Consider the following 115,343-nt stretch of genomic DNA (forward strand, 5'->3'; position numbering starts at 1 on the left):
GCTCCGATGACAGCGACGCTGGCGGGGCTCAGGATGTTGCGCACGCTGCGCGCCTCGGCGGCGCGTTCGCGGGCGTTGCGCACCGACACGAGCGCCTCGGTGGGGTCGATCGCGAACTCGAGACGGACCACTCCCCCTTCGAAGCTGCGGCTGACCTGGTAGCCGGCCTCCCGGAAGACGGTAATCATGTGCCGGTTCTCGGCGAGGACTTCGGCGACGAAGGTGTGCAGTCCGTTCTCGGCGGCCGCGCCGGCGAGATGTTCGAGCAGGATCGGACCGAGGCCGCGCCCCTGATGGGCGTCGGCGACGGTGAAGGCCACCTCCGCGGAAAGACCGTCACCCTCGTCGGACAGTCCTTCGTATCGTCCGACGGCGATGATCTCGTCGCCGAGCACCGCGACGAACGCCACGCGGGAGCGGTGGTCGACGACCGTGAAGTTGAACAGGTCCTTCTTCGAGATCGTCGGGTACGGACCGAAATACCGCAGATAGCGGGTGCGTTCGGAGAGTTTGCTGTGGAAGGCGACGATCCCCTCGGCGTCTTCGGGGACGATCGGCCGCAGGTGCACGACACCGCCGTCCGAGGCCAGCACGTCGGCGACCCAGTGCCGCGGATAGTCGCGTGCCCGGGCGAGGGCCCGTTCGCGAGCCGGGTCGGCCTCTCCCGCCGTGGCGGCAACCTTCGCAGGATCGGTGCTCGATCCCGCCGCGGGATTCTGCTGATCAGTCACGCGGATCCTCCGGGTCCAGGCCGAGCAGCGGGAAGGCCGCCCGCCTCGTGGCGATGATCGCGGAATCGATACGGGTCAATGCACGATCGAGAGACGCGATGCCCGTCTCCGGAGTACCTCCGGGACCGTCCCAGGGTAGATACGACACATCGGAGTTCTCCCCCATGCTCGTGGGCAGCTCGACGCTCGGAGCCAGAGCGCCGACGCGTTCGTTCCACTCCGCCGGGATGGGGGTGTTCGGGTCGATCTCGCGGTCGAGGGCTGCCGCGATCAGGTGCGTCCACGCGCGCGGCACCACCCGGACGAGGCCGTAACCGCCGCCGCCGACGGCGAGCCAACGACCCTCGCAATAACGATCGGCCAGATCTCGCATCGCGAGATACGACGCGCGTTGACCGTCGACGGTCAGCGAGAGGTCGGCGAGGGGATCCTCACGGTGACTGTCGGCTCCGCACTGACTGATGAGAATCTGCGGACGGAACGCCGCGACCGCACCCGGCACGACGGCGTGGAAGGCGCGCAACCACAGCGGGTCCACGGTGCCCGGCAGGACGGGAAGGTTGATCGCGGTGCCCTCGGCCGGGCCTGCGCCGACCTCGCTGGACCATCCGGTGTTGGGCCACAGGGTCGCGGGATGCTGGTGCAGCGAGATGGTGAGGACCCGCGGGTCGCCGAGGAAAGCGTGCTGCACGCCGTCACCGTGGTGGGCGTCCACGTCGATGTAGGCGATGCGGTCGTAGCCGTGGTCGAGCAACCACGAGATCGCGATGGCGGCATCGTTGTAGACGCAGAATCCGGCGGCCCAGTCGGCCATCGCGTGGTGCATTCCGCCGCCGATACTCACCGCGCGCCGGGCCCGGCCGCTCGCGATCTCGCGCGCGGCCGCCAGCGTGCCTCCGGCGAGGGTGGCGCTGGCCTCGTGCATGCGGGGGAAGATCGGGTTGTCCTCGGTACCGAGGCCGTGGGGGGCGTCGGCCGGGGGTGCCGCTCCCTCGGCAGCGGAACCCGCGCGCTTGACCGCATCGACATAGGACGCGGTGTGGATGCGCAGCAGATCGGTGTCGTCCGCAGGGGACGGACGGACGGTCTCGACGCCCTCGAGGAGACCGAGACTGCGGGACAGAGCCATCGTGAGATCGAGACGCGTGGGGTTCATCGGATGTGTCGGACCCCACCGGTAATCGAGGTAGTCGGGGCTCCACACCACTATCCGATCGCCGCTCAGCTGTGTCGTACCGCCCGCCGCGGTGGAGCTCGTGGTCATGGACACAGACGCTACTGCTCCACCCACGGACATGCGAGCCTCGGAGGGCGCCCCCACCGTCCTGTTCGCACGGTTAGAATCGGCCCAGACGAAGGGGTGTGAGAGTGAAGGACCTGGTCGATACAACGGAGATGTATCTCCGGACCATCTACGACTTGGAAGAGGAAGGCGTGGTGCCGCTGCGCGCGCGCATCGCCGAACGCCTCGAGCAGAGCGGACCGACGGTCAGCCAGACCGTGGCCCGCATGGAACGCGACGGCCTGCTCCGCGTCGCCGGCGACCGGCACCTGCAGCTCACCGAGAAGGGCCGCGATCTCGCCGTGTCCGTGATGCGCAAGCACCGGCTCGCAGAACGGCTTCTCGTGGACGTGATCGGTCTCGACTGGGAGAACGTGCACGCCGAGGCGTGCCGTTGGGAGCACGTGATGAGCGAGGAGGTCGAACGCCGCCTCGTCGAGGTACTCAACAACCCGACCACCTCGCCCTATGGCAACCCGATCCCGGGGCTCGCGCAGCTGGGTCTCGACCGCACGGCGGTCCTCGACGAGAAGCTGGTGCGGCTGACGGAGATCCCCCACGGCAAGCCGACCGCCGTGGTGGTGCGCCGGCTCGCCGAGTACGTCCAGTCCGACCCGGAGGTCATCGCGCGGCTGCGTGAGGCCGGTGTCGTCCCGGACGCGCGGGTTACAGTCGAGACGCGACCGGGCTCGGTGTCCATCACCGTGGCCGGTCACGACAGCTTCGAGCTTTCCGACGAGATGGCCCACGCCGTGCAGGTGAAGCAGGTCTGACACAGACCCCTTTTCGCATGTCCGGCACGGGCATGCGAAAAGGGGATGTCCAGCGTGAGACTTCTGGTGACCGGCGGCGCCGGCTATGTGGGCAGCGTGTGCACGACCGTGCTGCTCGAACAGGGCCACGACGTCGTGGTCGTCGACGATCTGTCCACCGGAAATGCCGAGGCGGTACCGACGGGCGCCGAGTTCGTCGAGGGCGACATCGCGGCCGTCGCCGACGATCTGCTCTCCGGACCCGGTCCCCGCTTCGACGGCGTCCTCCACTTCGGCGCGCAATCACTGGTCGGCGAGTCGGTGGAGTGCCCCGAGAAGTACTGGCAGGGCAACGTGGTGACCACCCTCGCCCTGCTCGAGGCCATCCGCCGCTCGGGTACGCCGCGACTGGTCTTCTCCTCGACCGCCGCGACCTACGGCGAGCCCGAAAGCGTGCCGATCACCGAGGACGCGCCCACCCGTCCCACCAACCCGTACGGTGCGTCGAAGCTCGCCATCGATCACGCGATCTCCTCGTACGCGCACGCGCACGGTCTCGCCGCGACGAGCCTGCGGTACTTCAACGTCGCCGGGGCCTACGGCGGCGCCGGAGAGAACCGGGTCGTCGAGACACATCTGATCCCGCTGGTGCTGCAGGTCGCTCTCGGTGTGCGCGATCACATCTCCGTTTTCGGCACCGATTGGCCGACCAAGGACGGCACCGCGGTGCGCGACTACATCCACGTCAAGGATCTCGCCGACGCCCACGTGCTGGCATTGACGACGTCCGAACCCGGCCGGCACGGCATCTACAACCTCGGCAGCGGGGAGGGTTTCACCGTCCGCGAGGTCATCTCGGCGTGCGAGCGGGTCACGGGACTTCCGATCGCAGCGGTCGACGCACCGCGCCGCGCCGGTGATCCGGCCGTTCTCATCGCTTCCAGCAGCCGCGCGATGTCCGAACTCGGGTGGAACCCCCAGCACACCGATCTCGACGAAATCGTCTCCGACGCATGGGAGTTCACCCGGTCCCTCGGCGACCGGCTGCACGCCGTTCGGCGCGGCTGAGCGCTGCGCGGTGTGAACCGAGTGCGCGGTAGGCGTCAGGACGACTCGTCGCGCGGCAGCTCGAGTCCCAACCTCATCGCGATCTCGTGGCCTGTCTCTGCGAGGCCGCGGATGGCTTCGGGCCGCAGCCCCGCCTGCAACGCCTGGTCCAGCAGATCCGAAAGCCGGTGGCGGGGGTCGGATTCGAGGGCTGCGGCGAGCGCGACGCCGGCGAGCGGGCCGTCGCCGCGCACGTAGGCACCGAAGCCGACGAGTGCGGCGGCGTCCGCCCGTTCGGGATCCGGCAGGGCGCGTGCGAGTTCGGCCCACAGGCGCTCCGCCGCGCGTGCGAGCGGACCGGTCGCGAGCCCCATCGCGGCGTCCCGCACCGTGCGATTCGCGAGCAGCACCGCGAGTTCTGCGACATCCGACGCACTCGGATCCGTTCCGGCGCCGTACGCCTCGACGTGCGCGAGCACGGCCTGCAGTTCGACCCGGTCGGCGCGTTCACCGCCGCCCTCGCGGGCGCAACGCTCGTACTCGCGGTCGCGGGTCTCGACGACCTCGTCGATGCAGCGCGCAACTTCCTGCCGCACCGCCGGCGGATACGGGACGAGCAGCGCCTCGAGTTCGTTGCGGGAGCGTCGAATCGGACTGCCCTCGAACACCCGCGCCGCCGCGACCACGGAGGAACCTGGATCGGCCACACTGCCGGTGATGTCCTGACCGGGCACGAACCAGGTCGCGCCGCCGGATATCTCGGGCAGCGCGTACACACCTGCCAGATCGATTCCGACGGCGTCGAGGTGATCCGCGAAGTCGTCGACGAGCCGGCACACCTCGGCGATCGCCGGGTCGTGCCGGTCGGTGAGCCCGTCGTCGACCAGGACGGCCACCACGGATTCCGCGCCCTCGCGGGCACAGACGGCGCAGAAACGTCGGAACGCGGCGCGCATGAGTTCGGGAACGGGTTCGCCGGCCCCGGGCAGGACGAGGTCGTGTCGCATCACGGCACCGATGGTCGCGACCTTCCCGTTCGGGCGGGTCGGGGCGTCACCGGTCGGTGTCAGGCACATCACGACGATCGAGCGTGCCGGCGGGAATCCCATCAGCGCGGGCAGGGCCGCGATCACGTCACCGACATCGGTGAGTCGGAGTGGATGCGAGGACGAGGGCGTGGAAGTTGTCATGCTCGGACCGTGGCCTACGGGTCCGAGCGGAAAGCCGGTCACGAGGGTGATCCGCGGCCTTCTGGGGATGAACCGGCCGGCTGTGGACAACTTCCGCGGCCGCCGCCGGGCTCCGGCGTCCACCGGGCGATCCCGTCACCGTGCGCTGCTAGGGTGCCGGGCCGGCCATCGGGGCCGGCGGGGGTGCCGGGCCGGCCGTCGGGGCCGGCGGGGGTGCCGGGCCGGCCGGTCAGGGCCGGGCAGCGAACTCGACGGCGTCCCGGAACACACGGTCGAGACTCGCAGTGTCGGGCGGAGCCGAGTCGAACGACATGTAGGTGACCGTCACGCGCACATCATCGAGCTGAGCGACGCGCGTAGCCATCGACTGCGTCATGCCGCCCGATCCCCTGCCGGAATCGACCGTGCGAGTCAGAGCCAAGGTCTCTGCGCCGTCGACGGGCGCGGCGGGGTCGTCGTCCAGGACGGTGGCGACGGTCGAGGTGACTCCCCGCACGGTCGCATCCACCCGTGAGCACTCCGTCAGATGGGTCCGGTACTCGGTGAGGGACGGAGCGGACCGGGCGACCTCGACGCTGATCGTCGCGCGACTCGCGTTGTCGGTACCCACGACCATGGCGGTGCTGCCCGGACCGTAATCCTGGGTGGGGGGCAGACATCCTCCCGGCTCGACCTTCGAACCGGGATGGATCCCGGTCAGATCCGGCGCTGCCTGTGCCACCGCTTCCGGTGGGAGGACCACCGCGAGGTACGGCGCCGGGAATCGTTCGGGTGGCAGCACCAGCTCGCCCGGGGCGCGGACGGTCGCCGGTGCGGACGCAGTCCCCGTCAGGGCGGCCGGTTCCGGTCTGGGATCGCCGGCGACGGTCTCGGAACAGGCCGGCACGAGCACCAGGCACGCGGCCAGCATCACGGTCCGGCCGACCGATGTGCGGCGCCTCGGACGAACTTCGCGTCGGGTCACCGGAACCTCCCTCGGTCGTCGACGTCGGGCAGGGTGTGCGCCCCGGAATCGGTCGTCATAGCGTCGATTAGACTCGAACGACACCATGCCACGTCGGGTGACCCCGGCGGAGAGCCGAGACGAAGTGTGATCGGAGTGGTTCGCAGATGGACGAGCAGTCCCGCATGTACGAGCTGGAGTTCCCGGCTCCGCAGCTCACGTCATCGGACGGTGAGGGGCCGGTGCTCGTGCACGGTCTCGAGGGGTTCGCCGATGCGGGACATGCGGTGCGCCTCGCGACCACCCACCTGCGCGAGAACCTGGAGACCGAGCTCGTCGCGTCGTTCGCCGTCGACGAGTTGATCGACTACCGGTCGCGGCGCCCGCTCATGACGTTCAAGGCCGACCATTTCTCCGATTACGCGGAACCCGAGCTGAACCTGTACGCGCTCATCGACGAGGCGGGCACCCCGTTCCTGTTGCTCGCAGGTGCCGAGCCCGACCTGAGATGGGAACGCTTCATCACCGCGGTCCGGTTGCTCGCGGAGCAGTTCGGGGTGCGGCGGACCATCGGGCTCAACGCGATCCCGATGGCGATTCCCCATACCCGGCCGCTCGCGGTCACCGCGCATTCGACGAACAAGGATCTCATCGCCGGGCACCACCGCTGGTCGGGCGAACTGCAGGTGCCCGCGGGCGTGTCGTCCCTGCTCGAATTCCGGATGGGTCAGCACGGGCACGAGTCCGTGGGGTTCTCGGTACACGTGCCGCACTACCTCGCGCAGACCGACTATCCGGCGGCCGCCGAGACGTTGCTGACGAACGTCGCCGAGGTCGGGGGTCTCGACCTGCCGTTGCAGACGCTCGGTGAGGCCGCCGCGCGGGTGCGCGAGCAGATCGACGAGCACATCGAGGACAACGCCGAGGTCCTCGGGGTGGTGCACGCGCTCGAGCGGCAGTACGACAGCTATGTGGCCGCCCAGGAGCAGCAGACCTCTCCCCTGCCGACCGACGAGAGTCTGCCGACGGGTGAGGAGATCGGAGCGGAGTTCGAGCGGTTCCTCGCCGAGTACGACCGGCGCGGCGCCGACCCCGGCGACGATCTCCCCGATCTGCGTGACGGCGGGGCGGGCGATGGAGGAACGGGTGAGCCCGGCTCGGACGACGGAGACGATTCCGCGCCGCGCTGACACCACGACGGGTCCGCCGGATGTTTCATGATCGTCACAATCGTCGTTGTCGACGTCACATACAGCCGGTACGCTTCGGCGACATGCCACAGTGGTAGGTGTGTCCGGTACCGGCGACAGCCCGGACCACCCGGCTACCACCACGCGATCACCGACGTCGCAGGAGACGCTCATGGTTCCACCGCGCGCCCGGACACTTCGCCCGGTTCCGGACAATGAACCCCGCATCGTGTTCCGCACGATCCACGGTTACCGACGCGCGTTCCGCATGGCCGGCAGCGGTCCCGCTCTGTTGCTCGTGCACGGCATCGGTGACGACTCGTCGACCTGGCAGGACGTCATTCCGCACCTGGCGGAGAAGTACACGGTGATCGCCCCCGATCTGCTCGGGCACGGCCGCTCCGACAAGCCGCGCGCCGATTACTCGGTGGCTGCCTACGCGAACGGCATGCGCGACCTCTTGTCGGTGCTGGGGATCGAGTCGGTCACGGTGATCGGCCACTCCCTCGGTGGCGGGGTGGCGATGCAGTTCGCCTACCAGTTCCCCCACATGGTCGACCGTCTGGTGCTCGTCGCGTCCGGCGGCGTCACGAAGGACGTCCATCCCGCTCTGCGGCTGATCTCGGTACCGATCGTCAGCGAAGCACTGAGGGTTCTGCGGCTGCCCGGGGCGATGCCGATCCTGCGGGCCGCCGGCGCCGTGCTGAACCGGGTCAATGCTTCGCCGCTGCGGCCGGGTGCGGTGCTGCACGATACCTCGGATCTGGTGCGTGTGCTGGGAAACCTTCCGGATCCCACGGCCTCCGAGGCGTATCTGCGTACACTGCGCGCCGTGGTCGACTGGCGCGGCCAGGTGGTGACGATGCTCGACCGCTGCTATCTGACGGAGAACCTTCCCGTCCAGCTCATCTGGGGCGATCACGACAGCGTCATCCCGATCGCCCACGCCTATCTCGCCCATTCGGCCATGCCCGGCTCCCGTCTCGAGATCTTCCGGGGCGCGGGTCATTTCCCGTTCCGCGACGATCCGCTCCGCTTCCTGCGGGTGGTCGAGAACTTCCTGGAGAGCACCTCTCCCCTCGAGTTCGACCTGGACCGCTGGCGCAGGCTGCTCGTGTCGGGTGTGAGCGAATCGCAGATCACCGGCGGTCCGGAGACCCGGATGGCGGTGCTGGGTGCGATGGGTTCGGACGAGCGCAGCGCCACGTGACCGATCCGCACGCGACCCGCGCCGGCGAGTCCCGCGCTTCCGACTAGCCTGAAGAAGTGCTGCTTCCGGATCTGATACCCGACCCCGTCGACGACGACGCGTTGTTCGACGCATTCACCACCTGGACGACCGATCGGGGCATCACACTCTATCCGGCGCAGGAGGAAGCGCTCATGGAGCTGGTCGCCGGTTCCAACGTCATCCTCGCCACGCCGACCGGCTCCGGGAAGTCGATGGTGGCACTCGGTGCGCACTTCTTCGCCCTGGCGACAGGCAAGCGCACCTTCTACACCGCCCCGATCAAGGCCCTCGTGAGCGAGAAGTTCTTCGCGCTGTGCGATGTCTTCGGTGCCGACAAGGTCGGCATGATGACCGGCGACGCGTCGGTGAACTCCGGAGCCCCGATCATCTGCGCAACGGCCGAGATCGTCGCGAATCTCGCGCTGCGCGAAGGACCGGATTCCGACATCGGCCAGGTCGTGATGGACGAGTTCCACTTCTACTCCGAACCCGATCGCGGCTGGGCGTGGCAGGTTCCGCTCATCGAGTTGCCGCACGCGCAGTTCCTGCTCATGTCGGCGACGCTCGGCGACGTGACGTTCCTGCAGAAGGATCTGACCCGGCGCACCGGACGGCCCACGGTCGAGGTCTCGGGCTCCGAACGTCCGGTCCCATTGACGTTCTCGTACTCGCAAGCGCCCATCGGGGAGGCCATCGAGGAACTCGTGACGACGCACCAGGCGCCCGTCTACGTCGTGCACTTCACCCAGGCCGCGGCCCTCGAGCGCGCCCAGGCACTGACCAGCGTGAACATGTGCACGAAGGCCGAGAAAGAGGCAATCGCAGCAGCTCTGGGCGACTTCCGGTTCTCGACCGGTTTCGGTAAGACCCTCTCGCGTCTCGTCCGGCACGGCATCGGCGTGCACCACGCGGGCATGCTGCCGAAGTATCGGCGCCTGATCGAGAAGCTCGCGCAGGACGGGCTGCTCAAGGTCATCTGCGGCACCGACACGCTCGGCGTCGGCATCAACGTGCCGATCCGCACCGTGCTGCTCACCGGCCTGACGAAGTTCGACGGCACCCGCACCCGGCAGCTCAAGGCACGTGAGTTCCACCAGATCGCCGGCCGCGCCGGTCGCGCGGGGTACGACACGATGGGCACGGTCGTCGTGCAGGCACCCGAACACGAGATCGAGAACGTGCGGGCGCTCGCGAAGGCCGGGGACGATCCGAAGAAGCGACGGAAGGTGCAGCGCAAGAAGGCGCCCGAAGGATTCGTCTCGTGGGGTGAAGGCACTTTCGACAAGCTCGTCGCGGCATCGCCCGAACCGCTGCAGTCGCGATTCTCGGTGAGCAACTCGTTGCTCCTCAACGTCATTGCGCGACCGGGCAACTGTTTCGACGCGATGCGTCATCTGCTCGAGGACAACCACGAACCTCGCCCGGCGCAGCGCAAGCACATCCTCAAAGCGATCTCGCTGTATCGGGGGTTGCTGCAGGCCGGTGTCGTCCAGCAACTCGACGCGCCGGACGAGTTCGGGCGTAGGGCCCGACTCACCGTCGACCTGCAACGCGACTTCGCGCTCAACCAGCCGTTGTCGCCGTTCGCCCTGGCGGCCATCGAACTGCTCGACGTCGACTCCCCCACCTACGCCCTCGACGTGGTGTCGGTGATCGAATCGACGCTCGACGATCCGCGTCAGGTTCTCATGGCGCAACAGCACGCCGCGCGGGGTGAAGCGGTCGCGCAGATGAAGGCCGACGGCATCGAATACGACGAGCGCATGGAGTTGCTCGAGGAGATCACCTGGCCCAAGCCTCTGATGGAACTGCTCGAGCCGGCCTTCGAGACCTACCGGGGCGGGCATCCCTGGGTGGCGGAGTTCCCACTGTCCCCGAAGTCGGTGGTGCGCGACATGATCGAGCGCAGCATGACCTTCTCCGAGCTGGTCTCGCACTACGGCCTGGCCCGCTCCGAGGGGCTGGTCCTGCGCTATCTCGCCGACGCCTACCGGGCCCTACGGCAGACGGTGCCCGACTTCGCGCGGACGGAGGACCTCGAGGACATCATCGAGTGGCTCGGCGAACTCATCCGCCAGGTCGACTCGTCGCTGCTCGACGAGTGGGAATCGCTCACCCATCCCGGAGTGGAAGGCGACGAGCAGCAGATCGCGTTCGGTGCAGACTCGCCTCGCCCGCTGTCGGCGAACATCCGCGCGTTCAAGGTCATGATCCGCAACGCGATGTTCAAGCGGGTCGAGCTGGCGTCGCGCCGGCGCTGGGACGATCTCGCGGCCCTCGGCGACGGTCTCGAGGCCGAGGACTGGGAGGACCTGCTCGAGCTGTACTTCGAGGAATACGACGAGATCGGCACCGGTCCCGACGCCCGCGGACCGTTGCTGTTCACCGTCGAGATGGGCCCCGAGCTGTGGCGGGTGCGCCAGACCTTGCACGACCCGCAGGGTGATCACGGCTGGGCGCTGATCGGCGAGGTGAATCTCGCCGAGTCCGATGCGGCCGGTGAGGTGGTGTTCGACGAGTTCGAGATCGTCGAGGGCTGATTCGCCGCCGGGTGCCGACCCGGGGAGCGGTAGCCTGACTCGGTGAGCGAACCGACCGTACAACCCTTCCGCTTGGCCTACGTCCCGGGTGTCACCCCCGCGAAGTGGGTGCGGGTGTGGAACGAGCGGATGCCGGACGTACCGATCGAACTGGTCCCCGTCGAGCCGACCGCGGGCGCGGATCCGCTGCGCAAGGAGGTCGCCGACATCGCGCTGCTGCGCCTGCCGTTGCAGCGGGACGGTCTGTCGGTCATCCCGCTCTACACCGAGGTCTCCGTCGTGGTGGTCCCCAAGGAGCACGTGTTCGCGGCGGTCGACGAGGTGTCGGTGGCCGACCTCGCCGAGGAGACGGTGCTCCATCCACTCGACGACGTCCTGGACTGGATGGCGCTGCCCGGCGAGGAGGCCTTCGAGCGGCCCGCGACGACCGAGGACGCGATTTCCCATGTCGCCTCCGAGGTGGGTGTGCTCGTGACCCCCCAGTCGCTCGCCCGCCTGCACCACCGGCGCGACCTCACCTATCGTCCGGTCGTCGACGCGCCGGCATCGCAGGTGGGACTCGTCTGGATCACCGACCGGACGACCGACCTCGTCGACGAGTTCGTGGGGATCGTCCGGGGTAGGACGGCCAACAGTTCCCGGGGCCGCCGCAGCGATTCCGAGTCGGAGTCCGGGTCCGGCGGCACCTCACGTCGCGGCGAACGCACGGGCTCGACCCCGAAGCGGCGCGCACCGGAGCCCAAGACGTCCCGCCGGGCGGGGGCCTCCGCGCGGAAGCGCCCCGGGAAGCCCCGGCGCGGGCGCCGCTGAGCGACACCGCGGGCGGCGCAGAGCGACACCGCGCCGGCGGCGCAGAGCGACACCGCGCCGGCGGCGCAGAGCGCGGTCTTCGTCAGGAGACGGGGCGGCAGGTCGGCGGGACGCAGCCGCGGATGGTCTCGGCGAGGATGCGGTAGTCGACTCCGCGCGGTGACGACGAGCGGAACACGAGACCGATCCGGCGGCCGGGTGCCGGGTCCGCGAAGTGCGCGACCTCGAGGTCTCCCCGGGCGGTTTCGACGGTGACCGCGGAGGCGGGGACGAGGGTGATGCCCAATCGCCCTGCGACGCAGCGCACCACGGTGGACAGGGAGGTCGCTCGGGTGTCGCCCAGCGCCGGTCGCGCGTCGACGGACCGGCACAGGTCGAGTGTCTGGTCGCGCAGGCAGTGCCCTTCGTCGAGGAGCAGCAGTTGCGCGTTGTCGAGTGCGGAGACGGAGAGGTCGGTGCGTCCGGCGAGTTCGTGTCCGGTCGGCAGGACGAGGACGAAATCCTCGTCGTACAGCGGAACTTCGATCACCCCCGAGACGTCGGAGGGCAGGGCGAGGACGGCCACATCGAGGGTTCCGGCGCGCAATGCGTCGAGGAGCCGCGCGGTCTGGTCCTCGACGACCTGCAATGACAGGGTCGGCATCGCTGTGTCGAGCGCAGGCAGGATCTCGGGCAGCACGTACGGCGCGACGGTGGGGATCAACCCCACCCGCAGCGGGCCCGAGAGCCCGTCGGACACTCCCGCGGCCGCGTCGACGAAGCCGTCGGCGGCGTCGAGCACCACCTCGGCGTAGGGAAGCAGACGTGCTCCTACCGGTGTCACGAGCACACGGCGGGTACTGCGCTCGATGAGCTGGACGCCGAGGCCGTTCTCGAGAGCCGCCAGACCCTGCGAGAGGGTGGGCTGACTGACCTCGAGTCGCGCCGCGGCCGTGCCGAAGTGCCGGTAGGTGGCCACCGCCACGAAGGCACGCAGCTGCGACAGGGTGGGTTGGTAACTCTGATCGGTCACGCCTATCAGTGTAGAGCGACCTATCGTCTTTACCTTTCGCAACTATCGGAGCTCACTGCACGGACGTGGCGCCCGCTGCCCTGCCCGCCGCCAGGTCGGCCTCGCCGAGCACGACCTCGATCTCACCACCGAATTCCACACCCGGAGCGAGCGGCAGCCGATCCCCGCTCCAGAACCGCCCCGGGTCGTACCAGTTGCTCCCCCGATGCCGTTGCTGCAGCAGACCCATCTCCTCCAGCGTCAGCCCGACCACCTCGGCGCAGTACGCGCTCTCGAGCCCGCCCGACGGGACGGAAGCCCTGCGTCGACGCGGGAGCCGGCCGGCGAACCAGCGCCCGGTGAGTTTCGTCGTCGACGGGAACGGGGTGCCGTCGAGCCGCGCGATGGTGCGCAGCAACTGGTCCTCCTGATCCGGCGTGACGGCCACCGAGATCTGCCGTAACCAGCCGCGCTGGCCGTAACGCGCACCCCATACCTGCACCGCGCTGCGGAGGTCGTGCAACTGTACGCCCCGCTGATGCCGCCCCGTCCACATGTCGGGGAGACTGCGCCCGAGTTCGGCATGCCACATCAGCGGCGGCAGATCCTCGAGCGCGACCGTCATCCCCACGTGGTTCACCGGCGCATTGGTCAGTGTCTGGATCGCGCGGTCCGCAGCTGTGGCGCCACGGAAGATCCACAGGTCGCCCGTGCGGGTCGTCCCCACGGCCTCGTCGAGCGTGAGACGCGAACGCGCACCGGCGGGCCGGGCTGCCGGCGAGGTGTCCATGCCGCCAGCCTGCCATGCCCGGCGGCAGCTAGGGTCGTCCGCATGGCGCTGCGCGGTGGCAAGTGGTGGAAGCTCGTCGGACTCGCCGGACTGGTGGGTGTGGCGGCGACGGGCGCCGTCGCCGCCCGTCACGAGCGACAGAGGCGGAACTACAGCCCCGACGAGGTGCGCTCGGTGCTGCACGAACGCTATGCGCGATCGCTCGCCGCCCGCGACGGCAACGCCGAACTCCCCCTCACACAAGTTCCGCTCGGGCCGAAGAACCGGATCAGCCGAGCGCTGCGGCAATTCCGTCGGCGAGATCGGCGATCTGCTCGTCGGTCATGACGAACGACGGCGAGATCTGCATCGCGCCCTGACCGGCGGCGCGTCCCGAGATCCCGTGCTGTCGCAGCGTCTTGACGAAGCCGAGCGCCTCGGCCGGGTCGGCGAGCTGCACGGCCGCCACCGCACCGACACCGCTGCGCACCTCGGCCACCCGCGGATGCTCCGCCAGCGGTGCGAGCTTCGCGTGCAGAGTCCGCTCGATCCGCGCCGCTTCGACGAGCAGATCCTCGCGCTCGATGATGTCGAGGTTGGCGAGCGCGGCGGCCGCGGCAGCGGCGTGTCCGCCGTAGGTGTACCCGTGGCGCCACCACACACCTCCGGCGAAGAACGGTTCGGCGACCTGCGGAGCGACGAACAACGCTCCCATCGGCAGATAGCCGGAGGTCAGCCCCTTGGCGGTGGTGATCATGTCGGGACGTAGATCGAATCGCGACGATGCGAACCACGAACCGCCGATACGCCCGAAGCCGGTGACCACTTCGTCGACGACGAACAGGATGTCGTGGTCGCGGCAGATGTCGCGGACCTCGGCGAGATAGCCGTCCGGCGGCAGGTACACCCCGCCCGCACCGATGACGGGTTCGCAGAAGAAGGCCGCGATCGAGTCGGCGCCGACCGAATCGATGAGCTCGAGCAGCGCCTTGGCGTCGTCCCATGCCACCTGCGCGGTGTCCTCCCACAGGCGTCCGTAACCCTCGCTGTTGACCGGTATACCGGCGAGCGAGGTGCCACCCACGTGCATGCCGTGGTACGCCTTCTCGCGCGAGACCAGCAGCCGTTTGCCGGGCTTCCCGACCTCCTGCCAGTAGCGGCGCGCGAGCTTGGCCGCCGAGTCGACCGAGTCGGATCCACCGGAGGTGAAGAAGATCTTGCTGCCGGGGACCGGGGCGATCGCCGCGAGCCGCTCGGCGAGTTCGACTGCGGGTTCGGAGGTCAGATCGCCGAAATTCGAGTAGTGGGCGAGCTTGGCGACCTGCGCGGCGATCGCGTCACCGATCTCGGTGCGGCCGTGACCGATGTTGGTGAACCACAGTCCGGCGGTGGCATCGAGATAGCGGGTTCCGGCGTCGTCCCAGATGTACGCGCCTTCCCCACGCGCGACGACGAATGCGCCGTCCCGTTCGATCGCGCCCATATCGGCGAATCCGTGCCACAACGCACCCACGACTTTGCTCCCGTCCACGACGAACACGACACAGGTCATCGTATGCGGAGGAAACGACTGTGGCGCCGACGGCCCATACCCGCCACGCTGAGGCCATGACCGAGTTCCGCTTCTCCGTCAACATCTTCGAGGCCGGGTCTCCGGACTCCTTCGTCCGCTGGTGCCGTGTCGTCGAGGACGCCGGCTACGACGCGGTCTATGCGGCCGACCATCTCGGTGTACCTGCCCCGTTCCCGGTGCTGGTCGCCGCAGCGTGCGCCACCGAGCGACTGCGGGTCGGGACGATGGTGCTCAACGCCGGATTCTGGAATCCGGCACTGCTCGTCCGCGAGATCGCGACGACCGATGCGCTCACCGGCGGGCGGCTCGAAGTCGGCCTGGGTGCGGGACACATGAAATGGGAGTTCGAGACCGCCGGGATCGACTGGGAACGGTTCGACGAGCGCGCCGACCGACTCGAGACCACCGTGCGGGAACTGCAGCGATCGTTCGCCGAGCCCGATTTCGCCGAGCAGGCCGCGCTGCGCGAGACGTTCGGTCTCCCGACACTCCGGCCGGTGCAGCGTCGCGGATTCGGCGGATACGGCCCGCCCCTGATCGTCGGGGGCACCGGTGACCGGGTCCTCCGGATCGCCGCCGCCCACGCCGACATCGTGAGTGTCGCGGGCGCCGTCCAGCTACCGGGGCGGCCACCGGGAACGTTCCGGATCGGCACTGCGGCCGAGGCGGACGACCGTGTCGCGTTCGCGCGAGCGCAGGCAGGAGGCCGGGCCGGCGACATCGAGTGGCACACCCTGCTCCAGGCGGTCGTGGAAACGGACGACCGGACGGGCACCGCCGCTGCCCTCGCCGAACGGTTGGACGGGACCGTCGAGGCCGACGGGCTTCTCGACTCACCGTTCGTGCTGTTCGGCTCGGTCGACGAGATGGCCGAGCAGATCTTGCGCCGCCGGGAGCGCTTCGGGTTCACCCATTTCACAGTTCACGCGCCGTACCGGGAGATCTTCGGTGAGGTGATCGGCCGGGTGCGTGCCCTCTCGGGCTGAGGTCCGGGGCCCTCCCGGACCGCCCCCGAGCGGGCCGTTTCGCTAGGCTGTGTGATCAGCATGTCCATCTCTCCCGCCCCGAATCGTCGCGAACTGCGCGCCGCCCTGTCCGAGGTCTCCCTCCGCGACGAGAACCGGCTGCGTCGCCGGCTCGACCGGACCCGGGGCGGCGAGGCGTTGACCAAGGTCGCCGCCGAGATCGACAACGCCCGTATCCGGCTCGCCTCCCGGGCGGCCTCGGTCCCGGTGATCCGTTATCCCGAGGACCTGCCCGTCTCGCAGCGCAAGGACGACATCGCCGCCGCGATCCGCGACCACCAGGTGGTCGTGGTCGCCGGTGAGACCGGATCGGGCAAGACGACACAGATCCCGAAGATCTGCCTCGAACTCGGGCGCGGTGTGCGCGGTCTGATCGGCCACACCCAACCACGCCGGATCGCCGCGCGCGCGGTCGCCGAGCGGCTCGCCGAGGAACTCGGCGCCGAACTCGGCGACACCGTCGGCTATACCGTCCGGTTCAACGATCAGGTCACCGACTCGACACTCGTCAAGCTCATGACCGACGGCATCCTCCTCGCCGAGATCCAGCGAGACCGGCTGTTGCGGCAGTACGACACCCTCATCATCGACGAGGCGCACGAGCGCAGCCTCAACATCGATTTCCTGCTCGGCTACCTCGCGCAGTTGCTTCCGCGTCGCCCCGACTTGAAGGTGATCATCACCTCCGCGACGATCGACCCCGAACGTTTCGCGCAGCACTTCGCCGACTCGAACGGCACACCCGCCCCGATCGTCGAGGTCTCCGGACGCACCTACCCCGTCGAGGTGCGTTACCGCCCCCTGACCGTCGAAGTGGGCGAGACACTCGTCGACCGCGATCCCGTCGATGCGGTGTGCGAGGCCGTCGAAGAACTCCAGCGCGAGGGCGACGGCGACATCCTGGTCTTCCTCTCCGGCGAGCGGGAGATCCGCGACACCGCCGACGCCCTGCGCGACCGGAAGCTCCGCAACACCGAGATCCTCCCGCTCTACGGACGCCTGTCGGCGGCCGAGCAGCACCGGGTCTTCACACCGCATACGGGCCGACGGGTCGTGTTGTCCACCAACGTCGCCGAGACGTCCCTGACGGTTCCCGGTATCCGTTACGTCGTCGACCCCGGCACCGCCCGTATCTCGCGGTACTCGGTGCGGACGAAGGTACAGCGACTGCCGATCGAACCGATCTCGCAGGCCTCGGCGCGTCAGCGCGCCGGACGATGCGGTCGTGTGGCCGACGGCATCTGCATCCGTCTGTACTCAGAGGACGACTTCGACGGCCGACCGGAGTTCACCGAACCGGAGATCCTGCGCACCAATCTCGCGTCGGTCGTGCTGCAGATGACCGCGCTCGGACTCGGCGACATCGAGGCGTTCCCGTTCGTGGAGGCGCCCGATCCCCGGGCGATCCGCGACGGTATCGCGCTGCTCGAGGAACTGGGCGCGCTCGAACCCGCCGAGAAGGGCGAGGCGCCGAGCCTGACCGCGACGGGTCGCGAGATCGCCCGGCTGCCCGTCGATCCGCGCATGGCCCGCATGATCGTCGAGGGCCACCGCAACGGATGCCTGCGCGAGGTGCTCATCATCGTCGCGGCGCTGTCGATCCAGGACGTGCGCGAGCGGCCCACCGAGTTCCAGCAGGCCGCCGACGAGAAGCACGCCCGGTTCGCGGTCGAGGGCTCGGACTTCCTGGCCTACCTCCGCCTGTGGGACTACCTGAAGGAACAGCGCAGGGAACTGTCGTCGAGCCGGTTCCGCAGGTTGTGCCGCGACGAGTTCCTGCACTGGCTGCGGATCCGCGAATGGCAGGACCTGCAGGGGCAGCTGCGTCAGATCACCGTCGACATGGGCTGGCAGACGCACCACCGCGACGTGAATCCCGACGACGTCCACAAGTCGATGCTCGCGGGCCTGCTGTCGCACATCGGTCTTCGCGAGGGCGACAAGCGCGACTTCCTCGGCGCCCGCGGCGCACGGTTCGCGGTCTTCCCCGGGTCGTCGCTGTTCAAGAAGCCACCGCGCTGGGTCATGGCGGCCGAACTCGTGGAGACCACACGGCTGTGGGCTCGGACGGCCGCGCGTATCGAACCCGAGTGGGCCGAGAAACTCGCCCCGCACCTGGTCAAGCGCACCTACTCGGAACCGCACTGGTCGACGCGCCGCGAGTCGGCGATGGCCTACGAACGCGTCACGCTCTACGGCATCCCCCTGATCGCCCAGCGTCCCGTGCCCTACGGACGCATCGATCCGGAGGTCTCGCGCGAGCTGTTCATCCGGCACGCCCTCGTCCAGGGCGAGTGGCGGACGCAGCACACGTTCTTCCACGACAATCGCGCTCTGCTCGAGGACGTCGAAGAACTCGAACACCGGGCGCGGCGGCGCGACATCGTCGTCGACGACGAGACCCTGTTCGACTTCTACGACCAGCGGGTCGGCCCGGAGGCGATCTCGGCGCGGCACTTCGACACCTGGTGGAAGAAGACCCGCAAGCAGCAACCCGACCTGCTGACCTTCACCCCGGACACGGTGGTGAACCAGGACGCCGCCTCGGTGCTCGAGGGCGACTACCCGGATGCCTGGCGCCAGGGCGAGATCCAGTTCCCCCTCACCTACCAGTTCGAGCCGGGCACCGAGGAGGACGGGGTCACCGCCCGCGTCCCCGTCGCGCTGCTCGCGAACCTCAAATCCGTCGGCTTCGACTGGCTCGTGCCCGGTATGCGGACCGAGCTCGTCACAGCCCTCATCAAGACACTGCCGAAGAATCTTCGCCGACAGGTGGTTCCGGCTCCCGACTTCGCCGCGGCAGCGCTCGCGTCGGTGACGCCGCGATCCGAGCCGCTCGTCAATGCGATGGCCCGCGAACTGTCGCGACTCGGCCGGTGCACGATCGAACCCTCGGACTTCGATCCCGGTGCGCTGCCCGACCATCTGCGAATGACCTTCGCGGCCGTCGACGAGCGCGGCACCGTGCTCGGGCGCAACAAGAGCTTGGCCGCACTCCGCACACAGCTTGCTCCCCGGGTCGAGGCCGAGGTCTCGCGGGCAGCCGCGGGCACCGAACGTCCCGCCGCGGTCGTGTGGACGGCCGAAACGCTCGGGAATCTCCCGCCCACCGTCACCCGCGAGGTGGGCGGCCGGAAGGTCACCGGCTATCCCGCCCTGGTCGCGGAGAAGGACGGCGTGGCGGTGCGCGTACTCAGCACACCGCAGGCCCAGCAGAATGCGACCCGTCAGGGCCTGCGCGCCCTGCTGCTCACGTCGGCACCGACGAAGGCGAAAGCCGTCACCTCGGGGCTGACCAACATGGAACGCCTCGCCCTCGGACGGAATCCCGACGGTTCGTTCGAGGCGCTGATCGAGGACTGCCGGGCCTGCGCGGTCGACGAGCTCATCGCCGCGCACGGCGCTCCTGTACGCACGCCCGAGGAGTTCGACCGGCTGGCCGCCACGGTGCGATCGCAGTTGCCGGGGCGCGTCGCCCGTCTGCTGAAAGCGGTTGTGCCCGTGCTGTCCCGCGCCCACGAGGTGGGCGTGCTCCTCGACCGTGCGAACGGCGAGGCCGCCGACGACGTGCGCGAACAGCTGCAATCGCTGCTGTTCCCCGGCTTCGTCACCGACCTGGGCTCACGGCGGATCGACGATCTACCGCGCTATCTCACTGCGGCCGCTCAGCGTCTGGAGTCGTTGCCGGCCAGCGCCAACCGGGACGCTGCCGGAATGGATGTGCTCGATCGCGTCTACAGCGCCTACGACAAACTGCTCGCACGCCTACCCGAGGAACGACGCACCGCGCCCGAGGTGGTCGAGATCTACTGGATGATCGAAGAATTGCGCGTGAGCCTGTTCGCGCAGAACCTCGGGACCCGGATCCCGGTGTCGGAGAAGCGGGTCGTGAAGGCGATCGACACGATCCGGTAGTGCTCGGATCGGCCACCGGGGTCGTCCTGTCCGAAACAGTCGGTCGGGGCGGTCAGTCGGACGGGGCGGAGCGAGACTTCTGGTGCTCGCGCAGTTCGTGGATCTCGCGCTCGAAATCCTCCGCCGAACTGAAGGAACGGTAGACCGACGCGAAGCGCAGATAGGCGACCTCGTCGAGATCGCGCAGGGGACCGAGGATCGCCAATCCCACCTCGTGGCTCGGGATCTCGGGTGAGCCTTTTGCGCGCACCGCATCCTCGACCTGCTGTGCCAGCTTGTTCAGCGCGTCGTTGTCGACGTCGCGCCCCTGGCAGGCGCGCGCCACCCCGCGCACGACCTTCTCGCGACTGAACGGCTCGGTCACGCCGCTGCGCTTGACGACGGACAGCACGGCCGTCTCGACCGTGGTGAAACGGCGCCCGCATTCGGGGCACGCCCGTCGACGACGGATTGCGGCACCCTCGTCTGCCTCGCGCGAATCGACCACCCGAGAGTCGGGGTGGCGGCAATACGGGCAGTACATGTCGGTTCCTTCGTCGTGCCCGTGCGGGTCGCGACGTCGGCGCCGAAGCAATACTTCCCGACCGGAACCGTCTCCACTCGCGAGTGGGCCGACACCGCCGCAACCACACGGAGTGGTGTGACTGACAGTGTTGGACAATACCCGCCTGTCCGGTTCGGGCGCGGATCGCGGGTCGGGGCGGGCCACGGCGCCGTCATCCCCGGGTGGAATCCGGCACGAGGAGACGACTTCCGGCCGGCACAGCAGTACCGTCGAGCGAATCGAGTTCGGCGACCCTCGCCAGGGTGACATCGACCGGGGCCTCCGGCGGCAGCCGGACGGCCGACGCCTCCAGGCTCTCCCCCTCGCCCACGACCGTGACCGTGGTACCGGCACTCTGCGAGATCACCTCGCCGGTGCGGACGTGGGCGAGCACGAGGAGCATCGTGGTGGCCAGCGCGGTGAGCAGCAGCGTTGCCGCCATCTGCCGCCAACTCGTGCCCTCCGCCGGCCGACGACTGCGCGGCATGATCTCCGACCGGCGATGCAGGGGCTCACGAGAGGACGCGACGACGCGCGGCCTCGTCCGCGACGGGACACGAGTGCGGTGCACCGCGGACGTCGCGATCGGCCGAATGCGGTGCAGGCTTCCCCCGCCCGGACCCGAGACGGTCCGCCCTTCGCTGCGCGTCCGAACTGCCGTTCCCGTCCGAACCGCCGTGCCCGAGCGAACTGTCGGGCCCCGTCGCACCGCCGCGCCCACCGGAACCGCCCTGTCGATCCGAACCGCTCTGCTCATCGGAAATCCTCCGTGTCGCTGTGCGTGGTCTGCCGACCCCGTCGAACACTCGATCATGTGTTCGAACGAAAGTCTGTTCGAATGTTGTACCACGAGTCCCGCCCCGGCGTCAGCCCCTCGAAGGGTGAATCTCGAACATCTGTTTGATATACGCGCGGGATGTCGATAGATTCGAAAGGCAACTTGCAACCCATCCGACACTCGCCGCACGGAGGTCACGATGAAGGCGGACGGAACATCCACAGCCCGCCGGGGCGGACCCACGACCGACGATCCCACCGCAGGACTCACCGAGCGTCAACGGCGCGTCCTCGAGGTCATTCGCGACTCCGTCAGCGAACGGGGGTACCCACCGAGCATCCGCGAGATCGGCGACGCCGTCGGACTCAACTCGACGTCGTCCGTCGCGCACCAGCTGCGCACGCTCGAACGGAAGGGCTTCCTGCGCCGGGATCCGAACCGCCCCCGAGCCGTCGACGTACGCGGCCTCGAGCCGTCGCCCGCTCCCCAGCCGTCCCACGAGGTGGTCGCCACCTCGTCGGCCGACGAGATCCCCTCTGCGGCAATGGTTCCCGTCGTGGGCCGGATCGCAGCCGGTGGTCCGATCCTGGCCGAGGAAGCAGTCGAGGACGTCTTCCCGCTACCGCGCGAACTCGTCGGCCAGGGGTCGCTGTTCCTCCTCAAGGTCGTCGGCCAGTCGATGATCGACGCCGCGATCTGCGACGGCGACTGGGTGGTCGTCCGCCAGCAGAACGTTGCCGACAACGGCGACATCGTCGCTGCGATGCTCGACGGCGAGGCCACCGTCAAGACGTTCAAACGGGTCGACGGCGACGTGTGGCTCATGCCCCACAACCCGATGTTCGAACCGATCCCGGGCAATGACGCCGCCATCCTCGGCAAGGTCGTCACGGTCGTCCGCAAGATCTGATCTCCGGGCTCACCCGGCACCAATGAGTCCGGGGTGGCTCCGCTGTGCGGAGCCACCCCGGACTTCTCGTACATGCCTCAGACGTCGAGACCGCGTCCGATGACTTCCTTCATGATCTCGTTCGTGCCGCCGTAGATCTTCTGCACGCGGGCGTCGAGGTACGCCTTCGCGACGGGGTACTCGCGCATGTAGCCGTAGCCGCCGTGCAACTGCAGGCACCGGTCGATGAGCTCGACCTGCTTGTCGGTGGTCCAGTACTTGGCCATTGCGGCCTCCTGGACGGTGAGCTTCTTCTCGTTGAGCAGCTCGATGCACCGGTCCACGAACACCCGGGCCAGCTGGGTCTCGGTGGCGAGCTCGGCGAGCTCGAAACGGGTGTTCTGGAACTTGCCGATCGGCTTGCCGAACGCCTTGCGGTCGCGGCAGTACTGGATCGTGTCGTCGAGCACGCGCTCCATGGCGGCGGCGGCGACGACCGCGATCGCGAGACGCTCCTGCGGCAGATTCTGCATCAGGTAGATGAAGCCCAAGCCCTCCTGCCCGAGGAGGTTGGCCGCCGGGACACGCACATCGTTGAAGCTGAGCTCGGCCGTGTCCTGGGCGTCCAGACCGATCTTGTCGAGGTTGCGTCCCCGCTCGAAGCCCGGCATGCCGCGCTCGACGACGAGCAGCGAGAAGCCCTGGGCGCCTTTCTCGGGGTCGGTGCAGGCCACGACGATCACCAGGTCGGAGTGGATGCCGTTGGTAATGAACGTCTTGGCACCGTTGAGGACCCAGTCGTCACCGTCGCGCACCGCGCGGGTCTTGATGCCCTGCAGGTCGCTGCCGGTGCCCGGCTCGGTCATCGCGATCGCGGTGATCAGCTCACCGGTACAGAATCCGGGCAGCCAGCGCTTCTTCTGCTCCTCGTTCGCGAGCTCGAGCAGGTAGGGCGCGACGACATCGTTGTGCAGCATGAAGCCCAGGCCACTGAAACCCAGCTTGGTGGTCTCCTCGGCCATGATGGCGTTGTAGCGGAAGTCGTCCATTCCGCCGCCGCCGTACTCCTCCGGCACCGCCATGCCGAGGAAGCCTTGCGCGCCGGCCTTCTTCCACACCTCACGGTCGACGATCTTGTCCTTCTCCCACTGCTCGTGGAAGGGGGCCACCTCCTGTTCGAGGAACTTCCGGTACGACTCCCGGAAGAGGTCGTGCTCGGGCTCGAAAAGGGTGCGTTCCATCTGCGCTCCTGTGTGAGACGTCGTTCGACATACTCACGGTATGCAGATGATCGCGCGGTGACGCTGACACAACCGAGCGGATTTTGTGACCCGGACGACTCCCGGCGAAGGATCAGCGCCGCAGGTCCGCGAGTCTGCGCAAGAGGGGGTACGCGACCAGGATGCCGATCGAGCCCCACGCGATGCCGCCGAGTTCGACCGATCCGATCGAGAGCGTCAGATCACCGATGCCGGCGACGAGCGCGGCAGCCGCGACGGTGAGGTTGACGGGGTCGGTGAAGTCGACCTTCGCCTCGGTCCAGATGCGTACGCCGAGGATGCCGATCAGGCCGTAGAGCACGAGCGTCGCGCCACCGAGGACGCCGTCGGGCACGGTGAAGACGAGTGCACCGAACTTCGGCGAGAAGGCGAGGACGACAGCGGTGACCGCCGCGACGGCGTACGCCGCGGTCGAGTACACGCGGGTCGCGGCCATGACGCCGATGTTCTCGGCGTAGGTCGTCGTTCCCGAACCGCCGCCCGCACCGGCCAGGGTGGTCGCGAGACCGTCGGCGATGAGCGCGTTGCCGGCCATGTCGTCGAGGTTCCGGCCGGTCATCGCGGCGACGGCTTTGACGTGCCCGACGTTCTCCGCGACCAGCACGACGACGACAGGCAGCGCCAGGAGGACGACCGACAGCTCGAAGGTGGGGCCACGCAGGTCGGGTAATCCGAACCACGCCGCGTCGCGCATGGCGTCGATGCGCTCGGAGGCGATCGCCCCGGTGAACGCCGCGAAGATCCATCCGACGATCACACCCACGAGGATGCCGAGCCGGCCGAGCATGCCCGGTCCCACCACCGTCACGAGCAGCGTGACCACGAGCGTGATCGTGGCGACGAGCGGTTGCGCCTCGAACGATCCGGTGGCGGTCGGTGCGAGGTTCAATCCGATGAGGGCGACGATCGCCCCCGTCACCACCGGCGGCATGACCGCGTCGATGATGCGCGAACCGGCTGCCTTGACGGCGAGACCGATCAGAACGAGAACGATGCCGACAGCGACGATCCCGCCGAGTTGCGCTGCCGGACCGGACCCGGCCGAGGCGCTCAGAGGCGCGATGAACGCGAACGACGAACCGAGATAGCTGGGCACCCGTCCGCGCGTGATGATCAGGAACAGTGCGGTACCGATCCCGGAGAACAGCAGCGTCGTCGTGACGGGGAAGCCCGTGATCGTCGGCACGAGCAGGGTGGCACCGAACATCGCGATGACGTGCTGCATCCCGATGCCCACGGTGCGCGGCCACGACAGCCGCTCGTGCGGTGCGACGACCGCACCGGGGTTGATGCGACGCCCGTCGCCGTGCAGTGTCCACCCTCGGCCCGTGGTGCGTCCGGTCGTCTTCGCTCGTTCGGTCACGACAGGACATCGTAGAACCGGTCGTCCCGGTCGCGCCGCTCAGTCCAGCAGTTTCGCGGCGGCGGCCCGTGCCGCGACGGGATCGTCGGTCGCGAGGACCGCCTCCGCGGCCTCGCGGCAGCGATCCATCGGGACCGAGGAGAGCCGCGCCCCGACGCCCGTCACCGCCGACGCCGCACACGACAGCGAGGTGACGCCCATCCCGGCCAGGACACACGCGAGGAGCGGGTCGGCCGCCGCCTCGCCGCACACTCCCACCGGCTTGCCGGCGGTGGTGCCGGCCTGTGCCGCGCGGGCCACCAACGCGAGCACCGCGGGTTGCCACGGATCGGTGAGGGCGGCCAACTGCGGCGACATCCGGTCGGCCGCCATCGTGTACTGAGCGAGGTCGTTGGTACCGATCGACAGGAAGTCCAGATGTTCGAGCAGCCGATCCGCGAGCAGGGCGGCGGACGGAACCTCGATCATGACCCCGGGTGAGAGGCCACGTTCGCGCACCCGCGCGGCGAAGTCTGCGGCCTCCGACACCGTCGCCACCATCGGCGCCATCACCCACGGCCGGACACCGGTGCGCGAGGCCGCCTCGGCCACCGCGTCGAGCTGCCGATCGAGCACACCCGGCGCCGACGTCGTGATGCGGATACCGCGGACCCCGAGCGCGGGATTGTGCTCGTCGGGATGGTTGGCGAAGCGGAGCGGCTTGTCGGATCCGGCATCGAGTGTGCGCAGGACGACCTTCCGGCCTTCGAACGCTTCGAACACTTCCGTGTAGATGTCGGACTGCTCCACCACGGTCGGTTCCGTGTCGCGGTCGAGGAAGCACAATTCGGTGCGGAACAGTCCGACGCCCTGCGCCGGCGTGCGACGCGCCGCACGGGCGCCGGATCCGTCCTGCACGTTGGCGAGGATCTCCACCGGGTGCCCGTCCGCGGTGGCTCCCGGACCGGACCAGCCCGCCACACGTTCCCGTTCGATGCGGTCGCGTTCGACCTCGGCGGCGGCCTCGGCGCCGTCCGGTGAGAGCACGATCCGGCCCGTCGCACCGTCGACCAGCACCGCTGTTCCGACCGGGACGTCGTCGAGGTCGGCCACTGCGACGACGCACGGGATGCCGAGCTGACGGGCGATGATCGCGGTGTGGCTCGTGGGTCCGCCGAGCGAGGTGGCGAGCGCGACGATCACGGACGGGTCGAGACCGGCGGTGTCGGCGGGTGCGAGATCGGTGGCCAGGAGCACGGACGGCCGCTCCGGCATCTCGAGGCCGGGTTCGGGAGCGCCCTGCAGTTCGGCGATCACGCGGTCGCGGATGTCGAGCAGGTCGGTGACCCGCTCCGCCTGCAGACCGCCCATCTTCTCGAACAGCGCCGCGAACTGCTCTGTGGCACCGACGGTGGCACCGACCGCGTCGGTGCCGGATCGGATCTTCGTCGCGGCCGCTCCGCGCCAGGCGCGATCCTCGACGAGCACCGCGGTGGCCTGGAGCACTTCCGCGGCGGCACCCGAGGCGCGGGAAGCGCGGGCCCGCAGCCGCTCGGCCACGACCTTCGCGGCGTCCTCGAATCTGCCCACCTCGGCTTCGCGCGCCGTGTCGGGAATCGAGGTGCCCTGGGCCGGCACGACGGGACGCGCGACCGGCCGGACGACCGGGCCGTATCCGATACCGGGCACGACGGGGGTGCCGTGCAGGGCGGACGCCGACTGCTCCATGGAGATCTCCTCACCGCGGTGTTTCGTTGTGACCCAGATTACTCACAAGCCTTGACATGTCAACACAGACGGGCGTAAAACAACATAAACCAACATTCATATCCCACAAATCGGGTACCCCCAGGAGTGACGGTGTACGCAGAGGAACGGCAACAGGCGATCGCGGCGCTGGTCGCGGCGCGTGGCCGCGTGTCGGTCGCGGCTCTCGCCGACCGTTACGGCGTCACCACCGAGACGGTGCGGCGCGACCTCGCCCACCTCGAACGCCTGGGCCACGTGCGGCGCGTCCACGGGGGCGCGATTCCGGCCGCCTCACTCACGGTGGCCGAGCCCGCCCTCTCCGAGCGCGAACACACCCGCGCCGAGCACAAGGACCGCATCGCCGCCGCGGCCACCTCCTTTCTCCCACCGTCCGGGGGGAGCGTGCTCTTCGACGCCGGCACCACCACCGGCAGAATCGTCGGTGCACTGCCACCCGAGGTCGAGCTCACCGTGGTCACCAACTCGGTGCCGATCGCCGCGCGCCTCGCGGCGATGAACGCCGTGCAGTTGCACCTGCTCGGCGGGCGCGTCCGCGGAGTCACCCAGGCCGCGGTGGGCGCCGAGGCCCTGACCACCCTCTCGACAGTCCATGTGGACGTCGCATTCATCGGCACCAACGCCCTGAGCATCGACCACGGACTGTCCACGCCCGATGCTGACGAGGCCGCGATCAAACGCGCCATGGTGCGCACGGCCGACCGGGTCGTCGTGGTCGCCGATTCGTCGAAGGTCGGCCGGCGCAACCTGCTGAGCTTCGCGTCGCTCGAACCGATCGACGTCCTGGTCACCGACACCGACCTCGACGACACCGACCGCCGTCAACTCATCGAACACGGAATCGAGGTGGTGACGGCATGATCGTCACGCTCACGGCCAACCCCAGTCTCGACCGCACGGTCGGCCTGACGGGCCCACTCGAACGCGGAAGGGTGCATCGCACCGAGCGATCCACCGTCGACCCGGGTGGGAAGGGGATCAATGTCGCCCGCGTGCTGCACGCCGCATCGACCGAGGTGGTGGCCGTCCTTCCGGCCAACACCGGCGACCCACTGCTCGCCGCGCTCGAGGACCGGGGCATCGCGCATCGGGCCGTGCCCACCTCCGGGTCGACACGCAACAACATCACCGTCGCCGAACCCGACGGCACCACCACGAAACTCAACGAGCCCGGAACACCCTGTACCGGGCGCACGCTGGGCGAACTGCACGCCGCCCTGCTCGAGTGCGCGCAGGACGCCGCGTGGACCGTCCTGTCGGGCTCCCTCCCTCCCGGAGTGCCCGAATCCTGGTACGCCGATCTCGTGGATGCCCTGCGCAGCCTGGGGTGCCGCATCGCGATCGACACCTCCGAGCGGCCGCTGCTCGCCCTCGCCGCGCGTTTCCCCGCGGCCGCCCCGGACGTGATCAAGCCGAATTCCGACGAACTCGCCCAGCTCACCGGGGCGGACGCGCACGAACTCGAATCCGGCGCCGCCGCAGGCGATGTCGGTGCCGTGGTCGATGCAGGGCGGGTCCTGGTCGACCGTGGCGTCGGCGCGGTCCTCGCCACCCTCGGAAGCGCCGGCGCCGTTCTGGTCACCGAGGCGGGCGCCTGGCGCGCCACCGCGGCCGATGTCACGGTCCGCAGCACGGTCGGCGCGGGCGACTCGTCGCTCGCGGGATATCTGCTTGCCGAACAGGCCGGCCGCGAACCGGCCGAGTGCCTGCGACTCGCCGTCGCCTACGGGACCGCGGCCGTCGCACTTCCCGGAACCGCCCTTCCCACTCCCGATTCCGTCGACCCCACCCGAGTGCACGTCACCGACGTCCACCGCCGACCCCGACCGCTCCCCTCCCACTCCTAAGGAACGTCATGTCCGACACCACCTCCGGCCCCGCAGGCGGTTCCTCGATCATCGGTACGGAACTCGTCGCGCTCGACGCCGACCTGGGATCCGACAAGAACTCCGTCATCGCTGCGCTCGCCGGACGCCTCGCCGCGACCGGCCGAGCCTCCGACGCCGACGCGCTCACGGCAGCCGTTCTCGAACGGGAAGCCAAGTCCGCCACCGGCCTTCCCGGCGGAATCGCGATCCCCCACGCCCGCAGCGAAGCGGTCACCACTCCCTCCCTCGGATTCGCCCGACTGTCTCCGAAGGCCGACTTCGGAGCTCCCGACGGACCCGCCGACCTCGTCTTCCTCATCGCCGCGCCGGAAGGTGCGGGCGGCGACCACATGAAGCTGCTGACCGCCCTCGCTCGCGCACTCGTGCGTCCGGACTTCGTCGCGTCGCTGCGCGCGGCCGCCTCCGCCGAGGAGGTCATCGCGCTGGTCGAGGACGTCCTCCCACCCCGACCCGAGCCGTCCGGCACCGGTGCTGCCGCCTCCGCCGCAGCGGCGGCACAGCCGGCGCCCGCCGCGTCCGCGAAGCCCGCGGTCGCACCCCCGCAGAGTCCGGAGCAACCCGCCGGCAGCCGCACGATCGTCGCGGTCACCGCGTGCCCGACCGGCATCGCGCACACCTACATGGCCGCCGATGCGCTGGCCGCGGCCGGTGAACGCGCGGGCGTGACGGTCCGGGTGGAGACGCAGGGGTCGAGCGGTAGCACTCCCCTGCCCGCCGATACGATCGCCGGCGCCGACGCCGTCATCTTCGCCACCGATGTGGGGGTCAAGGGCCGGGAACGGTTCGCCGGCAAGCCTGTGATCGCGTCGGGCGTCAAGCGCGCGATCAACGAGCCGGACACCATGATCGCCGAGGCTCTGAAGGCCTCCGCCGATCCGTCCGCACGCACCGTCGAGGCCGCCTCGGGCGCCCCGGCGGGCGAGTCGGAGAGCGGCAGCGACCTCGGCTGGGGCACCCGACTGCGGCAGATCCTGCTCACCGGCGTGAGTTACATGATCCCGTTCGTCGCGGCCGGTGGTCTGCTCATCGCCCTCGGCTTCCTGCTCGCCGGTCCCGACATCACCGACTCGGCTGCCGACATCGTCCTCGACAACACGCTCACCAACCTGCCCGCGGGCGGGCTCGGCACCTATCTCGGTGCGGTCCTGTACCAGATCGGCTCGCTGGCGTTCTCGTTCCTCGTCCCGGCGCTGGCCGGCTACATCGCCTTCGCCATCGCCGACCGTCCGGGTCTCGCCCCCGGCTTCACCGCAGGTGCGGTCGCCGTCTTCGTCGGCGCCGGCTTCATCGGTGGTCTCGTCGGCGGCATCATCGCCGGCTTCGCAGCCCTATGGGTCGGCCGTATCCCGCTGCCCACCTGGGCTCGCGGTCTGATGCCGGTGGTGATCATTCCGCTGCTCGCGAGCCTGATCGTCGGTGGGCTCATGTTCCTGCTCCTCGGTCGTCCGCTGGCCGCGATCACGACGGGTCTGACGGACTGGCTCAACGGTCTGTCCGGTGGTTCCGCGGTGCTGCTCGGCGCCATCCTCGGCCTGATGATGTGTTTCGACCTCGGCGGGCCGGTCAACAAGGCTGCCTACGCCTTCGCCGTCGCGGGTCTCGACGTCGCCAACACCGCCTCCCTCGAGATCATGGCGGCGGTCATGGCGGCCGGTATGGTTCCGCCGCTCGCCATGGCGCTGTCGTCGTTGGTGCGTCCCCGTCTCTACAGCACGGCCGAACGCGAGAACGGCAAGGCGGCGTGGCTGCTCGGTGCGTCGTTCATCTCGGAAGGTGCCATCCCGTTCGCGGCTGCCGACCCGATCCGGGTGATCCCGTCGATGATGCTCGGCGGCGCGGTGACCGGCGGCATCGTCATGGCGACCGGTGTCACGCTCACCGCACCCCACGGCGGACTGTTCGTCCTGTTCGCCATCGACCGCGTCGTGTGGTTCCTGATCGCGCTGGTGATCGGCACGGTGATCGCCGCGCTCGCGGTCAGCATCGCGAAGTCGATCACCCGTCCCGTCCGGGCCGCCGCCGACGAGGCGAACCCGCAACCCGTAGCCGCACACTCCTGATCGCCCGATCGCACTGCACTTCCCCACCACGAAGGAGATTCACATGCCCAGCACCACGGTCGCCGTCGGTTCGTCCATCGGCCTTCATGCCCGTCCCGCAGGGATCATCGCCGAGGCCGTGGTCGCGGCCGGCGTCCCCGTCACTCTCGCAGTGGACGGTGGGGAGCCCGTCGACGCGGGTTCGGCCCTGATGATCATGACGCTCGGCGCGGGACAGGGCACGCAGGTGACGGTCTCCTGCGACGACGACGCGGTCCTCGCGCAGGTCGTCGAGCTGGTGGCCGCGGATCTCGACGCCTGACCTCACCCGCGGGCGCGGCGCCGGACGACGAGTCCGAGTACCCCGAGGGCGATCACCCCGGCAGCCACGCCCGCACCCACTATCGGCAGTGCCGCGGACGACATCTCGTCCGCGGCATCGTCGTCCGCAGGCACGAACAGTTCGGTCGCACCGCGACGGATCCGGATCGGCGGGTTCGCCGCCGCTGTCGCGCCGCGCTCGGACGCGGTGAGCAGATCGCCCTCGGCGGTGAAGGCGACGGCTTCGCCCTGCGGTTCGTCCGGTACCGGGATCCGGAAGCGAGGACCTGCGACCAGGGCGGACGCAAGATCCCCGTCGGGCACGTGGAACAGGTACACGTCGGTGTAGGTGCGTACCGCGGCAACCGTCCCGTCGGCGCTGACGGCACCGCCGGTGATCATCGAGGAGGACGCACCGGGAATGGGCCCGCCGGAAGTGTCCGACGGCCCGAGTGCCAACGAGCCGACCTTCTCGAGGGCGGCCGGTCCCGGCACGGGGAGGTCGCCGGTCGTGAGTCCGCGTGCGGGCCGGTACACGTTGCTCGACCCGAACAGCGCCTTGGTCACGATCACCGGTTCGCCTGCCGCCGAGACGAGTACGGTCTCGGCATCGCGGGGACCGTCGGGATAGGTCAGCCGGTGCAGGTCGCCCCGGCCGGTGTCGGGGTCGAGGGAGATCAACGCGATCGTCCCGCGGACACCGGTGTTGTCGCCGAGGTCGCCGAGCCACAACCGGCCATCGGGACCCGCGGCGAGATCCTCGACGTCGTACGGATCGACGGGAGACGGAATCCGCTGCCGCACCGAGCATTCTCCGTCGAGTTCGACGATGCGCTCGTCCTCCCCGGCATCCGGCGTCGCGAACAACCGTCCGTCGATCGTCGCGAGGCCGGAGAGTTCGGCCAAGGCGGGATCGTCCGGGGTGCACAGGATCTCGTTCGGAAGATCGGCGACCGGGATCCCCCCGTCCTGCGCACCGGCGTGCGACACCGGTACGAACGCCGTGACGGCAGCGACCAGCGCCGCCCGGCGCACGAGCCGCATCAGGCCGCGAAGTCGACCAATGCCGACGCCAGCGCGGCCGGCACCTTCGCATGAACCCGCGTGCCGTCCACCTCGTGCTCGGACGACAGGATCTGACCGTCGGAATGGATGCGCGCGAGCAGGTCGCCGCGGGTGTACGGCAGGAGCAGCTTCACCTCGACGTCGGGATCCTCGAGCAGGGCAGCCAGCTGGGCCTGTAGTTCGTCGACGCCTTCCCCGGTGTGCGCGGAAACGAACACCGCGCCGGGGATCGCGCCGCGCAACTGGGTCAGGGTGACCGGATCGGCGGCGTCGATCTTGTTGACGACGATCAGTTCGGGCGGCGGCGGTGCGTCCGATTCGCGCAGCACCTCGGTGACGACCTCGCGTACCGCCTTGATCTGCTCGGTGGGCATCGGGTCGGAACCGTCGACGACGTGGAGCAGCACGTCGGCGTCGGCGACCTCCTCGAGGGTCGACCGGAACGCCTCGACCAACTGGGTCGGCAGGTGCCGGACGAAACCGACGGTGTCGGTGAGCACGTACTCGCGTCCATCGGGCAGCGCGGACCGGCGGGTCGTGGGGTCGAGGGTCGCGAACAGCGCGTTCTGCACCAGGACACCGGAGCCGGTGAGCTTGTTGAGCAGGCTCGACTTGCCTGCGTTGGTGTACCCGACGATCGCGACGGACGGGATCCGGTTGCGCAGGCGTCGCGTGCGCTTGGTGTCGCGCGCGGCCTTCATCGCCTTGATCTCGCGGCGAAGTTTGGCCATCCGCTCGCGGATCCGGCGACGGTCGGTCTCGATCTTCGTCTCACCGGGACCACGCAGACCCACACCACCGTTGCTACCGGCGCGACCACCGGCCTGCCGCGACATCGACTCGCCCCAGCCGCGCAGACGCGGAAGCATGTACTCCATCTGTGCGAGGGAGACCTGCGCCTTACCTTCCCGGGAGGTCGCGTGCTGCGCGAAGATGTCGAGGATCAGCGCGGTCCGGTCGATGACCTTGACCTTGACGACCTTCTCCAGCGCCGTGAGCTGGGCGGGAGTGAGCTCGCCGTCGCAGATCACCGTGTCGGCGCCGGTGGCCAGCACGATCTGCCGCAGCTCGTCGGCCTTGCCCGAACCGATGTAGGTGGAGGCGTCGGGCCGGTCGCGACGCTGGACCAGACCTTCGAGAACCTCCGAGCCCGCGGTCTCGGCGAGCGCGGCGAGCTCGGCCAGGCTCGCTTCCGCCTGGGCGGCCGTTCCGCCGGTCCAGACACCGACGAGCACGACGCGCTCGAGTCGGAGCTGACGGTATTCGACTTCGGTGATGTCCTCGAGTTCCGTGGACAGACCGGCCACACGCCGCAACGCACTGCGGTCTTCGAGTTGCATCTCGCCGACGGACGGATCCTCGGCGGTCCAGCCTCCGGGTGCGTCGTACGCGGTCGAAGTGCTGTCATCTGGGGTTGCGCGGTGCGTGCGCTGTGTGTTCGTCATACACCTCCATGGTGTCACGAAGCCCGAATCGGTGCATTCGAGTTTTTCGGCCGCATCCGCGCGCAGAGTTCCGTCGCCCGCCCTGCGGAGCGGATCAGTACGGCGCCGACCACCAGCTGTCGTCGAGCTGACCCGTCGCGACCAGCACCGACGGCCCGCGGAGCCAGGCCCGTCCGTCCTCGATCCGCACCTCGACCGAACCACCGGGGATCCGCACCTGCACCACGCCCTCGGAGGCACCGTCGAAGCGCAGTGCTGCCGCGGCCGCAGCGACCGTGCCGGTGCCGCAGGAGCGGGTCTCCCCCACTCCGCGTTCGTGGACCCGCATGTGGACGGTCCCGGCCGCGATCGGAGTCAGGAACTCGATGTTGACCCCGTGGGGGAAGAATCCCGGGTCGAAGCCGGGCGAGGTGAGGTCGAGACCGGCCAGGCTCGCCTCGCTCAGGTGCGGGTCGACGCATGCCAGGTGGGGATTGCCGACGTCGATGCCGATGCCCGGATAGACGCGCCCGTCGATGGTCGCCGCCGACTCGCCCAGGCTGCGCACCGTACCCATGTCGACGGTCACCTCACCGCGAACCGGCCCGGTCTCGTGTACCCGGACGGGCTTGCCGCCCGCGCGGCTGCCGACGACGAACTCGCGGCGGCTCTCGAGCTCGCGCGCGGTGAGATAGTGCGCGAACACCCGCACCCCGTTGCCACACATCTCGGCGATGGATCCGTCGCCGTTGCGGTAGTCCATGAACCAGTCGTCCGCGCCGGTGCCCTCCGGCAGTTCGCCGAGCACCCCGGCCGAGACCAGCGCACCGGCCCGCGCCACCCGCAGCACCCCGTCGGCACCGAGTCCGCGCCGCCGGTCGCACAGGGCGGCGATCCGGTCGGCATCGAGGTCCAGGCGGGCGTCGGGATCGGGAAGGATCACGAAGTCGTTCTCGGTTCCGTGCCCTTTGCTGAACTCCATGGCCGATACCTTATCGGGCTGGTGAGGCCGGTGATGTCCGTGCGTCCCGTACCACCCGCAGGGCCGTCTCGCGCACGTCGGGCTCGGCGCCGTCGAGCCAGTGGATGCGCGGATCTCGGCGGAACCACGAGCGCTGCCGTCGCACGTATCGCCGGGTCCCGATGAACGTCCGCTCGCGGGCGTGGGCGAGGTCGTACTCCCCGTCGATGTACGCGAGGACCTGCGCGTAGCCGATCGCGCGTCGCGCGGTGACCCCCTCGCGCAGTCCGACCTCGACGAGTCCGTGAACCTCGTCGACGAGGCCGCGTTCGAACATCAGATCGGTGCGCCGGGCGATGCGGTCGTCGAGCTCGGCGGTGGCGCGGTCGACGCCCAGGATCACGGTGCCCCAGCGAGGCTCGCCGATCGTCGGCTGCGACGCCGCGAACGGTTGCCCGGTCAGTTCGACGACCTCGAGCGCCCGGACCATCCGTCGGCCGTCGGTGGGCAGGATCGTCGCCGCGGCGGCGGGATCGGCGCGTTGCAGCGCCCGGTGGACCGCGGCGAGACCCTCGGTTTCGAGCAGCGCCTCCCATTTCGCCCGTACCTGCGGATCCGTCGCCGGGAACTGCCATTCGTCGAACAGCGCCTGCACGTACATCATCGATCCGCCGACGACGACCGGGACACGACCGCGCCCGAGGATCGCTTCGACATCGGTGATCGCAGCCTGCTGGTACCGCGCGACCGTCGCAGTCTCGGTGACGTCGAGGACGTCGAGCTGGTGGTGCGGAATGCCGCGACGCTCGTCCGGCGAGAGCTTCGCCGTCCCGATGTCCATGCCGCGGTACTGCTGCATCGCGTCGATGTTGACGATCTCGCCGCCGAGCGCCTCGGCGAGGTCCACTCCGAGATCGGACTTGCCCGTGGCCGTGGGGCCCACCACCGCGATCGGGACGAGCGCGTCGGCAGGGCCGGTTCTTCCTGCGCTCACGGTGTCCAGATCCCCACGTGGTAGCCCACCCCGTAGGGCGCGGCGGAGTAGGTGACGGAGGCCGAGCGGGGCCGCTCGCCGAAAATCGCCGCCAACACGTGCCAGGCGGCGCGTCCGGCGAGTTCGATCTCCGAACACAGCTCGGCGTCGAGCGCCGCGAGGGCCTCCGGGTCTCCGGCGGCGAGCGCGGCCGCCAGCGCCGCCTCGACCTCCTCGGACCGCGGGTCGTAGGCGCCGGGGGCCTTGGCAGTGAGGGTCGCGGCTCCGTCGGCCACGACGAGCAGAGCCCGCGGAAGGTCGTCGCCGTCGAGATCCGCCCGCAGGTCACGGCCGAGATCCACGCAGTGCGCGGCGTCCGCGTCGGCGGCCACCACGCGGGTCGTCACCCGGGTGTGGGGCGCTGTACGGTCGCGGATCCAGCCGGCCACGAGTGCCGTCAGCGCGAGCGTGGGGTCGGGCTCGCCTGCGGCATCGGGGCCGAGCTGCACCGGGATGTCGGCACCGAAACCGCGGAAGGTTCCGCGCGCGGTGGACGGGACGGTCTGCTCGGCCTGCTCGGCACCCAGGACCACCCATTCCTCGGCACCGGACAGCCTGCGACCGACCTCGAGAACCGCCGCGCGCAGATCGTCGGTCTCGGACGCGGCGAGACCGGTCAGCTCGGGTACGAGCAGCGGTGGGGACGGCACGAACGCCGCGGCGGTCAACACATCGGCAACCGTAGTCCACCGGACCCGGCGCCTCGCATCGACACGACCTGTTTCAATAGTGGGCGGACGCGATCGCGGAGCCCCCGGGATCGACCTGCGGTAGACCCATGCGACCAGGCAGCCGTGCCGCGCGGCAGAGATGAGGTATCGATGAGCGACCCGAACGCACAGGACCGAACCGGCGAGTCGACCCAGGAGCGGACCCCGCGTCCCGGCCCCGCCGCCCCCCGAGCTCACGCTGCGACCCCCGGCCCCGCTGCCCGAGGCGGGGATGGTTCCGCCGCGGCACCCCCGAAGCCGCATCCGGTGGCGGCCCAGACGCACCCCCACGTCCCGACACTGCCCGCAAGCGATCCGAGTCTGTTCGGACGCGTCGACGAGGACGGCACCGCGTGGGTCCGCACGAGCGAGGGCGAGCGGTGCATCGGATCGTGGCAGGCAGGCGACGCCGCCGAGGGCCTCGCGCATTTCGGACGCCGCTACGACGATCTCGCCACCGAGGTGGCGATCCTCGAGACCCGGTTGACGTCCGGCACCGCCGACGTGAAGAAGACCCGCGCAGCCGCCGAGACTCTCGCCGAATCGCTCCCCACGGCTGCGGTCATCGGCGACCTCGACGCACTCGCCACCCGGCTCACCGCGATCATCGAGCACTCCGAAGAGGCTGCGGCCCTCGCCAAGCAGGAGAAGGAGAAGCGACGCGCCGAGAGTACGGCTCGCAAGGAGACCCTCGCAGCCGAGGCCGAGACGATCGCCGCCGAGTCCACCCAGTGGAAGGCCGCAGGCGACCGGCTGCGCGAGATCCTCGAGGAGTGGAAGACCATCCGCGGTGTCGACCGCAAGATCGACGACGTGTTGTGGCGTCGTTACTCCAAGGCACGTGAGGCGTTCAACCGGCGTCGCGGAGCCCATTTCGCCGAACTCGATCGCGAGCGTGCCGCGGCGAAGAACCGCAAGGAGGAGCTCGTCGCTCGGGCGGAGGAACTGCAGAACTCCACCGACTGGGGCGCCACCGCTGCGGCCTTCCGCGACCTGCTCGCCGAGTGGAAGGCGGCCGGCCGCGCCCCGAAGGACGCCGACGACCAGCTGTGGAAGCGGTTCAAGGGCGCCCAGGACGTCTTCTTCGCCGCGCGCAACGCCGCGAATGCCGAGCGGGACGCCGAGTTCGAGGAGAACGCCCGCGCCAAGGAAGAGCTTCTCGAAGCGGCCTCGTCGATCGACCCGGCGGCCGATCTCGAGGGTGCCCGGGCCCGCCTGCGCGAGTTGCAGGACCAGTGGGAGGCGATCGGCAAGGTTCCGCGCGAGCGCATGCACGATCTCGAGGGCCGCCTGCGGGCCGTCGAGAAGAAGGTGCGTGAGGCCGCCGATTCCGAGTGGCGGCGCACCGATCCCGAGGCGCTCGCCCGTGCGGCCCAGTTCCGGGAGCGGGTGCGTCAGTTCGAGGAGCAGGCCGCCAAGGCGACCGCGGCGGGCCGGGCGAAGGAGGCCGAGAAGGCCCTCGCGCAGGCTGCGCAGTGGCGTGAGTGGGCCGACGCGGCGGAAGGCGCCGTCGGCGAGCGCTGACACCGCGACGCCGTAACATCCGAAGACGACGATCCCCTCTCCCGGCCGGGAGAGGGGATCGTCGTCTTCGTGCGAAGGCGTCAGGCCTCGGGGTCGCGCATCAGGCGGGGCCGTTCGTGCTGGGCCGCGACCTTCCGCAATTCGGCTTCGGCCTCGAGCTGGGCGGAGGTCCGTGCCCACACCACGCGGGCCCAGTGGAAAACGACCACCATGACGGCGAACCAGCCGATCACGAGACCGAAACCCGGACCCGCGGCGGACGATTCGACGGGCAGGGTCTGGCGCGACCAGATCGCGAGCATGCCGAAGACGATGGTCACCGCCGAGCCGGCCAGGGACACCCACGCCAACACCCACTTGCGGGTGACGAGTGCGAGGATCGAACCCAGACCCGCGAAGACCACGGCGAATCCCACGAACAACCGCGACGGCAGGCCGATCTCCTCGGTGCCGGCATCCGGCGCGAACGACAGCACCTCCCATCCGTTGGCGGAGCCGGCGTGGGGCAGGCTGAACGTCGCCAGCAGGATCAGGACCGCGATCGCGACGAACATCGCCCGGGCGCCCGGGTCGATGTCGCTCGCCACCTTCCGTTCGGCGGCTTCGAGTTCGGCGCGTACGTCACCCGTCGCGTGGTGACCGTGCGGCTTGTCGGTGGTCATGCGTTGCATCCCATCTGAGGCGGCAGCGGGTCCGGGACGCCGATGCTCGGCAATCCGAGTCCGACACCGATCGGCGGTGTCTTGGGCAGCCGGCCCTGTTCGAAGTGGTCGCCCGCGCGTGTGCGGCGGTGCGTGAGGATCGGGGTATCGGCGACGAGGTGATGCGGCGCGGCGTCGCTGACGACGATCGTGATGACGTCGCCGGGACGCACCGCGGTGTCGATCGTGCCCTCGGGACGGAAGTGGACGAGGCGGCCGTCGCGGGCACGCCCACTCATCCGGGCGGTCTCGGCGTTCTTGCGGCCCTCCCCCGCCGAGACGAGGAGCTCGACCTCGGTTCCGACGAGCTTGCGGTTCTCCTCGAGGGTGATGCGTTCCTGCAGAGCGATCAGCCGCTCGTAACGTTCCTGCACCACCGCTTTGGGGAGCTGACCGTCCATGTCGGCGGCGGGCGTGCCGGGGCGCTTCGAGTACTGGAAGGTGAAAGCGCTGGTGAAACGCGCCTTCTCGACGACCTCGAGGGTCTGCTGGAAGTCCTCCTCGGTTTCGCCGGGGAAGCCGACGATGATGTCGGTGGTGATCGCGGCGTGCGGCATCGCGGCACGGACCCGCTCGATGATGCCCAGGAAGCGTTCCTTGCGGTACGAGCGGCGCATGGCACGCAGAATCCGATCGCTGCCGGACTGCAACGGCATGTGCAGCTGCGGGCACACGTTCGGGGTCTGGGCCATCGCCTCGATGACGTCGTCGGTGAACTCCGCCGGGTGCGGGGACGTGAAGCGCACCCGCTCCAGGCCCTCGATGTCGCCGCACGCACGCAGCAGCGACGCGAAGGCACCCCGGTCGCGGGGCTGCTCGGGATCGGCGAAGGATCGTCCGTAGGAGTTGACGTTCTGACCGAGCAGTGTCACCTCGAGCACGCCCTCGTCGACGAGTGCCTGCACTTCGGCGAGGATGTCGCCTGGACGCCGGTCGACCTCCTTGCCGCGCAGCGACGGCACGATGCAGAAGGTGCACGTGTTGTTGCAGCCGACGGAGATCGACACCCATCCGGCGTACGACGACTCGCGCTTGGCGGGCAGCGTCGACGGGAACGCCTCGAGTGCGTCGAGGATCTCGACCTCGGCGCGGCGGTTGTGCCGTGCGCGTTCGAGCAGGGCGGGAAGATTGCCGATGTTGTGCGTGCCGAAGACCACGTCGACCCAAGGCGCCTTCTTCACGACCGTGTCGCGGTCCTTCTGGGCGAGGCAGCCGCCGACGGCGATCTGCATGTCGGGGTTGTCGTCCTTGACCGGGCGCAGATGACTCAGATTGCCGTACAGCTTGTTGTCGGCGTTCTCCCGCACCGCGCACGTGTTGAACACGACCAGATCGGGTGACGCACCGGGAGCGGCCTTGGCGAAGCCGGCGTCCTCCAGCAACCCCGACAGGCGCTCGGAGTCGTGTACGTTCATCTGGCAGCCGTAGGTGCGGACCTCGTAGGTCCGGGCACCGGTACGGGGGGGTTCTTCGTCGATCAGTGACACGTCTCAGGGTATCTCACCTCGACCGGTCCCCTTTCCACGCGCCGACCCCCATGAGCCCCATCGACGTGGCCGTCACTGCTCGTGCCGTAAAAATCCCGTGACGCGTGCGGCGAAGGTGTCCCGAAATGCGAAGTCTCGGGCGTCGGACGGCATAGGGTCTGCAGATATGACATCAGCGGCAGCCGGAACGGATCGTCCGTCCGAGAAGTCGGACACCAGCTCGTCCATGATCTCCATGAACGGGGTGAACAAGCATTTCGGATCCCTGCACGTCCTGCAGGACATCAACCTCGAGATCCCACGAGGACAGGTCGTCATCGTCGTCGGCCCGTCCGGTTCGGGGAAATCGACCCTCTGCCGCACCATCAACCGGCTCGAACCGATCGACACAGGCGAGATCCACGTGGACGGCACCCTGCTGCCGGAAGGGGGCCGGGCGCTGGCCCGCCTGCGTGCGGACGTCGGCATGGTGTTCCAGTCGTTCAACCTCTTCGCCCACAAGACGATCCTCCAGAACGTCATGCTCGGCCCCCTCAAGGTGCGCAAGATCAAGAAGGAACAGGCCCGCGAGTCGGCGATGGCGCTGCTCGACCGGGTCGGGATCGCCAACCAGGCCGACAAGTACCCGGCACAGCTGTCGGGCGGCCAGCAGCAGCGCGTCGCGATCGCGCGGGCCCTCGCGATGAACCCGAAGGTGATGCTGTTCGACGAGCCCACCTCCGCTCTCGACCCGGAGATGGTCCAGGAGGTCCTCGACGTGATGACCTCCCTGGCGAAGGAGGGCATGACGATGGTCGTGGTCACCCACGAGATGGGATTCGCCCGCAAGGCCGGCGACCGCGTGCTGTTCATGGCCGACGGCCGCATCGTCGAGGACACCGATCCCGAGACCTTCTTCACAGCACCGAAATCCGATCGTGCCAAGGATTTCCTCGGCAAGATCCTCAGTCACTGACCATGTCCCGCATCCGACGGGCCGGCCGGCCCGTCGGACGTCGTTCGAACCGCACCGGAGGTATTCGATGAAATTGTCCCGCTCCATCCGCCTGGGCATCGGCGCCGTCGCCGTGGCAGTGGTCGCCACGGCGTGCGGTGGCGACGAGACGCGCAGTGTCTCGCAGTCCGCGGAGAACGGCACCCTGACGGTCGGTATCAAGTTCGACCAGCCGGGCCTGGGCCTGCGCAACCCGGACGGTTCGTTCAGCGGGTTCGACGTCGAGGTCGCCAAGTACGTCGCCGGTCAGCTCGGAGTCTCCGAGGAGAACATCGAGTTCAAGGAAGCCCCGTCCGCCCAGCGCGAGACCCTCATCCAGAACGGTGAGGTCGACTACATCGTCGCGACGTACTCGATCACCGACACCCGCAAGGAGAAGGTGGACTTCGCCGGTCCGTACTTCATCGCCGGGCAGTCGCTCCTGGTGCGCGCGGACGACACCGAGATCACCGGACCCGATTCGCTCAGCGGCGGCAAGCGTCTGTGCTCGGTGGCGGGTTCGACCCCGGCCCAGAACGTGAAGGACAACTACGCGCAGGACGTTCAGCTCCAGGAGTTCGATACCTACTCGCTGTGTGTCGAAGCGCTGCGTAACGGTGCGGTCGACGCGGTGACCACCGACGACATCATCCTCGCCGGCTACGCCGCACAGAGTCCGGGCGACTTCAAGGTCGTCGGCGAACCGTTCACCACCGAGCGCTACGGCATCGGTCTCGCCAAGGGCGACGACGAGTCCCGCAACGCGATCAACGACGCGATCGAGGAGATGATCGCCAGCGGTGCGTGGGAGGCCGCATTCCAGGAGACGGTCGGCGCCTCCGGTTACGAGCTCCCCGAGCAGCCCCAGGTCGATCGCTACTGAGTACGGGTTCCACCCGTCCCGTCCGCCGGTGCGGCCGGTCCGTGAGATCTCCACGGGCCGGCCGGACCGTTCCGGACCCCACCCCGTCCCCTCGATCCCGGAGTGACCTGTGGATCTGTTGAGCAAGTACAGCAGCCAGCTACTCGACGCGTTCTGGACCACGATCCAGTTGACCGTCATCTCGGCGATCGGCGCGCTGATCCTCGGAACGATCCTCGCCGCGATGCGCGTGTCCCCGATTCCCGTGGCGCGCGCCGTCGGTACCGCCTACGTGACGATCTTCCGTAACACACCGCTGACGCTGATCATCATCTTCTGCTTGTTCGGTCTGTCCCAGACGCTCGGCATCAAGCTGGCCTCCGAGTCGTCGCCGACATTCCTGGTGGACAACAACTTCCGGCTCGCGGTGCTGGGTCTGAGCGTCTACACGGCGGCCTTCGTGTGCGAGTCGCTCCGGTCCGGCATCAACACGGTCTCGCTCGGACAGTCGGAGGCCGGCCGCTCGCTGGGTCTGACGTTCGGCCAGAACCTGCGCCTGATCGTCCTTCCCCAGGCGTTCCGCGCCGTCATCGCCCCACTCGGCTCGGTACTCATCGCGTTGACCAAGAACTCGACGATCGCCTCCGTGATCGGCGTGTCCGAGGCCTCGCTGCTGATGAAGACGATGATCGAGAACGAAGCGGCCATCTTCGTCGTCGGTGGCATCTTCGCGCTCGGATTCGTCATCCTCACCCTCCCCACCGGCCTGTTGTTCGGCCGGCTCAGCAAGCGATACGAGGTTGCCCGATGAGCGCACACGGAACAGTTCTCTACGACGCACCCGGGCCCCGCGCGAAGGCGCTCTACCGGATCCTGTCGGTGGTCGTGGTCGCGCTCCTCCTCCTCGTCGGCTGGATCGTCTATCGCGCGCTCGACGCCAACGGACAGCTGACAGCGGCCAAATGGGAGCCGTTCGTCGAATCCACGAGCTGGACGACCTATCTGCTGCCCGGCATCCGCGGCACGATCATCGCGGCCGTCGCGTCGATCGTGCTGGCACTGGTCCTCGGCACGGTGCTCGGCATCGCCCGTCTGTCCGATCACCGGTGGGTCCGCGGGATCGCCGGCACGATCGTCGAGTTGTTCCGCGCCGTCCCGGTGCTGATCCTGATGATCTTCGCCTACCAGGTGTTCGCCGAGTACCGCGTCTTCAAGTCGGAGTATCTCGCGCTCGCGGCGGTCATCACCGGCCTGACCCTGTACAACGGCTCGGTCATCGCCGAGATCGTGCGAGCAGGCATCAGGTCGCTCCCGCGCGGCCAGAGCGAGGCCGCCTACGCCGTCGGTATGCGGAAGAACCAGCTCATGCGGTTGATCCTGCTGCCGCAGGCCGTCACGGTCATGCTCCCGGCGATCGTGTCGCAGATGGTGATCGCACTCAAGGACTCGGCCCTCGGCTACCTCATCGGCTACGTCGAAGTGGTGCGTTCCGGACAGCAACTCGGCGCGTTCTTCCAGAACTACCTGCCTGCGCTGCTGGTGGTCGCGGTGATCATGATCGTCCTCAACAGTGCGCTGACGCAGTTCGCGATCTGGCTCGAGAAGCGCCTGCGATCCGGAAAGCGCAAGAAGGGTGCCGTGGCGACCGAAGAGCCGCAGACCTTACCGACGATGTCGGTGCCGGGCCTGGACATGACCGGCGAGGGTCGCAAGTAGTGCGCCCGACCGGCGAGGTCCGGACGTAATGTTTCAGTCGTGCGGGAGGTCGCTCGCGTCGGCACCGAAGGCCGCGAGTTCCTCCCGCACGACGTCGAACGCCATTCCCTGCGCGTAACCGCGCCGGGCCAGCATGCCGACCAGTCGCCGCACCAGCTTGTCGCGTTCGGCCGCGATCTCGCGCCGATCGCCTTCGGTGGGTAGCGGCGGCTGGGTGCGGAGCTTCTTGCGGACCAGTTCGACCGCGCGTTCGCGTTCGTCGGCGGTGTCGATCTGATCGAGTGCGGCCGCCGCGTCGTCGGCGTCGATGCCCTTGCGGCGCAGTTCGAGTGCGATCGCTCGCTTGCCCTTCCCTGCATACAGATGCCGTGAACGTGCCCATTGATTGGCGAAATCCGCGTCGTCGATCAATCCGACCGCGGTGAGGCGATCGAGGGCGCGCTCGGCGATGTCGGCCGCGAAACCCTTCTGCTCCAGCTTCGCCGCGAGTTCGGACCTGCTGCGCGCACGATCCGTCAGCAGACGGAGGCAGACGTCCTTTGCCTGCGCTTCCGTACCGCCACCGGGCAGTTCCTGCTCGGTGCGAGCGGAACGCCGCCGCCCACGTCGTTCGGGCCGTCGTTCCTCGGGGTCGTCCATGAAGCGCACAGTAGCCGGACCCACCGACAGCGCCGCCGTGTGCGGATATGCCACGGGGGCACGGACGCGATGTGCGTCCGTGCCCCCGTGCAGCCTGGGCGGTGACTAGAAGTCGACCGACTCCTCGGCATCGCTCGGATCGGTGAGAACGGCACCGATGCCGAGCTTCTCCTTGATCTTCTTCTCGATCTCGTCGCGCACATCGGTGTTCTCGAGCAGGAACTTGCGGGCGTTCTCCTTGCCCTGCCCGAGCTGGTCGCCCTCGTAGGTGTACCAGGAGCCCGACTTGCGGATGAAGCCCTGATCGACACCCATGTCGATGAGCGAGCCCTCCTTCGAGATGCCCTGTCCGTACAGGATGTCGAACTCGGCCTGCTTGAACGGAGGCGAGACCTTGTTCTTGACGACCTTCACACGGGTGCGGTTGCCGACCGCGTCGCCGCCGTCCTTGAGGGTCTCGATCCGGCGCACATCCAGACGCACGGAGGCGTAGAACTTCAGCGCCTTACCGCCCGTGGTGGTCTCGGGCGAGCCGAACATCACGCCGATCTTCTCGCGCAGCTGGTTGATGAAGATCGCGGTGGTGCCGGAGTTGTTGAGCGCACCGGTCATCTTGCGCAGTGCCTGGCTCATCAGGCGGGCCTGGAGACCGACGTGGCTGTCGCCCATCTCGCCCTCGATCTCGGCGCGCGGCACGAGTGCTGCGACCGAGTCGATGACGATGATGTCGAGTGCACCCGAACGGATGAGCATGTCGGCGATCTCGAGGGCTTGCTCACCGGTGTCGGGCTGGGACACGAGCAGTGCGTCGGTGTCGACGCCGAGCTTGCGCGCGTAATCCGGATCCAGGGCGTGCTCGGCGTCGATGAACGCCGCGATGCCGCCGGCGGCCTGCGCGTTGGCCACTGCGTGGAGGGCCACGGTCGTCTTACCCGACGACTCCGGGCCATAGATCTCGATGACGCGGCCGCGCGGCAGACCGCCGATACCGAGAGCCACGTCGAGTGCGATCGACCCGGTGGGAATGACTGCGATGGGCGGACGTACGTCCTCGCCCAGGCGCATCACCGAGCCCTTACCGAAGCTCTTGTCGATCTGCGCGAGGGCGAGCTCGAGCGCCTTCTCGCGGTCGTGAGCCTGTGCTGCCATCTTGGTCCCCTTCATCGAATCTCGTCCTTGTTGTCGACGACGTTAGAACCCGGCACCGACAAGTTCGCCGCTGCGACCGCGGAACGCCGCATCTGTGGATGGAATCACCGCCTGTGGACAACACCCATCCGGTGCCCCCAGCATAGCCGAACACGTGTTCGAAATCCGGTCGCCGGGTATTCGCGGGCCATGGTCGCACCCCCGTCGGACAGAGAACGATGTCGCCCCGCGAGCCCCTTTCGGAGGCAGGCGGAATCCCTCGTGCCCGCTGGTGAACCGTGGCTACCGCCGCACGGGCGGGACGTCGAACTCGTCGCAGAGCGCGCGCCACACCTCGCGCGGTTCCTGCCCCGCCTCGATGGCCTCTGCCGGCGTCCGTCCACCGAGAGCGAGCAGCACATGATCACGCAGCAACGCATCGCCGTGCATCTGCCCGAACTCGTCCCGGACCACCTCGTAGAACTCCGTCAACCGCACCCCGACCACGGTAGTCGCGTGTGCTGTGCGGCGACAGTCAGTCCGCTGCGGCCTCGCACACCGGGACCGGGTCCTGCACGTCACGAGCACTGTCCGCGGCCGCACGAGCCGCGGCGGCAAAACTCGGCGACGACAGCACCGTGTCGATCGCGGAGCGGACCGCAGCCGCGTCGAGCGGACGCACCACCACCGCACTCCCCTGCCGTGCGGCGCGGTTCGCCAGCTCCCACTGATCGCCGCCTCCGGGCACGATCACTGCCGGAACCCCCGCACTCAGCGCTTTCGCCAGCATCCCGTGCCCACCCCCGCACACGACGACATCGGCCTGCCGGAGCAGGACGTCCTGTCTCCCGCGACCTGCGACGGCCCAGCTCGGGAGCGACTGCTCCGGGGGATCGAGCATCGTCGCAGCGATCCGCATACCGGTTCCGTCGAGGGCATCGCACACCGTCTCGACCATGCCGGTGACGCCGGTCGTCGCCGTCGACGGCGCGACCATGACCAGAGGGCCGTCGCCCGGCGGCGGATCGAGGATCTCCGCAGTGGGTTCCCACAGCAACGGACCGACCACGTGTGCGTGTCCCGGCCAGTCGGGGCGCGGCACCTCGAGCGCCGGAAGGGTGGCGATCAGCCTGGTCCGCGGTCCGGGATCGCGCTCGGGCAGACCGATCTCGACACGTGCGGCCGAGCGCTCCCGCTCCCCCTGCCGCAACGATCTCGCGGTCATCGCACGCAGCGCGGCGTCCCGCAACCGGCCCCGCACTCCGGTGCCCACGTCGAGACCACTGCCGATCGGCGGAAGCCCGCGCGACGGCAGGTACAGCGGGTGCGGCGAGAGCTCGACCCATGGAATCCCGAGGCGCTCGGCGGCCATCCCCCCGCCGGCGGTGAGAACGTCCGCCACCACGAGGTCGGGCAGCAGCGCACCGAGATCCGGAAGCATCTCGCTCGCGATGTGGGCGGCGCGGGCGTGGATCTTCGCTCCCGCGTCGCCGTCGTCGTCACCGACCCGGGGCGCGAGCCCCTTCAACTCCGCGACGGTCACACCGGGCAGATCGAGGCCGAGCCATCGTTCGCCTGTGAAGACCACCGCGTCGTGCCCGGCATCCGCGAGCCGCAGCGACAACGCGATCGCCGGAATTGCATGACCCGCATCGGGCCCGGCCACCACCGCCACTCGCACGCGCACAGCCTGCCACATGCCACCGAAGGCGGGACGCTTCCTATCCCGCGAAGGTGTACAACTCGAACCCGGAGGCGCGCTCGGCAGCGAAACCCGGCAGTGGCGCCGATGCGCGCTCCACCTGTTCTCGCGCTTGTGCCTCCACCGGCCTGTCGTCGAGAGCCTGCAGGTACAGACGGTGCGCCGCGAGGGACTCGACTGCCAGTTCGACCGTATCGGTCACGTCCACCGCGTGGGTCGGAGGCGAACCCGGACACACGGCAGCCCATCGCACGCCATGCCACGGTTCCAGACCGCGTTCGGTGAGTTCCGGGAAGATCCATTCGTTCGCGGCATCGGAGACGGCGTCGAGGACGCTGATCCCGAGTGCCCGATGGTCGGCACTGTTGACCCAGCCGGGCCGGGGCGACAGCCCGAACGCGAGCGTCACCACCATCTCGGGACGATGACGTCGGATGGCGGAAGCGATGTCGCGACGGAGATCGAGACTCGCGACGAGTCGACCGTCCGGGTGCCCGAGGAATTCGACGGTATCCACTCCGACGATCCGTGCGGACTCGCGCTGCTCCGACTCCCGCACCGGCCCGCTCTTCTCGGGCGGCAGACCGGCGATACCCGCCTCGCCACTGGTGGCCAGGACGTAGGAGACCTCCTTGCCCTGCCGGGTCCACCGAGCGATCGCCGCCGCCGCACCGTATTCGATGTCGTCCGGGTGTGCGACGACGACGAGTCCGCGTTGCCAGTCCTCCGGTACCGCCTCCATGGCTACCCCTTCGTTCTACAGTCGCGTCAGGTCGTGCTTGTCACCTCCCGATACTGCCTTGTACAGCAGGTATCCGCCGAAGATCACCGCGCCGAGCACGAGAAAGCCGAACAGGTTGTCGAGCAGGGCGCCGAGCACGGCGAGACCGACCCACACCACCGCGACGATTCCTACGATTTTCCAGAACATGGGTACTCCCACCTCGATGCCGACCTCTTCCGCGCCGGACTCCGTTTGCTTGGTACGCCTCGATCCTGACACCTCCGGAAGCGAAAAACACCAGGTCAGCACAGATATCAGGGAAAGATCAGGGGACACCCGGAGGTGCACCCCGGTGTGGTGTACGAGCACCCGGACACGGGTCGGTGACGCGCGGCACGCCGGTACGGCTTAGGCTCTACGGGTTCACCGTCCATATCAGAAGGCTGAGTAACCGTGTCCTCGTCCCGCCGTATCCCCGCGCGCGACCTCGCGCAGATCGCCGTCTTCGCAGCCCTGATCATCGCCCTGGGACTGCCCGGTCAGATCAGCATCGGATCGTCCGGCGTGCCCATCACGCTGCAGACCCTCGGTGTGATGCTCGCGGGTGCACTGCTCGGCGCGCGCAAGGGTGTCCTGTCGGTGCTCACCGTGATCGTGCTGGGACTGGCACTGCCCGTTCTCGCCGGCGGCCGCACGACCCTCACCTCGCTGGCCGGTCCCACGGTGGGATTCCTCATCGGCTGGATCCCCGCCGTCGCCGTCATCGGCTGGCTGAGCATGAGGATGCTGCCGCGTTACCGCACGCTGCCCGGTGCGGTCGTCAACGTCCTCGGCGGCATCGTCGTGCTCTACGCCTTCGGTATCGCGGGCATGGTCCTGCGCACCGATCTCACGGTGTGGGCCGCGGCCGCTGCCAACGTCACCTTCCTGCCGGGCGATCTGGCCAAGGCGGTCGTCGCCGCCGCGGTCGCCGCCCAGGTGCACCGTGCCTATCCCGCGCTGGTGGCGCCGCGTATCGCGCACCGCCCGGCGGCGGACCCCGCCCACTGACCCCGTCGGGCAACCGTCGATGAGCGAGATCCGATTCCGGGAGGTGCGGCACGCCTACGGCGACCGCACCGTCCTCGACGGGGTGGACGCCGTCCTCACCGAACGACGCATCGGCATCGTCGGTGCGAACGGCAGCGGCAAGTCGACGATGGCGCGGATGATCAACGGTCTGCTCGTCCCGTCGTCCGGATCGGTGACCGTCGACGGCCTCGACACGGCCCGCAAGGGCCGGGAGGTGCGCAAGAAGGTCGGTTTCGTCTTCACCGACCCGGACCACCAGATCGTCATGCCGACGGTGGCCGAGGACGTCGCCTTCTCGCTGCGTCGCAGCGGGCTCGGCAAGGAGGAACGCGACGCCCGGGTGCGGCAGGTCCTTGCCGATTTCGGGCTCGCGGGACATCACGACCATCCCAGCCACCTGCTCTCGGGCGGCCAGAAGCAGTTGCTCGCGCTCGCCGCGATCATGGTGACCGACCCGGCGGTGCTCGTCGCCGACGAACCGACGACCCTGCTCGACCTGCGGAACACGAAGCTCATCGCCCGCACGTTCGCGAGCCTGCCGCAGCAGGTGATCGCGGTGACTCACAATCTCGACCTGCTCACCGATTTCGACCGCGTCCTCGTGGTGGATTCGGGGCGGATCGTCGCCGACGACGAGCCGGTCGCGGCACTCGCGCACTACCGGAACCTGATCGAGTGAACACTTTCGGCCTCTACCACCCGGGAGCCTCCGTCCTGCACAGGCTTCCGGCGGGGGCGAAACTGCTCGCGGTCGCAGTGCTCATCCTCGTGCTGACCCTGTGGATCCGGCAGCCCTGGCAGGTGCTTCCCGCCCTGGGTCTGGCCGTGCTCGCCTATGCGGCCGCGCGGATACCGCCGCGTCTCGCCGTCGTGCAGTTGCGTCCGCTGGTGTGGATGCTGGCGATCATCGCGGTCTTCCAGGTGCTCGTGGCCGGCTGGGAACGCGCAGTGGTGATCTGCGGATCGCTGCTCGTGGCGGTCGCGCTGGCCGCCCTGGTGACTCTCACGACGCGGACCACCGACATGCTCGATGCGATCGTGCGGGCGGCACGCCCCCTCGCACGCGTCGGCGTCGACCCCGATCGGGTGGGTCTCGTGCTGGTGATGACCGTCCGGGCGATTCCGCTGCTCGGCACCGTGGTCACCCGGGTGACCGAGGCACGCAAGGCGCGCGGTCTCGGCTTCTCGTTGCGGGCCCTCGTGGTTCCGGTGGTGGTGGGAGCCCTGCGCACTGCGGAGGCGATGGGCGAGGCTCTCGCCGCACGCGGTGTGGACGACTGACGGCGAGCCGTCGTGAGCACCTGACGGCGAGCCGTCAGCTGCGGTAACGCTGGTCGATCTGTCCCACTTCGCGCCAGGACTGTGCCCAGCTCTCGAGTTTGTCGGACGTGGCGATCAGTTCGGCGCGGCGCTGGTCGAGCATCGCGAGCGAGCGGTTGCCCTCGGCGGTCGCGGCGAGCCGGGCGGCGGCGGCGACGAGTTCTTCGAACTGGTCGACGCCCGTCCCGAGACGCTCACCCGCGTCGGTAATGGCGGCAGACAGGTGGGTCTTCGCGGCCGCACTGCCTCGCGCGGCGGATTCGAGGGCCACGACGTCCTCGACGACGGCGTCGAGTGCGGACGCGGCTGCGCGGGCCGCGTCGTCGATCTCGGTGAGATCCTCGGAGGCCACGGAGTTCGATCGCACGAGCACACCGAGCAAGCGCCTCAGGCTCTCCTCGTTCGCTGCGAGGCGTTCCATCGGTGCGCGGGCGACCGAACCGGCAGGTGGGAGCGACCGCCGGCGGGGAGGCGGTGGGGGCAGCGGTACCGCGTCGAGACGACGAAACGTCCGGACGGCGAGGACGGCGGGTATCGCGAGAGCCGCGGTCGCTCCCCCGGTCGCGACGAGTGTCCATTCGGGAGCCGATGCGACGGCGAGGGTGGCGGTGCCGATCGCCGTGGTGCCCGAAGTGGCTCCGAAGAAACTGGCACGCCGACGGGCGCGGCGCTTCTTGCGCCGCAACCGGGCAGTGGGATCGCGCCAGCGGCGGGCGGCGTCCATCGCGTTGTCGGTGGCGTCGCGGAATGCGGCGACGACCGAGCCGGGGATGTTCCCGGCCCGGTCGTCTCCGGAGGCGTTCACGGCGGATCAGTTCCAGGGGGTACGAGTCACCGGCCGGTGGTGCCGGCGGCGTTCGGAGGTTCCTTGCGGGTGTCGACGGCAGGGTTGGCGGGAGCACCGGGGAGTGCCTCGCCCTTCATCGACGCCCGGATCTGCTCGAGTCGGCTGTGACCGGCCATCTGGACGGTGGCCTGCTGCACTTCGAGCATCCGGCCCTGCACCGAGTTCTGGGCGAGCTCGGCCGAACCGAGTGCGTTGGCGTAGCGGCGCTCGATCTTCTCCCGGACGGCGTCGAGGCTCGGGGTGGTGCCCGGGGCCGAGAGGGTCGAATCCATCGACCGCAGCGACTCGCTCACGCGCTCCTGCATCTTGGCCTGCTCGAGTTGGCTGAGCAGCTTCGTCCGCTCGGCGACCTTCTGCTGCAGCGCCATGGCGTTCTGCTCGACGGCCTTCTTGGCCTGCGCGGCGGCCTGGAGCGACTGGTCGTGCAGCACCTTGAGGTCTTCGACGGACTGCTCGGCGGTGACGAGCTGCGCAGCGAACGCCTCGGCCGCATTCGTGTACTGGATCGCCTTCTCGGTGTCACCCGCTGCCGTGGCCTGGTCGGCCATCATGACGGCCTGGCGCGCGCTGGCGTTGAGCTTCTCGACCTCGTCCAGCTGCCGATTGAGCTTCATCTCGAGCTGACGCTGGTTACCGATGACGGAAGCCGCCTGCTGCGATAGGGCCTGATGCTGGCGCTGAGCGTCCTCGATCGCCTGCTGAATCTGGACCTTCGGATCGGCCTTCTCATCGATCTTCGAGTTGAAGAGCGCCATGAGGTACTTCCAGCCCTTGACGAAAGGATTAGCCATGGGTGTGATCCTGCCTCCATCTGGTACGCCGCGCCGAACGCGACCCGGTACGCGGCCCTCGCGCCCCGGTTCGAAGATCGCCGGTCCGCTGCTACCCCCGACGACCCACCTGCCCTGGCCGGGTCGGTGCACGCACTACGCCCCGGTCGATGTCGCTTACGCCCGCGTCCGGCAAGGCCGGCACGGTTCGTGATCCATGTTAGGCGGCTGCCAGCGCCTGTGCGGCGGGTGCAGGAATCACCATCCGCGGCTCCTGCGCGAGCAACCCGGGCTCGACGGTGGCGCCGTCGTCGGGTCGATCGGCGGAGATCGTCTCGGATGCGGTGCTCTCCATGTTCGCGCGACGGCCGAGTCCGTCCGCCAGCAGACCGCTCACGTCGAACAGCACGTCGGACAGCGGGACATCCAATGCGTCGCAGATGGCCGCGAGCAGTTCGCTCGAGGCCTCCTTCCTGCCGCGCTCGATCTCCGAGAGGTAACCGAGGCTGACCCGGGCGCTGCTGGAGACTTCGCGCAGGGTGCGGCTCTGCGAAACACGGGTGCGCCGAAGGCTGTCACCGAGTGCCTCACGCAACAACAGCGCCATCCCATCCTCCTTCGTCCGTCGTGCCGACACCTCGACAACGCACGACGACGCTGCGAGGTTCCCGCGGATCGATCGGACCTCGATACTGCGGTGTCCAGACATTACAACGCCCACAGCCGATGCAGACGAGCGAGTGGTCCCGACACAACGGTATCGACCGTCCCGAGCCGGATCCGCCATCGGTCGCCGCACGAGTTCCTTCGCCGGTACGCCGGTCCGTGTGGCGACCACCAGGGGTCGCCCGGCTTCACCGAGCGTCTTCACCCACCGCGCGACCGTCGTCCGGCGTGTTCTCCGCAGGGGTGTTCCCGGCATCGGCGGTCTCCACACGGGTGGTCTCGCTCCGGCGTACTCCGGTGCGTAGACGGATGGCCTGGACGACGTAGTCGAGCCCGGTCACCACCGTCAGCGCGACCGCCAGGATCATCAGGCCGATCGCCACCGGTTCCACCGAGTCGGGCAGGGGCAGCAGGTAGAGGCCGATGGCGAGCGTCTGCACCAGGGTCTTGGCCTTGCCACCGCGACTCGCCGGGATCACGGCGTGGCGGAGCACCGCGAAGCGCAGAGCGGTGATACCCAACTCCCGGGCGGCGATGATTCCGGTGACCCACCACGACAGGTCGCCGAGCATCGACAATCCGACGAGCGCCGCGCCGATGAGGGCCTTGTCGGCGATGGGATCGGCGAGTTTGCCGAAATCGGTGACGAGGCCGTGCTTTCGCGCGAGTTGACCGTCGATCCGGTCGGTGATGGCAGCGATCGCGAAGACTCCGGTCGCCGCGAGCCTCCACCCGGTGTCGTGCCCGTCGCCGACGAAGAGCAGCACCAGGAAGACCGGCACCAACGCGATCCGGCCCACCGTCAGGATGTTGGCGATGTTCCACAACGGCACCGGATCGTGCGGGCTCCCGGCGTGTGGTCCTGGTGCGGCGCCGCTCCCGCCCGACGCGGTGACATGCTGGCGGGGCGTGCTCATGTGCCCCACAATATCGGTAGCCGCACGCGCTACTGTTCACCGCATGACGACACCGCCGACGAACCACGAATCGAACGATCGAATGGTCGTGCGGCGCGCCCGAACCTCAGACGTGCCCGAGATCAAGCGGCTCATCGACATCTACGCGGGTCGGATCCTGCTCGAGAAGAACCTGGTGACCTTGTACGAGGCGATCCAGGAGTTCTGGGTGGCCGAACTCGGAGGCCATGTCGTCGGTTGCGGGGCCCTGCACGTGTTGTGGTCGGATCTCGGCGAGGTACGCACCGTCGCCGTCGACCCGTCGGTCAAGGGCCACGGTGCGGGTCACCTGATCGTGTCGCGCCTGATCGAGGTCGCCCGCGAACTCGAGCTGGAGCGGTTGTTCGTGCTCACCTTCGAGGTGGAGTTCTTCTCGCGGCACGGTTTCGCGGAGATCCAGGGGACTCCGGTGACGGCCGAGGTCTACGCGGAGATGTGCCGGTCGTACGATACGGGCGTCGCGGAGTTCCTGGACCTGAGCTATGTCAAACCGAACACGCTCGGGAATACCCGGATGCTCCTCACCCTCTGATCGAGCTCACGAAAGCGAGGCCCCGATGGCCCTGTTCGCCGTCGAGTACACCTATTCGGACGCGACCGCCGCGGCGCGCGACGAATACCGTCCGAAGCACCGCGCGTGGCTCGGTGATCTCGTGGAGCAGGGCGTCGTGCGGGCGACCGGTCCCTGGACGGACGGGTCGGGTGCGCTCATCCTCGTCGACGTGGCCGACGAGGCCGCGGCGCGCGAACTGATGGACCAGGACCCGTTCGCGCAGCGCGACCTCGTCGACGCCGTACGCATCACCGGATGGAACCCGGTGATGGGCGTGTTCAACGCTTGACGGGTTCCTTCGCCCCTCGCGTCTTCAACAGGCTCGCCACGGTCGTCACGACCAGCACCCCGACGATCACGATCAGCGACACCGCGGTGGAGATCTCCGGGACGGCGACGTGCTCGCCGCCGTTGATCCAGCCGAGCGTGTTCTCGTGCAGGGCGTGGAGCACCAGCTTCACGCCGATGAACGCCAGGATGATCGACAGTCCGTAGGAGAGGTAGACGAGCCGCTCGAGCAGGCCGCCGATGAGGAAGAACAGCTGGCGCAGGCCCATCAGCGCGAAGGCGTTCGCGGTGAAGACCAGGTACGGCTCGTTGGTCAGGCCGTAGATCGCGGGGATCGAGTCGAGCGCGAAGAGGATGTCGGTGAACCCGATCGCGACGAGCGCGAGCAACATCGGGGTGACCATCTTCTTGCCGTCGATGCGGGTGACGAGCCTGTCGCCGTCGTACTCGTCGTGCACCGGCAGGAACTTGCGGGCCAGCTTCACGATGCGGTTCTCCGAGATACCCTGCGGGTCCTCGCCGTGATCGCGGATGAGCTTGACGGCCGTGTAGATCAAGAAGATGCCGAAGAGGTAGAACACCCAGCTGTAGGCGTTGATCGCTGCGGCACCCACCGCGATGAAGGCGCCGCGCATGATCAGCGCCAGGACGATACCGATCGTCAGGACCTTCTGCTGGTACTCACGGGGCACCGCGAAGGTCGCCATGATGATGACGAAGACGAACAGATTGTCGACCGACAGCGCCTTCTCGGTGATGTACCCGGCGAAGTACTCGCCGCCGTAGGTCGGTCCCCATACAGCAAAGACGATGAGGCCGAAGACGATCGCGATGGCGATGAACACCGCCGACCAGAATCCGGATTCCCGCAGCGTCGGAGCATGCGGCTTGCGAACGTGGGCGAAGAAGTCGAAGACGAACAGTCCGATGATGACGGCGATCGTGATCAACCAGGTCGTCAGAGTAACGTGCACGGGCATCACAGCCTTCCGGTAGGTTGTCGTACCTGCCGGAGGTCTCTCCCGCCCGGATCGTTACCGGACCGACGGCCCCGGGACGGCGTCGGCGCCGCACGTGTTGACGAGACCGCCGCGGATCAGGGGATACTCCCCTCCACAGCTCCCTCGATTGTGCCACAGGCGCCTATTCCGCGCCCGACGGAGCCTCCGCAGCCTCGCCTCCACCGCGGATCGAGTACAGCAGGCCGTCGAGCTCCTCCGGCTTGACCAGCACCTCTCGCGCCTTGCTGCCCTCACTGGGTCCGACGACCCCGCGTGTCTCCATCAGGTCCATAAGACGGCCGGCCTTCGCAAATCCGACGCGCAACTTGCGTTGCAGCATCGACGTGGAACCGAACTGACTCGTCACCACCAGCTCGACAGCCTGGAGGAAGACGTCGAGGTCGTCACCGATGTCGGGATCGACGTCCTTCTTGTCGCCGGCCTTCGGGGCGGTCACGCCCTCGTTGTACTCGGGTTCGGCCTGGTTCTTCGCGAAGTCGACGACCGCCGCGATCTCCTCGTCGGTGATGAAGGCACCCTGCATGCGCACGGGTTTGCCCGCACCCATGGGCAGGAACAGCCCGTCACCCATACCGATGAGCTTCTCGGCGCCGGGCTGGTCGAGGATGACTCGCGAGTCGGTGAGCGAACTCGTCGCGAACGCGAGTCGCGAGGGCACGTTCGTCTTGATCAGACCCGTGACGACGTCCACCGAAGGCCTCTGTGTCGCCAGCACGAGGTGGATGCCGGCGGCCCGGGCCTTCTGGGTGATGCGGACGATCGCGTCCTCCACGTCGCGCGGGGCCGTCATCATCAGGTCGGCGAGCTCGTCGACGATGGCGAGGATGTAGGGATACGGCCGGTACACGCGCTCGCTGCCCAGCGGTGCGGTGATCTCTCCCGACTTCACCTTCGTGTTGAAGTCGTCGATGTGCCGCACGCGGTTGGCCTGCATGTCCTGGTAGCGCTGCTCCATCTCCTCGACGAGCCAGGCGAGCGCTGCGGCAGCCTTCTTCGGCTGGGTGATGATCGGCGTGATCAGATGCGGGATGCCCTCGTAGGGGGTCAATTCGACCATCTTCGGGTCGATGAGGATCATCCGCACTTCGTCGGGGGTCGCGCGGATGAGCAACGACACGAGCATCGAGTTGACGAAGCTGGACTTACCGGAACCGGTGGAACCGGCGACCAGCAGGTGCGGCATCTTCGCGAGATTGGCGGAGACGAAGTCGCCCTCGATGTCCTTGCCGAGACCGATGACCAGCGGATGGTGGTCGCGGCGGGTCGAGGGGGACGCGAGCACATCCGACAGACGTACGAGCTCACGGTCGGTGTTGGGGACCTCGATACCGACGGCGGACTTGCCCGGGATCGGCGCGAGCAACCGGACGTTGTCGGTTGCCACCGCATATGCGATGTTGCGAGCGAGCGCGGTGATCTTCTCGACCTTGACGCCCGGGCCGAGTTCGACCTCGTAGCGGGTGACGGTCGGGCCGCGGGTGAAGCCGGTGACGGCGGCGTCGATCTTGAACTGCTCGAGGACCTCGGTGATCGCCTCGATCATCTGGTCGTTCGCAGCCGACCGCGTCTTCGGCGGGTCGCCCTTCGTGAGCAGTTCCAGCGAGGGGAGCGTGTAGTCGCCTTCGACCTCGCGGTCGCGAACGAACGTCTCGGCAGGTTCGGGCTCGGACGTCTGGTCGACGACCTCGGGAACCGGAGCGGGCTTCGGCTTCCTCCGTGCGGGAGCCGGCGCCGCGGCCCGACTCTCCGAGACCGAGGGCATCTCCAGCGTGGGAGGCGGCGACGCGGGCGTTTCGGGTTCGGGTGCCCGGACGTCCCACAGCGGGAGAACCTCGGTCTTCGCGTCGCCGTCGAACTCGTCGGGCGGATAGTTCTCCACCGGGGTGCGCCGCCGCCTGGACCTCTTCGGCGCGGGCGTCTCGTCGAGGGGGTAGCCGTCGGCGTCGAACATCGGCGGCTCGTCGTAGCCGTAGCCGTCGTCGTAGTGGTCGTCGTACTCGCCGTACTCGTCGTCGGCGCGGTAGCCGAGACCGAAGTAGTCGCGGAACAGTTCGGGCAGCTCACGCACCGTGGTGCCGGTGAGCAGCAGGATTCCGAAGCCGGCTGCGAGGAGCATCAGCGGCACGGACAGCCAGACGGTGAGTCCGGAGGTGAGCGGCCCGCCCACCGCGGCACCCACGAATCCGGCTCCCTCGGCGCGGCCCTCCGCGTCGGTGGGCGAGCCGGAGGCGATGTGCCACAGGCCGAGGGCGGGCAGACCTACGAGCAGTCCGCCGACGACGAGCCGGGGACGGATCTCGGGATGCGGTTCGGTGCGCATGAGGGTCACCGCGATCCCGACCGCGACGAGCGGAAGGACCGCGCTCGCGCCGCCGGTGACGGCGCGGACAGCCGTCTCGACCCACTCCCCCACCGGACCACCGACGCCGAACCACACCGTGCCGGCGATGATCACCCCGATCGAGATCAGTCCGAGCGCGATGCCGTCGCGGCGGTGGCCGGACTCGATCTCGGTGGCGCGACCCATCGTGCGGGTCGTGGCTCCGACGGCACGGGCCGTCATCATCCAGCCGGCACCGACGGTGCGGCCGACGGCGGTCAGGATGCCCCCGGAACTGCGCCGGGGCCGGGCAGGGGCGGGCCTGCGACCGGCAGCCGGGGCACGGCGCGCGGTGCCACCGCTGCGACGGTTCGTGGTCGAGGTCGAGGTCGCGGCGCGCGGCTTGCGCGCGGCAGTGGACCTGCCCGAACCGGCCGCCTTCGATTTCGCGGTCGATCCGGTCTTCGAGGTGGAGGCACCCGCGCTGCGGGCACGGGCCGTACTGCCGCCCGAGCTCCGCGCCCCCGTCCGCGACCGAGAGGTCGTAGACGACGTTCCGCGGCTACCCGACGACTTTCCTGCCATATCCGCCAGGGTAGCCGCACGGGCCTCTCATGAACCATCAGCAACACGGGTACCGGACGGCGGCACTGGTCACACGCCCCTCCGGAGCGGTCCTCACAATCCGCGTTTCGACCCCGCCAGTTCGGTCACCGCCGACTCGTCGCCCTCGATCTCGAGCCGCACCTCGTCGCGGCCGAATGCGTGCAACACGAGTTCGGACGGCTCGCCGCGCAGCACGACGGTGCGCGGCCCCCGCTTGCGCAGGGTGACCTTCTCGCCCGAGTCGGACCTCTCGAACACCACGGTGACGTCGCACCCGCCGTAACTGTTGCGGCCGAGCATCCGCGCGATCCGCCAGAGCTGGTCCTGGTCGTCCGCCGACAGCGCTCGCGGTTCCCATCCGGGCTGCGCGCGGCGCACGTCCTCGTGGTGCACGAACATCTCCGCCGCGTTGGCGACGGCGTCGAACAGGAACATCGGCGACCACTTCGGCGGGCCCGAATCGACATCGGCGAGCAGGTGCGCCCACTGCCGGTCGGTCGTGGAGCGTCGCACCTTCTCCGTGTGCCCGGCCAGGGCGGGAACGACGATGCCGGGCATCGCGTCGACGCGGCGCTCACGGACGAGCAGGTGCGCGGCGAGATCCCGGACCGTCCAGTCGCCGCAGAGCGTGGGCGCGTCGGGTCCGACCTCGGACATGGTGCGGACGAGGGCATGTCGTTCGCTTCGGGCGAGGCTCATTCCGCCACTCTAGCGACCGCTCCCGCCCTCGCCCATCGCACGATCCGCGTGTTCTCCGGGCCCCACCGACCGTACTCGCCGACCGCGCTCAGGAGACCGGGATCACCGTGGGCACGATCATCGGACGACGGCGGTAGGTCTCGGCGACCCAGCGGCCGACGACGCGGCGGATGCCCTGAGCGATGCGATGGGTCTCGGTGACCCCTTCGGCGGCGAGTTCGTTGAGCGCCTTGTCCACGAGCTGCGCCGCTTCGTTCAGTGCGGCCGGGTCGTCGGAGAAGCCGCGACCCGAGACCTCCGGGGTACTCACCGCACGGCCGGTGGCGGCGTCCACCGCGACGGAGATCGAGATGAAGCCGCCTTCGCCGAGGACGAGACGATCGGAGAGGGTGGACTCCCCCACGTCGCCCACCGACAGACCGTCGACGTAGACGTGACCGACCGGGACCCGCCCGACGATCTGCGCGAGCCCGTCGACCATGTCGACGACCACACCGTCTTCCGCGAGCACGATCCGCTCGCGGGGAACACCCGTGGCCTCGGCGAGGGCGGCGTTCGCCCGCAGGTGGCGCCATTCGCCGTGGACCGGCATCGCGTTGGTCGGGCGCACCGCGTTGTAGAGATAGAGCAGCTCGCCGGCCGAGGCGTGGCCGGAGACGTGCACCTTCGCGTTCTGCTGGGTGACGACCTTCGCTCCGCGCTTGGCGAGACCGTTGACGACCGCGAAGACGGAGTTCTCGTTGCCGGGGATCAGCGACGACGCGAGCACGACGAGGTCGTCGGCCCGGATGTTGATCTGCCGGTGCTCACCTCGGGCCATCCGGGACAGCGCCGAGAGTGGTTCGCCCTGCGAACCGGTGGACACCAGCACGATGCGGTCGTCGGGCAGGCTCGCCGCGGTGTCGATGTCGACCTCGAGGCCGTCCGGCACGTTCAGGTAGCCCAGATCCTGTGCGATCTGCATGTTGCGGACCATCGACCGGCCGACGAACGCCACGCGCCGGTTGTAGCGCTCGGCGACGTCGATGATCTGCTGGATCCGGTGCACGTGGCTCGCGAAGGACGCGACGATCACCCGGTTGGTGGCCTTGCCGATGACGGTGTCGAGCACTCCGCCGATCTCGCGCTCGGGCGTCACGAAACCGGGGACCTCGGCGTTCGTCGAGTCGACGAGGAACAGGTCGACGCCCTCGTCGCCGAGGCGGGAGAAACCCGCGAGGTCGGTGAGGCGGTTGTCGAGCGGCAGCTGGTCGAGCTTGATGTCGCCGGTGTGCAGCACGACACCCGCGGCGGTGCGGATCGCGACGGCGATCGCGTCCGGGATGGAGTGGTTGACCGCGAAGTACTCGCACTCGAACGGTCCGTGCGAGGTGGTCTGCCCCTCGACGACCTCGACGAGATTGGGACGCTGACGGTGTTCGCGGCACTTGGCCGCGACCAGCGCCAAGGTGAACTTGGAACCGACGACCGGGATGTCGGGTCGCAGGCGCAGCAGGAACGGCACGGCACCGATGTGGTCCTCGTGGCCGTGGGTGAGGACGATTGCCTCGACGTCGTCCATCCGGTCCTCGATGTACCGGAAGTCGGGCAGGATCAGGTCGACGCCCGGCTGCTGATCCTCGGGGAAGAGCACACCGCAGTCGACGATCAGGAGCCGTCCCTGGTGTTCGAAGACCGTCATGTTGCGGCCGATCTCGCCGATACCTCCGAGCGCAACGACCCGCAGTCCGTCGCGAGGAGCCTTCGGAGGCGTACCCAACCGCTCGGTGGGATCGACGACGCGTGCATCGGGCCGCTGGGGAGTGGCGGAGTTCTGCACCACCCGGCGCGGGCCGCGGGAGGGCGGACCGGCGTTACGGGTGGCGCGGCCCCGGCCGCGATCGGGGCGGCTCATCACAGCACCCCCGCAGCCTGAAGATCCGCCGCGAGAGCGTCGATCTGCGCAGTCACCGGGGCAACCTGCGGCAGGCGAGGCTCTCCGACATCGATGCCGAGAAGTCGCAAACCTGCCTTCGAGGCACTCACCCCTCCCAGTCGAGCGACGGCCCGGTAGATGGGGACCATCGACAAATTGATACGGCGTGCGAGTTCGAGATCGCCGGCCTCGAAGGCGGTGTGCAGCTCGCGGAGACGAGCGGGCACGAGATGGCCGATCACGCTGACGAATCCGACGGCACCGACGGACAGCCACGGCAGGTTCAGCGGGTCGTCGCCCGAGTAGAACTTCAGGTCGGTGGCGCCGATCAGTTCGGCACCCGCGTTCAGGTCGCCCTTGGCATCCTTGACCGCGACGATCCGCGGGTGCTCGGCGAGCAGGCGCAGCGTATCGGTCTCGATCGGAACGACGGATCGCGGTGGAATGTCGTAGAGCATGACCGGCAGATCGGTCGCGTCGGCCACCGCGACGAAGTGAGCGTAGAGACCGGCCTGCGGGGGCCGCGAGTAGTACGGGGTCACCACGAGCAGTCCGTGCGCACCGGCCCGCGCGGCGTCGCGGGCGAGCTCGACACTGTGGGCGGTGTCGTTGCTGCCGGCGCCGGCGATGATCTTGGCGCGGTCGCCGACGGATGCGAGCACGGCCCGCATCAACTCGATCTTCTCGTTCTCGGTCGTCGTGGGCGATTCACCGGTCGTACCGGCGAGAACCAGTGCGTCGCAGCCACCGTCGACGAGGTAGTTCGCCAGACGCACGCCCGCATCCACGTCGAGCTTGCCATCGGCAGTGAACGGGGTCACCATCGCTGTGGCGACGGTGCCGAACGGAAGCTCGACAGCAGTTGCGGAATCACCGTTGGTCATGGTCAGAAGGCTACCGCGTGGCAGTGCCGTCTCGACACACGCCCGCCCCCCGAAGACGGATCCCGGATCGGTCACCTCGTCGATCGGAGATCGGTCACCTCGTCGATCGGAGATCGGTGACCTCGTCGATCAGAGATCGGTCGCGAGTGTGGGAGCGGCGATCTCGCTGCCGTCCGGCAACTTCGTGATCGTGAAGTCCGAGAACGCGTTCGGCGCGGCCTCCGCGAGCTGACGTACACATTCGACGGCGAGACGCCGGATCTCGACGTCCGCGTGTTCGGTCGCCCGCATGGCCACGAAATGCCGCCACGAACGGTAGTTACCGGTGACCACGATGCGGGTCTCGGTGGCATTGGGGAGCACCGCCCGGGCGGCCTCACGGACCTGCTTGGCACGCAGCGGCCCGGCGGGGAGATGCGCCAGCTTCTCGTCGAGCGCCGCCAGCAGTGCCACGTAGGCCTCGCGACTGCGTTCCGCGGCGGCGAAGAACAGCTCTTCGAGTTCGGCATCTCCCGCGATCGCCGGCGGAACCACCACCGGCACGTCGCCGTCGGCGACGAAACGCTGCGACAGCTGCGAGAACGAGAAGTGCCGGTGCCGGATCAGTTCGTGCGTGCACGAACGCGAGATGCCGGTGATGTAGAAGGTCGCGGTGGCGTGCTCGAGAACGGACAGATGTCCGACGGTGAGCAGGTGGCGGAGGTAGCCGGCGTTCGTCGCGGTGCGGGGGTTGGGCTTCGACCAGCTCTGGTAACAGGCGCGACCGGCGAATTCGATCAACGCTTCGCCGCCCTCGGCGTCGGTGTCCCAGGCAACGTCGTCGGGGAGGTGGAACTCCGTCGTGGCGATGAGCCGGACCTTCGGATCGGCGGATTCGGGCGCCATCGTCTCCTCCTCGCCTCTGCCGTTGCGCCCTCCCGGGACGCACGGTCTCTTCCGTCCGCACAGTAACGCGCCTCGACCTGCACCGATCGATGACGCCATCATGGCACCTTGCGTGACATCATTGATGACGCCACACTGGCGTCATGGACATCGACAAATACACGTCCGCCATCACCGACTCCGTGATCGCGGCGGCCGAACTCGGCGACGAACAGACCCGGCGTACCGCCGCGGCCCTGGCGACGGCCATCGCCGCTCCCGTCCGGCTCGCGCTCCTGGCCGCTCTGTCCGACATGGCCAACGAGGTCAGCGGCGAACTCGGCGACCGCACGGTCACCGTGCGCCTCGACGGCACCGACGCGGTCCTCGCCGTCCACAGCGAACCCGCTGCCCCGCACGAGGATCCGACGCCGTCCTTCGAGGAGATGACGGGCGATATCAGCCGGGTGACCCTGCGCCTCGTCGAGCAGATCAAGACCAAGGCAGAGGAAGCGGCACAGCAGAGCGGCCTGTCGCTCAACTCCTGGATGGCGCAGGCCGTGCAGGGGGCGCTGCGGGAGCAGATGCGCTACCAGCGCCGGGCCGACGAATGGCGCCGCCAGGGCGGCTGGGCCAAGCCCACCCCGCCCGCACCCACCGAGCAGCAGTCGTCCGACCACGACGACACGACAGGACCGAACGACACCACCGGCCGCGACGACACGGATCCTCGCGCCGACACGTGAGGCAACTCACCGCACGATAGAGTGCCGACGCACACATATCGGGCGACACGGAGGGCGCATGGCGGTCAGCAGCACCAGGAGTTTCGACATCGACGCAGACCCGGAGCAGGTGATGGCCGCGCTCGCCGCGGTCGAACGCCTGCCCGAGTGGTCGTCGACCCACAAGTCCGTCACCGTCGAGTCCACTCATCCCGACGGACGGCCGCACCGCGTGCGGATGACGGTCTCGATCGTCGGCATCACCGACGAGCAGGTCGTCGAGTACTCGTGGAACGGCGACGAGTCGATGTCGTGGACCCTGGTGGAGAGCAGCCAGCAGCGGCAACAGGACGGCGCCTACACCCTCGCCGCCAAGGGATCCGGCACAGCGGTCGACTTCTCGCTGACCATCGACCCGAAGATCCCCGTCCCCGGCTTCCTCGTCCGGCGCGCCGAGAAGATGGCCCTCGAGACCGCAGGGAAAGGACTGAAGTCGTTCGCGGAAAAGAATTTTCGCTGAGCGCGAGGTGAAGGATTTCCGCTGATCGCGGGCGATCGATTCAGATCTCACCGGCTGCGGTCGCTGCGACGAGGGCGCCGAGCTCGTAGCACTGCTCGCGCACCTTCGCGTCGACCGGCCCGGTGATTTCGAGGTCAGCGGCGGCCTGCACGAGACCCAGCCCGGTGGTCAGGCGGCGAACCGACGCCACCGCCCCGGCGGTGTCGTTGTTTCCGTGCACCCACAGCCCGTAGGGGCGGCCGGCCACGGCGTCGAGACACGGGTAGTAGACGGTGTCGAAGAAGTGCTTGAGCGCACCCGACATGTAGCCGAAATTGGCGGTGGTGCCGAACAGGAAGCCGTCCGCGGCCAGCACATCGGGGACAGTGGCGCCCAGCGCGGGAACCACCCGGACGGTGACGCCCGTGATCTCCGGATCCCGAGCACCGGCCAGTACCGCTTCCAGGATCTCGCGGGTGGGCGGCGACGGGGTGTGGTGCACCACCAGCACCGTGCGGGATCCGTCCCCCCGTCCTGCCTCGTCCGGTCCCGCCTGGTCTCTCACAGCCTCGTCCGTCACATCAGCAGGCTGCTGCACCCGCGCAGGGTTGTCAAAGCCGCTCGCCGCGCAGGGTTGTCGAAGCCGCTCGCCGCGCAGGGAAGTCGACCGCATCGTGCGACTCAGGAATCGGCGTGGCCGTCCCGTTCGAGCTTCTCGAGCGCGACGGCCCGTCGCATGGTCTCGCGCGCGCGACTGCGGTCGCCCGCGTAGTCGTAGGCGCGCGCGAGCCGATAGGAGTTGCGCCAGTTGTCGGGGTCGGCTTCCCATTCCCGCTTCACGGTCGCGAACAGTTCGTCGGCGGCGTCCCGATCGATCCGCCCCGACGGCATGCGGGGCAGATCGTCGACGTCGAGTTCGAGCCCTTCGTCGTGGATCCGCCCGGCGAGGTGCTGATGCTGCAGGCCGGCTCGAATGGTGGCGTAGACGATCCAGGCACCCACGACGGGGAGGATGAGGATCCCGATTCCCAGACCGATGGCCGCTACCTCGCCGGACCGGATCAGCTCCAGTCCGGTGGAGCCGAGCAGAACGAAGTAGAACCCCAGTGCCACCACGATGAACGCGATGGGCACGAGGACTTTCAGCAGGCCGGTTCTCACAGGTCGAGGAGAGGATCGATTCCGACGGTCAGCCCCGGCCGCTTTCCGATCTCCCGCACGCCGAGCAGCACGCCGGGCGCGAAGGAGGATCGGTCGATCGAGTCGTGCCGGATGGTGAGGGTCTCGCCCTGGGTGCCGAGCAGCACCTCCTGGTGGGCGACGAGTCCGGCGAGACGCACGGAGTGCACTCGGACACCGTCGACGTCGGCGCCACGCGCACCCTCTAGTTCGGTGGTGGTGGCGTCCGGGCTCGGCGCCACCCCGGCCTCGGCACGTGCTTGCGCGATCAGTCGAGCGGTGCGGTAGGCCGTGCCGGACGGGGCGTCGGCCTTGTTCGGGTGGTGCAGCTCGATCACCTCGACCGAATCGAAGAATCGGGCCGCGGCCTGGGCGAAGCGCATCGACAGCACGGCACCGATCGCGAAGTTCGGTGCGATGAGCACGCCCACCTCGGGGCGGTCGGCGAGCCAGCCCCGCACCCGAGCCAGCCGCTCGTCGTCGAAGCCGGTGGTGCCGACCACTGCGTGGATGCCGTTCTCGACGAGGAAGTGCAGGTTGTCCATGACGACGTCGGGATGGGTGAAGTCGACGACCACCTGGGTCTGCGAGCTCACGAAGGCGTCGAGGCTGTCGCCCTTGTCGACGGTGGCGACGAGCGCGAGATCGGGCGCGGCGTCGACGGCGGCGCAGATCGCCTGACCGACCTTGCCGGCAGCACCGAGCACACCCACCCGAACCTGTGTTGCATCCACTTGCGTCGTCACGCCCTTTCGTTGCCGTCTCCCCGGAAATCCTACGCAATCACCTGCGGATGTCCCGAGCGGGTCGAGCGCCGCCCAGCGCTGCGCGCACGGGTGTCCTACCGCCGGGCGCAGAGCGCGTCGAGTCGGAGACCGACCGTCGAACGGATCTCGTCGATCCGCGCCGTCGCCGATCCCGAGGACGCGTGGGCGCGTGTGCCGTGGGTGTGGTCGAACAGCACGCCTTCGAGCAGGCTCACCAGATCCCGCGCCGCCGTCAGCTGAGGACGATTCAGGACACGAGGTCGCGGACCGACGCGGGAAGATCGCGCGTCCGACGGTAGGGACCGGCGACAGCGACCGCGAACGGCCGGCGCAGCAGGTCGGCTGCGACGCTGCGCACCTCCTCGGTGGATACCGACGAAATCCGTTCCAGCGTCTCGGTGATGCTCCAGTGCTGTCCGTAACTCAGCTCGCTGCGGCCGATCCGGTGCATACGCGCGCCGGTGTCCTCGAGTCCGAGAACGAGGCCGCCGCGTAACGATCCCTTGGCGCGAGCGCATTCCGCGTCGGTGATGCCGTGCTCGGCCACATCGGTGAGCACCTCCCGGACCACCGCGGCGACCTCGCCGAGGTTGTCGGGCTGGCAGCCCGCGTACACGGAGAAGGCGCCGGTGTCGGCGAAGGTGTCGGTGCCGGAGTACACCGAGTAGGCAAGACCCCGTTTCTCGCGCACCTCTTGGAACAGCCGCGAACTCAGACCGCCGCCGACGGCGGCATTGAGCACCGACAGCGCCCAGCGGCGGCCGTCGTGCCGGCCGAACGACCGGACACCGAGGGTCAGATGCGCCTGCTCGTTGTCGCGTTCGACGACGCTCATCGCCGGGGTGGTGCGCAGTTCGAGTCGTCCGTCCCGGCAGGGCGCGGGTGCGGCCGCCTCGTCCAGGTGCCCGGCGAAGGCGCGGCGCACCAGTTCGACGGTGTGCGCGTGGTCGACGTTGCCGGCCACCGCGACCACCATCCGCGGCGGCGTGTAACGGCGGACATGGAACGAATGCAGTTGTGTCCGGGTCATGGACTCGATCGACTCGACGGAACCGATGATCGGCCGGCCGATGGGGTGGTCGCCGTACAGCGCGGTGAGCAGCGAGTCGCCGAGCAGGTCCTCGGGATCGTCGTCGCGCATTGCGATCTCCTCGAGCACCACCTGACGTTCCACGTCGACATCCGCACTCAGGCACCGGCCGCGCAGGACGACGTCGGCGACGACGTCGACGGCGATCGGCAGGTCGTCGTCGAGCACGTGCGCGTAGAAGCAGGTGTGTTCCTTGCTGGTGAACGCGTTGAGCTCACCGCCGATCCCGTCCATCGTCTCGGCGATGTCGAGGGCGGTGCGCGTCGGTGTGGCCTTGAACAACAGGTGTTCGAGGAAGTGGGCGGCACCGGCGACCGACGGTTGTTCGTCGCGGGATCCGACACCGACCCACACGCCGACGGCCGCCGAGCGCACTCCCGGGACGTGCTCGGTGACGACCCGTACTCCCCCGGGCAGGACCGAGCGCCGGACGCCGGTGTCCGCGACGGGCGCGGGGGTCGAAGCGTCGTTCTTCACGTGGGAACTGGAAGCCATGGGGATCTTCGGTGGTCCTGACAGGTCGGAGGGCGCGGAACATTTCACAGTACACCGGAGCCCTCCCCCGGCAGCGGGCGCGCACTCACCACCCGCGCCGTTGGGGCTGTGAACCCACGAGCCGGCCCGGGCGTGCCTCCTCCCGGCTGCGGTAGACGATGTACGGCCGGAACAGGTATCCGATCGGCGCGCTGAACGCGTGGACGAGACGCGTGAACGGCCAGATGGCGAACAGCACGAGACCGATCAGGGCGTGCAGCTGAAAGCTGAAGGGTGCCTCCACCATCAGGTCCCCGCGGGGTTGCAGCACCCAGATCGACCTGAACCACGGCGATACCGTCTCCCGGTAGTTGTGCTCCTCGCCGACGACGCCCGATCCCATCAGGGTGGTTGCGAGACCCGCCACGATCGCCGCGACCAGCACGAGATACATGAATTTGTCGTTCACGGTGGTCGCGCTGAAGACGGGCCCCCGGGTACGGCGGCGGTACACGAGCAGGGTGATGCCCACGAGCGTCGAGACTCCGGCGATGGTGCCGAGCAGGATGGCCTGGACGTGATAGGCGTGCTGGCTCAGGCCCACCGCATCGGTCCAGGACTGCGGGATCACCAATCCGATGATGTGCCCGACGATCACGACCAGGATCCCGAAGTGGAACATCGGGCTGGCGATACGCAGCAACCGTGCCTCGTACAGCTGGGACGATCGGGTGGTCCATCCGAACTTGTCGTATCGGTAACGCCACCAGGTGCCCACCACGACGACGGCCAATGTCACGTAGGGCACGATGTCCCAGAAGACCTCTCCTGCGCTCATGATTGCGGGGCTCCTTGTCGCGGGCCGGTCCGGTCGGCCCGGGGCGGCACGGTGAGGGTGAACGGCTGCAGACCGATCGATTCGCGGGGCGGTCCCGCCTGCGCGAGACGCCGGGCCCGTTCTTCGTCCTGACCCGTCACCGGCGGGAGGGTCGTACAGACCGCCGCGACGACCCCTGCGTACGGGGAACCGGCGTCGCGGAGGGAGGCATGCAGCACGTCCAGCGCCACCCGATACCGGGTGAGGAGTTCCTCACCCGCGGCAGCATCCACGTTCGCTGCGAACTCGAGGACCACGGGAAGATGGTCGGGTGACTCGTGGGCGGGCGGCTCGGCCCCCGCGGCACGATACGCACTCGCGAAGGCGTGCATCTCCGCCCCTCGGTTCCGGGTGTCGCCTGCTGTCCAGTAGGTCAGGTACATCGTCGAACGCCGTCGCAGGTCGAAGGTCTCCACGTACTGCTGGGCGACGGAGAGGAGGTTCGGTTCGCCCAGCGCCCGGGCGGCCGCCCTCAAGACGTCCTTCTCCGGACCGGTGACGTGCTCGAGGAGTTGCTCGACGGTGTCGAGCCGTGCGCCGTGCCCTTCGTCGGGATAGGCGAGCAGCAGCGACGCGGCCTGACGGACGAGGCGCCGCTGCAGAGCGCGATCGGACGCCGTGCGCCGTGAACGCAGCAACTTCATCGCGTGTCCCCGTTCCCGTCGCGTCCGTCGGGGAACATCCCGCTCGGCACGCCCTTACCGTCCCAGTTGAGGAGGTTGACCCTCGACGGGTTCGACGCGTTCGCCGCCATCCCTTCACTGGTCTGCCGTTGCGCGAGTGCGTGGAACGTCTCGACCGCCACCGGGACCGGGGCACCGCTGGCCTCACCGAAGGGACCCGATTCGTACATCCCGGGGCCGCCCTCGTAGGACAGCGCACAGTCGGTCGCGGTCTCCTCGAGCCGATGGCCTTCGGCCGCGTAGGCGGTGGGGATGACGTATCGCTCGTCGTACTTGGCGAGCGCGAGGAGCCGGTACATCTCGTAGATCTGCTCCTCGCTCATACCCACCGCCCCGGGTATCTCCGGGCGAGTCTCACGTCCCAGATTGATGTCGCGCATGTACGACCGCATCGCGGCGAGCCGCTGCAGCACGGCCTCGACCGTCGCGGTGTCCCCGGCCGTGAACAGCTCCGCGAGGTAGGCGACGGGAATGCGCAGCGCGTCGAGGGCCCCGAACAGGTTGCCGATGTCCTCGCCGTCGTGCCCCTCACGGCTGACGGCGTCGACGATCGGCGACAGCGGCGGCACGTACCAGACCATCGGCAGGGTCCGGTACTCCGGATGCAGCGGCAAAGCCACTCGGTACGTGCTGATCAGGTCGTACACCGGTGACCTCTGGGCAGCCTCGATCCACTCGTCGGAGATGCCCTCGGCACGGGCACCGGCGATCACCTCGGGGTCCTTCGGATCGAGCAGCACGCTGCGCTGCGCTTCGTACAGGTCGGTGTCGTTCTCCACCGAGGCGGCTTCGAGGACGCGATCGACGTCGTAGAGGACGAGCCCGATGTACCTGAGCCGGCCCACACACGTCTCCGAGCACACTGTCGGCAATCCGACCTCGACCCGCGGATAGCAGAACGTACACTTCTCGGCCTTGCCCGTCTTGTGGTTGAAATACACCTTCTTGTACGGACATCCGGACACACACATCCGCCAGCCCCGGCACCGGTCCTGATCGACGAGCACGATGCCGTCCTCCGACCGCTTGTACATCGCGCCGGAGGGACACGACGCCACGCACGAAGGGTTGAGGCAGTGCTCGCAGATCCGCGGCAGGTAGAACATGAAGGTCTGTTCGAACTCGAGTTTCACGTGCTCGCCGACCTTCTTCAGGATCGGGTCGTCGGGCACGATCGCCGGGGAACCACCGAGGTTGTCGTCCCAGTTCGCCGACCACTCCACCTTCATCGGCTCGCCGGAGATCAGACTGCGCGGCGTCGCCACCGGGATGTGCTCACCGAGTGGGGCATTCGTGAGGTTGTCGTAGTCGTAGGTCCACGGTTCGTAGTAGTCGTCGATCGACGGCATCTTCGGGTTCGAGAAGATACGGGCGAGTTTCGCGAAGCGTCCGCCGTCGCGGAGACGCACACGTCCCTTGGCGTCCCGGATCCACCCGCCCCGCCATCGTTCCTGGTCTTCGTACGTCCGCGGATATCCTTGCCCTGGGCGCGTTTCGACGTTGTTGAACCATACGTACTCGGTGCCCGACCTGTTGGTCCACGCCTGTTTACAGGTCACCGAACAGGTATGGCATCCGATGCACTTGTCGAGGTTCATCACCATCGCCAGCTGTGCCATGACCTTCATGACCGCCTCGCTTCCTGCGCTCCGCCTCGTCCGGTCGCTCGTTCCGTGCGCATCAGTAGACGACCTCCTGCGATCGGCGCCGGACGATCGTCACCTCGTCGCGCTGGTTGCCCGTCGGGCCGAGATAGTTGAATGCGTAGGCCGTCTGCGCGTATCCCCCCGCCAGGTGACTGGGTTTGATGAGGATGCGCGTCAGCGAATTGTGGATACCGCCGCGGGTTCCGGTGGTTTCGGTGCGCGGGACGTCGATGACGCGATCCTGCGCGTGATAGACGAACACCACCCCTTCCGGCATCCGGTGCGAAACGATCGCCCGGCACACCACGACACCGTTGCGGTTGACGGCTTCGACCCAGTCGTTGTCGCTCACCGAGATCTTCGCGGCGTCGGCCGGCGACATCCACATCGTCGGTCCGCCCCGGGACAGCGACAGCATGAACAGGTTGTCCTGGTACTCCGAGTGGATCGACCACTTGGAATGCGGTGTCAGGTATCGCACCGTCAGGCCGATGCCGTCGCCGGTGCCGACGCTCTGTTCTCCGAACAGCCGCGACATGTCGAGCGGAGGGCGGTAGACGGGGAGCTGCTCCCCGAGTTCCTCCAGCCAGTCGTGGTCGAGGTAGAAGTGCATCCGGCCCGTCAACGTGTGGAAGGGTTTGAGTTCCTCGATGTTGACCGTGAAGGGCGCGTACCGCCGACCTCCGGTTTCGCTCCCCGACCATTCGGGGCTCGTGATGACGGGCACGGGACGGGCCTGGGTGTCGGCGTAGGTGATGCGCCGCTCCTCGCTGCCCTCCGCCAGGTGCACGAGTCGGCGCCCGGTGCGCTTCTCGAGTTCGCGGAATCCCTCGACCGCCAGCCTTCCGTTGGACGTACCCGACAGTGCGAGGATCGTGTCGGCCATGCGCTCGGCGGTGTTGATCGCCGGACGGCCCTGTCCGGCACCGGAGTTCATGACACCGAACTTCTGCGCCAGTTCCGTGACCTCCCGGTCCGGCCGGGTGACGACGCCCTTGGTGTTGAGCCCGAGTGTCTCGACGAGCGGACCGAGTGTGGCCCACTTCTCCGCGATCGCACCGTAGTCGCGTTCGACGACGGCGAGCGGGCCCATCGTCTTCCCCGGGACCGGGACTTCGCCGGTCGATCGCCAGTCCCGTTCGGTGCCGGACGGATACGCCATCGCTGCGGGTGTGTCGTGTTGCAGGGTCCCCATCACGATGTCCGTGCGGGTGCCCAGGTGGGTGCGGGCGAGAGCGCTGAACGTCTTCGCGATGGCACCGAAGGCGTCGTAGTCCGAGCGGGTTTCCCAAGGCGGGTCGACCGCCGCGGTGAAGGCGTGGATGTAGGGGTGCATGTCGGTGCTCGACAGATCGCCCTTCTCGTACCACGTGGCGGCGGGCAGGACGACGTCGGAGAACAACGTCGTCGACGTCATCCGGAAGTCGATCGACATGAGCAGGTCGAGTTTTCCTTCGGGCAGGTCCTCGGGCCAGACCACCTCACCCGGACGCAGGTCCGGTGCCGTGGGATCGGCCTGCACGTTCGAATCGGTGCCGAGCAGATGCCGCAGGAAGTACTCGTTGCCCTTGCTGGACGAGCCGAGCAGATTCGACCGCCACACGCTGAGCACCCGGGGCCAGTTGCGCGGGTCGTCCGGGTCGGTCACCGCGAGTTTCAGGTTCCCTTCCGCGAGTTGCTGCGCGACGTGCTCCGGGATCTCCCGGCCCGCCGCGCGCGCCTCGTCGGCGACGTCATGGGGGTTGCGGTCGAACTGGGGATAGAAGGGCGACCAGCCCATCGCCACCGCGGACGCCATGACATCCATCGTGTGCTTGTCGCGGAAACGCCCGCGCCCCAGCGGGCTCGACAACGCGTCGGCGCGATAACCGTCGTAGCGCCATTGGCCGGTATGCACGTACCAGTAGGAAGTGCCGGCCATCTGCCGGGGCGGACGGCTCCAGTCGGTCCCCATCGCCATCGCGGCCCAGCCCGTGACCGGACGGCATTTCTCCTGGCCGACGTAGTGCGCCCACCCTCCTCCGTTGCGGCCCATGGAGCCGGTGAGCATGAGCAGCGCGAGCACTGCGCGATAGGTCGCGTCGCCGTGGAACCACTGGCAGATGCCCGCACCCATGATGATCATCGAACGCCCGCCCGATTCCTCGGCGTTGTGTGCGAACTCCTTCGCGATGCGGATCGCCTGGGCCGCAGAGACTCCGGTGATCGCTTCCTGCCATGCCGGGGTGTACGGGGAGGTCGCGTCGTCGTACCCGCTCGGCCACTGCCCGGGTAGATCGAGTCCCGGCCGGGTCACACCGTACTGCGCGAGCATCAGATCGAAGACGGTGCACACGAGATGCTGCCCGACCCGGCGCACCGGTACGCCACGTTCGATGCTCTCGCCGTGCCCGTCGACGGTGTCGAAGCTGGGCAGATGCACGGACACGGTCTCTCTCGCCGTCCCGCCCGCCGGGGCCACCGTCAGGGTCGGGACGAGGTCGCCCAGTTCGAGATTCCACTTCCCCACCCCGTCGTCGCCGTAGCGGAAGCCGAGAGATCCCGGGGGTGCGACCACCGTGTCGGTCGCCCCGTCGACGAAGACCGGTTTGAACGCGGCGTTCTCGACACTGTGCCCGAGGTCGGCGGCGGTGAGGTTCTTGCCCGGCACGAGCTTTCCGTCCCGTTCCTCGAGCCGCACCAGGAACGGCAGGTCGGTATACCGGCGGACGTAGTCGACGAAGAACGGAACCCGCTGCCGCACATAGAATTCGTTCAGTAGCACGTGTCCCATCGCCATCGCCAGGGCACCGTCGGTACCTGCCGCGCACGGCATCCACTCGTCGGCGAACTTGGTGTTGTCGGCGTAGTCGGGGCTCACCGAGACGACCTTGGTGCCCCGGTAGCGGACCTCGGTCATCCAGTGCGCGTCCGGGGTGCGGGTGACCGGCACGTTCGAACCCCACATCATCAGGTAGGAGGCATCCCACCAGTCCCCCGACTCCGGCACGTCGGTCTGGTCGCCGAAGACCTGCGGCGACGCCACCGGCAGGTCGGCGTACCAGTCGTAGAACGAGGTCATCACGCCGCCGAGCAGTTCGATGAACCGCGAACCGGCAGCGAACGAGACCATCGACATGGCGGGGATCGGCGAGAACCCGGCCACCCGGTCGGGGCCGTACTCCTTGATGGTGTGGACGTGGGCCGCGGCGATCATCTCGGTGGCCTCGGCCCACGTGACCCGCACCAGCCCACCCTTGCCGCGGGCGCGCTGATAGCGTCGGCGGCGCTCCGGATCGTTCTGGATGTCGGCCCATGCGAGCACCGGATCGCCGAGGCGCTGCCTGGCCTCCCGGTACATCTCGACGAGCAGGCCCCGCGCGTACGGATACCGTACGCGCGTCGGCGAGTAGGTGTACCACGAGAAGGCCGCGCCGCGCGGGCATCCGCGAGGCTCGTACTCGGGACGGTCGGGACCGACTGTCGGATAATCGGTTTCCTGGGTCTCCCAGGTGATGATGCCGTCCTTGACGTAGATCTTCCACGAGCACGAGCCGGTGCAGTTCACCCCGTGGGTGGACCGCACGACCTTGTCGTGACTCCACCGGTCGCGGTAGAAGATGTCACCTTCCCGGCCACCTTGCCGGGTGACCGTGCGCGTGTCGTCGGATTCCTTGCCGGAGGTGAAGAAACGTCCGCTCCGCACGAGCACCTCTTCGATGCGGCCTCCGATCCCTGCGGTGTCGGTCACGGCATCTCCTTACGAACCTCGGTGTCACGGTCCTGTCGTGTCGCGGATCCTCCGGCCGGTGGGGGTGGCGACTCGTGGGCTCGTAGCCGGAATGCGGTGTACAGCAGGCATACCAGAGCGGTGGCGGCGAGCAGGAGCAGACCGAACGTGTAGTCGTTGCCCTCCGCGTCGTAGGTTGCCCCCATCACCAGCGGCGGGAAGTACCCCCCGAGGCCGCCCGCCGCGGCGACGATCCCGGTGACGCTGCCTACAGCGTGCGCGGGTGCGCGACGTGCCACCCAGGCGAAGACGCCACCGGTGCCGACGCCGAGGAAAATCGCCATCGTGATGAAGGTGACCGCCGACCACAGGTCCGGCGGGGGTTGCAGGGTGGCGATCACCGCCATCACCGCGGTCCCGCCGAACGAGGCGAGGACGACGTATTTCGGGGGTATCCGGTCGGACAGCGCCCCGCCCACCGGTCGGGCGAGAACCGCGGCGAGCGCGAAACCTGCAGTGCGCGTTCCGGCGTCGACGGCGGAGAAGCCGTAGATCGTCTTGATGTAGGTGGGCAGGTAGTTGCTGAATGCCACGAACCCGCCGAAGACGACGGCATAGAGGAACGACATCTCCCAGGTCACCCGCAGTTTCGCTGCGGCCCTCAGCTTGGGGAGCACCGGATCGGTGTTGGGCCGGAAGTCGGGGGCATTGCGCATCACCAGAATGCACACCCCTGCGGTCACGGCCAGAGCTGCCGCCACGATGATGTGTGTGGGAACCAGACCGAACCAGTTCACGAAACGGGGAGTGAAGAAGGCCGACAGTGCCGTTCCCACCATCCCGGCACCGAACACACCGGTGGCGAACCCCCGGCGGGCGGGTTCGTACCAGTTGTTGGCGAAAGGTATGCCGACGGCGAAGACCGTGCCGGCGATACCGAGGAAGAATCCACAGACCAGAAGCAACGGATAGGACCCGGCTTCGGCGGCGAACCCGACAGCCAGGACCGGAACGATGGAGAGCAGCGAGACGGCGATGAACATCGCCCGTCCGCCGTATCTGTCCGTCATCGCCCCGACCGCGATGCGACCGATCGATCCCACGAGGATCGGTGTGGCCACCAGCATGGACGCTTCGGTGCTGCTGAGCGACATGTCTGTGGCGTAGGTGGTCGACAGCGGCCCGATCATGTTCCAGGCCCAGAAATTGATCGCCGAGACCCAGGTCGCCAACGCGAGGTTCGCACCCTGCGACCGTCCGAGACCTGTGGAAGTGTCCGTGCTCACACTCCCAGGGAACCATTCCCGGTAGCGAGGCGGACGCACTTCGCCAGATCCTCACCTTCGCGACGTCCGGTCGTTGCGTTCGGGTAACCGATGTCGCCGGAAACGACGCACCCGTGGTGCCCGAACGAATTCGGGCACCACGGGTGCCGTGTCACGCGCCTACCGGATACCGGTGGGCAGGTGGGTGTCGATCAGGACTCGGCGGACTCGCCGGTCGCAGCGGCCTCGGCCGACTCGTCCTCGACGGGGACGAGGCTGATCTTGCCGCGGTTGTCGATATCGGCGATCTCGACACGGATCTTCGAGCCGACGTTCACGACGTCCTCGACCTTGGCGATGCGCTTGCCGTTGCCCAGCTTGCTGATGTGCACCAGTCCGTCGCGGCCGGGAAGCAGGGACACGAACGCACCGAACGCCGTGGTCTTGACCACGGTGCCGAGGAAGCGCTCGCCGACCTTCGGCAGCTGCGGGTTGGCGATGGCGTTGATCTTGTCGATCGCGGCCTGCGCGGACGGACCGTCCGCTGCACCGACGTAGACGGTGCCGTCATCTTCGATGGAGATGTTGGCGCCGGTCTCCTCGGTGATCGAGTTGATCATCTTGCCCTTGGGGCCGATGACCTCACCGATCTTGTCCACCGGAACCTTGATGGTGGTGATGCGCGGAGCGAACGGGCTCATCTCGTCCGGAGCGTCGATCGCCTCGGCCATGACCTCGAGGATCGTGGCGCGGGCGTCGTGGGCCTGCGAGAGCGCACCCGCGAGCACCTGCGAGGGGATGCCGTCGAGCTTGGTGTCGAGCTGCAGGGCCGTGACGAAGTCCTTGGTGCCGGCGACCTTGAAGTCCATGTCGCCGAAGGCGTCCTCCGCACCGAGGATGTCGGTGAGGGCGACGTACCGGGTCTCGCGGGAACCGTCCTCGAGCTCGATCTCGTCGGAGACCAGGCCCATCGCGATGCCTGCGACGGGAGCCTTGAGCGGCACACCGGCGTTGAGCATCGACAGGGTCGAGGCGCACACCGAACCCATCGAGGTCGAACCGTTGGAGCTCAGGGCCTCGGACACCTGACGGATCGCGTAGGGGAACTCCTCCTGGCTCGGGAGCACCGGCATCAGGGCACGCTCGGCGAGCGCACCGTGGCCGATCTCGCGACGCTTCGGGGAGCCCACACGACCCGTCTCACCGGTGGAGTACGGCGGGAAGTTGTAGTGGTGCATGTAGCGCTTGCTGGTCTCGGGGCCCAGCGAGTCGACCTGCTGCGCCATCTTCACCATGTCGAGAGTGGTCACACCCATGATCTGGGTCTCGCCACGCTCGAACAGCGCCGAACCGTGAGCGCGCGGCACCACGGCGACCTCCGCCGAGAGCGCGCGGATGTCGGTGACCCCGCGGCCGTCGATGCGGAACTGGTCGCGCAGGATGCGCTGACGCACGAGCTTCTTGGTGAGCGAGCGGAAGGCCGCGCCGATCTCCTTCTCGCGACCCTCGAAGTTCGGGGCGACCTGCTCGAGAACCTCGACCTTGATCTCGTCGGTGCGGTCGTCGCGATCCTGCTTGCCGGCGATGGTGAGCGCCTCGGCGAGCTTCTCCGACGCTGCGGCCTCGACCGCGGCGTACACGTCGTCCTGGTAGGCCGGGAACAGCGGGAAATCGCCGGTCGGCTTTGCGGAGGCGGCGGCGAGCTGCTGCTGTGCGACGCACAGGCGGGCGATGAACGGCTTGGCAGCCTCGAGGCCCTCGGCGACGATCGTCTCGGTCGGTGCCTGCGCACCACCCTCGACGAGCGCGATGACGTTCTCGGTTGCCTCGGCCTCGACCATCATGATCGCGACGTCGGCGGTGTCCGGGTTGTCGGCTCCGCCGACGATCCGGCCGGCGACGACCATGTCGAAGACGGCGTTCTCGAGCTGCTCGACGGTCGGGAACGCGACCCACTGGCCCGACTTGTTGTCGTCGGAGGTGATCAGCGCGACGCGCACGCCGCCGACGGGGCCGGAGAACGGCAGGCCCGCGAGCTGGGTGGACGCGGATGCGGCGTTGATCGCGACGACGTCGTAGAGGTCGTTCGGGTTCAGGCTCAGAACCGTGACGACGACCTGGATCTCGTTGCGCAGTCCGTCGACGAAGGACGGGCGCAGCGGCCGGTCGATCAGACGACAGGTGAGGATCGCGTCGGTGGAGGGGCGTCCCTCACGACGGAAGAACGAGCCGGGGATGCGACCCGCGGCGTACATGCGCTCTTCGACGTCGACCGTCAGCGGAAAGAAATCGAAATGCTCTTTGGGCTGCTTCGACGCACTGGTGGCGGAGAGCAGCATGGTCTCGTCGTCGAGATAGGCGACGACCGAACCGGCGGCCTGGCGAGCGAGGCGGCCGGTCTCGAAACGGATGGTGCGGGTGCCGTAGGCACCGTTGTCGAGCGTCGCGGTGGTCTCGTAGACCCCTTCGTCGATCTCGACTGCGGTAGTGCTTGTCATCTGTATGTCTTCTCTTCCCTCTTCGTCTTCGCCGTACCCGCGCGGGCGCCGCGACCCCCGTGGCCGCGGCTGCGCACCGACTCACGGAGGCGGTCGTCGATCGAAACCCTCCGGCGGATTCGGGATACGACACCCGACGGGACCGGAAGGTCACTACCGAGGACCGACACCGTCGGTGCATACGGATCATCGCCTCTGGAGGCGATGGAAGTCGCCGGCCGAACCGGCACAAACACCGGCAGCCAACGAGGCCCAGTGTAGTGGGTACCCCGTCGGCTGCCGGAAAAGATCAGCGAATGCAGATCAGGTCGTGTCGTGTCCGCGTCAGCGACGCAGACCCAGACGCTGGATGAGCGAGCGGTAACGCTCGACGTCGACCTTCTCGACGTACTTCAGCAGGCGGCGACGACGACCGACCAGCAGCAGCAGGCCGCGGCGGGAGTGGTGGTCGTGCTTGTGCTGCTTGAGGTGCTCGGTGAGGTCCACAATGCGCTTGGTGAGCAGTGCCACCTGCGCCTCGGGGGAACCGGTGTCGGTCTCGTGGAGGCCGTACTCGCCGAGGATCTGCTTCTTCTGTTCGGTGGTCAGAGCCACTGGGTCACTCCTGTACAACTGACGTCCGCGTGACGGAAGACGGACGAAGTCCGCCCGGTACGGCCACCGCGAACCGCAGCACGCACCGACGGACCAGCCTATCAGAGACGGTTGCGGCCACCGAACCACGATCGAGCTCGACGTTCGCCGTGGTGGCCCATACCCGCTCTCTTCACTTGCCTGCTCTGCTCACGGCGGCCGACACCTCGGCGAAGCCCTCGTCGAGCAACTCGACGTAGCGGTCGATGTCCCGATCGGGATGGGCATCGTCGCGGGCCGGGGCCATGACGGTGACCGCGAAGGCGTCCCCCGCCCGGGCGAAGGTGTGCATGAAGTCGACACGCGGCACGAGGGCCTGCACCCCCGCGATGAACTTCAGGTGCCCCCACGGCACGGTCCACCGCACGTCCGCGCCGCAGTTGACGCTGCTGAGTGCCGTCGCAACGCCCGGCACCGTGCCGGACGCGAGGGCGTGGGCGAGGGCACGCGCGACGCGCCGGTAGACCGGATACGGCGTGGCCCCGGTCCGGTGCATCGCGTCGATGCTCCCGGACGAGTCGACACGTGCCCGTTCGCGGGCGAGCGAGTCGGCGATCGTCGCGGCGCGCTGCGCCGGTTCTGGGATCTCCACATGCAGGGGCACCAGCCCGCCCGCGACGCGGTTGACCCCGAGTCCCGCCGCCGATTCACCGAGCGCCACGGGAACCGCTGCGTACTCCGAGGGCAGGGCCTGTCCGCGCTCGCGGTAGTAGCGCTCCATCGCGAGCGACACCGCCGTCAATCCGAGGGCGGTCACCGTCCACGATCGTCCGGCCAGCGCCGACAGATCGGGACGCAGGATGCGAATGACCCGGCGGCTCGTCTGCGGGACGGATCCGTCCGGTGCGCTGTCCGATCCGAGCATGCCGGGCAACGGGTCCTGCGGGTGACGGCGAGCCTCCAGGTTGGCCCGCACGAGACCGACGAGCGCGAGAACCGGCCAGATCACGAGTCGGAGGATGCCGTGCAGTGTGGCCGCGACCGGGTGCGTGGTGTCCGCGGGCGGCGCGAGGCCGTCGACCTCCAGCGGCCGGTCGGCCTCTCCGAACAGGGCTTCGAGAAGCCCGCGCGCGGAAGAACCGACGAGCATGGCATGGCTCGCCTGGATCGCCGCCACCGTGACGGTCGCGCCGGCCTCGTCCGGATCGGGAACGCCCGGGAAGACGTGCACCTGCCACGGGCACCGCCCTGCATCGACCCCGTCGGCGGACAGCCGCGCCACGGACTCCAGCCAGTCCTCGAAGGTGGAACTACGTGTCTCGTGGACAGTGACCACTTCGTCGACGGTGAGGTCCGTCTTCACCCAGTAGGGATAGTCCAGCGACCCCGGGGCGTCGGCGATCCTGCGTGCCAGGGCGCTGACCAGATGCATCCGGGAGTCGAAGAACGAGAGAACGGACTCGCGGTCCGGGGTGCGTCCTCGATCCTCCGCGAACACCGCGAACGACCACCAATCGGTGGGTCTTCCCGGAATCGACTGAAAGTAGTTACCCGCATCGACCCACGAAAGGCGCGCGGACCTCCACTCTCGAAAAAGCATGTAGCCGATTGTGACCGTAAACAAGCGGTTCTTGGTACCGAACTCGCAGTTTCATCCGTTCGAACGACACGAGTGTCGCTACGGGGCGTTCATGAGAACCTGTCGTGCGCGTTCGGCGTCGCGATGCATCGCGGAGATCAACGCTTCCACGGAATCGAACTTCTCCATGCCCCGCAGCCGCTCGACGAAATCGACCGCCACGTGCTGGCCGTACAGGTCGGCCTTCTCGTCGAGGACGAACGCCTCCACCGTGCGCTTGCGCCCGGAGAAGGTCGGATTGGTGCCCACCGAGACGGCCGCGAGGTAGCGCTGATCGGCGGTCAGCCCCTCGACGGGTGAACCGGGGTCGAGCACCGTGAACCAGGCCGCATACACGCCGTCGGCGGGGATCGCCGCGTAGATCGGGGGTGCAACGTTGGCAGTCGGGAAGCCGAGACCGCGGCCGCGCCCGTCGCCGTGCACGACGACACCTTCGACCCGATGCGGGCGCCCCAGTGCGTCCGCAGCCGCGGCGACGTCGCCGGCGTCGACGCACGAACGGATGTACGTCGACGAGAACGTCACGGCGTGCTCGGCGACCAGCGTGAGCCCCTGTACCGCGAACCCGAAACGCTCGCCGATCGAGCGCAGCATGTCGACGGTGCCGGCCGCCTTCTTCCCGAAGGTGAAGTTCTCCCCCACGACGACCTCGGCCACGTGCAGTCGCTCGACGAGGATCTCGTGGGCGTACCGCTCCGGCGAGAGCTTCATGAACTCCGGGGTGAACGGCATGACGCAGAAGACGTCGATGCCGAGTTCCTCGGCGAGTTCGGCGCGTCGCGCCAGGGTGGTCAGCTGCGCGGGATGACTACCCGGGCGGACCACTTCCATCGGGTGGGGGTCGAAGGTCATGAGCACGGCGGCCACGCCGCGCGCGCGGGCCGCTTCCACGGCACGCGCTATGAGCTGCTGATGGCCGCGGTGTACGCCGTCGAACACACCGATCGTGAGTACACACCGACCCCAGTCCGCAGGAATTTCGTCCAGACCTCGCCATCTCTGCACATCGGCAGCCTACGGCGCGTACGCGGGCGGAGCACGTTCGGCTGTGCCACGGCGTGGCCGCGTGACGTTGACGGTCGTGCGAATGCATAATTTCGGTGTGCCGAACTTTTCGTCGACAGCCCTCAGAACACGCTCCGGACGTTCCCACGCCGGCCGCGTGGTCGCCGCACTCGCAGCCACCGCCTGTGCCGCCACCCTCACGGCGTGCTCGACCACCGATTCCGCCGACGACCGCCCCCTGGTCCTCACCACCTTCACGGTGCTCGCCGACATGACGCGCAACATCGCCGGTGAACACGTACGGGTGGAATCCATCACCAAGCCCGGCGCGGAGGTCCACGGCTACGAGCCCACACCGGGGGACCTGCGGTTCGCGACCGACGCCGAACTGATCCTCGACAACGGACTCGGTCTCGAACGGTGGTTCGAGCAGTTCGTCACCGACGTCGACGCCGAGCACGTCGTCGTGAGCGAAGGTGTGGATCCGCTGCCCATCGGTGAGGGCGCGGTGACGGGACCGTACAACCCCCATGCCTGGATGTCCCCTCTCGCCGCCCGCATCTACGTCGACAACATCGCCACGGCACTGACCGATCTCGCTCCCGAGCACTCGGGCGACTTCGCGGCCCGCGCCGAGGCGTACAAGGCCGAACTCGACAGTCTCCACGCCGAACTCGTCACCGCCCTCGACGATGTCCCCGCGAATCGGCGCGCACTGGTCACCTGCGAGGGGGCGTTCAGTTATCTCGCCCGCGACGCCGGACTGCAGGAGGCCTATCTGTGGCCGGTGAACTCGGATCAGCAGGGCACTCCCCAGCAGATCGCCCGCACCGTCGATTTCGTGCGCACCAACGAGGTCCCGGCGGTGTTCTGCGAGTCGACCGTCTCGGACAAGGCGCAACGGCAGGTCGCGGCCGACACCGGAACCGACTTCGGCGGGATCCTCTACGTCGACTCGCTGTCCGAGGCGGACGGCCCCGTGCCCACCTACCTCGATCTGCTCCGACACGACATCGACGTCATCACGACAGGACTGGGCTCATGACCTCGACACTCGACGCATCCGCGCTGTTCGTCGACGAATTGACGGTGCGCTACGACACCGTCCTGGCCCTGCAGGACGTCACTCTGAAGCTCGCACCCGGCCGCGTGTGCGGACTCGTGGGCACGAACGGCTCGGGCAAGTCGACGCTGTTCAAGACCATCATGGGTCTGGTGCGGCCCACCTCGGGCCGTGTCACCATCGGCGGGGCCACCACCACCGCGGCGCGGCGCCGCACGCAGGTCGCCTACGTGCCGCAGTCCGAAGCGGTCGATTGGCACTTCCCGATCGGCGTGCGCGACGTGGTCATGACGGGCCGGTACGGCCACCAGGGCTTCCTGCGCCGCCCGCGCCCCACCGACCACGATGCCGTCGACGCTGCACTCGAACGCGTGGGCATGACCGCGCTCTCCGGCCGGCAGATCGGGAAACTCTCGGGTGGCCAGCGCAAACGTGTCTTCGTGGCACGGGCGATCGCGCAGGGCTCACCGCTGCTGTTGCTCGACGAGCCGTTCGCGGGGGTCGACGCGACGACCGAGCACGCACTGACCGCCGTCATCCGGGAACTGGCCGCGAGCGGCCACGCGATCCTCGTGGCCACCCATGATCTCGCGGGTCTGACGCAGCTGTGCGACGAGGCGGTGCTGCTGCAGCGCCGCGTCCTCGTCCACGGCACCCCCGAGGAGGTTCTCCGCCCGGAGAACCTCGCACGCGCCTTCGGCGCTCCCCCACCGGCAAACGATGGACGGACGGAGTCCTGCACACAAGAGGCCCACACACACAGGAGGCCGGACGATGATCGACGTGCTCATCGAACCCCTGCAGTACGGCTTCATGCAGCGCGCACTGCTCGTGGCCGTCGCCGCGACCGTCGTGTGTGCCCTGCTCAGTTGCTGGCTCGTGCTCATCGGTTGGTCGCTGATGGGCGACGCGGTCTCGCATGCCGTGCTGCCCGGCGTCGTGCTCGCCTACCTGGTAGGAGTGCCGTTCGCGCTCGGAGCGCTGGTCTTCGCAGGGATCGCCGTGGCATTGATCTGGCTCGTCCGCGGAACGAGCCGCGTGAAGGAGGACGCCACCATCGGCATCGTCTTCACGACGCTGTTCGCCCTCGGCGTGGTGCTGATCTCGAAGAACCCGAGCCAGATCGACCTGCACCACGTGCTGTTCGGGAACCTGCTCGGGCTCGCCACAGGCGACGTCTGGCAGGTCTCGATCCTGGCGGCCGTCGTCCTGGCCGTGCTCGTCGCGAAGCGCCGCGATCTGACGCTGTTCGCCTTCGACCGCGTCCAGGCACACACGCTCGGCCTGTCCCCCGCCGCGTTGTCGGCACTGCTGCTGTCGCTGCTGGCGGTGACCATCGTCAGCGCGCTGCAGGCGGTCGGCGTGATCCTGGTCGTCGCGATGCTCATCATTCCGGGCGCGACGGCATATCTGCTCACCGACCGGATGGCCCGGATGCTGGTGATCGCGCCGGTGCTCGCCGTCATCGCCTCGGTGGTCGGTGTGTACACCAGCTACTACACCGACGCCGCGACGGGCGGCGTGGTGGTGCTCGCCCAGGCCGTGGTCTTCACCCTCGCGTACCTGTTCGCCCCGCGGCAGGGCGTCGTCACCCGATTCGTGACGCGCCGCCGCGCCCCGGAGAGCGTAAAGACGAGCGAGCCGACCGAGAACGTGATTCCCCGGTGACGGTTACCTAAGCTGGACGCGTGCCTGAGAGTAACGAGACCACCACGACCGAGATGCTGTCCTCGGTGGCGCAGGACTATCTCAAGATCATGTGGACGGTCCAGGAGTGGTCGGGGGACAAGATCTCCACCAAGCTGCTCGCCGAGAAGCTGGGCGTGTCGGCGTCCACCGTGTCCGAAGCGGTCCGCCGACTCGCGGATCAGGGACTCGTCGACCACGAACGCTACGGCGCGATCTCCCTCACCGACGAGGGGCGGCAGGCCGCGGTGGCGATGGTCCGCCGCCACCGCCTCATCGAGACGTTCCTCGTCCGCGAGCTCGACTACGGGTGGGACGAGGTCCACGACGAGGCCGAGATCCTCGAGCACGCCGTCTCCGAACGGATGGTCGCGGCGATCGACGCCAAGCTCGGCCATCCCGAACGCGACCCGCACGGCGACCCGATCCCGTCGCCCGACGGCACGATCCCCTCACCCCCGGCGCGCGCCCTGAGCGAGTTCCGCGACGGTGACCACGGACGGGTGGCCCGCATCTCCGACTCCGACCCGGCCATGTTGCGCTACTTCGACGAGGTGGGCATCGCGCTGGACACCGACATCACCGTGCTCGAACGCCGGGACTTCGCGGGCACCATCTCGATCCGGCTGGGCAGGACCGAGGGCCGCACGATCGATCTCGGTCATCCGGCGGCCGAGGCGATCTGGCTCGTCTGACCCGGCCGGGGCAGAGCTCACGACACCGGCAGAAGGCTCGCAACACCGTCGTCGGCCGACAGGACAGCGTTGCGAGCCCGCGTTCCGTGTTGCGAGCCCTGTCCGATCACATGTTGGCGGGCCGCACCACGAAGACGGCCGACGCGCGGCTGCCCTTCTCCTGGAGCAGCGCGGCTGCCCGCCCCCGGGAGTCGACAGCAGCGTAGACGCCGCGCAGTCCGACGGGTTCGAGCCAGCGGCCGTTCGCGACCAGACCCGCTTCCTCGTCGCTGATGGTCCGGCATTCGAAGGCGGTGCGCACCGCCGCGTCGATGTCGAGGCTCGGTGACGGATCCTCCGCGAGCTGCTCGAGCGTGCGGGCGTGCCCGAGGTCGAACGGGCCGACCTGCGTGCGACGCAGCATCGTGAGGTGACCACCCACCCCGAGGGCCGCACCGAGATCGCGTGCGAGCGCGCGGATATAGGTGCCGGACGAGCAGTCCACGTCCACGTCGAGGTCGACGAACCCGCCCTCGGGCACATCACGGCGCGCGCGGACGTCGAAGCGCGAGACCGTCACCGGCCGCGCCTTCAGCTCGACCGCTTCCCCCTCCCGCATTCGGGCGTAGGCGCGCTTCCCGTCGATCTTGATGGCGCTGACACTGGCGGGCACCTGCTGGATGTCGCCGGTCAGCGCGGCCACGGCCTCGGCGATCTGTTCGTCGGTGACGTGGGTTGCGTCCGTCGTAGCGACGGTCTCGCCTTCGGCGTCGTCGGTCACGGTGCTCTGACCGAGACGCACGGTCGCGCTGTACGACTTGGTCGTCAGCGCGAGCAGTCCGAGCAGTTTCGTGGCACGTTCGACGCCGAGTACGAGAACACCCGTCGCCATCGGGTCGAGTGTGCCCGCGTGCCCGACCTTGCGGGTACCGAGCAGTCGGCGGCAGCGGGCCACTACATCGTGGCTCGTCATGCCGGCAGGCTTGTCGACGACGAGCAGACCTGCGCGGGCGAGGGCCGGATGCTCCTGCGAGCGTGCGGGGTCGTTCATCAGCGCACCGTGATCGCGGTGAGGACGAGACCGTCGGCGATCAGCCATCGGCCGTCGAAGCCGGTCAGCGGCTTTCCGTCGACGGTGTCGCCCGGGACGAGCAACCGCGAATGGAAGGTGCCGGCCGTCGCGTCCGCGGCGGTGTCGCGCTCGAACGTGATGTGGGCGTCCTCGAAGCCCAGCCACCGCCGCGTGAGCGGGAACCACGCTTTGTAGGTGGCCTCCTTGGCACAGAACAGCAGACGGTCCCAGTGCAGGTCGTCGCCCGCCGAGGCGAGCCACTCGCGCTCGGCCTCGAGGCTCACCGCCGGCAGCACCCCGTCGGGGAGCACGTCGTGCGGTTCGGCGTCGATGCCGAGCGAACGCACCTGCAGCGAATAACCCAGGACGGCACCGCGATAGCCGTCACAGTGGGTGAGGCTGCCGACGAGCCCGCGCGGCCAGATCGGATCGCCCTTCTCCCCGCGCAGCACCGGGGCGGGGTCGACGCCGAGCGTGCGCATGGCCTGCCGGGCACAGTGGCGGGCACCGGCGAACTCGCGCCGCCGCTTGTCCACCGCCCGCGCCACGAGCGGCTCCTCCTGGGGGTGCGGCCGCAGTCCCGGTGGGTCCTCGAACAACTCGGCTGCAGCGACGCCGTCCGGCACTATACGCCCGATCAGCGCCCCGCGCGTATCCGTCTTCTGCCCGGTGTCCGGTTCGGTCACCGCAACTCCTTCTCTCGTTGAGCCCGCATCTTCTCGGCCTCGGCTTCCATCTCGGGGGTCACGGTGAAGTGACCGCCCCACTTGTTCAGGCTGCCCGGCGGATACGCCGGGACGGGGAGGATCTGCCGCAGCGGCTGCTCCGGGAGTCCGCGTCGCTGCCATTCGCGCGGATAACCGACCGAGACCTCCTCGAAGCGCACCCCGTCGTAGTAGGTCGTCCGCGGAATGTGCAGGTGGCCGTAGACACTGCACAGCGCCCGGTAACGCAGGTGCCAGTCGGCCGTCTCGGTGGTGCCGCACCACAGCGCGAACTCGGGGTAGAACAGCATCCGGGTGGGTTCGCGTACCAGCGGGAAGTGGTTGATCAACACTGTGGGCAGGGCGGGATCGAGCGCGTCGAGCCGTGCCCGGGTCTGCTCCACCCGTACCCGGCACCAGGTGTCGCGAGTGACGTACGGATCCGGCTTCAGCAGGAACTCGTCGGTCGCGACGACGTTGCGTTCCCGCGCGAGCGCAAGGCCGTCCGCCTTCGTCGTGGTGCCGTCCGGGAGGAAGGAGTAGTCGTAGAGCAGGAACATCGGGACGAGCACCACCGGCCCGTCCTCACCCTCCCAGATCGGATAGGGATCCTCCGGAGTCAGCACGTCGAGTTCGCGGCACATCGTCACGAGGTAGTCGTAGCGGGCGACCCCGAACATCTGCACCGGGTCCTTGGCGGTCGTCCACAGTTCGTGGTTGCCGGGCACCCAGATGACCTTTGCGAACCGGCTGCGGAGCTGGGACAGCGCCCACCGGATGTCGTCGGTCTTCTCCGACACGTCCCCCGCGACGATCAACCAGTCGTCGGGCGACTCGGGATGCAGATCCTCGGTGACCGGTCGATTGCCCCGATGACCCACATGGATGTCGCTGATCGCCCACAGCTTCGCTGCCACCGGCACTAACCTCCCGACTCGTCGTGGACGCGCACCTGCCGGTCCGCGCCCGTCACCGCCCATCGTCCCGAGAGCGTGCGCCATACGACGGCGATCATTCGGAACACGATGAACACCGTAAGCCCCGTCCAGATACCCGCCAGACCCCAGTCGTACGCGAGCGACAGCCAGATCAACGGCAGGAACCCGAACAACGCCGAGGCGAGCGTCGCCGTGCGCAGGAATGCCGCGTCCCCCGCGCCGAGAAGAACTCCGTCGAGTGCGAACACGATTCCCGCGAGCGGCATGATCGCCACGAAGAACCACCATGCGATGCCGATCTGGTCGAGCACCGCAGCATCGCCGGTGAACAGACCCGGAATCACATCCCGGCCGAGGACGAAGATCACGGCGAGGACGGCGGCGAAGATCGCAGACCAGACCGACAGGCGCCACGCCAGCCGAGACGCACCCCGCCGATCCGCCGCGCCGAGTGCAGCACCGACGAGAGCCTGCGCGGCGATCGCCAGCGAGTCCAAGGTCAGCGTCACGAAGTTCCACAGTTGCAGCACGACCTGATGGCCGGCCACCGCGGCAGCACCGAAACGGGCCGCTACCGCCGCCGCGGACAGGAAGCAGGCCTGGAACGCGAGACTGCGGGCGATCAGGTCGCGCCCGAGCCGCAGCTGCGCCCCGATCACCGCAGGACGTGGTCGCAGTGGGACGCCGGAGCGCAGCAGCGCGACCACGAACAGCACGGCCGACACGGACTGCCCGATCACATTGGCGACGGCGGAACCGACGAGTTCCCATCGAGGAGCGCCCAGGAGACCGTGGACCAGTACCGGGCACAGCACCGCCGACAGGACGAGGCCCGCGATGACGAAGCGCAACGGCCGGATCGTGTCCTGGACCCCGCGCATCCAGCCGTTGCCGGCCAGGCCGATCAGGATGAGAGGTACTCCGAACAGCGCGACGCGCAGCCACGACACCGCCGCGTCGGCGATCTCGGCGTCGCCCGCGAGCAACCGCGCGACGGGTGCGGCCAGCGCCTGACCGACGATCAGAATCGCCAGTCCGACGATCATCGCCAGCCACGTCGCCTGCACACCTTCGCCGACCGCGTCGTCGTGCCGGTGGGCGCCGTGGAAGCGCGCCGCCCGCGAGGTGGTCCCGTACGACAGGAACGTGAGCTGGGTGCTGACCTGCGCGAGGATCAGCCCGCCGATCGCGAGACCGGCCAGGGGCAGAGCCCCGAGCCGGCCGACGACGGCGATGTCGAAGAGAAGGTAGAGCGGTTCGGCCGCGAGGACCCCGAGCGCGGGAACGGCGAGCCCGAAGATGCGCCGTCCTGAGACTTCCGAGGGGGCCGACCCGCCGGGCGTGTCCGGGGCGGCCGACCCGCCGGGGGCCGTCAACCGAGCATGCCGCGCAGTGCGGCGACGATCCGATCGGTGTCGCCGTGGGCGGTGTACCCTGCGGCCAGCCGATGCCCCCCACCGCCGAGCGCGGTGGCGACGGCCGATACGTCCACCGCAGTCTTCGCACGCAGCGAGACGGTCCACTCTTCGGGAGCGACCTCCTTGAACACCGCGGCGACCTCGGCTTCGGCGGTGGTGCGCACGATGTCGATGACGCTCTCGACCTCTTCCGGGCCGAGATGCGCCGAGTCGGTGCGTCGGACGAACGCGTAGACCAGTCCCCTGCCCTGCGCGGCATCGCGTTCGAGCGTGGCCGTGGCCAGCACCGACGACAGCATCGGCAGCCAGCCGAAAGGATGGGTATCGAGCAGCGTCCGTGTGATCGACGTGCCGTCGATCCCGGTGGCCAGGAGACGCTCGGCGAGTCCGTGGGCCTGCGGGCGGCCCCACCGGAACGATCCGGTGTCGGTCACCAGTCCCGCATACAGGCAGTGCGCGAGCGCGGCGTCGATCTCGACACCCCACGCATCGAAGAGGTCCGCGAGCACCATCGCCGTGGCCTCGGACTCCGGATCGATGAGGTTGTGGGTGCCGAACCGCGTGTTGGACAGGTGGTGGTCGATCACCAGGACGTTCGGAGCGGTGTCGAGGCGATCGCGCAGAACCCCGAGACGGCCCGCGGTGCCACAGTCGACAGTGACCACGAGATCGACTTCGCGGCGCACGTCCGCCACCGGGGCGACCAGGTGCCTGCCCGGCAGCGATCGCATCGATTCCGGCATGCTCGCGGGCGAACCGAAGGCGACCTGCACGGCGACACCGCGCCGCTCGAGTGCGAGCCCGAGAGCCAGACCGCTGCCGAGGGTGTCGGCATCGGGATTGATGTGGCACAGCACCGTGACTGTTGCCGCCGCGTCGAGCAGAGCGACGGCACCGTGCAGGTCGACGGACCCTGACGGGACGAGCGGGACGCCGACATCGTCCCGGTGCGCCGGAATCACCGGCGGGTTCGGATCGGGCACCGGTGCGTTATTCGTCGTCGTCACCGGCATCGCGCTCACGGGGCTCCTTGTAGGGATCGGCGTCGCCGGCCGGAACGGCACCTTCACGAGCACGAGCGACCTCGTTGTCGGCTGCGCGAGCACGTTCGAGGAGTTCTTCCATGTGACGGGCCGTATCGGGCACCGTGTCGGTGACGAACGTCAGCGTGGGGGTGAACCGCACACCCGTGCCCGCCCCCACCTTGGAGCGGAGCACACCCTTGGCCTTCTCGAGCCCCGCAGCGGCGGCGGCGTGATCGGGTTCGGTGTTCAGATCCGCGCCCCGAACCGTGTAGTACACGGTGGCGTCGTGCAGATCCGCGGTGACCTTCGCGTCGGTGATCGTCACGAACTCGAGCCGCGGATCCTTGATCTCGAGATCGATGGCGGTCGCCACGATGGTGGCAATGCGCTTCGCGAGTCGGCGGGCCCGTGCTGGATCGGCCATGTCGTTCGTTCCCTTCTGTGGCCGCCGGCCGGCGGCCCGTCGTGCGGCCCGGATCAGTCCTCGGGCCCGAACAGCCTGCGCCTGACCGACAGCAGGTCGAGTTCGGGCCGCTGGGCGACCAGCCGCTCACACTTGTCCAGTATCTCCCCGACGTGCGCGAGATCGGAGGCGACAACCGCCACACCCACCCGCGCACGGCGGTACAGATCGTGTTCCCCGGTTTCGGCGACGGACACCCCGAGCCGGCGCAATTCTGCGACCACCGGGCGGATCGCCGATCGTTTCTGCTTGAGCGAATGCACGTCGCCGAGAAGCAGGTCGAGTTCGAGTGCTCCCAGGTACATCCGTTCCTCCCGTCGACGAGTCGGACATCCCGACACGCCCGTGGCGGCGAACGACGAATCGTTCACCGCCACGGGCGCGGGTGGATCAGTCGCGCGGCTTCTCGCGCAACTCGTACGCCTCGATCACGTCGCCGACCTTGATGTCGGAGTAGGTGATCGTCAAACCGCACTCGAAGCCCTCGCGGACCTCGGTGACGTCGTCCTTCTCGCGGCGCAGCGACGAGATGGTGACCGTCTCGGCCACGACGTTGTTGTCGCGGATGAGGCGGGCCTTCGCGTTGCGCTTGACGATGCCGGACTGCACGAGGCAACCCGCGATGTTACCGATCTTCGACGACTTGAAGATCGCGCGGATCTCGGCGCGGCCGAGCTCGACCTCCTCGTAGATCGGCTTGAGCATGCCCTTGAGGGCCTTCTCCACTTCGTCGATCGCCTGGTAGATGACCGAGTAGTAGCGGATGTCGACACCCTCGCGGTTCGCGAGCTCGGTGGCCTTGCCCTCGGCGCGGACGTTGAAGCCGATGATCACGGCGTTCGACGCGGCAGCGAGGTTGACGTTGGTCTCGGTGACACCACCGACACCGCGGTCGATGACCCGCAGGCGCACCTCGTCGTCGATCTCGATACCCATGAGCGCCTCTTCGAGGGCTTCGACGGTACCCGAGTTGTCGCCCTTGAGGATGAGGTTGAGCTCGTTGTGCTCCTTGAGCGCGGCATCGAGGTCCTCGAGACTGATGCGCTTGCGGCTGCGTGCTGCAAGTGCGTTGCGCTTGCGAGCATTACGCCGGTCGGCGATCTGACGCGCGATGCGGTCCTCTTCGACGACGACCAGGTTGTCGCCGGCGCCGGGCACCGACGTGAAGCCGACGACCTGGACCGGACGCGACGGCAGTGCCTCGAGCACATCTTCACCGTGCTCGTCGACCATGCGGCGCACGCGGCCGTAGGCGTCGCCGGCGACGATCGAGTCGCCGACCCGCAGGGTGCCGCGCTGGATGAGGACGGTGGCCACCGGACCGCGACCGCGGTCGAGGTGCGCCTCGATGGCGACGCCCTGCGCCTCCATGTCCGGGTTGGCACGTAGATCGAGCGCTGCGTCGGCGGTGAGCAGCACCGCTTCGAGCAGTTGGTCGATGTGCAGGTTCTGCTTCGCGGAGATGTCGACGAACATGGTCTCGCCGCCGTACTCCTCCGCGACCAGCCCGTACTCGGTGAGCTGCTGCCGGATCTTCTGAGGGTTCGCACCCTCCTTGTCGATCTTGTTCACCGCGACCACGATCGGAACGTCCGCGGCCTGTGCGTGGTTGATCGCCTCCACCGTCTGCGGCATGACGCCGTCGTCGGCGGCGACCACGAGGATCGCGATGTCCGTCGACTTGGCACCGCGGGCACGCATGGCGGTGAACGCCTCGTGACCCGGGGTGTCGATGAAGGTGATCAGGCGATCTTCACCGTTGAGGTGCGTCATCACCTGGTAGGCACCGATGTGCTGGGTGATGCCACCGGCCTCACCCTCACCGACGTTCTCCTTACGGATCGTGTCGAGCAGGCGGGTCTTGCCGTGGTCGACGTGACCCATGACGGTGACCACCGGCGGACGCTGCTGGAGGTCTTCCTCGCCGCCCTCGTCCTCGCCGTACTGGATGTCGAACGACTCGAGCAGTTCGCGGTCCTCGTCCTCGGGCGAGACGACCTGCACGACGTAGTTCATCTCCGAGCCGAGCAGCTCGAGGATGTCGTCGTTCACCGACTGAGTGGCCGTGACCATCTCACCGAGGTTGAACAGCGCCTGAACCAGGGCCGACGGGTTGGCGTCGATCTTCTCGGCGAAGTCCGACAGCGACGCGCCGCGAGCGAGACGGATGGTCTCGCCGTTGCCACGCGGCAACCGCACACCGCCGACCGACGGCGCCTGCATCGAATCGTATTCCTGCCGCTTCTGCCGCTTCGACTTGCGACCACGACGCGGAGCGCCACCGGGACGACCGAACGCGCCGGCTGCACCGCCGCGACCGCGGCCACCGCCGCCGCCACCGGGGCGACCGCGGAAACCACCGGGAGCGCCTGCACCGGCAGGTGCGCCGCCACCGCCACCGGCACCGCCACCGCGGTAACCGCCGCCACCGCCGCCGGGGCGTCCACCGGGAGCTCCGCCGGGGCGGCCCGGACGGCCGGACGCGGCCGGACGTGCAGCACGCTGCGGCATCGCACCCGGGTTGGGACGCGGAGGCATCGAGCCCGGGGACGGACGGGGTCCGCCCTGACCGGGAGCGGGACGAGGTCCGCCCTGTCCCGGAGCGGGACGAGGTCCGCCCTGTCCCGGAGCGGGACGCGGGCCACCGGGACCCGCCGCGGGACGTCCCTGTCCGGGCGTCGGCCGGGGGCCGCCCTGACCGGGGGTCGGACGCGGTCCGCCCGGGCCGGGACGCGGACCACTCGGACGCGGCGCCGGACGCTCGGCCGGCGCCGAGGAGTACGGATTGTTACCGACGCGCGGGGTCTTCGGACCCGGACGCGGACCGGCCGGCTTGGGGCCGGGCTTGGCCGCGGGAGCCTGCGGCGTCGGGCTGGGAGCCTGCGCAGCCGGGGCCTGCGGTGCCGCCTCGGCGGCGGGCGCCTGAGGCGCGGGAGCCGCAGGCTTCTCCTCCGGTGCCGGAACCGGCTTGGGAGCGGCCGGCTTCGGTGCACCCGGCTTCGGACGTGCGGCCTCGGCCGCGGGAGCCGGGCTCGCAGGGGTGGGCCGGGGACCCGGCCGGGGCGCACCGGGCTTCGGTGCGGAGGTGGGTGCAGCCTTCGCAGCTGCGCCGTCGCCTTCGGTCTTGCCGAACGATTCGCGCAGACGACGCGCGACCGGTGGTTCGACGGTCGAGGACGCGGACTTGACGAACTCGCCCTGTTCCTTCAGGCGTGCGAGTAGTTCCTTACTGGTGACACCGAGTTCTTTCGCCAACTCGTGCACGCGGGCCTTGCCTGCCACTGCTCTCCTCACTGATGAGGTCGAGCGGCCGACTGCCCGCACGACCTCGGGTTATCTCCGATGGACGTTCATCGCTGGTGCTTCACGGTGTGCTCATGAGTGTTCGTGCCTGTTCTTCTCAGAGTGCGATGTCACTGTTGGTGTTCCTCGTCTTCGTTCCCACGGTCGTCGTACCGGCCGAGGCCGATTCGATGCGTCCGTGATCACTGTTCCGTGGACCCGACCAGCTGATCCAGCGCTGTGGTGTCCGGATTTCCGGTCACGCGCAGTGCCCTGCCGAATGCTCGACGCCGAACCGCCAGGCCCAGACATTCCGGAGTGGGATGCAACCACGCACCTCGCCCGGGAAGCCTGCGTCGGGGATCGGGAATCACGGCGAAACCTGACGGTTCCGTATCGCGCGCCACCACCCGGAGCAGTTCGGCAGTCAGCCTTCGCTGCCGACATCCGACACAGGTACGCACCGCAGAGGCACGTTCCCCGCCGGTCGAGGACAGGTCATGCTGAACCATCGACCACTGTACCGCTGTTTTGCCCGGAATCCCGCATCCCACTCCTACGAGCCTGTCGAGCCGCCGCGGGAATCGTCCTTCCCGGCGGGCGCGGCGTCGCTGCGGATGTCGATGCGCCACCCGGTCAGGCGGGCCGCGAGCCGGGCATTCTGCCCTTCCTTGCCGATCGCGAGAGACAGCTGGAAGTCGGGAACGACGACACGGGCGGCGCGCGCGTCGGGGTCGACGACCGTGACCGACACCACCTTCGACGGCGACAGCGCGTTACCCACGAACTTCGCGGGGTCCTCGTCGTAGTCGATGATGTCGATCTTCTCCTCGCCGAGTTCGCGCATCACGTTGCGCACTCGCTGCCCCATCGGGCCGATACACGCACCCTTGGCGTTGAGGCCCGGCACGGTCGAATGCACGGCGATCTTGGAGCGGTGCCCGGCCTCACGGGCGACCGCAACGATCTCCACCGACTCGTCGGCGATCTCCGGGACCTCGAGGGCGAACAGCTTGCGCACCAGATTGGGGTGCGTCCGCGACAGGGTGATCTGCGGGCCGCGCTGCCCGCGGGAGACGCCCACGACGTAGCACTTGATGCGGTCGCCGTGCTCGTAGGTCTCCCCCGGCACCTGCTCTGCCGGCGGGATCAGTCCCTCGGCGTTGTTCGTCTCGCCACCGATCTTCACGACGACCATGCCGCGGGCGTTGGCACGCGAGTCGCGCTGCACGACACCACTGACGATCTCGCCCTCGTGGGTCGCGAACTCACCGAAGCGCTGCTCGTGCTCGGCGTCGCGGATGCGCTGCATGATGACCTGGCGCGCGGTGGTCGCCGCGATCCGGCCGAAGTCCTCGGGGGTGTCGTCCCACTCGGCGATCAGGTTGCCGTCGGCGTCGCGCTCCTCGGCCAGGACCTGGATGGCGCCGGTCTTCGTGTCGACCACGACCCGCGCGTGCGGCTGATGTCCGTCGACATGCCGGTACGCCGTGAGCAGGGCCGTCTCGAGCGTCGCGATGAGCTCGTCGAACGGGATGTTCTTCTCCGCCTCGAGCATGCGCAGGGCGGCGATCTCGATATTCACTTGTCCACCTTCGTTTCGTTCGTCTCGTCCTGGTCGTCGCTGCCGGTCTCGTCCTCGGGTCCCTCGGCGAGCTCCCCGGCCGCGACCCGGCCGTCCGGAACCCCGCCCGCGAGCTCGAGTTCCCTCGGCGGCGGCGGGGAGAACTCCACCTCCACCACCGCTCTGCGCACCGCGGCGAGCGGGACCGAGCGCACCACCGGCCCGGACCGATCGGGCAGCACGAGCCTGATCTCGTCTCCGACGAGTTCACCGATGCGTGCGACGAGAGTCTCGTCGGCCAGCTCCACCTTCGCCTTGCGGCCCTGGGCGCGCCGCCAGTGGCGGGCCTCGGTCAGCGGGCGACCGATACCGGGGCTGGTGACCTCGAGCACGTAGGGCGACTCGCCGAAGTCCGCCACCTCGTCGAAGGACTCGGAGACCACCCGGCTCAGGCGCGCCGCCTCGTCGAGACCGAGACCGGCGTCGCTGTCGACGAGCAGACGCACCGTACTGTGCTTTCCGGCGGCGGTGACCACCACGTCCTCGAGGTCGTATCCCTCTCTGGCGAGCAGATCGGAGACGAGCTCGACGATCCTCTCCGGGGGCGGCACAGGCATGGCGGGCAGGCTCCTCGTTCAGTTGTGGTCGCAGCGGACAGCGGGCCGGAACGGATGCGTACCGGCAGACTTCAAGCCTAACCCGCGTTTCGTGCTGCCGTGACCAGGGCGACGTCCTTCTCCCGACGCCGCGACTGGCAGGATGGTCCGGTGCCGATGTCACTCGACCGTCCCGCCGTCTCCCGACGAACCCTCCTGCGATGGTCGTCGATCGCTGTCGGTGGGCTCGGAATCACGACGATCACCGCGTGCGGCGCCTCCGACGAGGATGCCGCGGAACCCGATCCGTTGGCGGGTCAGGCGGCCCGGGCCCGCACCGACGCCGCGATCGCCACCGCGCTTCTCGCCCGGTCGCCGGAGCTGTCCGCGGCGCTCACCACGATCGCGGCGGAGCGGACCTCCCATGGCGACGCGCTCGAGGCCGAGATCGCCCGGATGGAGGGCGCAACGACGAGTTTCACTCCCCCGTCGACCACCGTGACCACACCCACCGGTGAGCTCCCGACCCTCGAGGAGCTCCGTGAACGGTTGAACCGGTCGCAGCGCGAAGCGGCGGACCTCGCGCGCACGCTCTCGGGTTACCGCGCGGGTCTGCTCGCCTCGATCAGCGCTTCCTGTGCCGTGCAGACGGCGGTGATGCTGCCGTGAGCTCACCCGAACTCGGTTCCGAACAGCAGGCCCTCGTCGACGCGCTGGAGGCCGAACACGCGGCGGTCTTCGGATACGGCGTGATCGCGGCCTTCGTGGAGCCCGCCCGCGCGGACGCCGTGGCGGAGGACACCGCCGCGCACCGCGCTCGCCGTGATGCGACGGCCGAGGCGCTGCGCGCCGCGAGCGTCGATCCTCCGGTCGCGGCACCCGGGTACACGGTGCCGTTCCCGGTGATCGACTCCGCGTCCGCCGCCCAGCTCGCCGAACAGATCGAGAGCGACACGGCGGTCGCGTGGCGGTCGGTCGTGGAACGGGCACGCAGCGAGTCCACCCGCGCCACCGCCGTAGGTGCACTCACGGAGGCGGCCCTGCGGGCGGCGCGCTGGCGGCAGAGCCGCGGAGTCGTGCCGTCGGTGGCCTTCCCCGGTCAGCCCTGAGCCGGGAGTCACTCGATCACGACGGCGAGCGCGAAACCATCCCAGCCCTTCGTCCCGACGGTCTGCAGCGCCGTCGCGTCGAGGCGCGGTTCACCGGCGAGCAGTTCGAGCACGTCCCGTGAGGCGCGGACACGTTCGTCGTCGCTGTCCGGGTCGGCGATGCCGCCCGCCCGCACCACGTTGTCGACGACGATGACGGTCCCCGGACGCGACAACCGCAGTGCCTCGCGCACGTAGTTGCTGTTGTTCTCCTTGTCGGCGTCGATGAACACCAGGTCGAACGGTCCTTCGAGTTCCGGCAGGGTGTCGAGCGCCGCGCCGACCCGGATGTCGACGCGGTCCCCGACGCCGGCGCGGTCGAGATTGGCGCGGGCCACCTCGGCGTGCCGGGGCTCGTATTCGAGGGTCGTGACGTGCCCCGACTCCCCTACCGCCCGCGCCAGCCAGATCGTGGAGTAACCCCCCAGCGTGCCGATCTCGAGTACGCGCCGGGCGCCCCGGATCCGGGCGAGCAGATGCAGGAACTTGCCCTGCACCGCCGCGACGTCGATCGGCGGTAGCTCGGCGGCGGCGTTCGCCGCGAGTGCCGCCGTCAGCGCAGGGTCGTCACCGACGAGAAGATCTGCGAGGTAGTCGTCGGTCGCGTTCCAGTTCTCGGTCATGCGGCTCATTGTGGCGCGGGGCGGGTCACTCCACCACTTCGTAGGCGGCACCCACCTCGCGGGCGAGCAGGCGGTCGGTCATCTCCTGCTTCAGCACGGTGAGCCGTGCGTTCTCGGCGTCGGTGCGGCCGGTCTTGGCTCCGAGCGCGATGAATTCGTCGGTGACGAGTCCGTCGTCGCGGATCTGCAGCGTCACGCTGCGCTCGCGCCAGGTGAACTGCCAGACGTAGCGGGCGAGGGTGGCGCCGCGTTCGGTCGCGGCCAGTTCCGGGTCGACGACGTAGCGCCCGTCGGTGACGGCACGCAGCACCATCTCCACGGCGTCACGCCCGCCGGGGCCGGGAAAGGCGGTGCGCACCCGGACTTCCCGGCGCTCGACGTCGCCGAGGATCGAGAAGGCGTGCCGCATCACGGTGAAGCCGTGGGCCACTCCCCCAGGAAACTCGGGACCGTGATATTTCATCAGGTCGGCGAAGGTGAATTCGATCGGGTGACCCGACTCGTAGACGGTGAGCACGCGCGTCCTATCCTCTCGTGGCCCAGTGGAGGGCCGAGTACAACAATCGGGTGGCTCCGGGCATGAAGCCCGAACCGTGGTGATAGACCGGATCCATCGTGGTCACCAGCAGGCGGCCGCGGTGGTTGGCCTCGTCGACGAACAGGATCGAGCCGTCCCGTTCTCCGTCGGGGGTGTGCAGATCCGCCAGACTCACTGCGCCGGGCGGGGGTTCGAGCACCCCGTGGTAGTGCCAGATCACCGAGCGGTCGGAGAAGAATCCCCAGGCCGGATGGTCCGGTGCCTGCAGTCGCACCCGGTGGTCCTCACCGGTGCGCCACCACCAGAAGATTGTCGGCCGCGGCTGCTCGGGCACTTCCAGCCAGTCCTGGACGTGGTTCTCGCCGAAGACGACGACCGTTGCGCCTCGTTCCAGGGCATCCTTCACCGCCGCCGCCCATCCGAACAGCAGATCCGGCCGCAGCCGATCGGCGACGACCACGACATCGGAGCCTGCGATGTCCTCCGGTACGCCGGTGCGGACGTGCACCGCGCGCATCCGGTAGGGCGCGAGGGCGGGATCGGCCAGTGTCGCCAGGTGACTGTGGCTGCCGCCGTGCAGGAAGGCGACCGCCGGCGCCGGGTTCGTTCGGGTCTCTCGGCTCATCGGCCCTCCAGCCAGTCGAGGATCTGCGTACGAAGATGGGCGGTGCCCCGGTGCTCCCCGGCGAATTGCAGCAGGTCGTTGCCGCCGTGCACGAGCACCCGTCCCCGGCCGAGCCGGTACTCGTAGTCGATCGGCGCGCGCGTACGTCCGAGGGTGTGCACCACCTGCGCACTGTCGGGCATATCGAGATAGCACCCGCGGCCGTAGAAACCGGCCACGCCGATGCGTTCGAGTTCCTCGAAGGGCACCGGCTCCCGGCGACCGCTGTTGTACAGCAGTGCCTTCGGATCGATCCCCGCCCAGACCGGATGTTCGTTCACCCGGCTCAGGACGAGATCCGAGGGATTGCGGAATTCGAGCTTGCGCCACCGTGTGAGGCCGGTGAGGAAGATCCGCTGGACGTGCCCGTTGATCAGAACTCTGCCACCGCGTGTGACGAACGCGTCGAGCACGTCACGGTTGTCGGACAGGTATTCCTGATCCACGTCACCGGTGAAGTAGATACCGGTGACCTCGGGCCCGCACGCGGACGGCAGGTCGTAGACGTCGATCTCACGGAAGCCGTCGACCAGCGCACCGTCGCGCGGCGCCATCACCGCTTTCAGGACGCTCATGCGATCCCCCTTCCGAAATCCGGAACCGTCAACCGGCGTAGCGCACTCGGTGTCGCGACGTCGGCGGTGACGATCGGCACGCCGTACATCTCACTGAGCAACTCGTCACCGAGCAGCTCGCGGGTGGCGCCGACCCGCTGGTCGTCGGCGGAGACCATGAGCATCGAACGCTCGGCGATGTGCAGGGCGTGATCGGGATGATGGGTCGTCATGACCACGGCCATCCCGTCGTCGGCCAGGCCGCGCAGGACCGTGAGGACGCGCGCCTGGTTCCGCAGGTCGAGAGCGGAGGCCGGTTCGTCGAGCACGATCGTGTCGCAGCCGGACACCAGCGCCCGGGCGATGAGGACGAGCTGCCGTTCGCCGCCGCTCAGACCGCCGTAATCGCGGGCGGCCAGATGCAGGATGCCGACGCGACCGAGTGCGTCCAGAGCGGCGTCGCGGTCCGCACTCGTGGGAGAGCTGTAGATGCGCACCTTGCGGGCGCGTCCCATGAGCACGATGTCGAGCACGGTGAACGAGAAGGCCACCGCATGACTCTGCGGCACGTATCCGATGGTGCCCGAGGACGTGACGGTCCCGGTGACCGGCGTGAGCAGGCCGGACAGACACTTGAGCATCGTCGTCTTGCCCCGTGCGTTCGGACCGAGCACGGCGAGAACCTCACCGGCGCTCGCGGTGACCGTGACGTCCTCGAAGATCCACGGCCCCTTGGCCGAGTACCGGAACGAGATGGATTTCGCGTCAAGCATCGCTACCCCACAGTCGGGTTCGGTTGCGGATCAGCAGGGCGACGAAGAAGGGCGCGCCGATGATCGCGGTGAGGATGCCGATCGGGATCTCGGCGGTGCTGAGCACACGCGACAGGGTGTCGATGGCGGTGAGATAGGCGGCGCCGAGGAGTGCGCTGACGGGCAGCACCATCCGGTTGTCGGTGCCGATCATCATGCGCACCAGATGCGGCACGACCAGGCCCACCCATCCGATGACACCCGAGACCGACACCGCCGCGGCAGTGATCATCGCGACGCAGCCGAGCAGCAGCAGTCGCAGGCGTTGCGGGCGCAGCCCGAGAGCGACGGCGTCCTCGTCCCCCATCGACAGGATGTTCAGGCGCCAGCGCAGCGCGAGCACCACGAGGGCGGGCAGAAGGATCGGCACTGCGGCGATCGCGAGTTTCCCGTAGCTGGCGGTGGCGAGAGATCCCATGAGCCAGAAGACGATCGACGGCAGTTCACTGTAGGGATCGGCGATATAGGTGATGAACGAGACCATCGCCTGGAACATCGCACCCACGACGGTCCCACCGAGGATGATCATGAGCAGTGGGGCCCCCGGGACGGCCCGCGCGATCGCGAGGACCAGAAGCAGGGCGATCACGCCGCCGACGAAAGCGCCTCCGACGAGGGCGATGCCGCCGAGCCCGACGAGGAGCACCAGCACGCCGCCGAAGGAGGCACCGGAGGACACTCCCAGGATCTGCGCGCTCGCGAGGGGGTTGCGGAAGACCCCCTGCATCACAGCGCCGGTGAGTGCCAGTCCGGCGCCGATCAGGATGGACAGCAGCACGCGGGGCAGGCGGACATCGAGGACGACCGTGCTCTCCTGCTGCGTCCAGGTCTCTCGGAGCGGAAGGATCTGACCTGCGAGCAGGCGGACGATCTCGTTCGGGGGGACGAAATAGCGTCCCACCGCGAGCGCGACGAGAGCGACCACCACGAGCAGCGCGGTGAAGCCCGCGATGATCAGCGGGTTACGGCCCCACTTCAACGGCCGGGGCGCCGGCATCGGCGCCGCGGGGGCCGAGTGGGCCGTCGAGTCAACGGGCGAACTGGTCATAGCTCGCGGCGTCCCGGTTCAGGTCGAAGCGCAGCACCTGGTCGATCTCGTCCTCGGAGATCTCGTAGGCGAACAGGTCGTCGAAGGCGGCGCGGATGTCGTCGCGGAACTCACCGGTCTGGTCCTGCGGATAGAGGATGCGGAACATCCACTCCCACATCAGGGGCGACTCGGCGCTCGGGACCTGCCAGCGGTAGCCGCCGAGCGGGGTCTTGTAGACGCGGCCGTTCTGCACCGCGCTCACACCGGCGAGGCGCGGGTCGGCGTAGATGTCGGCCGGTGTGCTCTGGTCGAAACCGCTGAGCATGATGACCTCGGGGTCCCAGGCGAGGATCTGCTCGGGGCTCACCTGACCGGAATCCGAGACGAACCCTTCGGTGACGAGTTCCGCCCCCACGAGATCGAACTGGAAGCCGTCGTATCCGGTGGCACTCGTCGTGCTGTAGGCGTCGCCGTTGCGCGAGAGGATCATCGCGCGCGGCCGCGGGGTGTTCTGTCCGGCGACCTTCTCGCGCATCTCCTCGATCTCGGCGCGCTGCCAGGCGACGAGTTCCTCACCGCGTTCGGGCTTGCCTGCGATCTGCGCGAACAGGGTGATCCACGTTTCCAGGTCCTCCTGCGTGCCGTACTCGAGTCCGACCACGGGGAAACCGGCGGACTCGATGGGCTCGACGACGTCGGGACCGCGATCGCCCCACTGCACGACGACATCGGGGTCGAGTTCGAGGAGCGTCTCGACGTTGGGCACGAAGTCGCTTCCGGCTACGGTGGTCGACTCGGCCGACGCCGGGAACATGGTGGCGAACATGCCGCCCTGGTTCGCGACGAGCGTGGACTGGTTGATGCCGACGATGCGGTCGTAGCTCCGGTCGACCGCCGCGAAGATCGAGGGCGCGGGCATGACCGTGAAGGCCACCTTCTCGGCCGGTCCGTCGAGGGTGATCGTCTCGCCTCGCTGGTCGACGATCGTGACGACGTCACCCGCAGTCGAGGCGTCGGCCTCCTGGGTATCGCGGCTCGAGCACCCGGCCGTGAAGGCGAGGGCACCGATGAGTCCTGCGGCGACCCACTGGGACCGCGACGCCACGCCCCTCTGTCGCTTCTCCCGCCGCACCGTCGATCTCATATCCACCATCCGTTTCTGTCGTGACAGACCACAAGAACGGACTGAGGTTAGCGTTACCTATCCGATGCCGGTATTGTCGCCTTCGCGCAGATGCAGCGGTGCCCCCGCACAGAGCGTGCGAGGGCACCGACAGACAGGGATTCAGCGATTGAGGATGCGCTGGACGACCTCACCGATCGGCAGTTCGTCGGCGTCGCCGGAGAAGCGGTCGCGGACCTCGACCTTGCCGTCCGCGAAGCCGCGGCCGACCACGACGACCAGCGGCATACCGAGCAGCTCGGAGTCCTTGAACTTGACGCCGGGCGACGCCTTCCGGTCGTCGAGCAGCACCTCGAGGCCGGCGTTCGAGAGTTCCTCGGCGAGGTTCTCGGCGCCCTCCCGAGCCTGCTCGTCCTTGTTGGCGATCACCAGGTGCACGTCGAACGGCGCGATCTCCGACGGCCAGCGCAGGCCCTTCTCGTCGTGCTGTTGTTCGGCGACCACGGCGACCAGACGCGACACGCCGACGCCGTAGGAGCCCATGGTGGGACGCACGGGCTTGCCGTTCTCACCGAGCACGTCCACCGCGAACGCATCGGTGTACTTGCGGCCGAGCTGGAAGACGTGCCCGATTTCGATTCCGCGGGCGGAGACGAGTGCGCCGGCTCCGTCGGGCGACGGATCGCCGTCGCGCACCTCGGCGGCCTCGATCGTTCCGTCCGGGGTGAAGTCGCGACCGGCGACCAGACCGAAGACGTGCTTGCCCTGCTCGTCGGCTCCGGTGATCCAGCTGGTGCCGTCGACCACACGCGGGTCGACGAGATAACGGACACCGTTGGCGAGCAGCGCCTTCGGGCCGATGTAGCCCTTGACGAGGAAGGGGTTCGACTCGAAGTCGGCGTCGGTGAGCAGTTCGACCTCCGCGGGTTCGAGCGAGGCCTCGAGACGCTTGTCGTCGACCTCGCGGTCGCCGGGGATGCCGATGCCGAGCAGTTCCCAGTCGCCGCCGGGCTGCCGGACCTTGACCATGACGTTCTTGAGCGTCTCGGCCGCGGTGACCTCCCGACCGAGGATCTCCGTCGCCGCGGCGACGAGCGAGGCGATCGTCGGGGTGTCGGGGGTGTCGTGCACGACCGCCTCGGGCTGTCCGTCGATCGGCAGCGGTTCGGGCGCCAGGGTCTTCACCGCTTCGACGTTCGCCGCGTAGCCGGATTCGAGGCACCGCACGTAGGTGTCCTCGCCCGCGGGCGAGTCGGCGAGGAATTCCTCGGAGGCGCTTCCGCCCATGGCGCCGGAGGTGGCCGAGACGATCACGTACTTCACGCCGAGGCGCGCGAAGATGCGCTCGTAGGCGTCGCGGTGCGCCTTGTACGACTGGGCCAGGCCCTCGTCGGTGAGATCGAAACTGTACGAGTCCTTCATGACGAACTCGCGACCGCGGAGGATACCGGCGCGGGGACGCTCCTCGTCGCGGTACTTCGTCTGGATCTGGTAGAGCGTGACCGGGAAGTCCTTGTAGGAGTTGTATTCACCCTTGACGGTGAGCGCGAAGAGCTCCTCGTGGGTGGGCCCGAGCAGGTAGTCGCCGCCCTTGCGGTCCTGCAGCCGGAACAGGCCGTCGCCGTATTCGGTCCACCGGTTGGTGGTCTCGTAGGGCTCGCGCGGCAGCAGCGCCGGCAGGGCGATCTCCTGCGCACCGATGGAGTTCATCTCCTCGCGCACGACCCGCTCGATCTGCCGCAGCACCCGCAGCCCCAGAGGCAGCCACGAGTACACGCCGGGCGCGATACGTCGCACGTAACCGGCTCGGACCAGCAACTTGTGGCTCGCGACCTCGGCGTCGGCCGGGTCGTCTCGGAGGGTGCGGAGGAACAGGTGCGACATGCGGGTGATCACGACCTCGCAGCCTACCGTGGCCGTCTTCTGCGACGTCGGTACGGTTACCGGTTGTGCTGGTGCTTCTCCCCCCTTCCGAAACCAAGTCCGACGGCGGCGACGGCGGGCCGCTCGACCTCGCCGACCTGTCGATGCCGCAGCTGACCGAGACACGGGAGATGCTCGTGCAGGCGCTCGTCGACCTCGCCGCCGATCCCGAGGAGTCGAGCCGCGCGCTCGGGCTGGGCACGAAGGGCGCCGACGAGATCGAACGCAACGCGAAGCTGTGGGTCTCGCCCACCCGCCCGGCGCTCGAGCGTTACACCGGGGTGCTGTACGACGCGCTCGACGCGGCAGCGTTCACGAAGGCCCAGCGGGACAAGGCCTATCGGCGTCTGGGGATCGGCTCGGCGCTGTTCGGCGCTCTGCGCGCCGCCGATCCGGTTCCCGCCTACCGTCTGTCGGGAGGTTCGAAGCTCCCCGGCCTCGGCACGCTGAAGGCCGTATGGCGGACCGAACTCACCGAGGCGCTGATGGCCGAGGCCGACGGCGATCTCGTGGTGGATCTCCGTTCCGGTGTCTACCGGCAACTCGGCCCCGTGCCGGGTGCGGTCACCGCCACGGTTCTCACCGAACAGCCGGACGGCACCCGCAAAGTCGTCAGCCACTTCAACAAGCACCACAAGGGCCTGCTGGCCCGCGCACTGGTGCTCACGCGGGCGGAACCGGGCGACGTCTCTTCGCTCGCGCGGGTCGCGTCGAAGGCCGGACTGCGCGTGGAGGTGGAGTCGCCGACCGAGTTGGTCGTGCTCACCTGACCTCGAGTCCCATCGCGGCGACGATCCGGCGGGCCGAGTGCAGGACGGCACCGAGCCGCGCCGTCAGGGCCATGTCGCCCGACTCGACGGCGAACCGCTCGAGATCGGTGAGATTCCGGCGGCACGCCCCGTCGGGATCGACCTCCCGACCCGCCCCCACGGCGTCGATCATCTCGGCGAGAGCATCGAGCACCGCAGCCAGCGCCGAACGCACGTCCTGGCGGTCGGCCTCCGCGAACTCGTCCCCGAGCACCGGATCCAGGGCGTGCGCGAGTTCCTCGACCGCGCTCGACACCGACGACAGGTCGTCGAGTGTCCGGTCCCAGCGACGCGCCCACTCGCCGGCCCGGGCCGCGGCGGGGCGAGGATTCAACCTGACGCTCTCGTGCGCCCACCGGGATTCGTCGAAGGCACGCTGGACGAAGCTGTCGATGCCTCGCGCACGCTGCACCCAGTCGCGGGACCCCGATGATCCCTCGCGGCATCCGGTGGCCATGTCCCGGAGCAGGTCGCGCAGTTCGCCGGTGAGCTCGGCGCCCTCCTTGCCCGCCGAGTACACGGGCGGGAAGACCAGCGCGGTCACCGCGACGCCGACCGCTGCCCCGATCATCGTCTCGACGAGGCGTTCGCTCAGCAGGACCGGACTGTCCGATGCGCCGGTCGCGATCACCAGTAACGCCGTGATCGCCACCCAGATGCCACTGGACCCGAACCGTCGCCAGCGTCCCGCGAAGTAGCCGACGGCCACCGCCATCCCGATCGCCGCGGTCGTCGACTCCACGAGCCGCGTCACGACGACCGCGACCAGCAGACCCGCGACGACCGCACCGACCTGCACCGCGGCCTGCTGGAGCGAGCGGACGAGCGTGGCCTCGACGAGGAAGACCGCGACGTAGGGCGCGAGGAACGCCTGCTGGAAATGGAACACCTCGGTGACGAGGAGCCACGCCACGACCGCAGCGAGCGTCGACCGGAACGCCTGGAGGGCGACGTACCGCTCGTGCCCGGCCTCACGTACGGCCCGGACGATCCATGATCCGACGAATCTGCCCCGTTCGAGAACACCGACCTGCATGGGCGTCGGGTACCCGGCGCTCGCGCGTGGCAGGCGTGAACAAACTCATCCGTCGCGACGGCGGTCGAGCGGTCAGGACGTCTGCGCGGCCTTCTCGGCTTCCTGCGCCTGGGCGACCTCTTCGGGTGTGAAGCGGATGAACAGCGCCGCGATACCGGCAATCACCGCGCAGACGGCGCAGCCGACCAGCGCGAACATGTAACCCTCACCCTGGGCGACGAGCTGGGCGTCGGTCATGTCGGCGACGGCCCCCGAGGCCCCGCCGAGCGACATCGTCCGCGAGGTGGCCATCGCCCCGATGACGCCGAGACCGACCGGACCTCCGAGGGTCTGCGCGACCTGCGCGATCGCCGAGAGCGGTCCGATCTCGTGCGGGCCCACCCCGGAGATCGCACACAGCGGCAGCGGGACGACGGCCAGACCGACACCGAAACCGACGACGAGCACCAGCACGAACAGGGTCGGGAAGTAGCGGACGCTGCCGTCCATCGTCGACCCGTAGAGCAGGCTCAGCGTCATGATCGCCGAACCGGTCACCACCAGCCAGCGGGGTTCGATCCGCGCGACCATCTTCGACGACACCGCGGCGGCGCCGCCGAGGCCGAAAGCGAACGGCACGAACGCCAGACCCGCGGCGAGCGGGCTGTAGCCGAGGATGTCCTGCACGAACAAGGCGACGAAGGCCGCGAGGCTGAACATCACCGCGCCCGCGAAGAAGATCGCCACGAAGGTCGCGACGCGGTCCTTGTTCCGGAACAGCACGAACGGCAGCAGCGGGTTCTCGGCCCGCCGCTCGACGAGCAGGAACAGTCCGAGCAGCACGAAGCCCGCGGCGACGGCGCCGATCACCGGGGGGCTCGACCAGCCGAGTTCCGGACCTTCGGTGAGACCGAAGACCAGACCGGTGCAGCCGAGCGTCGCGAGGATCGCGCCGGGCACGTCGAGCGCGAGACGTTCGGACGCGGTCTCACGCAGCGCGATCGCAGCGAGCACGACGATGAGCACACCGATGGGGACGTTGATGAGGAAGATCCAGCGCCACGACACCTGCGTGAGGGCACCGCCGAGGATGAGCCCCGCGATGGACCCGACGCCCGTCATGGCGGCGAAGACCGCGATGGCGCGGTTGCGTGCCGGGCCTGCGGCGAAGGTCGTCGCGACGAGCGCGAGGGCGGTCGGTGACGCGACCGCGGCCCCGACACCCTGCAGGGCCCGAGCGCCGATGAGCATCGCTTCGCCCGTCGCCAGCCCGCACAGAAGGGAGGCCAGGGTGAACAGGCCGACCCCGCCCATGAACATGCGTTTGCGTCCGTAACTGTCGCCCAGGCGGCCACCGAGAAGCATCAGTCCGCCGAACGCGAGGGCGTACGAGGTGAGGACCCAGTTTCGACCCGAATCCGACAGTTCCAGATCACTCTGCAGCGGAGCGAGCGCGAGATTCGCGACCGTTCCGTCGAGAACGACCATCAACTGGAGGCCGCTGAGGACCAACATGGCCAGAGCGACCGCGCGAGTGGCCGACGGATGCGAGGTGGCTGACACGTGACCCAACGTTACCCACCGTCCGAGTCGGAGCCGGTCTCCGGATCGAGTCCGAATCCGGCCACCGGCCCGATCACGATGATCGCGGGCGGGCGCACGGCCTCGTCCCGGACGCGTTGCGCGACGGTCGACAGGGCGGCGCGCACCACGCGCTGACTGCGCAGAGTTCCCTCCTGCACGACGACCACCGGGGTGTCTGCGGGACGTCCGCCGGCGATCAGGGCATCGGCGAACTGTTCGATGCGTTCGACGGCCATGAGCAGGACCAGGGTGCCGCGCAGCTTCGCGAGCGCGTCCCAGTCGGTGAGCGAGTCGGGATGACCGGGTGCGACGTGTCCGCTGACGACGACGAACTCGTGGGTGACGCCGCGGTGGGTGACGGGGATGCCGGCCGCGGACGGAACGGAGATCGCGCTGGTGATGCCCGGGACGACGGTGACCGGGATCCCGGCTGCGGTGCAGGCCTCGAGTTCCTCGTAGCCGCGACCGAAGACATAGGGGTCGCCGCCCTTGAGCCGGACGACGAACTTGCCGGCCTTCGCGCGGTCGATCAGGGTCTCGTTGATCATCTGCTGGGCCATGGCGCGTCCGTACGGGAGCTTCGCGGCGTCGATCACTTCGACGTGATGATGGAGTTCCGCGAGCAGTTCCTGCGGCGCGAGGTGGTCGGCGACCACGACGTCGGCGCGGGCGAGAAGCCTGCGGCCGCGGACAGTGATGAGATCGGGATCGCCGGGACCGCCACCCACGAGGGCCACTCCGACCGGCTTCGGGCCGGCGTCGGCGAACTCGGTGAGGGCCGCTCCGGCGAGGGCGTCGCGGATCGAGGTGCGCACGGCGGCGGACCGGCGGTGGTCGCCTCCGGCGAGGACGCCGACGGCGAGGCCTTCGTAGCGGGCCGTGGCCGGGGTGACGGCACTGCCGTGGCGGGCGTTGTCGGCGCGGACGCAGAAGATCCTGTTGCGTTCGGCCTCGGCGACGACGGCCGCGTTGGTCTCGGGCTCGTCGGTGCAGGCCATGGCGTACCACGCGCCGTCGAGATCGCCGTCGCGGTAGTCGCGCAGGTCGAGCGAGATACGGCCTTTCGTCGCCATGCTCTCGACCACGGGGGTCGCGGCCCGGGTGACGACGTGGACGCGGGCGCCGGACGCGACGAGCAGGCCGAGACGCCGCTGCGCGACGCTGCCTCCTCCGACGATCACGACACGGCGTCCCCGGAGATCGAGTCCGACCAGGTAGCTGGTCTCGTCCTCTGCAGCAGCGGGCACGGGCATCTCCCCATCTCTCGTGTCTCGGCGAATCCACCGGTCGGACCCGCCCTCAGCACACCTGTGGCCCGGGCATCGCCTCGGGCCACAGGTGCCGTGATCGGATCAGACCGCGGCAGCCTCGGCGGGTGCCTCTGCCACGGTGTCGGAGACGACGTCCAGCTCGAGCGACCTCGTGCTGTGATCCCAGACCTGGCGGAACAGGTCGGGGTTGTCGGACAGCTTGACCCCGAGCGACGGGACCATCTCGCGGAGCTTGGACTGCCAACCCGCCCACTGCTGAGGGAAGCAGCGCTCGAGCACGTCGAGCATGGCCGGAACCGCCGTCGAGGCACCCGGCGACGCACCGAGCAGACCGGCGATCGAACCGTCGCCCGCGTTGACCACGGCGGTACCGAACTCGAGGACACCGCCCGCGCCCTTGCGGCGGATGACCTGCACCCGCTGACCGGCGACGATGAGCTCCCAGTCCTCGAGACGCGCTTCGGGAACGAACTCGGCGAGGGTGCCGATGCGGTCGGCGGGCGACTGCATGAGCTCACCGACGAGGTACTTGACCAGACCGAGTTCGGTGACACCGACGCCGAGCATCGACATCAGGTTGCCGGGCTTGACCGACTTGGGCAGATCCATGATGCCGCCCTGCTTGAGGAACTTGGGCGACCACCCGGCGTAGGGGCCGAAGAGCAGGCCCTGCTTGCCACCGATCACGCGGGTGTCGAGGTGCGGAACCGACATCGGAGGGGCACCGACCGCGGCCTTGCCGTAGACCTTCGCGCTGTGCTGCGCGATCACCTCCGGATTGGTGCAGCGCAGGAAGGCACCGGAGACGGGGAAGCCGCCGAAGCCCTTGATCTCCTTGATGCCCGACTTCTGCAGCAGGTGCAGTGCACCGCCGCCTGCGCCGACGAAGACGAACTTCGCCTGGACCTTGCGCGACTCGCCGGTGCGGCGGTTTCGGACCTTCACGATCCAGCTGCCGTCGGACTGCTTCGCGATGTCGGTGACCTCGTGTCCGAAGAAGACGGAGCCGCCGGAGGCCGCGACGTGGTTGATGAGCTGCTTGGTGAGGGCGCCGAAGTCGACGTCGGTGCCGGTCTGCGTCCAGTTCAGCGCGACCGGATCGGAGAAGTCGCGGCCCTTGCCCATGAGCGGCAGGCGCTCGGTGAAGACCTCGGGGTTCTCGGTGTACTCCATGCCCTCGAAGAGGGGATGGCCGGCGAGAGCGTCGTAGCGGGCACGCAGGTACTTCACGTTCTCGGCGCCGTGCACGAAGCTGACGTGCGGAACCGGGTTGATGAAGTTCTTCGGGTCGGACAGGATGCCGTTGTCGACGGCGTACGCCCAGAACTGCCGCGAGACCTGGAACTGCTCGTTGACGTTCACGGCCTTCGCGATGTCGACCGAACCGTCCGGCTTACCGGGGGTGTAGTTGAGCTCACACAGCGCGGAGTGGCCCGTACCGGCGTTGTTCCAGGGGTCGCTGCTCTCGGCCGCCGCAGCGTCGAGACGCTCGAACGCGGTGATCGACCAGTCGGGCTGCACCTGACGCAACAACGCACCGAGGGTTGCGCTCATGATGCCCGCGCCCACGAGCACTACGTCGGTTTTCGCTACTACGTTCTCTGACACTGGGAAATCGACTTCCTTGTCTGGTTCGCACGCGCCGTCGAAGTACGGACGTACCGTCTCGCGTGAGTGTCCCGCAACGCGGCGCGCGAATGCGACCGACAGGTTACCCGCGCGTTGTCCGGCGTTTCATTTCACCTCATTGTGTACCCATGAGCGGTGGTCGGCGAACACACCTAGGGTGTGATAGTGACTACTTGGCGTCCCGACGTCCTCGGAGACGGTTACGAGCAGCTCGAACTGCCGCTGGGCACCGACCCCGACGGTGAGGGCGAGATCTCGGCGACCCTGGTGCGCTACCAGCCGGCGACCACCGATCTGCCCGACCGCGCGGTGCTCTACGTCCACGGCTTCACCGATTACTTCTTCCAGCAGCATCTCGCCGAGCACTTCGCGGCGCGCGGCTACCGGTTCTTCGCGCTGGACCTGCGCAAGTGCGGCCGCTCGCGGACGCCCGGGCACACCCCCCACTTCGTCACCGATCTCGCCTACTACGACGCCGAACTCGACGAGGCGCTGCGGGTGGTGCGCAGCGAAGTCGGCGGCGGTGTGCTGCTGGCGGCCCATTCGACGGGCGGGCTGGTGCTGCCGTTGTGGCTCGATCGGCTCCGTCGCCGACCCGGTGGGGTGGCCGCGGCGGGCATTGTGGGTCTCGTCCTGAACAGCCCGTGGTTCGACCTGCAGGGACCCTCCTATCTGCGCAATGTGGGTACGACGCTCATCGACGCCGTCGGCCGGATCCGGCCCCGAGCGCTGATCCCGCTGCCGAAGACCGAAAGCTACGGCCGCAGCCTGCAGAGCGACGGCTGGCGCTACGACCTCGACTGGAAGCCGCTCACCGGTTTCCCCATCCGGTTCGGGTGGTTGCGCGCGGTCCGACGGGGCCATGCCGTACTGCACCGCGGACTCGATGTCGGGGTGCCGTCGCTGATCCTGCGGTCCGGCGCCTCGCGTTCCGCTCCGCGGTACGACGCGAGCGTCGACACCGTCGACGCGGTGCTCGACGTCCGCCAGATCGCGCGATGGGCAGGATGCCTCGGGAACCGCACGACCATCGTGCCGATCGACGGTGCCCGCCACGACGTGTTCCTGTCCACACCCGGCCCGCTCGCCGTGGCCTTCCGGGAATTGGACCTGTGGCTGGAATGGTTGGACGGAGCGGGCGAGGCGGACGACTCCGCCGGCACCGCCACCGTTTCCGTACTGCATCGACCCATGGGAGAGCACGCGTGACCCACTACGACCTCGCGATCATCGGCACAGGATCGGGGAATTCGATCCTCGACGAGCGCTACGACGGGATGCGCGTCGCCCTTCTCGAAGAGGGCACCTTCGGTGGCACCTGTCTCAACGTCGGCTGCATCCCCACCAAGATGTACGTCTATGCCGCGGAGGTCGCCCACACGATCCGGAACGCGGCGAAGTACGGCGTCGACGCGTCCGTCGACGGAGTGCGGTGGAACGACATCGTCGACCGGGTCTTCGGCCGCATCGACCCGATCGCGGCCGGTGGCGAGCGCTACCGTCGCGAGGATTGCGCCAACGTCACGGTCTACGACGGTCACGCGCGTTTCGTCGGCGAACGCCGCATCGACACGGGAACCGGAGAGGTGATCACCGCGGATCAGGTGGTCGTCGCGGCCGGTTCGCGGCCGACGATCCCACAGGACGTTCTCGACTCCGGTGTGAGATATCACACGAGCGACGACGTCATGCGACTGCCGAAACTGCCCGAATCCCTCGTGATCCTCGGGACCGGCTTCATCGCGATGGAGTTCGCCCACGTGTTCTCGGCGCTCGGCACGCGGGTGTCTGTGATCGCGCGGACCGACCGCCTGTTGCGGCACCTGGACGCCGACGTCTCCGAACGATTCACCGCGCTCGCCGCCGCCAAATGGGACGTCCACCTCGCCAACCCCGCGCGGGAGTTCCGTCCGGTCGGCGACGGCGTGGAGGTCGAACTCGCCGACGGCACCGTCGTGAGCGGCGACGCCCTGCTCGTCGCGACGGGCCGGCAGCCGAACGGCGACCTGCTCGACGCTGCGGCGGCCGGCATCGAACTCGACGCGGAGGGCCGCATCGTGGTCGACGAGTTCCAGCGCACGTCCGCGGCGGGGGTCTTCGCCCTCGGCGACGTGTCGTCGCCCTACCAGCTCAAGCACGTCGCCAACCACGAGGCACGGGTCGTACAGCACAACCTGCTCCACGGCGCATGGGGTGGCGACACCGCGGGTCTGCACCGAACGGACCATCGCTTCGTCCCGTCGGCCGTGTTCACCGATCCGCAGATCGCGACCGTCGGCCTCACCGAGGCCGAGGCCCGGGACGCGGGATACGACATCTCCGTCAAGATCCAGGACTACGGGAACGTCGCCTACGGCTGGGCGATGGAGGACACCGAGGGCTTCTGCAAACTGATCGCCGATCGGTCCACGGGTCTGCTGCTCGGCGCCCACATCATCGGGTCGCAGGCGTCGACGGTGATCCAGCCGCTCATCCAGGCGATGTCGTTCGGTCTGCCCGCTCGGGAGATGGCAACCGGCCAGTACTGGATCCACCCCGCCCTGCCCGAACTCGTCGAGAACGCACTTCTCGGTCTCTGAGCACGTCTCGGTCTCCGAGCACCCTCATCGGCGCCGTGTGGCCTGCCGCCCTCCCGGGCTGCAGGCCACACTCGTTTCACCAGCTGCCGGTACGCAGCGCGATCGCGGACGCGAAGTCGGTGGGCGCGTCGACGGGCACGTTGTCCACCCCGTCGAGTTCGACCACCCGGAACTCCCCCGTCACGTAGCGCATCGACGCATCGGCCTCGGCGCGACGCGACGAGTTACCCACGACGATCGTGGTGGGGACCTCCGCGGGCGGGGCCGAGGCGTCGCGCACCGTGCCGTCGCGGTCCGGGACCGCGGGATGGCCGCGATCGGCGACCACGAGACTCGCGAAGCGTCCGAATCGTCCTGCGGCGACGGCCCATGCCAGCTCGGCTCCTGCCCCACTGCCCGCCAGGTGCACCCAGGGCAGGGCGAGACCGTCGAGTAGGGCGAAGACGTCACCGGGGGCGAGTCCGTCGATCTTCTCGACCACGATCGTCCGCAGGTCGGAGGTATGCAGCCGTTCGCATACGACGTCGTACACGTCCGCGTTCTCCCCGGTATCCGGGAAGAGCAGCACCGTGTAACGACTTTCGGGGCCACCGATCCGTACCTGCACGTCGCCACCGGGCGTGGTCACCGTCCTCGAGTCCATGCGCAAACGCTACATGGCCGCGGTACGTGTCCCGGCTCTTGCCGTATCGGCGATCAAGTCCTATGGTTCATTACATGAGTAATGAACCGATGCACCTACCTTCGGGTTCAGGGGCGTCGTGCTGAACGACGAGGGCAAGCCCCTCTTCCGACAGATCGCCGAGATCATCGAGAACTCGATCGTCGACGGCAGCCTCGCAGAAGAGGCGCAGGTTCCCTCCACGAACGAACTGGCGGCCTTCCACCGCATCAATCCGGCCACGGCGGCGAAAGGGCTCAATGCCCTGACAGCCGAGGGAATCCTCTACAAGAAGCGAGGAATCGGCATGTTCGTCACCACCGGCGCGCGCGACAAACTGATCGCCCGCCGACGGGATCGGTTCGCCCGGCAGTACGTCGTCCCGCTCGTCCTCGAGGCCGAGAAACTCGGAATCGACATCGACGAGCTCAAGTCCATGCTCGACACACGGGAGCACAGATGACCATCACTTCGCCCGTCGTCCGCGCACGTCACCTCGGCATGCAGTTCGGGGACGTCGCCGCCCTCACCGACGCCGACTTCACACTGCACCGGAACACGATCTACGGCCTGCTCGGCCGCAACGGCGCCGGCAAGACCACCCTGATGCAGCTGCTCGCAGGCCACACGCGTCCCACCACCGGGAACGTCGAGGTGTTCGGAGCCGATCCGTACGAGAACACCACAGTGCTCCAACAGCTGTGCTTCGTCGCCGACACCCAGCGTTATCCCGACGACATGCGCGTCGGGCACGTGCTCGCCTCGGCGGAACTGCTTCTGCCGCTGTGGGACCGGGCGTACGCAGAACGGCTGGCCGAGAAGTTCGCGCTGCCCTGCGGCCGCAAGGTCAAGAAACTCTCCCGCGGCATGAGTTCCGCGCTGGGCATCGTGGTGGGCCTCGCGTCGCGTGCACCGGTGACGATCTTCGACGAACCGTATCTGGGCCTCGACGCCGTCGCCCGGCAGATGTTCTACGACGAACTGCTGCTCGACTACGCCGAGCGGCCGCGCACCGTCGTGTTGTCGACCCACCTGATCGACGAGGCCGCCGACCTCCTGGAACACGTCCTCGTGCTCGACCGCGGACATCTCGTCGTCGACGAGGACACCGACACGCTGCGCACCCGGGCCGCGCAGGCGACCGGGCCGGCGGACGAGGTGGCACGAACGGTCGGCGACAGCACCGTCCTGCACACGGAGGGACTCGGCGGCGTCACCCGCACGACCTTCCTCCGCAACGACCCGGACGAACTTCCCCGCACCTCCGGACGGGTGGAGGTGCAACCGATCTCGCTCCAGGACCTCGTGGTCCATCTCCACCGGACACCCGAATCCGTCACCACGAACGAGGAGGCATCGCTGTGACCACCGCGATCCCGCTGCTGCCGGCCCCGGTCACCACCGGGCCCGCGCGCGTCCTGTCCGTCGCCCGCCTGCAACTCGTCTCGTGGCCGCTGTTCATCGCGTGGCCCGTCGGACTGCTGGTCACCTCCGCCCTCATCCCGTGGGTGATCTTCTCGCTCGTCGACACGGGTGCCGAGTACAACGTCACCGGAAGCGTGCTGTCGGTCTACGGCTTCATCATCGCGTTCTACCTCCTGGCGATGACCCAGATGTTCTCGTTCGCACTACGTCTCGGTTCCACCCGATCGCACTACATGCAGTCGATGGTGTGGATCGCCGTGGTGCAGTCCGCGGTGTTCTCGGTCGTCTTCCAGATCCTCTCGGTGCTCGAAGCCGCGACCGGTGGCTGGGGCGTGAACATGCGGATGTTCGGAATCCTGCGTTTCGTCACCGACAGTTCCGTGGTGCAGTTCCTGGGCTTCGTCACCACGATGCTCCTGATCATCGCGCTGGCGATGCTCGCCGGAGCCATCCAGCACCGTTGGCGCGCAACGGGTCTGCTGACAGCCACCGCGTCCGTCGTCGTGCTCGGTGGTCTCGCCGCGATCCTCGTGACGTGGACCGGATCGTGGTCGGCGCTGTGGTCGTGGTTCG

The 115,343-nt window shown here is 68.7% G+C and carries 110 protein-coding genes and 1 pseudogene (2 of these 111 running past the window's edge); 38 read left to right on the forward strand and 73 right to left on the reverse strand.

What is annotated here, in order from left to right; all coding sequences use genetic code 11:
- Both GON09_RS07755 and GON09_RS07760 read right to left on the reverse strand, forming a co-directional pair.
- Positions 1–731: the beginning of a bifunctional acetate--CoA ligase family protein/GNAT family N-acetyltransferase gene (locus GON09_RS07755; RefSeq protein WP_213931299.1), read on the reverse strand. Its footprint begins 2,020 nt before the window's first position; the window shows 731 of its 2,751 coding nt (coding positions 1–731); its start codon is at positions 729–731; its stop codon lies beyond the left edge, outside the window.
- Positions 724–1,995: an acetoin utilization protein AcuC gene (locus GON09_RS07760; RefSeq protein WP_213931300.1), complete on the reverse strand. Its 1,272-nt coding sequence runs from the start codon at positions 1,993–1,995 to the stop codon at positions 724–726. Before GON09_RS07760 ends, GON09_RS07755 begins: the two co-directional genes overlap by 8 nt.
- A gap of 104 nt (positions 1,996–2,099) precedes the next feature.
- Here GON09_RS07760 and GON09_RS07765 point away from each other — a divergent pair, with 104 nt between their 5' ends.
- Positions 2,100–2,786: a metal-dependent transcriptional regulator gene (locus tag GON09_RS07765; protein WP_016692727.1), complete on the forward strand. Its 687-nt coding sequence runs from the start codon at positions 2,100–2,102 to the stop codon at positions 2,784–2,786.
- A gap of 54 nt (positions 2,787–2,840) precedes the next feature.
- Complete coding sequence (gene galE / locus GON09_RS07770) at positions 2,841–3,833, forward strand: UDP-glucose 4-epimerase GalE (protein WP_213931301.1); 993 nt, start codon at positions 2,841–2,843, stop codon at positions 3,831–3,833.
- Positions 3,834–3,868: 35 nt separating this feature from the next.
- On the opposite strand, the gene GON09_RS07775 is transcribed toward galE, so the two are convergent.
- Together GON09_RS07775 and GON09_RS07780 are read right to left on the reverse strand one after the other, a co-directional pair.
- Positions 3,869–5,002 (reverse strand): DUF4192 domain-containing protein, encoded by a 1,134-nt coding sequence (locus GON09_RS07775; RefSeq protein WP_213931302.1) that lies wholly within the window; start codon positions 5,000–5,002, stop codon positions 3,869–3,871.
- 229 nt (positions 5,003–5,231) lie between these two features.
- The gene (locus tag GON09_RS07780) at positions 5,232–5,966 is read right to left on the reverse strand and encodes a DUF5642 family protein (RefSeq protein WP_307854339.1); all 735 of its coding nucleotides are present in this window, start codon (positions 5,964–5,966) and stop codon (positions 5,232–5,234) included.
- 146 nt (positions 5,967–6,112) lie between these two features.
- On the opposite strand from GON09_RS07780, the gene GON09_RS07785 reads away from it, so the two are divergent.
- From GON09_RS07785 to GON09_RS07800, 4 genes are all read left to right on the forward strand, one after another.
- On the forward strand, positions 6,113–7,135 hold the full coding sequence (locus GON09_RS07785) for a proteasome assembly chaperone family protein (protein ID WP_213931303.1): 1,023 nt from the start codon (positions 6,113–6,115) through the stop codon (positions 7,133–7,135).
- 172 nt (positions 7,136–7,307) lie between these two features.
- On the forward strand, positions 7,308–8,345 hold the full coding sequence (locus GON09_RS07790; protein ID WP_213931304.1) for an alpha/beta fold hydrolase: 1,038 nt from the start codon (positions 7,308–7,310) through the stop codon (positions 8,343–8,345).
- 56 nt (positions 8,346–8,401) lie between these two features.
- The gene (locus GON09_RS07795; RefSeq protein WP_213931305.1) at positions 8,402–10,906 is read left to right on the forward strand and encodes a DEAD/DEAH box helicase; all 2,505 of its coding nucleotides are present in this window, start codon (positions 8,402–8,404) and stop codon (positions 10,904–10,906) included.
- Between the two features lie 42 nt (positions 10,907–10,948).
- Positions 10,949–11,716 carry a LysR substrate-binding domain-containing protein gene (locus tag GON09_RS07800; RefSeq protein WP_213931306.1) on the forward strand — a complete coding sequence of 256 codons (768 nt, stop codon included), beginning with the start codon at positions 10,949–10,951 and terminating at the stop codon, positions 11,714–11,716.
- An 82-nt stretch (positions 11,717–11,798) separates the two neighbouring features.
- On the opposite strand, the gene GON09_RS07805 is transcribed toward GON09_RS07800, so the two are convergent.
- Positions 11,799–12,728: a hydrogen peroxide-inducible genes activator gene (locus tag GON09_RS07805; RefSeq protein WP_213931307.1), complete on the reverse strand. Its 930-nt coding sequence runs from the start codon at positions 12,726–12,728 to the stop codon at positions 11,799–11,801.
- 52 nt (positions 12,729–12,780) lie between these two features.
- Positions 12,781–13,497: a hypothetical protein gene (locus tag GON09_RS07810; RefSeq protein WP_213931308.1), complete on the reverse strand. Its 717-nt coding sequence runs from the start codon at positions 13,495–13,497 to the stop codon at positions 12,781–12,783.
- Positions 13,498–13,539: 42 nt separating this feature from the next.
- Here GON09_RS07810 and GON09_RS07815 point away from each other — a divergent pair, with 42 nt between their 5' ends.
- Entirely contained in the window at positions 13,540–13,824 is a 285-nt protein-coding gene (locus tag GON09_RS07815) for a hypothetical protein (protein WP_213931309.1), read from the forward strand.
- On the opposite strand, the gene GON09_RS07820 is transcribed toward GON09_RS07815, so the two are convergent.
- Entirely contained in the window at positions 13,766–14,959 is a 1,194-nt protein-coding gene (locus tag GON09_RS07820; RefSeq protein WP_244865980.1) for an aminotransferase family protein, read from the reverse strand. The two genes, GON09_RS07815 and GON09_RS07820, sit on opposite strands and share 59 nt — an antisense overlap.
- A 125-nt stretch (positions 14,960–15,084) precedes the next feature.
- Between GON09_RS07820 and GON09_RS07825 the strand changes: the two genes are divergently transcribed.
- Entirely contained in the window at positions 15,085–16,035 is a 951-nt protein-coding gene (locus GON09_RS07825; RefSeq protein WP_213931311.1) for a TIGR03621 family F420-dependent LLM class oxidoreductase, read from the forward strand.
- Positions 16,036–16,095: 60 nt separating this feature from the next.
- Positions 16,096–19,989, forward strand: a complete 3,894-nt coding sequence (gene hrpA, locus GON09_RS07830) for an ATP-dependent RNA helicase HrpA (protein WP_213931312.1) — start codon at positions 16,096–16,098, stop codon at positions 19,987–19,989.
- 52 nt (positions 19,990–20,041) lie between these two features.
- Here hrpA and nrdR read toward each other — a convergent pair whose 3' ends face one another.
- Both nrdR and GON09_RS07840 read right to left on the reverse strand, forming a co-directional pair.
- The gene (gene nrdR, locus GON09_RS07835; protein ID WP_213931313.1) at positions 20,042–20,512 is read right to left on the reverse strand and encodes a transcriptional regulator NrdR; all 471 of its coding nucleotides are present in this window, start codon (positions 20,510–20,512) and stop codon (positions 20,042–20,044) included.
- Between the two features lie 193 nt (positions 20,513–20,705).
- On the reverse strand, positions 20,706–21,020 hold the full coding sequence (locus GON09_RS07840; protein ID WP_244865437.1) for a LysM peptidoglycan-binding domain-containing protein: 315 nt from the start codon (positions 21,018–21,020) through the stop codon (positions 20,706–20,708).
- A 490-nt stretch (positions 21,021–21,510) separates the two neighbouring features.
- Here GON09_RS07840 and lexA point away from each other — a divergent pair, with 490 nt between their 5' ends.
- Complete coding sequence (gene lexA / locus GON09_RS07845; RefSeq protein ID WP_213931314.1) at positions 21,511–22,221, forward strand: transcriptional repressor LexA; 711 nt, start codon at positions 21,511–21,513, stop codon at positions 22,219–22,221.
- Between the two features lie 77 nt (positions 22,222–22,298).
- On the opposite strand, the gene GON09_RS07850 is transcribed toward lexA, so the two are convergent.
- The 3 genes from GON09_RS07850 to ptsP all read right to left on the reverse strand — a co-directional run bounded on the left by GON09_RS07850 (position 22,299) and on the right by ptsP (position 26,550).
- Entirely contained in the window at positions 22,299–23,441 is a 1,143-nt protein-coding gene (locus GON09_RS07850) for an acyl-CoA dehydrogenase family protein (protein ID WP_213931315.1), read from the reverse strand.
- 112 nt (positions 23,442–23,553) lie between these two features.
- On the reverse strand, positions 23,554–24,843 hold the full coding sequence (locus GON09_RS07855; protein WP_213931316.1) for a uracil-xanthine permease family protein: 1,290 nt from the start codon (positions 24,841–24,843) through the stop codon (positions 23,554–23,556).
- A gap of 39 nt (positions 24,844–24,882) precedes the next feature.
- The gene (ptsP, locus tag GON09_RS07860) at positions 24,883–26,550 is read right to left on the reverse strand and encodes a phosphoenolpyruvate--protein phosphotransferase (protein ID WP_213931317.1); all 1,668 of its coding nucleotides are present in this window, start codon (positions 26,548–26,550) and stop codon (positions 24,883–24,885) included.
- Positions 26,551–26,682: 132 nt separating this feature from the next.
- Between ptsP and GON09_RS07865 the strand changes: the two genes are divergently transcribed.
- Genes GON09_RS07865 through GON09_RS07880 form a run of 4 tightly spaced genes read left to right on the forward strand, consistent with a single transcriptional unit; the run spans position 26,683 to position 30,839 of the window.
- A complete protein-coding gene (locus tag GON09_RS07865) occupies positions 26,683–27,450 on the forward strand; it encodes a DeoR/GlpR family DNA-binding transcription regulator (protein ID WP_213931318.1) in 768 nt (255 codons plus the stop codon).
- Positions 27,447–28,436: a 1-phosphofructokinase gene (pfkB, locus tag GON09_RS07870; RefSeq protein WP_213931319.1), complete on the forward strand. Its 990-nt coding sequence runs from the start codon at positions 27,447–27,449 to the stop codon at positions 28,434–28,436. The genes GON09_RS07865 and pfkB overlap by 4 nt, the downstream gene beginning before the upstream one ends.
- 8 nt (positions 28,437–28,444) lie before the next feature.
- Positions 28,445–30,538, forward strand: coding sequence for a PTS fructose transporter subunit IIABC (locus tag GON09_RS07875; protein ID WP_213931320.1), 2,094 nt, complete (start codon positions 28,445–28,447; stop codon positions 30,536–30,538).
- 43 nt (positions 30,539–30,581) lie between these two features.
- Positions 30,582–30,839 (forward strand): HPr family phosphocarrier protein, encoded by a 258-nt coding sequence (locus tag GON09_RS07880; protein ID WP_213931321.1) that lies wholly within the window; start codon positions 30,582–30,584, stop codon positions 30,837–30,839.
- A 2-nt stretch (positions 30,840–30,841) separates the two neighbouring features.
- On the opposite strand, the gene GON09_RS07885 is transcribed toward GON09_RS07880, so the two are convergent.
- The 5 genes from GON09_RS07885 to GON09_RS07905 form a co-directional block, all read right to left on the reverse strand.
- Positions 30,842–31,882 carry a hypothetical protein gene (locus GON09_RS07885; RefSeq protein ID WP_213931322.1) on the reverse strand — a complete coding sequence of 347 codons (1,041 nt, stop codon included), beginning with the start codon at positions 31,880–31,882 and terminating at the stop codon, positions 30,842–30,844.
- Positions 31,882–33,348: a GTPase HflX gene (gene hflX, locus GON09_RS07890; RefSeq protein ID WP_213931323.1), complete on the reverse strand. Its 1,467-nt coding sequence runs from the start codon at positions 33,346–33,348 to the stop codon at positions 31,882–31,884. Before hflX ends, GON09_RS07885 begins: the two co-directional genes overlap by 1 nt.
- 94 nt (positions 33,349–33,442) lie before the next feature.
- Entirely contained in the window at positions 33,443–34,309 is an 867-nt protein-coding gene (gene dapF, locus GON09_RS07895; protein WP_213931324.1) for a diaminopimelate epimerase, read from the reverse strand.
- 10 nt (positions 34,310–34,319) lie between these two features.
- Positions 34,320–35,282 carry a tRNA (adenosine(37)-N6)-dimethylallyltransferase MiaA gene (gene miaA / locus GON09_RS07900; RefSeq protein WP_213931325.1) on the reverse strand — a complete coding sequence of 321 codons (963 nt, stop codon included), beginning with the start codon at positions 35,280–35,282 and terminating at the stop codon, positions 34,320–34,322.
- Positions 35,279–35,992 (reverse strand): hypothetical protein, encoded by a 714-nt coding sequence (locus GON09_RS07905; RefSeq protein ID WP_213931326.1) that lies wholly within the window; start codon positions 35,990–35,992, stop codon positions 35,279–35,281. The genes miaA and GON09_RS07905 overlap by 4 nt, the downstream gene beginning before the upstream one ends.
- A 150-nt stretch (positions 35,993–36,142) precedes the next feature.
- Between GON09_RS07905 and GON09_RS07910 the strand changes: the two genes are divergently transcribed.
- The gene (locus GON09_RS07910; RefSeq protein ID WP_213931327.1) at positions 36,143–37,555 is read left to right on the forward strand and encodes a DUF349 domain-containing protein; all 1,413 of its coding nucleotides are present in this window, start codon (positions 36,143–36,145) and stop codon (positions 37,553–37,555) included.
- An 80-nt stretch (positions 37,556–37,635) separates the two neighbouring features.
- Here GON09_RS07910 and GON09_RS07915 read toward each other — a convergent pair whose 3' ends face one another.
- Entirely contained in the window at positions 37,636–38,226 is a 591-nt protein-coding gene (locus GON09_RS07915) for an Rv2732c family membrane protein (protein WP_213931328.1), read from the reverse strand.
- Positions 38,214–39,743: a tRNA (N6-isopentenyl adenosine(37)-C2)-methylthiotransferase MiaB gene (gene miaB / locus GON09_RS07920; protein ID WP_213931329.1), complete on the reverse strand. Its 1,530-nt coding sequence runs from the start codon at positions 39,741–39,743 to the stop codon at positions 38,214–38,216. The genes GON09_RS07915 and miaB overlap by 13 nt, the downstream gene beginning before the upstream one ends.
- 226 nt (positions 39,744–39,969) lie before the next feature.
- Between miaB and GON09_RS07925 the strand changes: the two genes are divergently transcribed.
- The 4 genes from GON09_RS07925 to GON09_RS07940 all read left to right on the forward strand — a co-directional run bounded on the left by GON09_RS07925 (position 39,970) and on the right by GON09_RS07940 (position 43,294).
- Positions 39,970–40,698 carry an amino acid ABC transporter ATP-binding protein gene (locus GON09_RS07925; protein ID WP_213934343.1) on the forward strand — a complete coding sequence of 243 codons (729 nt, stop codon included), beginning with the start codon at positions 39,970–39,972 and terminating at the stop codon, positions 40,696–40,698.
- Between the two features lie 67 nt (positions 40,699–40,765).
- Positions 40,766–41,599, forward strand: a complete 834-nt coding sequence (locus tag GON09_RS07930) for a glutamate ABC transporter substrate-binding protein (RefSeq protein ID WP_213931330.1) — start codon at positions 40,766–40,768, stop codon at positions 41,597–41,599.
- A 109-nt stretch (positions 41,600–41,708) separates the two neighbouring features.
- Positions 41,709–42,389 (forward strand): amino acid ABC transporter permease, encoded by a 681-nt coding sequence (locus tag GON09_RS07935; RefSeq protein ID WP_213931331.1) that lies wholly within the window; start codon positions 41,709–41,711, stop codon positions 42,387–42,389.
- Positions 42,386–43,294, forward strand: a complete 909-nt coding sequence (locus tag GON09_RS07940) for an amino acid ABC transporter permease (protein ID WP_213931332.1) — start codon at positions 42,386–42,388, stop codon at positions 43,292–43,294. Before GON09_RS07935 ends, GON09_RS07940 begins: the two co-directional genes overlap by 4 nt.
- Before the next feature lie 33 nt (positions 43,295–43,327).
- Here the strand turns inward: GON09_RS07940 and recX are convergent, their stop codons facing one another.
- From recX to GON09_RS07970, 6 genes are all read right to left on the reverse strand, one after another.
- Positions 43,328–43,933, reverse strand: coding sequence for a recombination regulator RecX (recX, locus tag GON09_RS07945; RefSeq protein ID WP_213931333.1), 606 nt, complete (start codon positions 43,931–43,933; stop codon positions 43,328–43,330).
- 105 nt (positions 43,934–44,038) lie between these two features.
- The gene (gene recA / locus GON09_RS07950) at positions 44,039–45,082 is read right to left on the reverse strand and encodes a recombinase RecA (RefSeq protein ID WP_064065525.1); all 1,044 of its coding nucleotides are present in this window, start codon (positions 45,080–45,082) and stop codon (positions 44,039–44,041) included.
- A 282-nt stretch (positions 45,083–45,364) separates the two neighbouring features.
- Entirely contained in the window at positions 45,365–45,559 is a 195-nt protein-coding gene (locus GON09_RS07955; RefSeq protein WP_026003514.1) for a DUF3046 domain-containing protein, read from the reverse strand.
- 37 nt (positions 45,560–45,596) lie between these two features.
- Entirely contained in the window at positions 45,597–46,742 is a 1,146-nt protein-coding gene (locus tag GON09_RS07960; protein WP_213931334.1) for a glycosyltransferase, read from the reverse strand.
- Between the two features lie 40 nt (positions 46,743–46,782).
- The gene (locus GON09_RS07965) at positions 46,783–47,505 is read right to left on the reverse strand and encodes a PIG-L deacetylase family protein (protein WP_213931335.1); all 723 of its coding nucleotides are present in this window, start codon (positions 47,503–47,505) and stop codon (positions 46,783–46,785) included.
- 15 nt (positions 47,506–47,520) lie between these two features.
- On the reverse strand, positions 47,521–47,694 hold the full coding sequence (locus tag GON09_RS07970) for a hypothetical protein (protein ID WP_006551287.1): 174 nt from the start codon (positions 47,692–47,694) through the stop codon (positions 47,521–47,523).
- 246 nt (positions 47,695–47,940) lie between these two features.
- Between GON09_RS07970 and GON09_RS07975 the strand changes: the two genes are divergently transcribed.
- The 3 genes from GON09_RS07975 to GON09_RS07985 are packed head-to-tail and all read left to right on the forward strand — an operon-like array spanning position 47,941 to position 49,839.
- Positions 47,941–48,537, forward strand: coding sequence for a biotin transporter BioY (locus GON09_RS07975; RefSeq protein WP_213931336.1), 597 nt, complete (start codon positions 47,941–47,943; stop codon positions 48,535–48,537).
- A 19-nt stretch (positions 48,538–48,556) separates the two neighbouring features.
- On the forward strand, positions 48,557–49,237 hold the full coding sequence (locus GON09_RS07980; RefSeq protein WP_213931337.1) for an energy-coupling factor ABC transporter ATP-binding protein: 681 nt from the start codon (positions 48,557–48,559) through the stop codon (positions 49,235–49,237).
- Positions 49,234–49,839 carry an energy-coupling factor transporter transmembrane component T family protein gene (locus tag GON09_RS07985; RefSeq protein WP_213931338.1) on the forward strand — a complete coding sequence of 202 codons (606 nt, stop codon included), beginning with the start codon at positions 49,234–49,236 and terminating at the stop codon, positions 49,837–49,839. The genes GON09_RS07980 and GON09_RS07985 overlap by 4 nt, the downstream gene beginning before the upstream one ends.
- Before the next feature lie 34 nt (positions 49,840–49,873).
- Here GON09_RS07985 and pspM read toward each other — a convergent pair whose 3' ends face one another.
- From pspM to pgsA, 4 genes are all read right to left on the reverse strand, one after another.
- Entirely contained in the window at positions 49,874–50,683 is an 810-nt protein-coding gene (gene pspM, locus GON09_RS07990) for a phage shock envelope stress response protein PspM (RefSeq protein ID WP_213931339.1), read from the reverse strand.
- Positions 50,684–50,709: 26 nt separating this feature from the next.
- Positions 50,710–51,516: a PspA/IM30 family protein gene (locus tag GON09_RS07995; RefSeq protein ID WP_026003485.1), complete on the reverse strand. Its 807-nt coding sequence runs from the start codon at positions 51,514–51,516 to the stop codon at positions 50,710–50,712.
- Between the two features lie 199 nt (positions 51,517–51,715).
- On the reverse strand, positions 51,716–52,102 hold the full coding sequence (locus GON09_RS08000) for a helix-turn-helix domain-containing protein (protein WP_213931340.1): 387 nt from the start codon (positions 52,100–52,102) through the stop codon (positions 51,716–51,718).
- Between the two features lie 247 nt (positions 52,103–52,349).
- Complete coding sequence (gene pgsA, locus GON09_RS08005; RefSeq protein WP_213931341.1) at positions 52,350–53,078, reverse strand: CDP-diacylglycerol--glycerol-3-phosphate 3-phosphatidyltransferase; 729 nt, start codon at positions 53,076–53,078, stop codon at positions 52,350–52,352.
- 43 nt (positions 53,079–53,121) lie between these two features.
- On the opposite strand from pgsA, the gene GON09_RS08010 reads away from it, so the two are divergent.
- Positions 53,122–53,649 (forward strand): amino-acid N-acetyltransferase, encoded by a 528-nt coding sequence (locus GON09_RS08010; RefSeq protein ID WP_213931342.1) that lies wholly within the window; start codon positions 53,122–53,124, stop codon positions 53,647–53,649.
- A gap of 25 nt (positions 53,650–53,674) precedes the next feature.
- Complete coding sequence (locus GON09_RS08015; protein ID WP_213931343.1) at positions 53,675–53,959, forward strand: YciI family protein; 285 nt, start codon at positions 53,675–53,677, stop codon at positions 53,957–53,959.
- On the opposite strand, the gene GON09_RS08020 is transcribed toward GON09_RS08015, so the two are convergent.
- The 6 genes from GON09_RS08020 to thyX form a co-directional block, all read right to left on the reverse strand.
- Positions 53,949–54,932, reverse strand: a complete 984-nt coding sequence (locus GON09_RS08020) for a TerC family protein (RefSeq protein ID WP_213934344.1) — start codon at positions 54,930–54,932, stop codon at positions 53,949–53,951. The genes GON09_RS08015 and GON09_RS08020 overlap by 11 nt on opposite strands.
- A gap of 169 nt (positions 54,933–55,101) precedes the next feature.
- A complete protein-coding gene (locus GON09_RS08025; RefSeq protein ID WP_213931344.1) occupies positions 55,102–57,885 on the reverse strand; it encodes a DNA translocase FtsK in 2,784 nt (927 codons plus the stop codon).
- Positions 57,886–57,978: 93 nt separating this feature from the next.
- Positions 57,979–58,605 (reverse strand): TIGR03085 family metal-binding protein, encoded by a 627-nt coding sequence (locus GON09_RS08030; RefSeq protein ID WP_213931345.1) that lies wholly within the window; start codon positions 58,603–58,605, stop codon positions 57,979–57,981.
- 88 nt (positions 58,606–58,693) lie between these two features.
- Positions 58,694–60,499 (reverse strand): ribonuclease J, encoded by a 1,806-nt coding sequence (locus tag GON09_RS08035; RefSeq protein WP_244865440.1) that lies wholly within the window; start codon positions 60,497–60,499, stop codon positions 58,694–58,696.
- On the reverse strand, positions 60,499–61,404 hold the full coding sequence (gene dapA, locus GON09_RS08040) for a 4-hydroxy-tetrahydrodipicolinate synthase (RefSeq protein WP_213931346.1): 906 nt from the start codon (positions 61,402–61,404) through the stop codon (positions 60,499–60,501). The genes GON09_RS08035 and dapA overlap by 1 nt, the downstream gene beginning before the upstream one ends.
- A 129-nt stretch (positions 61,405–61,533) precedes the next feature.
- Positions 61,534–62,289, reverse strand: coding sequence for an FAD-dependent thymidylate synthase (gene thyX / locus GON09_RS08045; RefSeq protein ID WP_213931347.1), 756 nt, complete (start codon positions 62,287–62,289; stop codon positions 61,534–61,536).
- 143 nt (positions 62,290–62,432) lie between these two features.
- Between thyX and GON09_RS08050 the strand changes: the two genes are divergently transcribed.
- Together GON09_RS08050 and GON09_RS08055 are read left to right on the forward strand one after the other, a co-directional pair.
- Positions 62,433–63,014: a hypothetical protein gene (locus tag GON09_RS08050; RefSeq protein WP_213931348.1), complete on the forward strand. Its 582-nt coding sequence runs from the start codon at positions 62,433–62,435 to the stop codon at positions 63,012–63,014.
- Positions 63,015–63,072: 58 nt separating this feature from the next.
- Positions 63,073–63,513, forward strand: coding sequence for an SRPBCC family protein (locus tag GON09_RS08055; RefSeq protein ID WP_213931349.1), 441 nt, complete (start codon positions 63,073–63,075; stop codon positions 63,511–63,513).
- A gap of 40 nt (positions 63,514–63,553) precedes the next feature.
- On the opposite strand, the gene GON09_RS08060 is transcribed toward GON09_RS08055, so the two are convergent.
- From GON09_RS08060 to GON09_RS08125, 14 genes are all read right to left on the reverse strand, one after another.
- Positions 63,554–64,057, reverse strand: a complete 504-nt coding sequence (locus tag GON09_RS08060; protein WP_213934346.1) for a flavodoxin family protein — start codon at positions 64,055–64,057, stop codon at positions 63,554–63,556.
- Positions 64,058–64,173: 116 nt separating this feature from the next.
- On the reverse strand, positions 64,174–64,653 hold the full coding sequence (locus GON09_RS08065; RefSeq protein ID WP_213931350.1) for a hypothetical protein: 480 nt from the start codon (positions 64,651–64,653) through the stop codon (positions 64,174–64,176).
- Positions 64,650–65,384, reverse strand: a complete 735-nt coding sequence (dapB, locus tag GON09_RS08070; protein WP_213934347.1) for a 4-hydroxy-tetrahydrodipicolinate reductase — start codon at positions 65,382–65,384, stop codon at positions 64,650–64,652. The genes GON09_RS08065 and dapB overlap by 4 nt, the downstream gene beginning before the upstream one ends.
- A gap of 128 nt (positions 65,385–65,512) precedes the next feature.
- Positions 65,513–65,653: a hypothetical protein gene (locus GON09_RS08075; protein WP_244865441.1), complete on the reverse strand. Its 141-nt coding sequence runs from the start codon at positions 65,651–65,653 to the stop codon at positions 65,513–65,515.
- A 32-nt stretch (positions 65,654–65,685) separates the two neighbouring features.
- Positions 65,686–67,023, reverse strand: coding sequence for a M16 family metallopeptidase (locus GON09_RS08080; RefSeq protein WP_213931351.1), 1,338 nt, complete (start codon positions 67,021–67,023; stop codon positions 65,686–65,688).
- Between the two features lie 85 nt (positions 67,024–67,108).
- Positions 67,109–67,840 carry a respiratory nitrate reductase subunit gamma gene (gene narI, locus GON09_RS08085; RefSeq protein ID WP_213931352.1) on the reverse strand — a complete coding sequence of 244 codons (732 nt, stop codon included), beginning with the start codon at positions 67,838–67,840 and terminating at the stop codon, positions 67,109–67,111.
- Positions 67,837–68,523 (reverse strand): nitrate reductase molybdenum cofactor assembly chaperone, encoded by a 687-nt coding sequence (narJ, locus tag GON09_RS08090; protein ID WP_213931353.1) that lies wholly within the window; start codon positions 68,521–68,523, stop codon positions 67,837–67,839. The genes narI and narJ overlap by 4 nt, the downstream gene beginning before the upstream one ends.
- Complete coding sequence (narH, locus tag GON09_RS08095; protein WP_213931354.1) at positions 68,520–70,190, reverse strand: nitrate reductase subunit beta; 1,671 nt, start codon at positions 70,188–70,190, stop codon at positions 68,520–68,522. Before narH ends, narJ begins: the two co-directional genes overlap by 4 nt.
- Before the next feature lie 52 nt (positions 70,191–70,242).
- Positions 70,243–73,938, reverse strand: a complete 3,696-nt coding sequence (locus tag GON09_RS08100; protein ID WP_213931355.1) for a nitrate reductase subunit alpha — start codon at positions 73,936–73,938, stop codon at positions 70,243–70,245.
- Positions 73,935–75,203, reverse strand: coding sequence for a nitrate/nitrite transporter (locus GON09_RS08105; protein ID WP_213931356.1), 1,269 nt, complete (start codon positions 75,201–75,203; stop codon positions 73,935–73,937). Before GON09_RS08105 ends, GON09_RS08100 begins: the two co-directional genes overlap by 4 nt.
- 191 nt (positions 75,204–75,394) lie before the next feature.
- Positions 75,395–77,680, reverse strand: a complete 2,286-nt coding sequence (locus GON09_RS08110; RefSeq protein WP_213931357.1) for a polyribonucleotide nucleotidyltransferase — start codon at positions 77,678–77,680, stop codon at positions 75,395–75,397.
- 324 nt (positions 77,681–78,004) lie between these two features.
- Entirely contained in the window at positions 78,005–78,274 is a 270-nt protein-coding gene (gene rpsO, locus GON09_RS08115; RefSeq protein ID WP_006551263.1) for a 30S ribosomal protein S15, read from the reverse strand.
- A 172-nt stretch (positions 78,275–78,446) separates the two neighbouring features.
- Positions 78,447–79,853 (reverse strand): wax ester/triacylglycerol synthase domain-containing protein, encoded by a 1,407-nt coding sequence (locus GON09_RS08120; protein WP_213931358.1) that lies wholly within the window; start codon positions 79,851–79,853, stop codon positions 78,447–78,449.
- 78 nt (positions 79,854–79,931) lie between these two features.
- Positions 79,932–80,897 (reverse strand): bifunctional riboflavin kinase/FAD synthetase, encoded by a 966-nt coding sequence (locus GON09_RS08125; protein WP_213931359.1) that lies wholly within the window; start codon positions 80,895–80,897, stop codon positions 79,932–79,934.
- A 157-nt stretch (positions 80,898–81,054) separates the two neighbouring features.
- On the opposite strand from GON09_RS08125, the gene GON09_RS08130 reads away from it, so the two are divergent.
- The 4 genes and pseudogenes from GON09_RS08130 to GON09_RS08145 all read left to right on the forward strand — a co-directional run bounded on the left by GON09_RS08130 (position 81,055) and on the right by GON09_RS08145 (position 84,341).
- A complete protein-coding gene (locus GON09_RS08130) occupies positions 81,055–81,942 on the forward strand; it encodes a metal ABC transporter substrate-binding protein (protein WP_213931360.1) in 888 nt (295 codons plus the stop codon).
- A pseudogene (locus GON09_RS08135) lies at positions 81,939–82,738 on the forward strand (metal ABC transporter ATP-binding protein). The gene GON09_RS08130 and the pseudogene GON09_RS08135 overlap by 4 nt, the downstream one beginning before the upstream one ends.
- Entirely contained in the window at positions 82,735–83,628 is an 894-nt protein-coding gene (locus tag GON09_RS08140) for a metal ABC transporter permease (RefSeq protein WP_213931361.1), read from the forward strand. Before GON09_RS08135 ends, GON09_RS08140 begins: the two are co-directional and overlap by 4 nt.
- A gap of 20 nt (positions 83,629–83,648) precedes the next feature.
- Positions 83,649–84,341, forward strand: a complete 693-nt coding sequence (locus GON09_RS08145; RefSeq protein WP_307854340.1) for a metal-dependent transcriptional regulator — start codon at positions 83,649–83,651, stop codon at positions 84,339–84,341.
- Between the two features lie 106 nt (positions 84,342–84,447).
- On the opposite strand, the gene truB is transcribed toward GON09_RS08145, so the two are convergent.
- The 11 genes from truB to rimP form a co-directional block, all read right to left on the reverse strand.
- Complete coding sequence (gene truB, locus GON09_RS08150; RefSeq protein WP_213931362.1) at positions 84,448–85,371, reverse strand: tRNA pseudouridine(55) synthase TruB; 924 nt, start codon at positions 85,369–85,371, stop codon at positions 84,448–84,450.
- On the reverse strand, positions 85,371–86,033 hold the full coding sequence (npt, locus tag GON09_RS08155) for a 4'-phosphopantetheinyl transferase Npt (protein ID WP_213934349.1): 663 nt from the start codon (positions 86,031–86,033) through the stop codon (positions 85,371–85,373). Before npt ends, truB begins: the two co-directional genes overlap by 1 nt.
- 41 nt (positions 86,034–86,074) lie before the next feature.
- Entirely contained in the window at positions 86,075–87,013 is a 939-nt protein-coding gene (locus GON09_RS08160; RefSeq protein ID WP_213931363.1) for a metallophosphoesterase family protein, read from the reverse strand.
- 5 nt (positions 87,014–87,018) lie between these two features.
- Positions 87,019–88,410, reverse strand: coding sequence for an MATE family efflux transporter (locus GON09_RS08165; protein ID WP_213931364.1), 1,392 nt, complete (start codon positions 88,408–88,410; stop codon positions 87,019–87,021).
- Positions 88,407–89,465: a DHH family phosphoesterase gene (locus GON09_RS08170; protein WP_244865996.1), complete on the reverse strand. Its 1,059-nt coding sequence runs from the start codon at positions 89,463–89,465 to the stop codon at positions 88,407–88,409. The genes GON09_RS08165 and GON09_RS08170 overlap by 4 nt, the downstream gene beginning before the upstream one ends.
- A complete protein-coding gene (gene rbfA, locus GON09_RS08175) occupies positions 89,443–89,901 on the reverse strand; it encodes a 30S ribosome-binding factor RbfA (RefSeq protein ID WP_064065124.1) in 459 nt (152 codons plus the stop codon). Before rbfA ends, GON09_RS08170 begins: the two co-directional genes overlap by 23 nt.
- A 53-nt stretch (positions 89,902–89,954) precedes the next feature.
- Positions 89,955–90,245: a DUF503 domain-containing protein gene (locus GON09_RS08180; protein WP_064065123.1), complete on the reverse strand. Its 291-nt coding sequence runs from the start codon at positions 90,243–90,245 to the stop codon at positions 89,955–89,957.
- Between the two features lie 85 nt (positions 90,246–90,330).
- Positions 90,331–93,222 (reverse strand): translation initiation factor IF-2, encoded by a 2,892-nt coding sequence (infB, locus tag GON09_RS08185; protein WP_213931365.1) that lies wholly within the window; start codon positions 93,220–93,222, stop codon positions 90,331–90,333.
- A 203-nt stretch (positions 93,223–93,425) separates the two neighbouring features.
- A complete protein-coding gene (locus GON09_RS08190) occupies positions 93,426–93,734 on the reverse strand; it encodes a YlxR family protein (protein ID WP_213931366.1) in 309 nt (102 codons plus the stop codon).
- 44 nt (positions 93,735–93,778) lie between these two features.
- The gene (nusA, locus tag GON09_RS08195; RefSeq protein ID WP_213931367.1) at positions 93,779–94,807 is read right to left on the reverse strand and encodes a transcription termination factor NusA; all 1,029 of its coding nucleotides are present in this window, start codon (positions 94,805–94,807) and stop codon (positions 93,779–93,781) included.
- Positions 94,804–95,403, reverse strand: coding sequence for a ribosome maturation factor RimP (gene rimP, locus GON09_RS08200; RefSeq protein ID WP_213931368.1), 600 nt, complete (start codon positions 95,401–95,403; stop codon positions 94,804–94,806). The genes nusA and rimP overlap by 4 nt, the downstream gene beginning before the upstream one ends.
- A 150-nt stretch (positions 95,404–95,553) precedes the next feature.
- On the opposite strand from rimP, the gene GON09_RS08205 reads away from it, so the two are divergent.
- Together GON09_RS08205 and GON09_RS08210 are read left to right on the forward strand one after the other, a co-directional pair.
- A complete protein-coding gene (locus GON09_RS08205; RefSeq protein ID WP_374195390.1) occupies positions 95,554–96,051 on the forward strand; it encodes a hypothetical protein in 498 nt (165 codons plus the stop codon).
- Positions 96,048–96,491: a ferritin-like domain-containing protein gene (locus GON09_RS08210; RefSeq protein WP_213931369.1), complete on the forward strand. Its 444-nt coding sequence runs from the start codon at positions 96,048–96,050 to the stop codon at positions 96,489–96,491. Before GON09_RS08205 ends, GON09_RS08210 begins: the two co-directional genes overlap by 4 nt.
- A gap of 8 nt (positions 96,492–96,499) precedes the next feature.
- On the opposite strand, the gene GON09_RS08215 is transcribed toward GON09_RS08210, so the two are convergent.
- The 8 genes from GON09_RS08215 to GON09_RS08250 form a co-directional block, all read right to left on the reverse strand.
- Positions 96,500–97,153 carry an O-methyltransferase gene (locus GON09_RS08215; protein ID WP_213931370.1) on the reverse strand — a complete coding sequence of 218 codons (654 nt, stop codon included), beginning with the start codon at positions 97,151–97,153 and terminating at the stop codon, positions 96,500–96,502.
- A 25-nt stretch (positions 97,154–97,178) separates the two neighbouring features.
- On the reverse strand, positions 97,179–97,670 hold the full coding sequence (locus GON09_RS08220; protein WP_213931371.1) for a hypothetical protein: 492 nt from the start codon (positions 97,668–97,670) through the stop codon (positions 97,179–97,181).
- Between the two features lie 7 nt (positions 97,671–97,677).
- A complete protein-coding gene (locus tag GON09_RS08225; RefSeq protein WP_213931372.1) occupies positions 97,678–98,316 on the reverse strand; it encodes a hypothetical protein in 639 nt (212 codons plus the stop codon).
- Entirely contained in the window at positions 98,313–98,930 is a 618-nt protein-coding gene (locus tag GON09_RS08230; protein ID WP_213931373.1) for a hypothetical protein, read from the reverse strand. Before GON09_RS08230 ends, GON09_RS08225 begins: the two co-directional genes overlap by 4 nt.
- Complete coding sequence (locus tag GON09_RS08235; protein WP_213931374.1) at positions 98,927–99,682, reverse strand: ABC transporter ATP-binding protein; 756 nt, start codon at positions 99,680–99,682, stop codon at positions 98,927–98,929. The genes GON09_RS08230 and GON09_RS08235 overlap by 4 nt, the downstream gene beginning before the upstream one ends.
- On the reverse strand, positions 99,675–100,769 hold the full coding sequence (locus tag GON09_RS08240; protein WP_244865442.1) for a FecCD family ABC transporter permease: 1,095 nt from the start codon (positions 100,767–100,769) through the stop codon (positions 99,675–99,677). The genes GON09_RS08235 and GON09_RS08240 overlap by 8 nt, the downstream gene beginning before the upstream one ends.
- Entirely contained in the window at positions 100,750–101,856 is a 1,107-nt protein-coding gene (locus GON09_RS08245; protein WP_213931375.1) for an ABC transporter substrate-binding protein, read from the reverse strand. The genes GON09_RS08240 and GON09_RS08245 overlap by 20 nt, the downstream gene beginning before the upstream one ends.
- A 180-nt stretch (positions 101,857–102,036) precedes the next feature.
- Positions 102,037–103,770, reverse strand: coding sequence for a proline--tRNA ligase (locus tag GON09_RS08250; protein ID WP_213931376.1), 1,734 nt, complete (start codon positions 103,768–103,770; stop codon positions 102,037–102,039).
- A 53-nt stretch (positions 103,771–103,823) separates the two neighbouring features.
- Between GON09_RS08250 and yaaA the strand changes: the two genes are divergently transcribed.
- Entirely contained in the window at positions 103,824–104,567 is a 744-nt protein-coding gene (gene yaaA / locus GON09_RS08255; RefSeq protein ID WP_213931377.1) for a peroxide stress protein YaaA, read from the forward strand.
- Here the strand turns inward: yaaA and GON09_RS08260 are convergent.
- The 4 genes from GON09_RS08260 to mqo form a co-directional block, all read right to left on the reverse strand.
- Entirely contained in the window at positions 104,560–105,642 is a 1,083-nt protein-coding gene (locus tag GON09_RS08260) for an FUSC family protein (RefSeq protein WP_213931378.1), read from the reverse strand. The genes yaaA and GON09_RS08260 overlap by 8 nt on opposite strands.
- A 72-nt stretch (positions 105,643–105,714) precedes the next feature.
- Positions 105,715–107,136 carry an MFS transporter gene (locus tag GON09_RS08265; RefSeq protein WP_244866004.1) on the reverse strand — a complete coding sequence of 474 codons (1,422 nt, stop codon included), beginning with the start codon at positions 107,134–107,136 and terminating at the stop codon, positions 105,715–105,717.
- Positions 107,137–107,195: 59 nt separating this feature from the next.
- Complete coding sequence (gene cobA / locus GON09_RS08270) at positions 107,196–108,458, reverse strand: uroporphyrinogen-III C-methyltransferase (RefSeq protein ID WP_213931380.1); 1,263 nt, start codon at positions 108,456–108,458, stop codon at positions 107,196–107,198.
- 99 nt (positions 108,459–108,557) lie between these two features.
- Positions 108,558–110,084, reverse strand: a complete 1,527-nt coding sequence (mqo, locus tag GON09_RS08275) for a malate dehydrogenase (quinone) (protein WP_213931381.1) — start codon at positions 110,082–110,084, stop codon at positions 108,558–108,560.
- Between the two features lie 186 nt (positions 110,085–110,270).
- Here mqo and GON09_RS08280 point away from each other — a divergent pair, with 186 nt between their 5' ends.
- Together GON09_RS08280 and mtr are read left to right on the forward strand one after the other, a co-directional pair.
- Positions 110,271–111,314, forward strand: coding sequence for an alpha/beta hydrolase (locus tag GON09_RS08280; RefSeq protein WP_213931382.1), 1,044 nt, complete (start codon positions 110,271–110,273; stop codon positions 111,312–111,314).
- Positions 111,311–112,684 carry a mycothione reductase gene (mtr, locus tag GON09_RS08285; RefSeq protein ID WP_213931383.1) on the forward strand — a complete coding sequence of 458 codons (1,374 nt, stop codon included), beginning with the start codon at positions 111,311–111,313 and terminating at the stop codon, positions 112,682–112,684. Before GON09_RS08280 ends, mtr begins: the two co-directional genes overlap by 4 nt.
- Before the next feature lie 76 nt (positions 112,685–112,760).
- Here the strand turns inward: mtr and GON09_RS08290 are convergent, their stop codons facing one another.
- The gene (locus GON09_RS08290) at positions 112,761–113,327 is read right to left on the reverse strand and encodes an alpha/beta fold hydrolase (RefSeq protein ID WP_213931384.1); all 567 of its coding nucleotides are present in this window, start codon (positions 113,325–113,327) and stop codon (positions 112,761–112,763) included.
- 121 nt (positions 113,328–113,448) lie between these two features.
- Between GON09_RS08290 and GON09_RS08295 the strand changes: the two genes are divergently transcribed.
- The 3 genes in view from GON09_RS08295 to GON09_RS08305 are tightly spaced (each overlapping or abutting the next) and all read left to right on the forward strand, a layout consistent with a single transcriptional unit that may run on beyond the window.
- Positions 113,449–113,808: a GntR family transcriptional regulator gene (locus GON09_RS08295; RefSeq protein ID WP_213934353.1), complete on the forward strand. Its 360-nt coding sequence runs from the start codon at positions 113,449–113,451 to the stop codon at positions 113,806–113,808.
- The gene (locus GON09_RS08300; RefSeq protein WP_213931385.1) at positions 113,805–114,710 is read left to right on the forward strand and encodes an ABC transporter ATP-binding protein; all 906 of its coding nucleotides are present in this window, start codon (positions 113,805–113,807) and stop codon (positions 114,708–114,710) included. Before GON09_RS08295 ends, GON09_RS08300 begins: the two co-directional genes overlap by 4 nt.
- On the forward strand, positions 114,707–115,343 hold the 5' portion of the coding sequence (locus tag GON09_RS08305) for a hypothetical protein (RefSeq protein WP_213931386.1). Its footprint extends 101 nt past the window's final position; the window shows 637 of its 738 coding nt (coding positions 1–637); it begins with the start codon at positions 114,707–114,709; its stop codon lies beyond the right edge, outside the window. Before GON09_RS08300 ends, GON09_RS08305 begins: the two co-directional genes overlap by 4 nt.

This window comes from Rhodococcus sp. B50, from assembly GCF_013602415.1.
Taxonomy (GTDB): domain Bacteria; phylum Actinomycetota; class Actinomycetes; order Mycobacteriales; family Mycobacteriaceae; genus Rhodococcus.

What these genes read in the sequence shown, in the direction of transcription:
- GON09_RS07760 (WP_213931300.1), bottom strand. Translation starts at nt 1,995, where the DNA reads ATGACCACGAGCTCCACCGCGGCGGGCGGTACGACACAGCTGAGCGGC.
- GON09_RS07775 (WP_213931302.1), bottom strand. Translation starts at nt 5,002, where the DNA reads ATGACAACTTCCACGCCCTCGTCCTCGCATCCACTCCGACTCACCGAT.
- GON09_RS07785 (WP_213931303.1), top strand. Translation starts at nt 6,113, where the DNA reads ATGGACGAGCAGTCCCGCATGTACGAGCTGGAGTTCCCGGCTCCGCAG.
- GON09_RS07790 (WP_213931304.1), top strand. Translation starts at nt 7,308, where the DNA reads ATGGTTCCACCGCGCGCCCGGACACTTCGCCCGGTTCCGGACAATGAA.
- GON09_RS07810 (WP_213931308.1), bottom strand. Translation starts at nt 13,497, where the DNA reads ATGGACACCTCGCCGGCAGCCCGGCCCGCCGGTGCGCGTTCGCGTCTC.
- GON09_RS07815 (WP_213931309.1), top strand. Translation starts at nt 13,540, where the DNA reads ATGGCGCTGCGCGGTGGCAAGTGGTGGAAGCTCGTCGGACTCGCCGGA.
- GON09_RS07820 (WP_244865980.1), bottom strand. Translation starts at nt 14,959, where the DNA reads ATGGGCGCGATCGAACGGGACGGCGCATTCGTCGTCGCGCGTGGGGAA.
- GON09_RS07825 (WP_213931311.1), top strand. Translation starts at nt 15,085, where the DNA reads ATGACCGAGTTCCGCTTCTCCGTCAACATCTTCGAGGCCGGGTCTCCG.
- hrpA (WP_213931312.1), top strand. Translation starts at nt 16,096, where the DNA reads ATGTCCATCTCTCCCGCCCCGAATCGTCGCGAACTGCGCGCCGCCCTG.
- nrdR (WP_213931313.1), bottom strand. Translation starts at nt 20,512, where the DNA reads ATGTACTGCCCGTATTGCCGCCACCCCGACTCTCGGGTGGTCGATTCG.
- GON09_RS07840 (WP_244865437.1), bottom strand. Translation starts at nt 21,020, where the DNA reads ATGCCGCGCAGTCGTCGGCCGGCGGAGGGCACGAGTTGGCGGCAGATG.
- lexA (WP_213931314.1), top strand. Translation starts at nt 21,511, where the DNA reads ATGAAGGCGGACGGAACATCCACAGCCCGCCGGGGCGGACCCACGACC.
- GON09_RS07850 (WP_213931315.1), bottom strand. Translation starts at nt 23,441, where the DNA reads ATGGAACGCACCCTTTTCGAGCCCGAGCACGACCTCTTCCGGGAGTCG.
- ptsP (WP_213931317.1), bottom strand. Translation starts at nt 26,550, where the DNA reads ATGGAGCAGTCGGCGTCCGCCCTGCACGGCACCCCCGTCGTGCCCGGT.
- pfkB (WP_213931319.1), top strand. Translation starts at nt 27,447, where the DNA reads ATGATCGTCACGCTCACGGCCAACCCCAGTCTCGACCGCACGGTCGGC.
- GON09_RS07875 (WP_213931320.1), top strand. Translation starts at nt 28,445, where the DNA reads ATGTCCGACACCACCTCCGGCCCCGCAGGCGGTTCCTCGATCATCGGT.
- GON09_RS07880 (WP_213931321.1), top strand. Translation starts at nt 30,582, where the DNA reads ATGCCCAGCACCACGGTCGCCGTCGGTTCGTCCATCGGCCTTCATGCC.
- GON09_RS07885 (WP_213931322.1), bottom strand. Translation starts at nt 31,882, where the DNA reads ATGCGGCTCGTGCGCCGGGCGGCGCTGGTCGCTGCCGTCACGGCGTTC.
- hflX (WP_213931323.1), bottom strand. Translation starts at nt 33,348, where the DNA reads ATGACGAACACACAGCGCACGCACCGCGCAACCCCAGATGACAGCACT.
- dapF (WP_213931324.1), bottom strand. Translation starts at nt 34,309, where the DNA reads ATGGAGTTCAGCAAAGGGCACGGAACCGAGAACGACTTCGTGATCCTT.
- GON09_RS07910 (WP_213931327.1), top strand. Translation starts at nt 36,143, where the DNA reads ATGAGCGACCCGAACGCACAGGACCGAACCGGCGAGTCGACCCAGGAG.
- GON09_RS07915 (WP_213931328.1), bottom strand. Translation starts at nt 38,226, where the DNA reads ATGCAACGCATGACCACCGACAAGCCGCACGGTCACCACGCGACGGGT.
- GON09_RS07925 (WP_213934343.1), top strand. Translation starts at nt 39,970, where the DNA reads ATGATCTCCATGAACGGGGTGAACAAGCATTTCGGATCCCTGCACGTC.
- GON09_RS07930 (WP_213931330.1), top strand. Translation starts at nt 40,766, where the DNA reads ATGAAATTGTCCCGCTCCATCCGCCTGGGCATCGGCGCCGTCGCCGTG.
- GON09_RS07940 (WP_213931332.1), top strand. Translation starts at nt 42,386, where the DNA reads ATGAGCGCACACGGAACAGTTCTCTACGACGCACCCGGGCCCCGCGCG.
- recX (WP_213931333.1), bottom strand. Translation starts at nt 43,933, where the DNA reads ATGGACGACCCCGAGGAACGACGGCCCGAACGACGTGGGCGGCGGCGT.
- recA (WP_064065525.1), bottom strand. Translation starts at nt 45,082, where the DNA reads ATGGCAGCACAGGCTCACGACCGCGAGAAGGCGCTCGAGCTCGCCCTC.
- GON09_RS07965 (WP_213931335.1), bottom strand. Translation starts at nt 47,505, where the DNA reads ATGGAGGCGGTACCGGAGGACTGGCAACGCGGACTCGTCGTCGTCGCA.
- GON09_RS07970 (WP_006551287.1), bottom strand. Translation starts at nt 47,694, where the DNA reads ATGTTCTGGAAAATCGTAGGAATCGTCGCGGTGGTGTGGGTCGGTCTC.
- GON09_RS07980 (WP_213931337.1), top strand. Translation starts at nt 48,557, where the DNA reads ATGAGCGAGATCCGATTCCGGGAGGTGCGGCACGCCTACGGCGACCGC.
- GON09_RS07995 (WP_026003485.1), bottom strand. Translation starts at nt 51,516, where the DNA reads ATGGCTAATCCTTTCGTCAAGGGCTGGAAGTACCTCATGGCGCTCTTC.
- GON09_RS08000 (WP_213931340.1), bottom strand. Translation starts at nt 52,102, where the DNA reads ATGGCGCTGTTGTTGCGTGAGGCACTCGGTGACAGCCTTCGGCGCACC.
- pgsA (WP_213931341.1), bottom strand. Translation starts at nt 53,078, where the DNA reads ATGAGCACGCCCCGCCAGCATGTCACCGCGTCGGGCGGGAGCGGCGCC.
- GON09_RS08010 (WP_213931342.1), top strand. Translation starts at nt 53,122, where the DNA reads ATGACGACACCGCCGACGAACCACGAATCGAACGATCGAATGGTCGTG.
- GON09_RS08015 (WP_213931343.1), top strand. Translation starts at nt 53,675, where the DNA reads ATGGCCCTGTTCGCCGTCGAGTACACCTATTCGGACGCGACCGCCGCG.
- GON09_RS08025 (WP_213931344.1), bottom strand. Translation starts at nt 57,885, where the DNA reads ATGGCAGGAAAGTCGTCGGGTAGCCGCGGAACGTCGTCTACGACCTCT.
- GON09_RS08030 (WP_213931345.1), bottom strand. Translation starts at nt 58,605, where the DNA reads ATGAGCCTCGCCCGAAGCGAACGACATGCCCTCGTCCGCACCATGTCC.
- GON09_RS08035 (WP_244865440.1), bottom strand. Translation starts at nt 60,499, where the DNA reads ATGAGCCGCCCCGATCGCGGCCGGGGCCGCGCCACCCGTAACGCCGGT.
- dapA (WP_213931346.1), bottom strand. Translation starts at nt 61,404, where the DNA reads ATGACCAACGGTGATTCCGCAACTGCTGTCGAGCTTCCGTTCGGCACC.
- thyX (WP_213931347.1), bottom strand. Translation starts at nt 62,289, where the DNA reads ATGGCGCCCGAATCCGCCGATCCGAAGGTCCGGCTCATCGCCACGACG.
- GON09_RS08050 (WP_213931348.1), top strand. Translation starts at nt 62,433, where the DNA reads ATGGACATCGACAAATACACGTCCGCCATCACCGACTCCGTGATCGCG.
- GON09_RS08055 (WP_213931349.1), top strand. Translation starts at nt 63,073, where the DNA reads ATGGCGGTCAGCAGCACCAGGAGTTTCGACATCGACGCAGACCCGGAG.
- GON09_RS08080 (WP_213931351.1), bottom strand. Translation starts at nt 67,023, where the DNA reads ATGGCTTCCAGTTCCCACGTGAAGAACGACGCTTCGACCCCCGCGCCC.
- narI (WP_213931352.1), bottom strand. Translation starts at nt 67,840, where the DNA reads ATGAGCGCAGGAGAGGTCTTCTGGGACATCGTGCCCTACGTGACATTG.
- narJ (WP_213931353.1), bottom strand. Translation starts at nt 68,523, where the DNA reads ATGAAGTTGCTGCGTTCACGGCGCACGGCGTCCGATCGCGCTCTGCAG.
- narH (WP_213931354.1), bottom strand. Translation starts at nt 70,190, where the DNA reads ATGAAGGTCATGGCACAGCTGGCGATGGTGATGAACCTCGACAAGTGC.
- GON09_RS08110 (WP_213931357.1), bottom strand. Translation starts at nt 77,680, where the DNA reads ATGACAAGCACTACCGCAGTCGAGATCGACGAAGGGGTCTACGAGACC.
- GON09_RS08120 (WP_213931358.1), bottom strand. Translation starts at nt 79,853, where the DNA reads ATGCTTTTTCGAGAGTGGAGGTCCGCGCGCCTTTCGTGGGTCGATGCG.
- GON09_RS08140 (WP_213931361.1), top strand. Translation starts at nt 82,735, where the DNA reads ATGATCGACGTGCTCATCGAACCCCTGCAGTACGGCTTCATGCAGCGC.
- truB (WP_213931362.1), bottom strand. Translation starts at nt 85,371, where the DNA reads ATGAACGACCCCGCACGCTCGCAGGAGCATCCGGCCCTCGCCCGCGCA.
- GON09_RS08170 (WP_244865996.1), bottom strand. Translation starts at nt 89,465, where the DNA reads ATGCCGGTGACGACGACGAATAACGCACCGGTGCCCGATCCGAACCCG.
- rbfA (WP_064065124.1), bottom strand. Translation starts at nt 89,901, where the DNA reads ATGGCCGATCCAGCACGGGCCCGCCGACTCGCGAAGCGCATTGCCACC.
- GON09_RS08180 (WP_064065123.1), bottom strand. Translation starts at nt 90,245, where the DNA reads ATGTACCTGGGAGCACTCGAACTCGACCTGCTTCTCGGCGACGTGCAT.
- GON09_RS08190 (WP_213931366.1), bottom strand. Translation starts at nt 93,734, where the DNA reads ATGGTTCAGCATGACCTGTCCTCGACCGGCGGGGAACGTGCCTCTGCG.
- rimP (WP_213931368.1), bottom strand. Translation starts at nt 95,403, where the DNA reads ATGCCTGTGCCGCCCCCGGAGAGGATCGTCGAGCTCGTCTCCGATCTG.
- GON09_RS08215 (WP_213931370.1), bottom strand. Translation starts at nt 97,153, where the DNA reads ATGACCGAGAACTGGAACGCGACCGACGACTACCTCGCAGATCTTCTC.
- GON09_RS08225 (WP_213931372.1), bottom strand. Translation starts at nt 98,316, where the DNA reads ATGAGCCGAGAGACCCGAACGAACCCGGCGCCGGCGGTCGCCTTCCTG.
- GON09_RS08230 (WP_213931373.1), bottom strand. Translation starts at nt 98,930, where the DNA reads ATGAGCGTCCTGAAAGCGGTGATGGCGCCGCGCGACGGTGCGCTGGTC.
- GON09_RS08235 (WP_213931374.1), bottom strand. Translation starts at nt 99,682, where the DNA reads ATGCTTGACGCGAAATCCATCTCGTTCCGGTACTCGGCCAAGGGGCCG.
- GON09_RS08240 (WP_244865442.1), bottom strand. Translation starts at nt 100,769, where the DNA reads ATGACCAGTTCGCCCGTTGACTCGACGGCCCACTCGGCCCCCGCGGCG.
- GON09_RS08260 (WP_213931378.1), bottom strand. Translation starts at nt 105,642, where the DNA reads ATGCAGGTCGGTGTTCTCGAACGGGGCAGATTCGTCGGATCATGGATC.
- GON09_RS08265 (WP_244866004.1), bottom strand. Translation starts at nt 107,136, where the DNA reads ATGTTGGTCCTCAGCGGCCTCCAGTTGATGGTCGTTCTCGACGGAACG.
- cobA (WP_213931380.1), bottom strand. Translation starts at nt 108,458, where the DNA reads ATGCCCGTGCCCGCTGCTGCAGAGGACGAGACCAGCTACCTGGTCGGA.
- GON09_RS08290 (WP_213931384.1), bottom strand. Translation starts at nt 113,327, where the DNA reads ATGGACTCGAGGACGGTGACCACGCCCGGTGGCGACGTGCAGGTACGG.
- GON09_RS08300 (WP_213931385.1), top strand. Translation starts at nt 113,805, where the DNA reads ATGACCATCACTTCGCCCGTCGTCCGCGCACGTCACCTCGGCATGCAG.